This is a genomic window from Microbacterium sp. oral taxon 186 str. F0373, assembly GCF_000411455.1.
Taxonomy (GTDB): Bacteria; Actinomycetota; Actinomycetes; order Actinomycetales; family Microbacteriaceae; genus Microbacterium.
This window is the reverse complement of sequence record NZ_KE150457.1, coordinates 1,522,569-1,636,859: the sequence shown is the minus strand read 5'-3', so window position 1 is coordinate 1,636,859 and position 114,291 is coordinate 1,522,569. Positions and strand designations below refer to the sequence as shown.

Sequence of the window (114,291 nt, the reverse complement as noted above, 5' to 3'; positions counted from 1 at the left end):
TTGCAGAACTCCATGATGTTGACGCCATGCTGACCGAGCGCGGGGCCGATCGGCGGCGCCGGGTTGGCGGCACCGGCGTTGATCTGAAGCTTGATCAGGCCGGTCACCTTCTTCTTCGGTGCCATTCTCTTTCCTTCTGTCGAGCGCCCGTCGGCCGAAGCATCGGGGCGCGCTTCCACACGATCGGCGGACCCGAAAGGTGGTGGGGATGTCGCGCGACGAGCGCGCAACCTGATGATTCTACCGGATGCCGCGGCATCCGGCAGGAATCACTGCTTGGTGACCTGGTCGAACGACAGCTCGACCGGCGTCTCGCGCTCGAACAGCGACACGAGCACCGTGAGCTTGCCGCTCTCCGGCTTGATCTCGCTGATGGAGCCGGGAAGACCCGCGAAGGAGCCTTCCTTGATCGTGATCGTTTCGCCGATCTCGAAGTCGACTTCGGTGATGACCGAGCGCGCCTGCGTGGCCGAGCCCTTCGCGGAGCCCTTGGCCGGAGCCACCTCCGCGACCTGGACGAGCGACTTCAGCATGTTGAAGGCTTCTTCGAACCGCAGCGGAGTGGGGTTGTGTGCGTTGCCGACGAACCCGGTGACACCCGGCGTGTGGCGCACGACCGACCACGTGTCCTCGTTGAGCTCCATACGCACCAGGACGTAGCCCGGGATGCGCACGCGGTTGACCATCTTGCGCTGGCCGTTCTTGATCTCGACGACGTCCTCCATCGGGACCTCGACCTGATAGATGTCCTCTTCGACCTCGAGCGAGTTCTTGCGCTGCTCGATGTTGGCCTTCACCTTGCGCTCGAAGCCGGCGTAGGAGTGGATCACGTACCACTTGCCCGGCAGCGAACGCAGTTCGGCGCGGAAAGCCTCGTAGGGGTCTTCCGGTGTCGCGTCGGGCTCGCCGTTCACGTCGGGACCGTCGTACGGCGCGATCTCCTCGGCGGCGTGGGCGGCAGCCTCCGCCTCCTCCTCGGCGAGCGCGTCGGTGAGCACCTCTGCGGCGGCCTCGGCCTCGGCGGCCTCGTCGATCTCGAGTGCGTCGTTCACGATGGCGTCTGCCTCCGGGTCGTCGATGTCGATGTCTTCGTCTTCGCCCTCGGCGTCGTCTTCATCGTCGACGACGTGCACGGCGAGGTGCTCTGCAGGCTCGGAGGACAGCTCCTCGGCCGCGAGGATGTTGCCTTCCTGCGCCTCGTCGTCCTCGCTGGACTGCTCGGCGGCAGTGGCCCAGTCGACGTCGTCGGTGTACTTCTCAGACACGTATGTCCTCTTCCCTCGGGGGTCGTGCGGTGACAGCTTTGGCGTCGGCTGGATCAGCTCGGCACGCCGAAGACGACCTGCACCACCCAGGTGAAGAACAAGTCGAGGCTGTACACGACGGCCATCATCACGACAACGAAGCCGAGAACGACACCGGTGAACTTCAGCAGCTCCTGGCGGGTCGGCGTGACGACCTTTCGAAGTTCGCCGAAGACCTGGCGGATGAAGAGCGCGATCCGCTGGAAGAAGTTCAGCTTCTTCTCACGGGGCGTGCCGCCTGCTGCGACGACCTCGCCGTGCGCCTCTTCCTGGACCATGTACCCACCCATGTGACGTGCTCGGACGTGCTCGGACTTGCTTTCCACACCGGCGTGAACCGGCGCGACCTGCGGTGTCAGCTGATCGCTGACGCGCAGGGCGGACAGGAATCGAACCTGCAACCTGCGGTTTTGGAGACCGCTGCTCTGCCAATTGAGCTACCGCCCTAGAGATCGTGAGATCCCGGGATGAAGTCCACGTCTTCGCCCGAACGTCGCGCGGAGCGCGGGCACGGCGAAAGAATGCAGACTTCAACTGCACTGTCCAGTGTACGTCATGCCATCTGGACGCGCGAACCGTCAGTACTGCTGCACCCCGTAGCGGTCGGGCTCGGGTCCCCTGCGAAAGTCGCGGCCCGACACCGAGGCCGCGCGCACCCGGACGTAGTTGTACTTCACCGTGGGGATCCAGGGCCGAAGGCCCAGCTCGTCGGCGGCACGGACCTCGTCGGCGGTGGTGAGTCGGTGCGCGTGCCCGCGGATCACGACGCTCCAGGCATCGGTGTCGCTGTACTCGTCGACCTCGAACAGGACGTCGTCGTTGATCGCCAGCTCGGTCAGTTTGCTGCCCTCCGCGGTGCGGAACACCACGCTGTCGCCGTCGACGATGTAGTTCACGGGGAAGATGTCCAGCACGGCGCCGACGTGGGTCACCAGCCGCCCGAGCTCCTGTTCCGCGAGCCGTTGCCAACACTGCCGGTCATCGAGGAAGCCGACCGCATCCGAGGTGTCCATGGCCACATCCTGCTCCGCTCGCGCGTACAGCGCCACCCCCGCGCGCCGGGCAAATTCTCGAATAGCCTGGACAGGTCCCCCGACGCTCCACACCGAGGTATGACGCTGAACGAGAACGCCGCCGCCCATCAGTTCCAGGTCGACCTGCGCGGAGTCATCGACCTGCTCAGCCGGCACATCTACTCCGGCCCCCGGGTGTACCTGCGCGAGTTGCTGCAGAACGCGGTCGACGCGATCAGCGCCCGCCGCAGCATCGACGGCAGAGGCGGTCGGGTGCGGATCACACCGGTCAGCGCGGCATCCGACGAGTTCGTCCTGCGTGACGACGGCGTGGGCCTGACCGCAGCCGAGGTCGCCGACCTCCTCGCCACCGTCGGACGCAGCTCGAAACGCGACATCTTCGACCTGCCGCGCGGGGGCTACCTGGGGCAGTTCGGCATCGGGATGCTGTCGTGCTTCATGGTCTGCGACACCATCGTCATCCGCTCCCGCAGCGCGGTCACCGGCGAAGCCGTGGAGTGGATGGGACACTCCGACGGCACGTTCCGCGTCGGCCCGTGCACGCAGGACATCCCCGTCGGCACGAGCGTGCACCTGACCCCACGCTCCGAGACGCGGGCACTGGTCGAGACGGCGACGGTGCGCGAGCTCGCCGAGACGTTCGCCGCCTATCTGCCGGTGACCATCGTGGTCGACCTGCCCGCCGGCGGCGAGATGACCATCACCACGGAGCCGCCGTTCCTCGCGGACGACCGCGACGCGCGTCTCGCCTACGGCCGCGACCTCATCGGCGCCGAGCCGCTCGACGCCATCGCACTGTCTGTGCCCGCCACCCAGACCCGCGGGGTCGCCTACGTCCTGCCCTACGCCCCGCCCCCGTCGGCGCGGCAGAGCACACGCGTCTACCTGCACCGGATGCTCCTGACCGAGCGGGCCGACGACATCCTCCCCGACTGGGCGTTCTTCGCCCGGGCCGTGATCGATTCGGAGGGACTGCACCCCACCGCCAGTCGGGAGTCGCTCGTCGATGACGATGCCCTCGAGCAGACGCGGCGAGAGCTCGGCGACGGCATCCGCCGGTGGATCCTCGAGCTCGCGCTGCACGACCCGGTGCGCCTGGCGCAGTTCGTGGCGATCCACGAGGTGGCGCTGAAGTCGCTCGTGCGCCACGACGACGAGCTCGCCCGCTTCATCGTGCGATGGCTGTCGGTGGAGACCACCCAGGGGCGTCTGCGCATCGAGGAGCTCGTGCGGCGCTATCCGCACGTGCGCTACACCGAGACGGTCGACGAGTTCCGCCAGGTCGCGAGCGTCGCCGACACGAGCGGTGTGCTCGTGGACGGCGGCTATGTGTACGACGCCGATCTCGTGCGTCTGCTGCCGGCTCTGTTCCCCGAGGTCACCGTCGAGCGTGTCGACGTCGTCGACGAGATCGACCGGCTCGACCTTCCCCCACTGGACGATCGCGACGCGGCGGTCGCCCTCGAGCGGCGCGCCGCGACAGCACTGGCCGATGTCGAGGTCATCGTGCGCGTGTTCGAGCGCACCGAGCTGCCGGGGTTGTTCGTCTCGGACCCGGCGGTGCTGCGCGCGCTCGACCGCGGGCGCGCCCGCAGCGCCGGCGGGGCCCTGTGGGGAGGTGTGCTCGACCGTGCCGCCGCGGTCGCCGGAGCCGGGGACCGCGGGGCGGCCCCCGCGTCGCGGCTGTGCCTGAACTGGAACAACGACCTCGTGCGGCGGCTGGCCGCAACGCCCGCCGACGCGGGCGACCGGGTCTTCGCCCTGAGCGTGCGACTGCTCTACGTGCAGTCGCTGCTGGCCGGACACCACCCCCTCGGCGCGGCGGACCGCGCGCTCATGACCGCATCGCTGTCGGAGCTGCTCGGTCACGCCCTGCGCGCGGGCAACGACGAAGAACAAGGAGAATCATGACGAGCTACGCCACCCGCATCCGCGCCCTCTTCGACGACATCGACCGCACACCCTGGGGCCCCGAGGAGCGGGCTCTGGTCACCGAGGCGGTCGCGTTGGCGCAGGAGAGCGGTGACGAGCGCCTCGAGTACGAAGCGCGGCTGCGCCAGACTTCGAGCGCGAACATGGCGGGCGACACCGACCTCATGCTGACCTCGTTCGCGTGGTGCCTGGCTCACCACGACGGCGACCCCGAGCGCTTTCCCGCGGTGCTGGAGCCCGCCGGTGATCTGCTCTGGCAGTACAAGTGGATGGCGGGCGCGTTGTCCAACTCCCCCGAGTTCGCCCCTGCGCAGATCGCCGCAGTGCTCGACGACATGCACGAGCACTATCGCCGCGCGGGGGTCGGAGAATCGGGCGTGCTGATGGCGCGCTTCGAAGACGCCTGGTCGGCAGGACGCGTCGAGGAGGCGACCGCGCTGCAGCGCACGCTGGAGGCGACGCCGCGTGACGACTACAGCCACTGCGACGCGTGCGTGCGCAGCCAGTTCGCCGGCTTCTTCGCCGAGACGGGACGCGAGGACGACGCCATCCGTCTGGTGCAGGAGATGATCGACGGCGGGTTCTCGTGCGGCGAGGAGCCCGAGCACGCCCTCGCCCGCATCCTTCTGCCCTACCTGCGCGCCGGCATGCTCGACCAGGCGCGCGCCGCGCATCTGCGCAGCTACCGGCTCGCCAAGGACAACCCCGCCAACCTCGCGATCATCGCCGACAACGTCGTCTTCTGCGCCGTGACGGGCAACGAGGCCCGCGCCCTGGCTCTGGTGGAGAAGCACCTGCCCTGGCTCGTCCACGACGGGCTGGATGCCGCGGCGCACGAGACCGCTCTCGCATCGTTCGCCGTGGGCCTGGACGCGGTGGCCGCCGCGGGCCACCCCGACACCCCGGTGCGCGGCTCCGACGCCGACGAGCTCAGCACGCTGTTCGGCGCGCACGACGGAGCGTGGACGGCGGCCGCGCTCTCCTCCCGCGCGTGGGAACTCGCCGACGCGATCGCCGACGCGTTCGACGCGCGCAACGGCACCGACGCGCACCGGCTCGCCCTCACCCGCCTGCGGGACGCCGCGAGCGAGCGCTACGACGTGCCGATCCATTCGCACGAGTTCTCCGCGCTCGCCGTCTCCCCGACACCCTCGCCGCAGACGCCCGAGGAGCGCGTGACGCACGCCCTCGTGCTGACCGGAGCCGGATCGAGCGCAGCGATCGACGCGATCCGTGCGGCACTCCCCGATGCCGTCGGTGAGGACCGCATCGCTCTGAGCTCGCACCTGCTGTCGGCCCTGTGCTCCTACGGCCGTACGGATGAGGCGGCGGCGGAGCTGCCGGCCCGCCTCGCGGCGCTGCGGGAAGAGGGCCGCGATGTGCAGGCCGGGCTCGAGGAACGCCTCGGTCTCGTGCTCTTCGGCGTCGACCTCGTCGAGTCGCTGCCACGGGTGCAGGACGAGCTCGACGCGCTCGGTGACGGCCACCCCCTCGAGCGCGCCGATCTGCTGTCGACGCTCGCGATCGGTCGGATGTGGGCGGGCGCCCCTGCCGACGCCGTGGAGCCCGCCCGCACCGCGTCCGCCCTGTTCGCCCAGTCCGGCGACGCCCGCCGAGCCCACGGCATGCGGCTGCTGGAGGCCGACGCCGTCGCTGCCGACGGCGACACGGCTGGCAGCGCCGGCCTGCTGGACGCGCTGCTGCACGACGAGGAGCTCGAGGACGGCCGTCGCGTGCGCGTGCTCGCGACGCGGGCTCGGCTCCACGGCGTCGCCGAGGAGTTCGCCGACGGTGCGGCCGCCGCCGATGAGGCGGCGCGGGTCGCGGTGTCGATCGGTGTGGACGATGCGATGGTCTCGGAGATGTTCCTGCTGGCGGCCATGCTGCACGAGGACGACGGACAGCCGGCCGCCGCAGTGAGCCGTTACCGCGTCGCGGTCGAGCGGCGCGACGCGGTAGGTCTCTCGAGCGTCGACGTGCGTTTCCGCCAGGGTCGCGCGATGCTGGCCGCCGGCTATGCCGCCGAAGCGGTCGACATGCTCAACGACGTGCTGCGCGAAGAGAGCGAGAGCGGCGTCGAGCCGGGCTCGCGCGCCCTGACCGCGGTGCTGCTGGCCCAGGCGCTGCACGCCGCCGAGGAGTACGGCAACGCCGTCGGCGCGTGGGCGTACGCCGCCGATCTTCGAGAAGAGGCGGAGGATGCCGTGGGCCGCGCGTACGCGCTGGTACAGCAAGGACGCCTGCTCGCACGCTTCGGCGCCACGGACGACGCCATCGAGGTTCTCACCGAGGCGGTCGGCCTCGTCCGCGGCAACGACGACGAGGTGGGGCTGCTCGCCGACGGGCTGCACGTGCTCGCGCAGGCGCATCAGCAGCGCGGTGACGAGGCGGCGGTGACGCTCATCGACGAAGCGCTGGAGCTCGGCCGTCGGCACGAGGCGACGTGGTTCGTGGCCGACGTCCTCGACACGCGCGCCCGGCTGCTCGTCGGTCAGGGACAGACGGATGCCGCCGTGGCCACCGCGCTGCAGGCCGCCGACACCTTCGCGGATGCCGGCGATCCGGCATCCGCGGGAGGCTCCGAACTGCTGGCGGCACGGGTGCTGCGCGAGGCCGAGCGCGCCGACGACGCCGTTGCGCTCTACCGCGCGGCGTTCGAGCACGCCACCGACGCGGAGCCGCTGCGGCAGGCGGTCGCGCTCGAACTCGGTGACCTGCTCGAGGCGCTCGGTCGTCACGGCGAAGCCGCCGCGGTGCGCGCGGTGCTGCCGGCCTGAGCCGGGCCGACAGCACCGCAGCGTCAGCCGGCGATGCGGATCAGCTTCTTGTTGACGAACTCCTCGGCGGCGAGCAGACCCATCTCGCGTCCGGTGCCGCTGCGCTTGATGCCGCCGAAGGGCAGCTCAGGCGAGTCGGCGAGGACGATGTTGACGTAGACCATGCCGGCCTCGATGCGATCGGCGACGCGGGCCGCCTGCTCCTCGTCGGTGGTGAAGAGATAGGAGCCGAGTCCGAACTCGGTGCCGTTGGCGATCTCGATCGCCTCCTCCTCACCACTGACGCGATAGACGACGCCGACGGGTCCGAAGAACTCCTCACGGTATGCGTCCATCTCCGCCGTCACGCCCGTGATGACCGTTCCGGGGAAGAAGGCCCCGTCGCGCGAGCCTCCCGTGACCACCGTCGCTCCCTGCGCGACGGCGCGATCGACCTGGTCCTGAAGCCGCTCGGCGGCGGCGAGCGAGGACAGCGGCCCCAGCACGGTGTCCTCGGCGAACGGATCGCCGACCTTCGCCGCGTCCATAGCGGCGGCGAACTTCTCGACGAAACCGTCGTAGAGCTCGTCGGCGACGAGGAAGCGCTTGGCGCCGTTGCAGGACTGCCCGTTGTTGTCCAGGCGTGCGTCCACGGCAGCCTGCACCGCGGCGTCGAGATCGTCGGTGGACAGCAGGATGAACGGGTCGGAGCCGCCCAGCTCGAGCACGACCTTCTTGAGGTTGCGCCCCGCGATCTCGGCGACCGCGGCGCCCGCGCGCTCGCTGCCGGTCACCGAGACGCCGTGCACACGGCGATCGGCGATGACCTCGGCCGCCTGGTCGTTGGTCAGACGGACGTCGACGTACGCGCCGACCGGGAAGCCCGCATCGGCGTAGATCCGGGCGATCGCGGCGGCCGACTGCGGGCATTGCGGTGCGTGCTTGAGCAGGATGGTGTTGCCGATCGCAAGGTTCGGCGCCGCGAATCGCGCGACCTGGTAGTACGGGAAGTTCCACGGCATGATGCCCAGCAGCACGCCCAGCGGCGAGCGGCGGATCACCGCGGTGCCCTCCCCGAGGATGTCGATCGGCCGGTCACCGGTGATCTCGCCGATGTGATCGGCGTAGAACTGCGTGATGTCCGCGGCGAAGTCGACCTCGCCCTCCGCCGCGGCGAGAGGCTTGCCCATCTCCCGCACGATGATCGCGGCCAGCTCGTCGCGCCGCTCGCGGTGCAGCTCGGCGACGCGGCGCAGCAGCGCCGCACGATCCGCCGGCGTCGAGGTGCGCCCCCACGTCTGGGCCGCCTCGTGCGCGGCCGCGACGGCGGCCTCGACCTCGGCGGCCGTGAAGTCGGGGTAGGTGGCGAGCGTCTCGCCGGTGGCGGGGTTCACAACCGCATACGTCATCGTCGTTCTCCGTTCGTGTCGACCGAGGGTCGGGTGGCGTCAGGGGCAGGGATCAGGCGGGGATCAGCGTGTACTTGATCGAGAGGAACTCGTGGATGCCTTCGAGGCCCCCCTCACGGCCCACTCCGGACTGCTTGACACCGCCGAACGGCGCCGCCGCGTTGGAGACGACGCCCGCGTTCAGGCCCATCATGCCGGTTTCCAGACGGTCGATCATCCGCATGCCGCGCGCGAGATCCTCGGTGAAGACGTAGGACACCAGACCGTACTCCGTGTCGTTGGCGAGGCGCACGGCCTCCTCCTCGTCGCTGAACGTGGCGATCGCCAGCACCGGGCCGAAGATCTCCTCGCGGAGGATGTCGCTGCCGCCGGCCACGTCCGTGATCACGGTGGGCTCGAAGAACGTCCCCGGGCCATCGATGGCCGATCCGCCGGCGAGCAGGCGTGCACCGCGCGCGACGGCATCCGAGACGAGCGCCTCGGCGCCCTCGACGGCCTTGCGGTCGATGAGCGGACCGATCTGCACGCCGTCCTCGGTTCCGCGGCCCACGCGCATCGCGGCGACCCGCTCGGTGACGCGACGGGCGAACTCCTCGGCGACGGACGCGTGCACGATGAAGCGGTTGGCGGCGGTGCACGCCTGGCCGATGTTGCGGAACTTGGCGAGCATCGCGCCGTCGACGGCCTTGTCGAGGTCGGCGTCGTCGAACACGACGAACGGGGCGTTGCCGCCCAGCTCCATCGACACGCGCAGTACGCCCTCGGCCGCCTGGGCGATGAGCTTCTTGCCGACCGGCGTCGAGCCGGTGAAGGAGAGCTTGCGCAGGCGCGGGTCGGCGATGATCGGCGCCGAGAGCGCCCCCGAGCGGGTCGTGGTGACGACGTTGACGACCCCCGCCGGAAGGCCCGCCTCGACCAGGATGTCGACGAAGGCGAGCGTCGTCAGTGGGGTGAGCTCGGCCGGCTTGATGACCACCGTGCAGCCGGCGGCGAGCGCCGGGGCGATCTTGCGGGTGGCCATCGCGAGCGGGAAGTTCCACGGGGTGATGAAGAAGCACGGTCCGACGGGGCGCTGGCTGACGATCATGCGTCCCGTGCCCTCGGGGTTCGAGCCGAACCGGCCCGAGATGCGCACCGCCTCCTCGCTGAACCAGCGCAGGAACTCGCCGCCGTAGGTGATCTCGCCGCGCGCCTCCGCGAGAGGCTTGCCCATCTCGAGGGTCATCAGCAGGGCGATCTCGTCGGCGCGCTCCATCAGCAGGTCGAATGCCCGGCGGAGGATGTCGCTGCGGCGCCGCGGCGCGGTCGCCGCCCACTCCTCCTGAGCCGCGACCGCCGCGTCCAGGGCGCGGATGCCGTCTTCGGGCGACGCGTCGGCGATCTCGACCAGGGTCTCACCGGTCGCGGGATCGACGACGGGGAAGGTGCCGGCCGAGCCGGCGACCCACTCGCCGCCGATGAACAGCCCGCGGGGAACCTTCTCGAGCAGTGCGCTTTGCGTGATCAACGTGCGGCCTCCTTCAGGCGACGGGTGCTGGCAGGGGCGTCCGTGGCGAGGGTCTCGCCGCGGAAGAACGCGGGACGTGTCACCGACTGCCAGATCATGAGGGCGATACCCACCACGATGATGAGCATGCCGAGGATGAAGACGATCCCGACGCCGCCGACGTTGGCGCCGGAGCCGTACTCGGGTTTCATGGAGTCGATGAGCGTCGTGAAGAACAGGATGCCGAGGATCACGCCGCCCACGAGCGGGAACAGGAACGTGAAGAAGACGGTGCGCACCGAGTCGAACCACTGCTTGCGGAAGTACCAGACGCACGCGAAAGCCGTGATGCCGTAGTAGAAGCAGATCATCATGCCGAGCGTGAGGATCGTGTCCCAGAGGGTGTTCTCACTCACCACGCGCATGACCGCGTAGAACGCGGAGGCGACCACCGCCGACACGATCGTGGCGAAGCCGGGCGTGAAGAAGCGCGGGCTGACCCGCGCGAACGCCGGCGGGAGGGCGCCGTAGTGTCCCATCGACAGGAGCGTGCGCGCCGGTCCCACGAACGTCGACTGCAGCGACGACGCCGACGAGGTGAGCACCGCGAGCGACACGAGGAAGGCGAGTGGCCCGAGGATCGGTCCGGACAGGTGGAAGAACACGTTGCCCTGGATGTCCTCGTTGCCCAGACCCAGCTCCCCCGTGCCGACCCCGGCGTACATGATCATCGCGACGGCCAGCAGGAGGTAGATCGAGACGATCGTCAGCACCGTGATGGTCGCTGCACGACCCGGCGTCCTCTCGGGGTCCTTCGTCTCCTCGTTCATGGTGAGGGTGACGTCCCACCCCCAGAAGATGAAGATCGACAGCGACAGGCCCGCGGCGAACGCGCTGAACGAGCTGACGGCGAACGGGTTGAACCAGCCGATTTCGAACGGCTGGACGTCGAAGCCCTTGCCGCTGACGGCCTCGACGATGGCGGCGATCGCGAAGAACAGCAGCACGGCGACCTGGAAGGTCACGAGCACGTACTGCAGCTTCTGGGTGGTCTGCATGTCGCGGTAGGAGATGAAGGTGGCCGCGAGCATGAACAGAAGACACACGCCCACGTTGATCCACGTGTTCGACGCGAGGTCGGCGATCTCGGCGTTGCCCGTCACCTGCGACAGCAGCAAGAAGAGGAAGTCCACGGCGACGCCGGCCAGGTTCGACAGCACGAGGATCGTGGCGACCACGAGTCCCCACCCGGCCATCCAGCCGACCCACGGTCCGAAGGCGCGCGCCGCCCAGGTGAAGCTGGTCCCGGCATCCGGCATGCGGTTGTTGAGCTCGCGGTAGCCGAAGGCGACCAGGAGCATCGGGATGAATCCCACGAGGATGATCGCCGGGATCTGCGCGCCCACCGCGGATGCCGTGGGGCCGACGGCCGCCGTGAACGTGTACGCCGGGGCGATGCAGGAGATCCCGATGACGACGGCGCCGATCAGGCCGATCGTGCCGGCGCTGAGTCCCTTGCTGGAGAGAGCCCCGGTCGTGGAGGCGGCGTCGGTCGTGGAGGGTGTGCTCATCGTCGAGACTCCTCGGAGTGGGTTCGGGGGACGACGATCACCGGCACGGTGATCTCGTGCAGCATCTTCGCCGCGGTCGAGCCGAGGAACAGGCGGCGCGGCTGCGCGAGGCGGCTCGAGCCGACGAGCACGAGTTCACCCGGCTGCCAGTCGAGGTAGGACACGGCCTCCTCGATGCTGTCGCCGGCGGCGACCGCGACGTCGGTGTGCAGGCCGCCAGGAAGCTCCGCCCGAGCCGCCGCGAGCACCTCGTCGGCCTTCGTCGTGCCGGCGAGGCGGATGGCGCCCGTGTCGGCGGACGGCGGAAGATCGACCGGCAGCAGGGAGAGCAGTCGGACGGGCACGCCGAGGGTCTCCGCGAGCGCTGCGGTCTCGGCGATGAGGGCGTCGGCCCCGGGCCGCATGCCGATCGCGACCGTCAGCCGGGTGATGCCGGTCTCGGGCGCGATCTTGCGTGCCCCCCGCGGGACGAGGACGACCGGCACATCCGACGAGTGCAGCAGCTCGCTCGTCGTCGAGCCGAGGCGGTGCCGGCCGCGCGAGGCGCCGTCGGCGGCGCCGACCACGATGTACGAGGCACCCAGTTCGTCGGCGATCTCGATGAGGCCCTCGGCGAACGACTCGGCCGGGCGCACATGGGCGTGCGCGACGACGTCGGCGGGGATCCGATCGATCGCCTGGGCGATCCAGGTCTGCGCCTGCGCGTGCAGGTGCCGTTCGTACCCGGCATCCGGGGGCGTGATGACGCTGCGGTCGGAGCTGGGCAGGATGATCGCGACGTCGAGCACGGCGTCGAGGGCCGCCGCGAGCCGCGCGGCGAACGCGACGGCGTCGCGTCCGGGCTTGGTCGCGGTGTATCCGACGACGACGTGCCCGCTCACGTGTGGACCTCGTCCAGGATCTGCTGCGCCGCGAGGCGCCCCATGCGGATGGCTCCGTCGACGTGCTGGTAGCCGGCGCCGGCCATGTCGCTGCAGGCGAAGTGGATCGGTCCGACGGGGGTGCGCAGGTCGGCCCCGTAACGGTGCAGGCCGCCGAGGTCGAACGATGCCGCGTACGCGCCGCGCGTCCACTCCTCGCTGCCCCAGTCGCTCTCGTAGTAGACGACCGGATCCTTCGCCTCGGGGCCGTAGTAGTGGCTGAGCGACTCGAGGATGCGCTCCTTGCGCTCCTCGGCGCTGAGGCGGAACAGGTCGTCGGCCGTGCGGTCGGAGACGAAGCCCACGAGGGTTCCGCGCTCATCGCCGTGGTTCGTGTTGTCGTAGGCCTCGTGCGAGAGCTCGTAGGGGCTGAACGCCGTGCCCGACAGGCCCTTCTCTCGCCAGAAGGGCGTCTCGTAGACGGCGTGCACCTTGATGACGAAGCCCATCGAGATGTGCTGGTGCATCTGATGCTGCAGACGCGGCAGCGGCGGCACGAACGAGATGCGGTTGTACAGCACCGGCGCGAGCGCCAGGATCGCGTGGCGGGCGCGAACGGTGACACCGTCGGCGACGGCCACGACGCCCTCTCCCTCGGAGTACTCCAGGGTACGCACCGGCTGGCCCAGGAAGACGTCGTCGCCCAGGCGCTCGGCCAACAGCAGCGGCACCTGCTGCAGTCCGCCGACGACGCGCTTGTCGAGGATGAAGTCGGCGTCGACGAGGTTCGTGTAGCTTCCGGCGGATGCCGCCATCAGCAGCGACTGCAGCAGTGAGAAGGAATGGGTCGGCTTCGTGAGCATCGCCGATCCGGTGGGGAAGGCGAGGTTGCGGATGGCCTCGTCGTCCTCGGTCTGCTCGCGCAGCCACGCATCCCAGGAGACGGTGTCCCACTGCGCCGCCTGCGGATGGGCCCAGGGGCGGTCGGGGTCGATCTCGGCGACCATCGCGTCGAGGCGTGCGGTGACCTCGGCGATGGTCTTCTCGGTCTCGGCGCTCACGGGGAACATCTCGCCGGTGTAGCGGTGGGCGATGCCATCGGGTCCGATGTACACGCTGTCGCCGTCGCGGTAGCGGTCGAAGGTCTCCAGCCCCAGCTCCGCGATGGTCTCCTTGAGCGCATCCTGGTCGGGCGAGACCCACTGGCCGCCGATCTCGAGCATCGCACCCTCGATCGTGTCGGTCCACAGACGCCCGCCGACGCGGTCGCGGGCTTCGAGCACGGCGACCGACAGCCCCGCCTTCTTGAGCTGGTTGGCGGCGGTCAGTCCCGCCGCTCCGGCGCCGATGACGACGACGTCGCGCGTGATCTCGGTCATTGTGTCTCCTCTGTAGGCGCGGGGCCGGGGCGGGTCAGTGGGCGGCGAGGGCGGCGGCGACGACGTCGACGCCCTCGGTGAGCAGCTCGTCGGAGATCGACAGAGGCGGCAGGAAGCGGATGACGTTGCCGTAGGTGCCGCAGGTGAGGACGATCACGCCCTCCGCGATCGCCGCCTTCGCGACGGCGGAGGTCAGGGCGGCATCCGGGGCCTTCGTCTCGGGGTCGACGAACTCGACCGCGATCATCGCGCCGGCTCCGCGCACCTCGCCGATGCGCGCGTCGGACTGCTGCAGGGACTCGAAGCGGGCGCGGAGGATCCCCCCGATCTCGCGCGCCCGCTCGAGCATCCCGTCGTTCTCGAAGGCGTCGATCGCGGCGATCGCCGCCGCGCAGGCGACCGGGTTGCCGCCGTAGGTGCCGCCGAGGCCCCCTCCGTGGGTGGCATCCATGATCTCGGCGCGACCGGTGACCGCCGCCAGCGGCATGCCGCCCGCGATGCCCTTGGCCGTCGTGATGAGGTCCGGCACGATGCCGAACAGTTCGCTCGCGAACATCGCTCCGGTGCGGGCGAAGCCCGTCTGCACCTCGTCGGCGATGAAGACGACGCCGTGGGCGCGGCACCAGTCGACGACCGCGGGAAGGAATCCCTCGGCGGGCACGATGAAGCCGCCCTCGCCCTGGATCGGTTCGATGATGACGGCCGCAAGGTTGTCGGCGCCGATCTGCTTCTCGATCAACGAGATGGCCTTGGCAGCGGCATCCGCACCGCTCAGCCCGTCGCGCAGCGGGTACGAGGCCGGAACGCGGTAGACCTCGGAGGCGAACGGACCGAATCCGCTCTTGTACGGCATCGACTTCGCCGTGAGGGCCATCGTGAGATTGGTGCGGCCGTGGTAAGCGTGGTCGAACGCGACGACGGCCGAACGGCCGGTGGCCTTGCGGGCGATCTTGATCGCGTTCTCGACGGCTTCCGCGCCGGAGTTGAACAGCGCCGACTTCTTCGCGTGGTCGCCGGGCGTGAGACGGTTGAGCTTCTCGGCGACGGCCACGTACGACTCGTACGGCGAGATCATGAAGCAGGTGTGCGTCATCTGCGCGACGGCGGCCTGGACGGCCGCCACGACGCCCGGGTGGGCGTTGCCCACGCTCGTGACGGCGATGCCACTGCCGAGGTCGATGAGCGAGTTGCCGTCGGCGTCGACCACGACGCCCCCGCCGGCGGCGACGGCTTCGATGGGCACCGTGTGCGCGACGCCCGCTGCGACGGCGGCGCTCTTGCGCGCCAGAAGTTCCTGCGACCGGGGGCCGGGGATCGCGGTGACGAGACGGCGCTCCTGCGCCAGGGACGGACCGCCGACGACGGCGCTGTCGATGATGCTCATGCCGGGAGCGTATGAGCCTCGGATGCCGAGCCACACCCTCCGCCGTGTACATTCTGTGATCAGGCACATACGCGGCGTACAGTCACGTCGTGCCCGTCGTCGGGCACCGGCCCCGGATCGACCGAGGACCGCGCCACGGAGGAGGCTGCCGCCCATGACCGAGACGCAGCCGACCCTGCGCGCCCTTCTCGCGCGCCGCGACCTCGACCTGCGGCTCGCCTCCCGCCCCGACGATCTCGACGAGGGAGCGCTGGACGCGCCGCTGCGGTGGGTGCACAGCTCCGACCTCATCGACCCCACTCCCTTCCTCGCCGATGACCTGCTGCTGCTGACGACGGGCACGCAGTTCGTCGGAGCCGGCGCCGACGGCGAATCGGGCGATGACGCCGCCGCCTACGTGGCGCGCCTGCGCGCCCGCGGTGTGCGCGGGTTGGGGTTCGGCACCGAGGTGGTGCGCGACGGCATCCCGCCCGCGCTCGTTCTCGCCTGCGCCGCGCAGCGGATGCCGCTGTTCGAGGTGCCCTACCGCACGCCGTTCATCGCGCTGGCACGGGCGAACGCCGAAGCCATCGCCGCGCAGGCGTATGCCCGTCGCACCTGGGCGCTGTCGGCGCAACGGGCGATCTCGCTCGCCGCACTGCGTCCGGACGGGCTGGCGGCGACCGTCGCCGAGCTCGCGTCTCAACTCGGCGCGTGGGTCGGACTGTTCGACGCCGCCGGCACCCTGACCCAGAGCGCCCCCGCCGACGCCCTCGACGACGGAGCCGTCGCCGCCGTCACGACAGAAGCCGGTGCCGTGCTGCGCCGCGGGGCGCGTGCGGCGTCGACGCTCGAGATCGATGATCGACGCGTCACGATGCAGACCCTCGGCCGTGGAGGGCACCTCCGCGGACTCATCGCAATCGTCGGCGCCGACCTCGACCTGGAGGGACGCAGTGTCGTGACGTCGGTCATCGCGATGGCAGGCCTCGCCCTCGAGCAGAACGTGGGACTCGGCCGCGCCCGCGCAGCGCTGCGAGCCGGACTGCTGCAGACGCTCCTCGACGACGACCCGCACCTGGCGCGGCGCGTCTCGCGCGAGCTGTGGGGCCCGTTGCCGGCGAGCCCCGTCGTGGTCGGGGTCGCCGCCGTCGCCGCCAACCGCACCGACGCCGCCGTCGACTGGCTCGAGCTGCAGGCCGCCGAACGCGGCGGCCTGTTCTACGCGCGCAGCGGCGACGGCCTCGTCCTCGTCGTCTCCGCCGACGACGAGGGCGCGCCCACCGCGCTCGCGGATCTGCTGGATGCCGCGGTGGGGCTTTCGGAGCCCAGCGACTACAGCGGATTCTCCCGCGCCCACGCGCAGGCCCTCACCGCGCTGCGCACCGCCGTGAGCGGCACCGTCGCGCGCTTCGCGGATGCCGCCGGCGTGCTGTCGAGCCTCGACTCCCCTGCCGCCCGCGCCCTCGCCGACGCGCGGCTGCGCCCGCTGCGGGCGCACGATCAGGCCCAGGGCACTGCGCTCGTGGAGACCGTGCGCACCTGGCTCACCCACGACGCGCGCATCGACGAGGCCGCGCGGGCTCTCGGCATCCATCGCCATACGGTGCGCGCCAGGGTGGCGCAGGCGCAGCAACTGCTGGGTGTGGATCTGTCGAGCTTTCCGGCGCGTGCGGAGCTGTGGGCCGCGCTCGTCGCCGCCGGGTGATGCGGTCTTGGCGGATTCTTGGCGCGGATGTGGGTGAATGGTGGCGGCGAGGATCGGAGGAGCGATGACCCGCGACGGTGCACGGCCACGCCTGCTCTACGTCGAAGACGACCCGACGATCGCGGGGATGACGGTCGAGGTGCTCTCCGAGGTCTATGACGTCACGCACCTGACCGATGGCCTCGCCGCACGGGAGCGCGTGCTCGCCGAGCGCTTCGACGTGCTGGTCGTCGACCGGCGCCTGCCCGGGCTGGACGGCGTGGAGATCGTTCAGGCGATGCGCACCGCACGCCTCACCACGCCGGTGCTGCTGCTGACGGCTCTCGGTGCCGTCGCCGACCGGGTCGACGGCCTCGACAGCGGCGCAAACGACTACCTCGTCAAGCCGTTCGACTTCGAGGAGCTGCTCGCGCGACTGCGCGCCCTCGTGCGCGGTCACCACGCCGAGGGACGTCGGCGCCACCTCGGCGACTGGACCTTCGTCGCCGAGTCGCGCACCCTCTACGGCGACGGCGGCGAACGCGTCACGCTGACGGCGACCGAGGCGCGCCTGGTGGCGCTGCTGAGCGAGAGCCCCGAGCACGTCTTCTCCCGCGACGAGATCCTCCGTGCCGTCTTCTCCTCCGATGATGCACTGAGCTCGGTCGACACCTACGTGCACTACATCCGCCGCAAGGCGTCGCCCGAGATCATCGAGACCGTCCGTGGGCGCGGCTACCGCGCGGGGAGCCCCGCGTGAGCGACGAGACGGACCGCCGCCGCATCCGTCGCGCCGCGGCGCACGTCGGCCTGCTCGTCGGGGCCGCGTCGGCCGTGGTGGTGACGGCGGGCGTGGCGATCCTGGTGGCCGTGCTGCTGCTGTCCGCCCGCCCCGAACTGCACCGAGACGGCGACGGCGGGGGGCGCATCCGACCGCCGGACGGCGACCGCATCGTGGTCGACGTCGACCACATTCTCCCCTGGGTCGTCCTGCTGGGCCTCGCCGGAGTCGCGCTGCTCGCCCTGGTCGCCTGGTTCGCCGCGCGACGCGCGGTGGCCCCGCTCGCCGATGCGCTGCGCCTGCAGCGCCGCTTCGTCGCCGACGCGAGCCACGAGATCCGCACGCCGCTGACCGCCCTGACGAGCCGCACGCAGATCCTTGAGCGCCGCCACCGGCGCGGCGAGGACCTTTCCGACACGCTCGCGGCGCTGCGCGCCGATGCGTCGGTCATGGATGCCGTGCTCACCGACATGCTGCTGACAGCGGAGGGGGCGGCGACGGATGCCGAGCCGGCGACGGTCGACGCGGCGCTGCGGGCCGCGGCTGCGACGGTGGCACCGCTCGCCGAGGAGGCCGGTGTGCGCATCAGCCTCGGCGTCGACGACGATGCCGGCGCCGGCCTGCGGGTGCGCCTTCCCCGCGTCACGCTCGACCGGCTCTGCGTCGCACTGCTCGACAACGCGGTGCAGCACACCACGGCCGGCGGCGAGGTCGCACTGTCGGCGCGATCGGACGGGCGGGGCGTGGCGATCCGGGTTCGCGACGGCGGCCCCGGGATTGCCGACGACGATCGTGAACGCATCTTCGAGCGCTTCGCCCGCGGTCCGGAGTCGGGTCGGCGCCGCGGCTTCGGACTGGGTCTCGCGCTCGTGCGCGAGGCGGCCGAGGCCGCCGGGGGCCGGATCGAGATCGAGCGGACGTCGCCAGCCGGCACCACCATGCTGCTCTGGGTGCCGCAAGTGCCGTGAGGCTCTCAGGCAGCGGTCGCGACGCTGGTCGCCGCGACGGTCTCGATGCCGACGCCGGCGACCCACCGACGGACACCGACGGCGGTGACCGTCATCGCCGAGCGCAGTGGTGCGTCCCACAGCCACCCGGCGTCCTCGTCGCCGGCGACGGCGAGGGCGGTCGCCCACACGTCGGCGGTGGTGAGGTCGTCCGCGACGACCGTCGCACTCACCGCAGTCGACACGGGCACGCCGGAGCGCGGGTCGACGAGGTGGGCGCCGCGCTCTGCGGTGCCGGAGGTCGCGACGGCGCCGTTTCGCACCCGCAGCGTCGCGAGGACCGCCCCCTGCCGTGCCGGGTCGGCGATCCCCACGCTCCACGACCAGCGCGCGCCGGGGGCGGTCCACACCCTCAGGTCGCCGCCGACGTTGATGCCGACGGCCGTCACACCGGCCACCGCGAGCAGCGGCTCCAGATGCGCCGTCGCCGCACGCTCGGTCGCCCACCCCTTCACGTAGCCGGTGGGGTCGAAGCCTTCGCGCCAGAAGGCGCTGAAGCGCCCACCGGTCGCCCCCTCGAGGCGTCGACAGGCATCCGCCACTTCCGTCAGCCGCGGATCGGCGTCGGCGAAGGTCAGCTCGCCGCGGCGCAGGCGCGAGAGCTCCGAATCCGCGCGGTACGTCGAGAAGATCGCCTCCAGCTCGCGGAGCATCGCGACGGTGGATGCCGCGGCATCCGCCGCCGTCCTGCTCGCGGACGCCGCGCCGATGACGTGGATGCTGGCCGTGGTGCCCATGACTTCCGCCGTCCAGGCCCGACGGCTCGGGTCGCTCATGCCGAAGCCTGGTCGATCGCCGACTGGAGGGAGTCGAGATACCCGGTGCTCGTGTACGTCGCCCCCGAGACCATGTCGATCTGCGCGCTCTGCGCCGAGAGCGTCTCGGAGATCAGCTGCGGCAGGGCGTCCTGGTTGATCTGACGGTCGCGGCTGCTGTAATCGGGGTAGGCCGGCGTCTGCACGTCGGTGATCACGCCGCCCGAGACGGTGATCTGCACCTGCAGCGCCCCGTAGCGCGTGTTGACCGCGGAGCCCGTGAACGTGCCGTCGGCGAGCCCGCTCTTCGACGTGGTCGTCGTCGAAGAGGTCGCCCCCGACGACGAGCTCGAACTCGACCCGCCGGGGGTCGTCGTGGTCGACGAGGTCCCGGCCGACGGCGACGCCGGAGCCGGGGTGACGCGGGTGGCGTCCGTGCGATTCGCGTTCAGCGGTGCGGCGACGGCCGCGTCCTCGGGAAGGGAGGTGCGATAGCTGAACAGCAGCACGAGGCCGCTGACGGTCGCGAGCAGGGCGTAGACGATTCTCTTCATGGTGGTGTCCTCTCTGAACTCAGACGCCGAAGGCTTCGCTGTGGATTTGAGCGGCCGGCACCCCGGCAGCCCGCAGGTCGCGACGCACCGAGGCCATCCACGGCTCGGGGCCGCAGAGGTAGACGTCGTGATCGTGGATGCCGGGCACCATCCGCCGCAGCATCTCCGCACCACGCCCATCGGCGAACGTCACCGGCAGCCACGTCGATCCGGCGCGGCGGCGCGGACCGTGCAGAGCCACGTGGTGCAGGCCCCGGCGCGCGACCAGGCGCTCGATCTCGCGCACGCGCATCGACTCGGCCGCCGCATGGTCGCGAGTGATCAGGATCGCCTCGCCGGGCGCATACGGCTCGGCCTCGAGAAGCGAGACGAGGGGTGCGACGCCGGCGCCGGCACCCATCATGACGATCCCCCGCCGCGTCCGCGCCTCGCCCGTGAACTCGCCGTAGGGCCCTTCGATCAACACGCGCGTGCCCCGGCGGAGAGTCGCCAACCGGCGCGTCCCGTCGCCGACCATGCGGGCCGCGACGACGAGTTCGCCGCGGCGGGGGTCGGCCGCCAGCGACAGCGGGACTCCGCGCGTCCAGCCGGGTGCGCCCAGAAACCGCCAGACGAAGAACTGACCGGCGCGGGCGCCGAGGCGCTCCAAGCCGCGTCCGCGCATGCGGACCACGACGCCCACCGGCCCGTCTGCCTCGACGGCGACGACGCGGATGTCGTGACGCGCGGAGCGCCACAGCGGCAGCGCCACGCGGAAGACGATGACCGCGGCGGCGGTCGCCGCCCACAGTCCCCACCAGTACACCTCGGCGAGCGGATGCGCGGCGAAATCGGCGCCGGTCCACAGCATGTGCGGAATCGCCAGCCCGACACCGAGGTACCCGTACAGGTGCAGCAGGTGCCACGACTCGTAGCGCATGGCACGCCGCGCTCGGCGGATGCTGGTCACCACGACGAGCACCAGCAGGCCCGTTCCCGCCGTCGCGAGCATCATCCCGGGGTAGTTCCCGACGAAGTCCCACAGCTGGGCGATCACGTTGACACCGGCCTGGGCGGCGTAGCCGACCACCAGCAGGGCGATGTGGGCCAGCAGCAGCCAGAACGACCAGAAGCCGACCCAGCGGTGCATCCGCGTGATCGCATCGCGCCCGAAGGCTCGCTCGAACAGCGGCACGCGCGCCATCAGCAGCACCTGGTACAGCAGCAGATTCGCCGAGACGAGACCAGTGATCCGCCCCAGCGTGTTCAAGGTGTCGGCATCCATCGCCCGCAGGTCCTGCACGGCGCCACCGGCGATCCACAGCGCGACGACGAACAGGCTCGTCGCCCAGATGACGCCGATCGCGAGCAGCCGCCAGAGGGGGCGGCGCGAGCGGATGCCGACGCGCGGCACGGCGGCGATGAATGTGGATCGCGTGGCGGCCTGTGTGGTCATGCGTCGAGCGTCGCCGACCGGCTCTGAGACAAGGCCAAGAATCAGCGGCTCACGCGGCATCCATAGGAATCTGATAGCCCGCCGACACGGACGATCGACATCCGCAGCTGCGCCGCAGCACGACCCGCGGCGCGAACACCGCGTCGAAGCGGGCGTGCCCGTCGGGCAGCGCACCGGCGGTGCCGGCGAGGATGCGGGCGGCGGCGCGCCCCATCGCCTCCATCGGCTGGCGCACGGAGGTGAGTGTCGGCGTGCTGAGCCGACCGGCCAGGATGCCGTCGAACCCGGTGACGGCCACCTCGTCGGGCACGCGCACGCCGAGGCCGGCGAGCGCATCCAGCGCCATGAGGGCGTGCTGGTCGCTCGCGCAGACGAGAACACGCGGCAGCGCACCGCGGACGTGGAGCGCGCCGAGCTGCTCGAGCATCCGATGCGGACCGCGCACGGTGCCGTCGATCGGCTCGTCACGGGGACGCAGACCCCACCGCATCAGCGACGCCCGGTACTCCCGAAAGCGTTCGGAGTTGTCGAAGCCCTCCTGGCGCCCGACGAAGGCGACGTCGTCGTACTGGTGGTCGCCGACGAGGTGGTCGATCAGCGCACTCATCCCTCCGGCGTTGTCCACGCGAACGCGGTGATGGGGATCGTCGCCGGGAGCGACACTGAACAGCACGGTCGGGATCGTCGCGGGCATCCGCAGCAGGGCCGCCGGCAGCACCGGCGACGGGAAGATGGCCAGTCCGTCGACCCGGCCCGCCGTATCGGCGACCGACACGTCGCTGTCGGAGCCGCTGGAGAGCATGACGGGCCGTCCGAGCATCCAGCATTCGAGCGCGAAGCCGCGCTGCACCTCGTCGACGTAGAGCGGGAACGCGCGCGGGTCGGCGAGGGTCTCGTCGTCGGACTGCGACCACGGGATGATCGACGCGGCATCCAGCGGCGAGCGCGCATCGGATCGCGGGGGTGTGACGTCGCGCGGGTCGGCCCGCTCGAGCATGAGGTCGAACGCGTGCAGGCCGAGGGTGCCGGTACGCCCGTTCGCGAGCCCGCGCGCGGCCGCGCTCGGGGCGTACCCCAACCGCCGCGCGGCGGCCAGCACCCGCTCGCGCGTGGCTTCGCTGATCCGCTCGGGGCGTCGGAAGGCGAACGACACGGAGGCGATCGAGACCCCCGCCTCCTGTGCGACGTCGTAGACCGTCGGACGGCGCGAGGCGGCATCACTCATCGGCTGTCCCTTCGTCATCGTCGGCCTGCGACGGCTCGCGTGCGCGTCACCGGTCGGCGCGTTGTCCCGCCGGTACCGCCAGCTCGAGACCGAAGTGCACCGCGAACAGCGGATCACCCGTATCCGACGGTACATCTTCGCGAGCGGCGCGCACGGCATCCATCGACCGCGGCAGTTCCACCGGCAGGCGCCCCTCGGGAGCGACACGACCGGTGAGCACATCGAGCACGGCGCGCGCGGAGCTGCCGAAGTCGACGACGATCGCCGACGCGAACTCCGCAAACGGTGTGAGGATGCCGGGCCGGTCGAGGTTGACGACGAGCACCAGCGGGCACTGCTGCGCGATCCGTCGCATGCGGTAGACGCGCCCGGGCGGGAACTCGAGCGAGCCCTGGTGGAACCAGGCCTCGAGGAAGAGATCGTCGCGCGGCTCGAACGGGGCGCCGAGACGCACCAGCGCGAGATCCGCGGCGGCGGGGTCGGCGACGATCTCGCCCAGCTCGGCGACGTCTTCGGGGCGGAACCCCTCGACGTACACCCGGCGCCCGGCTCCGCTCAGCGGCAGCACCGGGTGATCCGCGTCCCGCGTCGGACGGTTCTGCACCACCGTCAACGAACGCGCCTGCGCCCGCTCCCCCTCCGCCCGGAACTGCGCGTTGCCGACGATGCGCTCGGCCGCGTCGGGGTCGACGAACGGGTCGTCGAACAGGCCCAGCTGGAACTTCACCCGCAGGATGCGGTGTGCCGACACGTCGATGCGCTCCTCGGTGACGCGACCGGCGCGCACGAGATCGATCAGCAGGTCGACGCACTCCTCGCCGCCGAACTGGTCGGCCCCGGCATCCAGGATCTTGAGCATCCGCTCGCTCGGCGACAGCTCCTCGACGCCCCACGCGCGCGCCGGCAGCACCTGGTCACCCACGTGGTTGTCGTTGACGAGCTCCCAGTCGGTGACGACGACCCCGTCGAAGCCGAGCTCGCCGCGCAGCAGGTCGGTCACGATCTGGCGGTTGTAGCCGAAGCCGACCTCCTCGATCGGCACGCCGTCGCGCTCCAACCCGACGGGCATGCCGTAGTACGGCATCATCGCCGCGGTACCGCGCCGGATCGCCTCACGGAACGGCTCGAGGTGGTACTCGAACATGCCGCCGGGGTAGACCTGCTCGCGGCCATACGGGAAGTGCGCGTCCTCGCCGTCCTTCTGCGGGCCGCCGCCGGGGAAGTGCTTCGTGGTGCAGGCGACGCTGTCCGGACCCAGCTCATCGCCCTGGAAGCCCTGCAGATAGGCGGCGGTGAACTCGGCGACCCGCGCGGCATCCTGCCCGAGGGTCTGGGCCTGCCGCCCCCAGCGGGGCTCGGTCGCGAGGTCGATCTGGGGGTGCAGGGCGGCGCGGATGCCGACGGCGCGGTACTCCTGCCGCGCGACGTCGGCGAACCGGCGCACCGTCTCGACGTCGTCGATCGCCGCCAGTCCGAGACCCTCCGGCCACTGCGAGAACGGGCCGGCGGCGAAGCCCACGCCGGTGTTCTCGACGAACGCGTGCCGCGGATCGGTGCTGACGGTGACGGGCACCCCGTGCGGGGTCTGCGCGGCCAGGGCCTGCAGGTTGTTGTTCCAGACGGCGGCCTGCCGGGCGGAGCGGATGGCGTGCACGTTGAAGTGCGACAGGTGTTTGCCCCGGACGACCGTGGTCGTCGGCGACTTCGAGATGCGCCCGGGCGCCTCCAGCAGCTCGCCCTCCTCCCCCACCTCGATGACGGTCTGGAACATCAGCCCGCACTTCTCCTCCAGGCTCATCCGGGCCACGAGATCGGCGGCGCGCTCGTCGGCGCTCAGGCGCGGATCCTCGTACCGATCCATCACCCCGTTGCCGTTGAGGTCGCGGAAGCGGGCGCCGTCGGGCGCGGTGAGATACGTGGGGGTCATGATTCTCTTTCTCGAGGCGGGTCGCGGGGGCTCACTTGAGCCCGGTCGTGGCGACGCCCTGGATGAAGTAGCGCTGCAGGAAGACGAACAGCAGCAGGATCGGCGCGATCACGAGCACGGACCCCGCCAGCAGCAGGCCGTAGTCGGTCGCGTTCTGTCCGGTCGAGTACAGCGAGAGCGCCACCGGGAGCGTGTACATGTTCTCGGTCTGGGCCGCGACGAGCGGCCACAGGAAGTTGTTCCACGACGCGAGGAAGGTGAGGATGCCGAGCGTCGCCAGCGGCGGCCCGCACAGCGGCATGACCACCCGGGCGAAGATCCGCAGCTCTCCGGCCCCGTCGATGCGCGCGGCCTCGATGAGCTCGTCGGGGATGCCGAGCATGAACTGGCGCATCAGGAACACCCCGAGCGGCGTCGTGATGAACGGCAGGATCAACGCCGCGTAGCTGCTGGTCAGCCCCAGCGAGGACACCATGACGAACAGCGGCACGAACGTGACGACGCCCGGCACCATGAGGGTCACCAGCACGACGGCGAACAGGATCTTCTTACCGGGGAAGTCCATCTTCGCCAGCGCGTAGCCGACCATCGAGCAGAACACGAGGTTTCCGAGCACGGTCAGCAGGGCCACGACGATGCTGTTGGTGAAGAAGCGGCCGATGTCCAGCGGACCGAACCACTGGGCGAAGTTGTCCCACGTGAACTCGCGCGGCCACCAGGTGGGCGGGCGCTGCAGGATCTCCGACTGGGTCTTGACGGAGCCCAGCAGCATCCAGGCGAACGGCAGCATCCAGACGATGAGCCCGACGACCAGCACGGTGTAGGTGACGGCGCGGCCGGTGAAGACGCGACGGGCACGCCGCGGCGGGCGGGCGATGGCAGGAGCGGTCATGACGAGGTCCTCTCAGTCCTTCGTCCGCAGCAGTCGGAACTGCAGCAGGCTCAGCAGCGCGATGGCGAGGAACAGGATGTAGCTGGCCGCCGAGGCGACGCCGTACTGCCCGAAGCCGAACTGCTTGAACGTGTAATAGGCCACCGACAGGGTCGAATCGAGCGGTCCGCCCTGCGTCATGACGAAGGCCTCCTCGAAGAACTGCAGGAAGCCCACCGAGATGAGCACGGCACCGAGCAGGAGCGTCGGGCGCAGCATCGGCAGGGTGACCGAGGTGAGCCGCCGCCACGCGGAGGCGCCGTCCATCATGGCGGCCTCCTTCACGTCGGTCGGGATCGCCTGAAGCCCGGCGAGGAAGATCACCATGAGCGTTCCCACGTTGCGCCAGACCGCCGTCGCGATCAGCGAGGGAAGGGCCCACGTGGTGTCGTTGAGCCAGTCGGGCCCGTGGATGCCGATGAGCGCGAGCGCACTGTTGAGAAGTCCGTCGGGCTGAAGGATGTAGCGCCAGACCACCGCGACAGCCACGATGCTGGTCACCACGGGGGCGTAGAAGCCGACCCGCAGGAAGGACACGATGCGTCCGCCGCCGGAGTTCAGCGCGAGAGCGAGCGCCAGCGCGACCGCCATCGTCACCGGGATGCCGACGACGACGAAGGTCGCCGTGACGCCGATGGACTTCAGGAACGTGGGGTCGCTCAGCACCTTGACGTACTGGTCGAGGCCCACGAAGTCGACAGAGAACGGAGAGCGGATGTCCTGCGCGCGGAAGTCGGTGAACGACATGGCGAACGAGCCCACGATCGGCACGATCATGAACAGCGCGAACACGATCACGAACGGGAGGGCGAACCCCCACGCGATCCATCCTTGACGCCGGCGGCGGGACGACCCGCGCCGGCGACCACGGCCGCGACCGGTGACGGCGACGGCCGCTCCGGTCGCGGCCAGTGATGCCTGCGTCATCTGGATCAGCCCATTCCGAGGGCGTCGGCCTTGCTCTGCAGCTCCTTCATGGCGTCTGCAGGGCTCTGCGTACCGAGCCGCACCTTCTCCAGCACGGCGTCGCCCGCTGCGGCGACCTGCACCCAGGTCGTCGTCGCCGGCACCGACTTGGCGGTCTCGAGCTGTGTTCCGAACGCCGCGAGCGTGGGCTGCGAAGCCAGCGCCTGGTCCTTCCACGCGGCCTGAACGGCGGGCAGATCACCGGTCTTCTCGTACCACTTCGCCTGCGTTGTCGGGTCGGTCAGCCACTGGGCGAGCTTCCACGCCGAGCGCGCGTTCTTCGAGTTCTTGAAGACGGTGAGGTTGGCGCCGCCGCTGAACGAGGTGGACGACTGCTTCGCGGGCAGCACGGCCGTGGCGAACTTGCCCGAGAAGTCAGCGCCGCGGAGCTTCTCGAGGGCGCCGATCATGAAGGGGCCGTCGATGAGCATCGGGGTCTTGCCCGCGACGAAGTCCGCCTCCTGCGCGCCCGACGAGCGGTCGGCGGCGGGGTTGGCGATGCCCTTCTGGAAGAAGCTCTGGTAGTACTCGTACCCCTCCACCATCTGCGGAGTGTCGAGGGTCCAGGTCTTGCCGTCGGTGAGCGAGGCTCCGTTGGACCACGGCATCCACAGGGTTCCCTGGAACGAGTCGTTGCCGCCGGGCAGGCGGATGCCGTACTCGGCACCGGCCTTGGACTGCATGTCGGCGGCCATCTGGCTGAGCTCGTCCCACGTGGCGGGAGCCTTGGTCCACCCGGCCTTCGCAGCGAGATCCGTGCGGTAGTAGAGCACGCGAGTGTCGACGTACCAGGGCGCACCGGTCATCCGATCGCCCACCTTGGTCGACGAGACGGCACCCGGGAACGAGCCCGAGGTGTCGAGGTCGGTCGGCACGGTCTGGAACGCGTCGGCGAAGTCCGCCATCCAGGTCGAGCCCATCATCGCGATGTCGGGCGTCGTGCCTCCGGCGATGGCCGTCTGGATCTTGCTGTAGGCGGCATCCCACGGAATCGCGGTGACCTCGACCTTGACGCCGGGGTTGGCGTCTTCGAACGTCTTGACGAAGTCGGGCAGGGCCTCGCCCTCCGCGCCCATCGCCCACATGGTGATCGTGCCTGTGGCCGGCTCGCTGCCGATCGTCGTCGCGGCGTCGGGTGCGCTGGCGGTGTCATCTGCGCGGCCGCATCCCGTCAGCGCGAGAGCGCCGACGGCGACCAGAGCGATGGCTCCCAGTCGTACGTGTTTCATGGTTCCTCCTCGAACGGGACACCCGCTGCGGTGTCGGCTCTCACTTTACTTATGCGCATAACCTGCGTCAAGCACCCCCCGCCCGCCTCCCGACCGCCCGCGAGTACGCCTTTTCGCGAGACACCGTCTGCGCACCGAGACACCGGTGCACAGCGGCCGTCTCGGTGCAGGGATGGTGTCTCGCGGGGCGTACGCTCGGCGGGGTCGGTCGGCGGACAGGCGCGGTCAGCGGGGGGATGCCGCGCGCAGGTAGCCGCGAACGAACTCGTCGAACAGGGCGGTCATGTCCACGGTGGCATCGAGCAGCCACTGCTGCTGGATGCCGTCCATCACGGCGCTGATGAGGCGTGCGCCGGCCTCGGGATCGATGTCGGGCGCGATCTCGCCGGCGCACTGACCCGCGCGCAGGAGCGCTGCCGTGGCCTGGGCGCGCTCCCGATATCGGGTGGCGAAATCGTCGTGCAGCGGATGGTCGGGATCGGCCGCCTCCGCCACGACGGTCGAGTAGAGGGAGGTGAGACCACGGGTCGTCTGGTTGTAGGCGACGACCTTCGCCGCCTGCTCGATGAGGCCGTGTTCGGCGGGCTCCCCCGCCGCGGCGCGCACCCGCTCGTCGCGCTGGCGGAGCACCTCGGCGAACAGCTCCTCCTTCGAGGCGAAGTGGTGCAGAAGCCCCGCCGGCGTCAGCCCGACGCGCTTGGCCACCTCGCGCAGCGAGCCACTCGCCGACCCCGAGCGGCCGAACACGAGCACCGCCTCGTCGACGATCTGCTGCCGCCGCGCCTGCCCCTTCGGGTAGCTCCCCCGCGTCCGCGAGGGAGCCACCCGATCACCGCTGTCTGATGCCACGAGGTTCCTCCCCGGCATCCACGCTACGGCTCAGTGATGCGGACGCCCCCACGACGAGCCGAACACCTGCTGGGCGATCGCCGGCTTCAGGGTGCGCTCCATGGCGTCGTCGACGACGTACCCCTTGAGGGAGTCACCGGTCAGCGCATTGCCGATCGCTGCCATGATCATCGACTGGTCGAGCGAGAGGTAGCGCTTCGCGATGGTGTCGCTCTTCACGGCGACCGCATCGTAGAAGCCGCCGGGACCGTAGGCGCCGAGTTTCCGCTCGATCTTGCGGAGGTTGTCCATGACACCCTTGTGGTCGTACGGCAGGGCGAGGAAGGACGCGTGCGGGGTGACGACGCCGTCGCCGAACGTCGGATCAGGGTTGGTGCCGGTGTGGCAACCGGGCCGGTCGATGTCGACGTCGGTCTTCTCGCGGTCGGAGGTGTAGCCGTCACTGCGCATGCCGGCCAGATCCACGCCGTACTCGGAGTAGCCCCCGAACGGATCGCTCGCCGGCGAGAAGCCCCAATACCCATACTTCGCGTCTTTCAGGCCGTGCTCCTTCTGCACCTCGACCGTGATGGGGTGGTTGAGTCCCCAGGAGCGCGGACCCCACTGCGCCTCCGGGATGAACAGGTCGGGCATGAGCGACTCGAACATGCTGCCGCCCCAACTGGGCACGAACGACATGCCGTCGTAGGAGTACGTGCCCTCGTAGACGTCGACCCCGTCGTAGGCACGGGTCGTCCCGGTGGGCAGCTGCTCCTGCCAGGCCCAATCGCAGCCAGGCGGCATCGTGCGGTGGGTGCCGTAGAGACCCGTCGCGGGAATGGCGCCGTCCGAGATCGCGAGGTAGGTCGCGATGCGGCTCTCACTGACGGTCGTGTCGTAGTGGTGGCAGGTGTAATAGGCCGTCTCGCCGCTGCCGTTGTACATGGGCGCGGCTACCGCGCATCCGTCGCCGGGAGGCGCCTCCCAGAACCCGCCCCGGTTCGTGCCGGCGGGAAGCCCCGAGGCACCGGCCGGATCGAAGAACGCAGAGAAGTCCATCGACCGGTACAGCGCGTCGGCACGATCGTGCAGCGACGGCTCCGCCTCGCGCACGACGCGGAGGGCGGTCGCGAGCCAGCCGTTGTCGACCGTCGACAGGAACGGGTGGATCGTGTCGCCCGATGTCGGGAAGATCGTGAGCTTCGCTCCCGTGGCCGGCGCGTACCAGTTGTAGAACATTCCGCTGCCGGGGTTTCGCTCCATGTGCTCGAGCGTGGTGATGGTCGTCGTCAGCCGCTGTCGGGCATCGTCGGGGGTGATGATGCCGAGGTCGCGGGCCGTCACCGTCGACCAGAGGTAGCCGCCGATGTTCGTGGGCGACGTGTAGCCCGACGCGGATGCCGCATCGAGATCGCCCTCGATGTTGTCGTCGACCAGCCCGGTGTCGGGGTGGGCCATCGCCGCCATCGACGTCCATGTGTCGGTCGCGTAGCGCAGAAGTTCGCGGGCGTCTCGGCCGCCGGAATGACCCGGATGACCCGGATGCCCCGGGCCCGGCGGTGGTGCCGCCGTGGCGGGCGCCGCGGCGGCGATGCCCCCGATCACGAGTGCAGCGATGGCGGCGGATGCCGCGAGGGTGTGCTTCATGGGGTGCTCTCCTCGTCGAAAGCGCTCCGCGGTGTCGGAGCCGCGCAAGAAACCTTACATGTGTGAGGTTTCTGCGCAACCCCCACCAGCGACACCTCCCGCCCGCGAGACACCACCGACGCACCGAGACACCGCTGCGCGCGGCGTTTCTCGGTGCGAGAACGGTTTCTCGCGGACGGAGCGACGAGCGCGGGTCAGGCGGTGCCGTCGTCGAGGTTGTCCGAGAGGATGCCGAGCACGTGCGCCCGCACGACGCGGGCGCGCTCCCCCAGTGCGCTGGCGACGGCATCCACGAACGCCTCCACGAAGGCGGCGTGCGCCACCCGCGATGTGTGGGCCAGCTCCTCGCGGAAGCTCACTCCGGTCGGGGTGATCACGAGCGAACGGTCGGCGAGGTCGGCCAGCGGGCTGGACGCGAAGGAGGTCAGGGCCAGCACGCGCGCGCCGGCGCTGCGCGCGGCCTCCGCGGCCCGCACGCTCGCGGCGTTCGCCCCCGAACCGCTCACGACGACGCACACGTCGGCGGACGACAGCTGACGCGCCGCGATCTGCTGTGCGATGGCGTCCGCGATCACCTCGGCGGGACGGCCGACCGCCGTCAGCCGCATGGCCAGATCGCTCGCGACCGGCGCCGACAGGCCGTTCGCGACGACCAGCAGGCGCGAGGCGCGGGCGACGTCGGCGACCGCGGACGACACATCGTCAGCGCTCATCAGGCTCACCGCCGTGGTCAGCGACTGCGCGGTGCGGGCGAGGGCTGCGCGCAGCTCGCCGAGCGGGCCGTCACCGTGGTCCGCATCGCGCGGCGGCTGCGCGCCGAGTTCCGCCGCCAAGGCGACGCGCAGCTGCGGATAGCCGCGATAGCCGAGCGACTGACAGGCCCGCACGACCGATGACCGGGCGACGCCGGCGCGGTCTGCCAGCTGCTGCGCGGTGAGCTCCACCACCGCGTCGGGCTCGGCGACGATGAGGTCGGCGACCCGCCGCTCGGTGGGCTGCAGGCCGTTGCGCATCGCGGCGATGCGCACCGTCGTCGGCGCGTCAACGGGCACGCGGACCCTCCATGATTCGCCGGCGGAGCGCCCCGCTCGCCGCGTCGATCGCCATCGTGACGACGATCACCACGATGAGCAGCATCCCCACGGTGGACCACTCCCGGTACTGGGTGTAGGACGTCAGCATATCGCCGATGCCGCCGACGCCGATGAGGCCCAGAACGGCCGAGGAGCGCACGTTGATCTCGAACCGGTAGAGCCAGAACGACAGGAACACCGGCTGCGCCTGCGGCCAGACGCCCCACCGCAGCACCTGCGCCGTCGATCCGCCCGCCGCCCGCGCGGCCTCGATGGGCCCGGGCGGGACCGCCTCGACCGCTTCGTAGCCCCATTTTCCGAGCGTGCCGATGCCGTTGACGGCCAACGCGAGCGCACCCGTCAGCGGGGTCAGCCCGGTGACCGAGAGGATGATGATCGCGATGATCAGCTCCGGCACCGCGCGGATCACCGAGAACACGAGCCGCAGCGCGGCCCGCAGCCAGAGGGGTCCGAATCCACGGGCCGCAACGAGGCTGAGCGGCGTCGCCAGCAGGATGCCGAGCACCGTTCCCACCCACGCCATCTCGATGCTCCGCCACGTCTGCCAGAGCGCCTCGGGCAGCTTCGACCACTCCGGCGCGGAGAACATGAGCCACAGGTAGCGGCCGATGTCGGCGGGTAGGTCGGCCAGACGGCTCCACGAGATCTGGACCGACCAGAAGGCGGCGACCACGACGACGGTCACGATGACCGCGGCGATCGCGCGCCACGGCGACCGGCGGCGCGATGGGACCTGCAGGGCGCGCGGCCGGTGTGCGGCGAGCGGGGCGAGGGCGGTCATACGAGCCTCCGTCGGATGGCGTCGCTCACCAGGTCGATCACGACGACCACGACGAGCACTTCGAGGATGATGAGCGAGAGCTGGTCGTAGCGGTAGAAGGTGCGGACGGCGTCGATCAGCAGACCGATGCCGCCGGCGCCGACCAGACCGAGCACCGTGGACGCGCGCACGTTCAGCTCGAAGACGTAGAGGGTCTGCGAGACGAACGCCGGCCACGCGTCGGGCAGGGCGATGGCGCGGTTGATCTGCGCCTGCGTGCCTCCGGCGGCGCGGCCGGCCTCGATGGCCCCGGCATCCTGCGCGTCGATGGACTCGGAGACGAGCTTGACGATGATGCCGATGTTGAAGATCGCGAGCGCGATGATGCCGGGAAGGGCCCCGACGCCGACCATCGCGACGAGCACGGCCGCGTAGACGAGCTCGGGAACCGCACGGATCACGTTCAGCAGCGTCCGCACCGCACCGCGGAAGGCAGGATGCGGGTTGGTGGGCCGTGCCGCCCAGAACGACAGCGGAAGCGAGATGGCGGCGCCCACGACGGTGCCGAGCACCGCCATCTGCAGCGTCTCGACCATCGGCGCGACCGTCCGCGGGAAGAACGACCAGTCGGGGGTGAGCAGCTCGACGATCTTCGTGGCGCCGTTTCGCCAGTTCGCGACGATCGGGGCGATGTCCAGGCCCACTCCGATGCCGGGAAGGCACGTGATCACCGTGATGACGACGACGACCGCGCCCGCGATCCACGCGCCGGCGCGGCGGCGAGGACGCGAGGGAACCACCAGCACGGATGCCGCGGGTGCGACGCTCATCGATCCAGCCGATCGTCGCCGGTCAGCGAGCGTCCGTAGATGTTCTCGAAGTCGGCATCCGTCGCGCGCGCGGCCGGCCCGTCGAAGACGACCTCTCCGGCGCGCATGCCGATGATCCGCGCGCCGTACTGTCGCGCAAGGTCGAGCAGGTGGATATTGACGAGCACCGTGATCCCGAGATCGGCGTTGATCCGCCGCAGGTCGCCCATGACGCCGTGGGCCGTGGGCGGGTCGAGGCTCGCCACCGGCTCGTCGGCGAGGACGATGCGCGGCTGCTGCGCGAGGGCACGCGCGATCGCGACGCGCTGCTGCTGGCCGCCCGACAGCGCGGACGCGCGCTCCCAGACCTTCGAGAGGATGCCGACGCGATCCAGCGCCTCGAACGCGATCTGCCTGTCGCCGTCGCGGTAGGCCCCCACGAGAGTGCGCCAGTACGGCGTGTGCGTCAGGCGCCCGACGAGCACGTTGTTCAGCACGGTCGTACGACCGGCGAGGTTGAACCCCTGGAAGACCATGCCGATCTGCCCGCGGAGCCGCCGCAGACGTCCGCCGCGTGCGGTGTCGACGCGCTGGCCGCCGACCGTCACCGTTCCCTCGGTGACGGGGACGAGACCGTTGATCGTGCGGATGAGCGTGGACTTTCCCGACCCGGACAGCCCGACGATGCAGACCATCTCGCCGGGGGCGATCTCCAGGTCGACGCTGCGCAGGCCCACCGTGCCGTTCGGATAGCGGACGGTGACCCCGTCCAGGCGGATGCCCCAGGGCGCCGAGGCCGCAGCCTCGACGCCCTGGGTGTGGATCAGATCCGTCACTGCAGTCCCAGCTGCTGCGCGGCGCGCGCCACGACGTCGAGCGAAGCGGGGTTGGCGGGTGCGAGCTTGGTGATCGAGTAGATGCTCTTGAGCACCTTCGAGCCCTCGTCGGTGTTGGAGTAGGACTCCAGCGCCTGCGTGATCTTGTCCTGCAGCGCCGGCGACAGCTTCGACGAGACGGCGACGCCGTCGTTGGGGATCGGGTCGCTCAGGGCGAACACGACGACCTTCTGGCCCACGTCGGGGGTGTCCTTCTTCACGAGCGTGCGCGCGTCCCAGAAGCTGAAGCCGACCTCGGCATCCCCCTTGTAGACGGCCATGACCGAGGCGTCGTTGGCGGTGACCGGGATCTTCTGGAACCCGTTGTCGATGTCGATGCCCTTCTCCTTGAGGGCGAGCATCGGGTAGATGTAGCCGGCAGGAGAGCCGGGGCCGAGCACGGCGACCTTCGCGCCGGCGATCTTGGTGATCGCGTCGAGGCCGCTCGGGGTGGCGAGCTTGTCGGTGCCGTTGCAGTAGAGCATCCCGTCCTTGTCGACGGGGGTGTCTGAGCAGTACTTGCTCGGGTTGTTCGTCATGAACTGGGCCGGGTAGGTGATGGCGCCGTTGCGCTCGGTCTGCAGCACGACCTTCGCGCCGTACCGGTCGCTGGCCTGCCACAGCTGCAGCGACGGGAGGAAGCCGATCTGCGCCTGGTCGGCGCCCATCGCCTCGACGGCGGCCTGGTAGTCCTTCGACACGACACCGGTGACGGGGATGCCGAGGGTGGAGCTGAGCATGTCGGTGAGGGGCTTGGCGGTGTCGACGAGTCCGGCCTGGTCCTGCGAGGGGACGAGAGCGAGAACGAGCGAGGTCGGGTCAGCGGCGGGTGCGGCTGAGCCGGAGGCGTCGGAGCTGCCGGAGCAGCCGGCGAGCGCGACGGTGGCGGCGAGCGCCGTCGCGGCGACCGCGGCCAGTCGGAGGCGGGTGATGCGCATGAGGTGTCCTTCGGTGTCGGGTGATGCGTGTGTGCGGGAGGGTCAGCGGGTACGCGCGTGGGCGTGCACCCATTCGGTGAGGGCGGGAAGGAGTTCGGGGAGCGTGGCGGCGTGGAAGTCGGGGGTCGCGGCGGCGTCGGGGTAACCGCCGACCAGCGCCGTGGCATGGCCACGCGCGTGCGCCGGGGCGAGGTCGTTGCGCCAGATGTCGCCGACGGCGAGGACGTCGGCATCCGCATCGAGCGCGTCGAGCAGCGCGGCGAGTCCGTCGGGCTTGCCGGCGTCGACGACGACGCTGTCGAACAGACCGTCCAGCGCGAGCGCCGTCAGCGCCTCCGGGATGCGCACACCGGGAGCGTTCGTGACCAGAATGCGCTCCGCATCGACGGCGGCGAGGAAGGCGGCGAGTCCCTCGGGCGCGAGGACGGGGGCCTCAGCCGAGGCGAGGTGCGCGCGGCTGGCGGCGTACCCACGCGCGAGGTGCTCCGGGGTGGCTCCCGCCGCGAGGGCGCGCAACCGCACGAGGTCGTAGGCGTCGATGGCCTCGTCGCCGTCGGCCAGGCCCGCGGCGATCTCATCGACGAACGACGGCGGCAGCCCGGCCTCGGTCGCGACGCCGCGAGCGTAGGCGTGCACCGGGCCGTCGCCGAGGGCGACGGTACCGTCGAAGTCGAAGATGAGAATGGGACGAGGCACGGATCTCCCTGCGGGGTGAGGAACGCGCCCACGAGAGCTGGACGCTTGGTCCATAGTGAAGGACATGTGTGGACGCAATGACCACGCCAGATGAACAGCAGGTAAAAGATGGCGATGAGCTCGCGCGACTCGACGCCGCCGCACAGCTCGCCGCCGGCGACCCCGCTGCGGCGTTCGCCCTCCTCCCCTGGCTCGGCGCCTCGATCTCCGCCGACGCCGCCGCGGGTCGATTCGACGCGTGGGGGCTGTCGACGGTCATCGATGAGAACACCGGGACGGCGGTCGTCCCGGCATCCGTCTTCGCGGCACTCCACGACCGCGCCGGCATCACCGCCCGCTTCCCCGTCGGCAACGCGGGCCTGCTGCACGTCTACGGGTACCTGCTGTCGACCACGCCCACGCCCTACGGTCTCAAGCGCGCACGCTGGCTCGACGGACACCTCGCCCAGGCGTACGGCCTGACGGCCGAGGCCTTCCTGCCGTGGGCGCTGCCGACGGGCGAGACCCTCCTGGCGCGGGTGACGGATGCCGCCGACGGGCTCCTGTCGCGAGCCCCGGTGCGACGTCAACAGCTGGCAGACGCCGAGGCGATCATCGCGATCGGGCGCGCGGCGGCATCCGGGGATGCCGCCCTCGCCTACGCTCTGGTCGGCGGCGGCAAGCGCCGACTCATCACGACGTTCCCCGTCGCCTCGCCCACGGCCGTCCTCGACGAGGTGGATGCGACCACCCCGCGCCTGCGCTGGAACGCCGTCGCCTGAGCGCCGCGCGCACCCGCGCCCCGGTCAGTCCCGCGGCGCGTGCGCCTCGAGGAACTCGTACAGATCGGTCGTGTCGACGCCGGGGAACGCGCCGGTCGGCAGGGTCGCCAGCAGCGTCCGGGGCGTGCGCACATTCGGCCACGCCTGATCGCGCCACTGCGACTCCAGCTCGGCGGGAGCGCGCCGGCAGCACACCTCGACCGAGTGACGGGAGACGCTGCGGTTGGTGGTCTCGCGCCCGACGAACCACTTCGTGTCGTCGAAGCGCACACCCACTGACACCGAGTGCGCGCCCTCGCTCGAGGTCTCCACGCGGGCCGTGCACCAGAACGTGCCGTTGCCGGTGTCGGTGTACTGGTAGTACGGGTTGAACTTGTCGGGAATGTCGAACACGGCGCGGCTCGTCCAACGCCGACAGCACAGCTGCCCCTCGATCGAGCCGAGCCGATCGGCCGGGAAGTTCACGTCGTCGTTCTCGTACGCCTTCGTGATGGTGCCCGACTCGTGCACCTTCAAGAAGTGCACCGGGATGCCGAGATGCCGCGTCGCCAGATTGGTGAAGCGGTGCGCCGCGGTCTCGTACGACACCGAGTACGCATCGCGGAGGTCTTCGATCGACAGCGCGCGCCGCGACTTCGCGTCGTGCAGCACCGGGACGGCGTGATCTTCAGGGATCAGGAGAGCCCCGGTCAGGTAGTTCGTCTCCACCCGCTGACGCAGGAACTCGGCGTAGGAGCGCGGCTCGGCGTGCCCGAGGATGCGGCTGGCGAGCGCCTGCAGCACCGCGGTGCGGGAGTCCCCCTTCGCGGGCACCGTGCTCGACAGGTACAGCCGGCCGTGCTTGATGTCGGCGACCGAGCGCGTCGAGGCCGGCAGATCGGCGACATAGTGGAGGGAGAATCCCAGGTGAGCGGCGATATCTGATGCCGTGCGCTGCGTGAGCGGCCCGCCCGGGTGGTCGACGGCGCGAAGGATGGCGCGGGCGTGCTCCTCGAGCTCGGCGAAGTAGTTGTCCTGGCGACGCATGAGGTGGCGCAGCTCGACGTTCGCCCGACGCGCCTCCTCGGGAGTAGCGGAGCGCTCGTCGCCGAGTCGCTCGATCTCGCCCTGCAGCGCGAGCAGCGCGCGCAGCGCGTCGTCGGGCAGAGACTTGCCGATGCGGAACGGCTCGATGCCGAGGGCGCGGAACGTCGAGCCCTTCATGGCGCGCTCGAGCGCGATCTCGAGCGTGGCGCGCTCGTCGAGTGGCTCGGCCTCGAGCAGCTGATCGACCGTGGCACCGAGCGCCTTCGCAATGGCACGGAGGAGCGTGAGTTTGGGTTCGCGCTTTCCCGTCTCGATCATCGACAGCTGACTCGGAGCCCGTTCGACCGCCGCGGCGAGCTCATCGAGGGTCATCCCGCGCGCGCTGCGCAGCTGGCGGATGCGCCGGCCGATCGTGAGCGCATCAGCCTCCTCCTCTGACGCTCTCGTGGCCGCCGCCGAGGGAACATCGATGTTCGTCATGTCCGGGATTGTGTCACAGAACGTGAAGTTTGATCAATCTTCACAGTGGTATTGGTTACTTCTGGCCTCGAACTTCACCCAAAGTGGAGACACGAGCCACCGCCGGCACCGCCCCGGCATCCGATGAAGGAGAGCACCATGACGATCCAGGCCACCCCCGGTCAGCCGCCCCTCCGCGCCGGCGACCAGACGCAGACCGCCGCCGAGCTGCAGGAGATCTGGGACACCGACCCCCGCTGGGACGGTGTGCAGCGCACGTACACCGCCCAGGACGTCATCCGCCTGCGCGGCAGCGTCCGCGAGGAGAACACCCTCGCCCGCCGCGGCGCGGAGAACCTCTGGAACCTCCTGCACACCGAGGACTACATCCGCGCGCTGGGCGCCTACACCGGCGGCCAGGCCGTGCAGCAGGTCCGTGCGGGCCTGAAGGCCATTTACCTCTCGGGGTGGCAGGTCGCCGCCGACGGCAACCTCGCCGGCCAGACCTACCCCGACCAGAGCCTCTACCCGGCCAACTCGGTTCCCGCCGTCGTCCGCCGCATCAACAACGCCCTGATCCGCCAGGACCAGATCGAGCACGCGGAAGGCACGCTCACGCAGGACTGGCTGGCGCCCATCGTCGCGGATGCCGAGGCGGGCTTCGGCGGCCCTCTCAACGCGTACGAGCTGGCGCAGTCGCTCATCCAGTCGGGTGCCGCGGGCATCCACTGGGAAGACCAGCTCGCCAGCGAGAAGAAGTGCGGCCACCTCGGCGGCAAGGTGCTGGTGCCCACGCAGCAGCACATCCGCACCCTGAACGCGGCTCGGCTCGCCGCCGACGTCGCCGGCGTGCCGACCGTCATCATCGCCCGCACCGACGCGCTGGCGGCCGACCTGCTCACCAGCGACGTCGACCCGCGCGACCAGGAGTTCACGACCGGCGAGCGCACGAGCGAGGGCTTCTACCGGGTGCGCCCGGGCCTGGAGGCGGTGATCAGCCGCGGCCTCGCGTTCGCGCCCTACGCCGACCTGCTGTGGGTGGAGACCGGAGAGCCCGACATCGAGCTGGCCCGCGCGTTCGCGAGCGCGATCCACGAGCAGTTCCCCGGCAAGATGCTCGCCTACAACTGCTCGCCGAGCTTCAACTGGAAGCGTCACCTCAGCGACGAGCAGATCGCGACCTTCCAGCAGGAGCTGGCCGACCTCGGCTACAAGTTCCAGTTCATCACGCTGGCCGGCTTCCACGCCCTCAACTACTCGATGTTCGATCTCGCCTCCGGCTACGCCGAGCGCGCCATGAGCGCGTACGTCGAGCTGCAGGAAGCCGAGTTCGCTGCGGAGTCCCGCGGCTACACCGCCACCAAGCACCAGCGCGAGGCGGGCACCGGCTACTTCGACTTCGTTTCCACGGCGCTCAACCCCGACAGCGCGACCCTGGCTCTGGTGGGATCCACTGAGGCCGAACAGTTCCACTGAGCACCACCCCGCGACCCACCGACACAGAAAGAGCAGGGCCATGACTCCCACCGCCACGGGCACCGCGCCCGCATCGACCATCACCATCACCGGACCGATCCGCGACCGCTACGAGGAGATCCTCACCCCCGCGGCCATCGCGTTCCTCGCCGAGCTGCACGTCCGCTTCGCCGGCCGCCGTCACGACCGCCTCGCCGACCGGATGCGGCGCCGTTTCGAGATCGGCAACGGGCACGACCCGCAGTTCCGCTCCGACACGGCCCACATCCGCGAGGATGCCGAGTGGCAGGTCGCCGGGGCGGGTCCGGGCCTGGAGGATCGCCGCGTCGAGATCACCGGCCCCACCGACCCGAAGATGACGATCAACGCGCTCAACTCGGGCGCGAAGGTGTGGCTGGCCGACCAGGAGGATGCCACGAGCCCCACCTGGCGGAACGTCATCGAAGGTCAGCTCTCCCTGTTCGACGCGATCCGCGGACAGCTGTCGTACACGAGCCCCGAGGGCAAGGAGTACCGCGTCACCGCCGAGCAGACCCCCACGATCGTGATGCGTCCCCGCGGCTGGCACCTGGTCGAGAAGCACATCCGCTACACCGACCGTGCCGGGCGCGACCTCGCGGCATCCGGCTCACTCGTGGACTACGGCCTGTACTTCTTCCACAACGCGCAGCGTCTGATCGACAACGGCGTGGGCCCCTACTTCTACCTGCCGAAGATCGAGTCGGCGGAGGAGGCGAAGCTGTGGGACGACGTCTTCACCTTCAGTGAGAACCACCTCGGCATCCCGCACGGCACCATCCGCGCGACGGTGCTCATCGAGACGCTGCCGGCGGCGTTCGAGATGGAGGAGATCCTGTTCGAGCTGCGCGACCACATCGCGGGTCTGAACGCGGGCCGCTGGGACTACATCTTCTCGATGATCAAGAACTACCGCGGCCGCGGCGCGCGGTTCGTGCTGCCCGACCGCAGCCAGGTCACGATGACGGTGCCGTTCATGCGGGCCTACACGGAGCTGCTCGTGAAGACGTGCCACAAGCGCGGAGCCTTCGCGATCGGCGGCATGAGCGCCTTCATCCCCAACCGACGCGACCCCGAGGTGACGGCGCAGGCGTTCGAAAAGGTCGCCGCCGACAAGAAGCGCGAGGCCGGCGACGGCTTCGACGGGACCTGGGTGGCTCACCCCGACCTGATCCCGGTGGCCCAGGCGGAGTTCGACGCGGTGCTCGGCGAGCGTCCGAACCAGATCGACCGCCAGCGCCCGGAGGTGAACGTCCAGGCGTCGCAGCTCATCGACGTGCACATCGGGCTGCCGGTCACGGCGGCGGGCGTGTACGGCAACGTGTCAGTGGCGATCCGCTACATCGAGGCGTGGCTGCGGGGTCTCGGCGCCGTCGCGATCGACAACCTCATGGAGGATGCCGCGACCGCCGAGATCAGCCGCAGCCAGGTGTGGCAGTGGATCCACCAGGACCGCACGACGGACGACGGCACGCGCATCACGCGCGAGTACATCGAGGGCCTCATCGCGCAGGTCCTGGCCGAGGTGCCGCGCCAGGACGGCGACCGCTTCGACGACGCGGCGGCGATCTTCCGCGACGTCGCCCTCGGTGAGGACTTCCCGACGTTCCTGACGCTCGGGGCCTACGCCGACTACCTGACCGACTGACGCTCCGCGTCGCACAGTGGGGGTGGATGCCGCGGCATCCACCCCCACTTTCGCGCGCTGCGGGAAGGACGTTGACAGAGTTGGCTAATGTCATTAGCTTTATGGCTATGACAACCACACCGTCTCCTTCAGCTGCCTTCGCCCGGCTGGATGTCCATCACCTCGATCGGCCGGAAGGCCGCATCGCGTACCGCGTGACCGGTGACGGTCCGCTCGTGGTGTGCGTCCCCGGCATGGGCGAGATCGCCGCGAGCTACCGCTACACGGTGCCCGCTCTGCGTGAGGCCGGCTTCCGCGTCGCCGTCATGGACCTGCGCGGTCATGGTGAGTCGGATGCCACGTTCTCGGCGTACGACGACGTCGCGGCCGGCACCGACATCCTCGCGCTCATCGCACACCTCGGCGGCCCCGCCGTCGTCATCGGCAACTCGATGGCCGCCGGGGCGGCCGTCTGGGCGGCCGCCGAAGAGTCCGACGCCGTCAGCGGGCTGTGCCTGCTCGGCCCGTTCGTCCGCAACGCGCCGACCAACCCGTTCGCCGCCGCAACGTTCCGCCTGCTGATGCTCCGGCCGTGGGCCCGCGCGGCCTGGCTCGCCTACCTGCCCCAGCTCTCCCCCGGCAGCCGGCCCGCCGACTTCGCGGAGCACCGCGCAGCGATCCGCGACGCGATGCGCCGCCCGGGCGCCGCCGCCGCATTCGCGCGCACGACGCGCACCGACCACAGCCTCGCCGAGAAGCGGATCCCCGAGGTGTCGGCACCGGCGCTGGTCATCATGGGCACGGCCGACCCCGACTTCAGCGACCCGAGCGGCGAAGCGGCCTGGATCGGCGAGCACCTGCGCGCCCGCGTGGTGCTCGTGGAGGGCGCCGGGCACTACCCGCAGGCCGAGTACCCCGAGCAGGTCGGTCCCGCCCTGGTCGCGTTCTGTCGCGAGGTGGCCGGTGCCTAGGGCCGGCCTCACCCGCGATGCCGTGGTGACGCTGGCGTTGGAGACGATCGACGAGCTCGGCGTCGACGGCCTCACCCTCGCCGAGATCGCCGGCCGTGCCGGGGTGAAGGTGCCGAGCCTCTACAAGCACATCGCCTCGCTCGAGGTGCTGCGCTCGGCCGCGGCCACCGAGGCGACGCATGAGCTCGCGCGGGAGCTGCGGGCCGCGGCTGTCGGCGTGTCCCGGACGGCGGCACTGGACAGTCTTGCGCACGCCTATCGGGGGTACGCGTTGCGGCATCCAGGACGGTATGCGGCCACCCAGCGCGCACCCCTGCCCGGTGAGGCGCGCGAGGAGGCGCATGCCGCCGCCGCGACGGAGGTGCAGCAGGTCGTCTCGGCGACGCTGCGCGGCTACGACATCGCCGACGACCAGCTGATCGACGCCACACGTGCTCTGCGCGCCGCCCTGCACGGGTTCTGCGCACTCGAGAACGGTGGCGGCTTCGCCCTTCCGGTCAGCATGTCGCAGAGCTTCGCCAGGATGATCGCCGGCCTCGACCGCATGCTGTCGACCTGGCCGAGCTGACGCTCACTCCCGACCGGGATCGATTGGTGCGAAGCGGCGCAGACCGCCACCCGTCGTGAGGCGGGATGCCGCGAGCGAGCCCGCGACCGCGAGGAAGATCGGCAGCAGCAGGGTGAAACCCGTCCCGGTGAACTCGATGATCAGCGCGATCGCCGTGAAGGGCGCGCGCATGTTGGCGGCAAGGAACGCCCCCGCCGCGACGATGGCCAGTGCCGTGCCGTCGGCACCGGGCCAGATGAACGCCCACCCGGCCGCGGCCGCAGCGCCCAGCGCCGCGCCGATCGCCACCGACGGCTGCAGTGTGCCGCCGATCGCACCGGACCCGAGCGAGACCGACGTGGCCACGTACTTCATCACGGCCAGCGCCAGCAGCAGGTAGGCGGGCTGAGCGAGATCGAAGCCGGCGGTCGCGAGGGCGCGTCCGTTGCCGAGGATGAGCGGGAAGAACGCGCCGAGCACGCCGACCGCGGCGAACGTGAGGGGCAGGACGATCAGCAGCTTCCACCCGGTGGGGCGGCGCCGCGACAGGCGGGCGGTGACCGCGGAGAAGCTCGTCGCCCCCCAGCCCATCAGAGGCCCGATCAACACGGCGGCGACGAGAAGGGACGGCGTGACGGCGACGGGCGCGACGTGGTACAGCGCGTCGTCGGCGACGAGAGGACGAGCGACGACTGTGGCGATCGCACTCACCGAGAGGGCGACGACGGCGGCGCCCGCGCTGAAGCGCGCGAGGAGGATCTCGATCGCGAACAGCGCCCCGGCCAGCGGCACGTTGTAGACAGCGGCCAGGCCCGCGCCGGCGGCGGAGGCGACGAGGATCATCGACCAGCGTGCGTCGATGCGGAACCAGCCGACGAGCTTCGAGCCCGCCATCGCCGACAGCTCTCGAGGCGCCACCTCTTTGCCGATCGAGGCGCCGAGGCCGACAGAGGTCACCTGGATCACGGTGTCGGCAAGGGTTTCCAGTGCCGGCATCCGCTTTCCGGCAACTCCTTCTTCGACGCTCGCGATGCGCCGCCCGAACCGGCGGAGCAGGTACCAGCCGAGGGCCGCGATCACGCCGGCGGCGCTCAGGCTGACGATCGGCAGCCACCAGGGCGATGGCAGGGCGAGCCCATCGAGGAACGGCCCCTCGGCGCTTCCCCAGACCAGGTGCTCCACGGAGTGGACGATCCAGACGAGCAGCAGTACCGCCAGGCCCGTCGCGATGCCGACGCAGAGGGTGGCAAGGCCCAGACGCACCAGCCCCCACAGACCGGAGAGGCGGCGAGGCGGGCGAGCGCGGGCGTCTCCGGTCACGTCGTCACGTTAGCGCACGCCGAGAGTCGTTCCGTGCGAGCGCGGTCCGTGCCGCCGGCGGCCGGGACCACTACGCTTTTGCCTGTGACCGAACGCGCTCCCCTGTCCCGCAAGCTGTCCGCCATCGCCGAGTCCGCGACCCTCAAGGTCGATGCGAAGGCGAAGGCCCTGCAGGCGGCCGGCCGCCCCGTGATCTCCTATGCGGCCGGCGAGCCCGACTTCGCGACGCCGCAGTTCATCGTGGATGCCGCCGCGCACGCCCTCCACGACCCCGCGAACTACCGCTACACGCCCGCCGCTGGCCTCCCCGTGCTGCGCGAGGCGATCGCCGCGAAGACACTGCGCGACTCGGGCCTGGAGGTCACCGCGTCGCAGATCATCGTCACCAACGGTGGCAAGCAGGCCGTCTACCAGGCCTTCCAAGCCGTCGTGAACCCCGGCGACGAGGTGCTGCTGCCGGCGCCGTACTGGACCACCTACCCCGAGGCGATCGCGCTGGCCGACGGCGTCCCGGTCGAGGTCTTCGCCGGCGCCGACCAGGACTACAAGGTCACCGTGGACCAGCTCGAGGCCGCCCGCACCGACAGGACGACGGTGCTCGTGTTCGTGTCGCCCTCCAACCCGACCGGCTCGGTCTACACGCCGGAGGAGACGAAGGCGATCGGCGAGTGGGCGCTTGCGCACGGCATTTGGGTGGTCAGCGACGAGATCTATCAGAACCTCGTCTACGAAGGCGCACGGGCCGTGTCGATCGTCGACGCAGTGCCGGAGCTCGCCGGACAGACGATCCTGGTCAACGGCGTCGCCAAGACCTACGCGATGACCGGCTGGCGGGTGGGCTGGATGGTCGGCCCGGCCGATGCGATCAAGCTCGCCGGCAACCTCCAGTCGCACCTGAGCTCGAACGTCAACAACGTCGCTCAGCGCGCGGCGCTGGCCGCCCTCACCGGACCGCAGACCGAAGCCGAGGAGATGCGTCAGGCCTTCGACCGTCGGCGCCGGCTGATCGTGTCGGAGCTCGCCAAGATCCCGGGCGTGACGGTGCCCAACCCGCTCGGCGCGTTCTACGTCTATCCCGACGTCACCGGCCTCCTCGGACGGGAGTGGAATGGCACCCGGGTCGACACTTCGCTCGAGCTCGCCGACCTCATCCTCGACCAGGCCGAGGTCGCGGTCGTTCCCGGCGAGGCATTCGGCCCGTCGGGATACCTGCGGCTGTCCTACGCGCTCGGCGACGACCAGCTGCTGGAGGGCGTCCAGCGCCTGCAGAAGCTGTTCGGCACCGACTGATCCGACGCCCTCGCACACTCAGAAAGCACATAGCCGGACGGAGAACGATCGGACTCCATGCGCCCGTCGACATCCTCCCTCCTTGTGGCGTCGCGCAGATCGCGGCGCCACCGTAACGCGCTGCTCGCGCCGTCTGAGCACCCGGCAACCAAACTGGTCGTCGGGCTGGCGACGATCGTGTTCCTCATCAGCGCCGGGCTGGCCTTGCGCGCCGCGCCCATCGACGCGGATCTGTCACGGGCGATGAACGGCTGGCACATCGATGGCCTCGGCCAGGTCACCGCCCTCGTCTACGACCTGTTCTCCCCGGTGCCGGCCATCGTGATCACCGTGATCGTCACCGGCATCGTCTGGGCGCTGAGTGGACGAGTGGCTCTGGCGATCGCGTTCGCCGGCACGATCGCCCTGACCTGGATCCCCTCCGACATCGTCAAGATCGCGGTCGGCCGCCCGCGTCCGGACGCGACGCTGCTGCCGCACCCGGTGGCGCAGATGCCGGTCGATCCGTCGTATCCCAGCGGACACGTCGTTTTCGTCACCGCGCTGGTGCTCACTCTGGTGCTCATGCTGAAGGACACACGTTGGCATCGGCCTGCGATCATCGTCGGCACCGTCGCGGTCGTCGTGGTCGTGCTCTCCGTCGCAGTCCTCGGCGTGCACTACCCCACCGACGCACTCGCGTCGGTGCTGTGGGCGCTGGGTGTCTTCCCTGCCGCGCGGATCATCTGGGTGCGCATGCTCATGCCGCTCGTCCCGTTCCTGCGGGAAGTGCCGCGGGCCGAGCCGGCGGAGCCCGCGCCGGGACCGCGCCGCCACGGCGACGTCGGACAGATCTAGAGCTCGACGCCCACCAGCACCGGTTCGGGCTGCAGCAGCAGACCGAACTCGGACTGCACACGGTGCTGGATGTAACGCGCGAGTTCCGCGACCTCGCCGGCCGTCGCTCCGCCGCGGTTCGTGAGGGCGAGCGCGTGTTTCGTCGACAATCCGGCCCGTGAGCGCGGCAGCCGGAAGCCCTTGCCGAGACCCGAGTGTTCGATCAGCCAGGCCGCACTGACCTTGACATCCGGCTGCACAGAGACCGGCGGAGGCACGACGCCGTCGAAGGCGGCCAGGGGGATGACGGTGACGGGTTCGATCTCCACGGCCATCGGCCAGCGAGGACACTCGGGCGGAAGGGTGCGCGCGAAGGATGCCGAAACGATCGCGTTCTGGAAGAAGGACCCGGCGCTGTGGGTGTCGGGATCGGCGTCGTCGAGCACCATGCCCTTGGCGGCCCGCGTCGCCAGCACTGTCTCACGGATCCACCGGAGCGACACTGCGGCATCCGCGGCCAGGCGCAACGCCTGACGCAGCTGGGCGCCGCGCACGGGAACGTCGCCGTCGCCGACCTCCTGCAGCTCGAGGGTGATCGAGACGATGACGCCCGAGCGCTCGGCGCCCCGGCCGTAGTGCTGCTTGAGCACCGACGTGCGAAAGCCCAAGCCGAGTGCGTCGGCCGAGACGGTCTCCACCTCGCCGGTGGCCTCGTCGAGCAGTTCGACCTCGACGAGCGTCTCGACGATCTCCTGCCCGTACGCCCCGACGTTCTGGATGGGCGCCGCGCCGGCGGACCCAGGGATGCCGCTCATCGCCTCGATGCCGGCCAACCCGGCCGCCACCGTGTACTCGACGAGGTCGTCCCAGTTGTGACCGGCTTCGACGCGCAGGCGGACGTGACCCTCCCGAGGGGCCTCGACGCGCTGGATGCCGGAGGTGCGCACCAGCACGACGGTGCCGTCGAAAGGCTCGTCGCCGGCGAGCAGGTTGGAGCCGCCGCCGAGCACGAGCCACGGCTCACCCTGCGACCACGCTTCCTGCAGCGCCGAGATGAGCTCCTCGCGGGTGCGGGCTTCGACCATCCGCGCGGGCGTGCCGCCGACACGCAGGGTCGTCAGCTCGGCGAGCGGGATCGGCGTGATCTCGGCCATCAGGACTGGTGGCGCACGCGCACCTGCGCCTTGCCGAGGACGGTCGTTTCACCGAACGTGACCGTCAGGTCGATGCGGGCGGCCTGGTCGTCGAGGGCGCCGACTTTGGCCGAGACGAAGAGGTCGGCACCGTCCTCGGCATCCACCACGACGGGACGCGTGAAGCGCACGCCGTACTCGAGGATGCGGCCTGGATCACCGAGCCACTCGACGATGGTCTCGACGGCGAGGCCCATCGTGAGCATGCCGTGGGCGAGCACTCCCGGCAGCCCGACGCGATCGGCGACGTCGTCGCGGTAGTGGATGGGGTTGAAGTCACCCGACGCGCCCGCGTAGCGCACGAGCGACTCGCGGGTCAGGTGCACGGTGCGCTCGGCGACGACGGTGCCGACTTCCAGGGCTGCGGATGTCACGAGACCTCGCCTCCGATGAGCAGGACGGATGTGGCGGTGACGACGTGCTCGCCGTCGGCGTCGGTGATCTCCGCCTCGCTGGTCACCATGGCTCCGGCGCCGAACGGGCGGATGCCGGTGATGCTCAGCTGCGCCGTCAGTTCGTCTCCGGCCACGATCGGACGGCTGTAGCGGAAGCGCTGCTCGGCGTGCACGGTGCGCTCCAGCGCGATGCCGGAGTCTTCGACGGCCAGCAGCTGCTGCATCGTCAGGTCCTGGATGACCATCGCGAACGTGGGCGGTGCGACCACGTCGCGGTAGCCCAGGGCCTGGGCGGCGGCGGGGTCGAGGTGCTGGGGGGCGTCGGCGAAGACGGCGCGCGCGAACTCGCGCACCTTCTCGCGGCCCACGAGATAGGAAGCGGTCGGCGGGAAGACGCGACCCACCAGCTCAGGATTCACTGACACCCCTCGATCCTACCGACGGCGCTGCCTGCTCGTCCGTCCGCTGGCGCCGCATCAAACCCGCCGAGGCGACCGTTCGGGACGGATGAACGTGTCAGCGCGCGCGGCGCGCGCGAAGGGCCCGTACCGCCATCTGCGCAGCGATGAAGGTGAGGAAGCACGCGAAGAGGATGTTGGCGACCAGGGGCGACAGCAGTGTCGCGATCCAGGCGCCGAGGGCCGTCGTCGTGCAAGCGGCGACGCCGACGAGCACGGCGGCGACCAGGTCGACGTTGTGGCGCTTGACGTTGCCGACGGTGCCCGAGATCGCGGTCGGGATCATCATCAGCAGGGACGTGCCCTTCGCGATGAGGTCGCTCGTGCCGAAGAGGAAGATGAGGGCGGGCACGACGATCACCCCGCCGCCGACTCCCAGCAGGCCCGCCATCACACCGGTGAACAGGCCCAGCACCGCCAAGCCGATGCCGGACGCGACGGTGAGCTCGAGCGCGGCCTCGCGCGAGGGGACGACGATGAACAGCATCACGATCACGACGGCGAGAAAGCCGACGAATCCCCAGCGCAGCGCGTTCTGCGGGATGCGGGCGAGCAGCCAGGAACCGATCTGCGCGCCGACGACGGCTCCGGCGGCGAGGATGAGCGCGGGGATCCAGGCGACGGACCCGTGGATCGCGTAGGAGACAACGCCGACGGATGCCGTGGGCACGATGGCCGCCAGCGACGTGCCCGCCGCGAGCCGCTGGTCGAAGCGCAGCAGGAGCACCAGCATCGGCACGATGACGGTGCCACCGCCGACCCCGAACAGGCCCGACAGCAGACCGGCGGCGAGGCCGACGCCGATGCACGACAGCACGAAGCGGATATCGCGACGCCGGGCGGGCGTCGCGGCTGCGGCCGGGCTCACGCGTCGGCCCCGGTGCCGACCTCGGGGGCGGGGTCGTCGGCGCCGGCGGCGGCCTGCTCGAACTGCGAGCGGTAGAGGCGCCAGTAGGCACCCTCCGCGGCGATCAGCTCGTCGTGGCTGCCCTTCTCGACGATGTCGCCGTGCTCCATCACGAGGATGAGGTCGGCGTCGCGAATCGTCGACAGACGGTGGGCGATCACGAAGGACGTGCGTCCTTCGCGCAGCGCCGACATCGCGTGCTGCAGCAGCAGCTCGGTGCGGGTGTCGACCGAGCTCGTCGCCTCGTCGAGGATGAGCACGCTCGGCTCGGCGACGAACGCGCGCGCGATGGTGATGAGCTGCTTCTCACCGGCCGAGACGTTGGCGGCGTCCTCGTCGAGCACAGTGTCGTAGCCGTCGGGAAGGGAGTGCACGAACCGGTCGACACGGGTGGCGACGGCGGCTTCGGCAATCTCGAGATCGGAAGCCTCCTCGTTGCCGTAGCGGATGTTCTCACGGATCGTGCCGGCGAACAGCCACGGATCCTGCAGCACCATGCCGGTGCGCGAGCGGACGTCGTCTCGGGTGAGCGCGGAGATGTCCTGGCCGTCGAGGAGGATGCGTCCGCCGTCGAGCTCGTAGAAGCGCATCAGGAGGTTGACCAGGGTCGTCTTTCCGGCCCCGGTGGGCCCGACGATCGCGACGGTCTGGCCCGGCTCGACGCGGAAGGACAGGTCGCGGATGAGCGGCTTGTCGGGGCTGTACGAGAACGCGACGTTCTGGAACTCGATGACGCCGCGTCCCTCGCGCAGGGCGGGCGCGTCTTCGGCATCCGGCTCCTGCTCGTCTTGGTCGAGGAGTTCGAAGACGCGTTCGGCAGAGGCCGTTCCGGACTGCACGACGGCGGCCATGCCGCCGAGCTCCGACAGCGGCTGGGTGAACTGCTGCGAGTACTGGATGAAAGCTTGCACGTCGCCGAGTCGCAGCTGCCCGGACGCCACCATGAGGCCGCCGAGCACGGCGATGCCGACGTAGGAGAGATTTCCGATGAACATCATCGCCGGCATCATCAGGCCCGACAGGAACTGGGCCTTGAACGCAGCCTGGTAGAGCTCTTCGTTCTCCTGCTGGAACTTCTCCCGCGAGTCCTTCTCGCGGCCGTACACGCGCACGAGGGCGTGACCGGAGAACGACTCCTCGACGCGGGCGTTGAGCCGGCCGACCTTGCGCCACTGCGTGGCGAAGGCCTTCTGCGACTTCGGCCCGATGACTCCGAAGATGACGCCCATGAGCGGCAGAGCGATGAGCGCGACGATCGCGAGCTGCCACGAGATGGAGAACATCATGATGAGCACACCCACGACCGTCAGCACGTTGGTGACGGCGGTCGACAACGACTGCTGCATGGTCTGCGTGATGTTGTCGATGTCGTTCGTGACGCGCGAGATGAGCTCGCCTCGCTGCACCCGGTCGAAGTACGACAGGGGCAGGCGGTTGATCTTCGCCTCGACCGACTCGCGCAGGCGCCACATGGTGCGCACCATGATCACGTTGATGACGTAGCCCTGCACCCAGGTGAGCACGGCCGATACGACGTAGATCGCGAGAACAGCGACGAGCACCCACTTCAGACGTTCGAAGTCGACACCGGCGCCGACCTGGAAGTCGTGCATCGCGGAGACGATGTTGGCGATGTCGTTCTGCCCCGCGGCACGCAGGGCGTCGACAACCTGGTCCTGGCTGGTGCCGGCGGGGAACTGCGCAGCAAGCGACGCCGAGACGACTCCCTCGAAGAGGATGTTGGTCGCCTCACCGAGAACCTTCGGCGCGATCACGGCGAGGACGACGCCGATCGCCCCGAGGACGGAGACGAACCCGAACGCCCACTTGTACGGGGCGAGCAGGCCGATCATCCGCACGAAGCTGCGACCGAAGTTGGCGGCCTTGCCGGGGGCGACGGAATCCCACGAGCCGGAGTTGAGCCGCGCCTGTTCGGCGAGCTCGAGTTCTTCGCGTTCCTCTTCGGAGACGGCGGCGGTGTTCGGCGCGCTCATGCGTCGACTCCCAACTGCGATTCGACGATTTCTCGGTACGTGTCGTTTGCGGCGAGAAGCTCGTCGTGCGTGCCGATGCCGACCATGCGCCCGTCGTCGAGGACGACGATGACGTCGGCATCCGCGATGGTCGAGATGCGCTGGGCGACGACGATCTTGGTCACCTCGGGAAGCGCGCGCCAGAGAGCTTGGCGCAGTCGGGCATCGGTCGTGACGTCGAGCGCCGAGAACGAGTCGTCGAACACGAGCACGTGCGGCCGGTGCACGATGGCGCGAGCGATCGACAGGCGCTGGCGCTGACCACCCGAGACATTGGTGCCGCCCTGCGCGATGCGCGCATCGAGGCCGCCGTCCATCTCGGCCACGAAATCGCGCCCCTGGGCGATCTCGAGAGACTGCCACAGCTCGTCGTCGGTCGCGTCCTCGCGTCCGAAGCGGAGGTTGCTGGCGACCGTGCCCGTGAACAGGAACGCGCGCTGCGGGACGTACCCGATCCCCCGCCACATCTCGTCGAGGTCCGCCTCGCGCACGTCGACGCCGCCCACGCGGACGGCGCCGCCGGTGACATCGAACAGTCGCGGGATGAGGGAGACGAGCGTCGTCTTGCCCGAACCGGTCGATCCGACGATGGCGACGGTTTGGCCGGGGGCTGCGCGGAACGAGATGTTCTCGAGCACGGGAGCCTCGGCTCCGGGGTAGCTGAAGGTGACGTCGTCGAACTCGACGGCGCCGAGGTCGGGGAACTCCGTGACCGGTCGAGCCGCGCGGTGCAGCGCATCGGTCGAGTCGAGCACCTCCGCGATGCGATCGGCGGAGACGGCGGCGCGCGGGATCATGATCGTCATGAACGTGGCCATGAGCACACCCATGAGGATCTGACCGACGTACTGCATGAAGGCGAAGAGGGTGCCGATCTGCACGTCACCGGCATCCACCTGGATGCCGCCGAACCAGATGACGCCGACGACGGTGAGGTTGAGCACCAGCATCGCCAGCGGGAACATGAGCACGAACAGCGAGCCGACCTTGCGTCCGACGACCATGATGTCGGTGTTCGCGACGCGGAACCGGGCCTCTTCGATGCGTTCACGCACGAACGCGCGGACGACGCGCACGCCGGTGAGCTGCTCGCGCATGACGCGGTTGACGCCGTCGAGCTTGCCTTGATACTCGCGGAACAACGGCACCATGCGGCTGATGATGAAACCGGCGATCACGAGCAGCGTCGGCACCGCGACGGCGATGAGCCAGCTGAGCGCGGCATCCTGCTGGACGGCCATGATGACGCCGCCGATAGCCAGCAGCGGCGCGGTGACGAGCATGGTGGCGCCCATCATCGCGAGCATCTGCACCTGCTGGACGTCGTTGGTGTTGCGAGTGATGAGCGTACCGGCCCCGAAAGACGAGACTTCACGCTCGGAGAAGCCGCTGACCTTGTCGTAGACGTCGCGGCGGATGTCGCGTCCGGCGCTCATCGCGGCGCGCGCGGCGAAGAACGTCGCGATGACCGAGGCGACGATCTGCCCCAGCGCGATGAGCAGCATGAAGCCGCCGCGCGACCAGATGTAGGCGGTATCGCCCGCGGCGACACCCTTGTCGATGATGTCGGCGTTCAGGCGCGGCAGGTAGAGAGACGCCATCGCCGAGGCGAACTGGAAGACGAGCACGCCCAGCAGCCACCACTTGTACGTCCAGAGATATCGGACGAGGAGTTTTCCGAGCATGAAGGGCTCCGTCTACGGGCCGGGTGGGAACGGGTTCATGCTATCGCCGGACGCCGACACGCGTTCCCGCCATCGGATGCCGGGCAGGTCAGGTGAGTTCTCTCGAGAATCAGACGCCGGCCGCGACCAGGCGGACCTCGTGCTCCCACGCTTGGGCGGCCACTTGTACCGCGTCCCAGGGCGAGCCGAGCGGCGGCGTGTACGAGAGATCGAGGTCGCTCATTCCGCCGACGGTCATGCCGTGGTGCAGGGCAGTGGCGTAGGTGTCGACGCGCTTGGAGATCTCGGCGCCGCGAGTGCCGACCAATTGCGCGCCGAGAAGGCGTCCGTCTCGGGTGTCTCCGGTGATGCGGATGCTGATCGGCGTCGCTCCGGGGTAGTAGCGCTTGTGGTCATCCGCGATCGCGGTGTGGCTCTGCGCAGAGTAGCCCGCGGCGAGGGCCTCGTCGTCGCGGAGGCCGGTGCGAGCGGCGACGACCTCGAACACCTTCACGACCTGTGTGCCGAGGCTGCCCGCGAACCGCGCGTTGCCGCCGATGGCGTTCTCGCCGGCGACGCGGCCCTGCTTGTGGGCGGTGGTGCCGAGGGGCAGATACGTAACGCCGAGGAGGCGGTGGTGGGTGACCACGCCATCTCCGGCTGCCCAGACGTTCGGCAGGCCGGTGCGCATGTGCTCGTCCACGACGACGGCACCGCCCGCGCCCGTGGTTGCACCGGCTGCGGTGAGCAGGCTGGTGTTGGGGCGCACACCGACGACCACGAGCACGAGGTCGGCGCTTCGGGAGAATGCGTGAGCATCGCGGGTGCCGGTCACGGTGAGGCGGCCGCCGTCGCGCGTGACGGATTGGATACGCGTCCCGGTCACGACCTCGACGCCGTGGCGGGTGAGTTCGTCGTGGACGAGCGAGCCGAGTTCGGGGTCGAGGGTGGAGAGCACCTCGGGGCCTCGCTGGAGCTGGGTGACGCGCAGGCCCCGGACGGTGAGAGCCTCGGCCATTTCGAGGCCGACGTAGCCGGCACCGACGATGATTGCGGTTTCGGGCTGGTGCTCGTCGAGGTATCGCTCCAAGGCAAAGGTGTCGCCCATCGAGTGCAGCAGGTGCACGCCGTCGTCGGGGCCGAACCGGTCGAGGCCGGCGATGCCGGCGGTGGACGGGGATGCGCCAGTGCCGACCATGAGTTCGTCATACGCGATCGTCGACTCCGTACCGGCCGCGTCGCGGACCGTGAGCGTGCGACCGTCGACGTCGATACCGGTGGCGAGGGTGTTCAGACGCAGGTTCATGCCGGTGGCTTCGAGGTCGGCGTGCGTGCGGTGGGCGAGGGACTGCCAGGGCTGCACTTCGCGGGAGAAGTAGTAGGGGATGCCGCAGATGGAGAAGTTCGGGTAGGAGTCGGCCACGACGACGGTGGCGTCGACCGAGGGGTCGAGTTCGCGGGCGCGCAGGGCCGCGGAGATGCCGGCATCACTTCCGCCGATCGCTACGAGGTGCATGAGGGTGCCTTTCAGGACGTGGTTTCGGGTTGCGTGGGCACCACGACGTCGCCCGCGGTGCGTGCAGCGGTCGGGTAGAAGACGAGCAGCATCGCGAGCCCAAGGGCGCCACCGACGAGCTGGGCGAGGATGAACGGTGCCACGGAGGCGGGGGCGATTCCGGCGAACGTGTCGGTGAACATGCGGGCGATGGTCACAGCGGGGTTGGCGAACGATGTGGAGCTGGTGAACCAGTACGCGGCACCGATGTAGGCGCCGACCGCAGCCGCGGTCACCGATCCGTTCCCTGCGCGGGCGAGCGCGAAGACCAGCAGCACGAGCCCGGCGGTAGCGACCAGTTCGCCGACCAGGTGCCCGCCGGTCGCGCGGTTGTGTCCCGAGAGCGCGGGCGCGGTGTCGAACATCACGCCGGCCAGGAGGGTGCCGGCCGCGCCGCCGAGAACCTGCGCCGCCAGGTACGGGGCGACATCGCGCAGCGGCAGGCCGGCTCCCTCGCGGCGGCCGGCCAGCCAGTCCGCCAGTGACACCACGGGGTTGAAGTGGGCTCCCGACACCGGGCCGAGCATGAGGATCAGCACCGTCAGGCCGAGCGCCGTGGCCACGCTGTTCTCGAGAAGCTGCAACCCCACATCGCCAGGCGAGAGCCGCTGGGCGGCGATCCCTGACCCGACCACGACGGTGACGAGCAGCCCTGTCCCGACGAACTCTGCGGCGACGCGACGCAGCACGTGTGGCCGAGTCACGGACGGATCGGAGCGGGTGATCGTTTTCATGTCGGCTCATCTTGACGCACACGCGATAGAACAGTCAATATTGAAACAATGAACACTGAACGAACCGACACGGTGGAGGCGCGCGCCGCTCGGCACGCCGCTTTGAGCGACCCGTCCCGACTGCGGATCGTCGACCTTCTGACGCTCGGCGATCTGTCGCCGTCAGAGATTCGGACGACCCTGGGCATCGCGGGAAATCTCGTGACTCATCACCTGAACGCGCTGGAGTCTGCGGGCATGGTCGCCCGATCGCGCTCCGAGGCGGACAAGCGACGCAGCTACATACACCTCACGGACAACGCCCTCGTGGGCCTCACCCCTGGCCGAACCGAAGGCGCAAGCCGCGTGGTCTTCGTCTGCACGGCGAACTCGGCGCGGTCGCAACTCGCCGCCGCGCTGTGGGCGACCCACAGCAGCATCCCCGCCACGTCCGGGGGCACGCGCCCCGCTGAACAGATCGCAGTCGGCGCGATCGCGACAGCCAATCGTCACGATCTCGACCTGCCGCAAGAGCCGCCACGGGCATTGGGCGCCGTGCTGACCGACTCGGACTTCGTGGTCACCGTGTGCGACAACGCGCACGAAGAACTCGGGGTGGCCGGGCACCTGCACTGGTCCATCCCCGACCCGGTCCGCGTCGGCACCGACGACGCCTTCGACACGGCCTACGACGAGCTGGAGCGCCGCATCGCCGAACTCGCCCCCCGACTCACCGCCACCTGACACTTCCCAGAAAGAGAACCCGTGACCAACACCACTCCGACCGTCCTGTTCATCTGCCAGCACAATGCCGGCCGCTCCCAGCTCGGCGCTGCGCTCCTGGAGCACCTGGCCGGCGACCGGTTCACCGCAACATCGGCGGGACTGTCGCCGGCGGGCGAAGTGAACCCCGCCGTCACCGCGACGGTTGCCGAGCTGGGCATCGACATCACCGACCGGGTGCCCCGTGCCGTCACCACGGAGAACCTCGATCAGGCGGAGGTCGTGGTGCTGATGAAGCCCGGCCTCGAACTGCCGTCCACGCCCCGCGGCGAGGTCTTGGAGTGGTCGTTCCCCAATCCGGATGCCTGGGACCCCGAGTCCGTGCGGCCACTGCGCGAAGCCGTCTCCGAGAAGATTCAGACCACGCTCCTCGCACGCTGAGCACCAGGAGAGGGGCGAACCGCCGACCTGGGACGCGGTCGACGCCGCGCGGCGCTCTCTGCCGCAACCAACAAGAAAAGCGCCGGAGACATCTCCGACGCTTCTTCCCAACACCTGGACCCTGATCTCAAGGTCATCTGTTCGAGGAAAACGAGTGTGGTAGCGGGAGCGGGGCTTGAACCCGCGACCTCACGATTATGAGTCGTGCGCTCTCACCAACTGAGCTACCCCGCCGCGCCGCACCCACACGGCGAGATGTGGATGCTGCGAGCCCCGAGTCAGGATTGAACTGACGACCCCTTCCTTACCATGGAAGTGCTCTGCCACTGAGCTATCGGGGCGTGCCACCCCTCGCGGGGCAACCAGAAAAGAATATCAGAGCCGGGGCGTCCGACAGAATCGGCTCAGCCGACGGTGTGGCCGGGCTTGGTGTGCTCGGCCAGCCACGGCATCGGGTCGATGCGGGTGGTGCCCCCCAGCAGCACCTCGAGGTGCAGGTGGGGTCCGGTCGCCTTGCCGGTCTGTCCGACGCGGCCGATGACCTGTCCGGCGGTGACCTTGTCGCCGACACCCACCTTCAGCGAGCCGTACTGCATGTGGCCGTAGCGAGTGGAGACGAGCTGGCCGTCGATGATGTGGTCGATCAGCACCGTCACACCGTAATCGCCACCGGACTCGGTCGCGATGCGCACGGTGCCCGCGGCGACAGCGTGGATCTCCGCGCCCTCACCCGGGGTCAGGTCGACGCCGTTGTGGGGGGTAGCGAACTCCGAGAGGTACGCGATGGACCCGAAGGCGGCCGAGATCGGCACCCCGACGGGGAACGGGTACTGGATGGGCGACGACGGGTCGTTCACCCACGTGTTCGCGAACAGGCGCACGCCCGACTCGGCCGCAAGCTCCGACATCGACGTGACGTTGTAGCTTTCGGGTCGATCCAGCGCGGTCGGAGCATCGGTTCCCGAAGCCACGAACGCCTGGATCTGACCGGCATCCGAGCTCTTCGTCAGCTTCTGACTGGCGGCGACGACGGTGGGCTGCGCGGCGGTGTTCGACGAGTCGGATGCCGAGGCGATCGCAGCCGCCGGCGTGGTCGTGCCCACCGCGAGCAGGCCGACGACCGCCATGACGCCCACCGAGAACGACGCCGCAGCCATCCGCTTGGCGATCGCCGCGCCACGCGGGCGGCGGCGTGCGGCGACATGGACGACGGCCTCGGCAGCGGAAACCGGTTCCGCCGGCTCGGCAGCGGCGGTCGAGGGACGCTGCACCGGCATCTCCCCCGTGAAGGAGAACAGGCGGGCAGCGAACTCGAACTCGTCGAGGTCGCAGCTCTCGGATGCCGCGACGAACGCGGAATCGCTCGGGAGCTGGTCGGCGACCGGAGCGGGCACGGCATCCGCTTCGTGGTCGACGGCCGCGGCGGCGTCCACCGTCACGGCGACCGCGGATGCGTCCTCGGTGGCGACCGATTCGAACACGGCTCGCGCGGCGCGGCGCAGACGCCGACGGGAGGCTTCGTCGGGTTGTGCCCCGGCGACGGTTTCGGCGACGATCGCCGCAGCGACGTCGGCGACGACCGACTCGGCGAGGGAGGGCTCGGCGGGCGCGGACTCGACAGGCGCCTCGGGCTGCGTCACCTCGGCGACGGCGGCAGAAGCGACAGGGAGAACGTCGTCCGCGGGAGCGGCCTCGGCGGCGGCCTGGGCAGCCAGGCGACGGTATTCAGCGCGGGTCAGTGCACCCGGCCCGGTCGGCGTTGCGGCCGACTCGGTTCGTCGGCTGGCACGCCGCGAGGGCGTCGCATCGGCCGCGGGGGTGTCGGGGGTCAAATCACACAGGCTCTCGTCAGGCCGCGCGGAAGGGTGCTCCGCACGACGACGTACTACGGGCTTCGGATCGCTTCGCCGTTCGGGCCGGCAAAGATAACGATCGGGTAAACACTACATCGTGGTCGCTGGGAATGCCATGGACACACGGTCCACGTTCCTATCAACCCGCGGACGCCTCACACCTCCAGCAACTCGCGCATCCGCGGAAACAGCTCCGGACCGGCCGCGATCGTCATCTCCGCACCGGGCGCGCCGCCCGGGCGACCGCCGACGATGCCGCCCGCCTCCGTGACCAGCAGCGCTCCCGCCGCGTGGTCCCACGGCTTGAGCCCGCGCTCGAAGTACCCGTCGAGCCGCCCGGCGGCGACGTAGGCCAGGTCGAGCGAGGCCGCGCCGGCGCGACGCAGGTCGCGGGCGAGCACCATCATCCGGCGCACCCGCGCCAGGTCGCCGTCGTGGGTGGCGGGGTCGTATCCGAAACCGGTCGCGAGCAGGGCCCCGGCATCCGTCACCGTCGACACGTGCAGAGGCTGATCGCCGAGCCAGGCCCCTCCACCGCGGTGCGCGTGGAAGAGCTCGTCGACGGCGGGGCTGTAGACCGCCGCGGCCTGTGCGACCCACGTCTCGGGCGTCGCCTCCCCGGTCACGGCGGCGATGCTGACCGCGTACTGCGGAATGCCGTAGGCGTAGTTGACCGTACCGTCGATGGGGTCGACGACCCAGGTCACACCGCTCGTGCCGGGCTGCGGGTCGGACTCCTCCCCGAGAAAGCCGTCGTCGGGCCGGACCGCTGCCAGCCGGTCGCGGATGAGCTGCTCCACCTCGCGGTCGGCCTCGGTCACGATGTCGGCGAGGGTGGACTTGGTCGCCGCCACCGCGACGCCCTCGGCCCGGCGGCGCCGCGCGAGCGCGCCGGCCTCCCGTGCGATGTCGACGGCGATCTTTTCCCACTGCGCGGCATCCACCATGCCTCCACGCTACGCGCACTACCGTGGCCTCATGAGCGCGCACTACGACGTCGTGATCGTGGGCGGTGGCCACAACGCCCTCACCGCCGCCGCCTATCTCGCCCGGGCGCGCAAGCGCGTGATCGTGCTGGAACGGCAGGACCGGGTCGGCGGCGCCGCGGTGTCGGAGCAGCCGTGGGCGGGCGCGGATGCGCGCCTGTCGCGCTACTCGTACCTGGTGAGCCTGCTGCCTCGCACGATCATCGACGACCTCGATCTGCGCCTCGACCTGCGCCGGCGCCGCTACTCGTCGTACACCCCCGACCCCGCCGACCCGTCCCGCGGCATCCTCATCGACAACGCGGATGCCGCGGCCACCACCGCGAGCGTCATCCGCACGACCGGTGACATCCGCGAGGCGGAGCGCTTCGAGGCGTTCACCGACCGCCTCCTCCCGCTCGCTGCGACCGTCTTCCCCTCGGTGACAGAGCCCCTGCGCCGCGCGGGCGAGATGCTAGCGGAGGTCGCCGACACCGCGCTCTGGGACGCGCTCACGACGCGACCGCTGGGCGGCCTGCTGCGCGACGGGCTGGGCACCGACATCGCGCGCGGCATCGCCCTCACCGACGGTCTCATCGGCACCTTCTCCTGGGCCGACGATCCCTCCCTGCGCCAGAACCGCTGCTTCCTTTACCACGTGGTCGGCGGCGGCACCGGCGACTGGGACGTCCCCGTCGGCGGCATGGGCCGAGTGAGCGCCGCGCTCGAGAACGCGGCGCGCCGCGCGGGCGCCGAGATCCGCGTCAATGCGACCGTGAGCGCGGTCGCGCCCGGCGGCACCGTGACGCTCGCCTCGGGCGAGATCCTCACCGGACGCCTGGTTCTCAGCGGCGTGAGCCCCGCGGTGCTCGATCGGCTCCTCGGCGACGCGGCGGACCCCGCGGACGACGCGGCCCCCGAAGGCGCGCAGCTGAAGGTCAACATGCTGCTGTCACATCTGCCGCGTCTGCGTGACACGACGGTCTCGCCCGAAGCGGCCTTCGCCGGCACGTTCCACGTCAACGAGACGATGACCCAGCTCGACGACGCCTACGCGGCCGCGGTGGACGGCGGCATCCCGCGTCCCCTTCCCGCCGAGATCTACTGCCACTCCCTCACCGACCCGTCGATCCTCGGGCCGGCCCTGCAGCAGTCGGGAGCCCAGACGCTGACGCTCTTCGGGCTGCAGGTTCCGCACCGACTGGCCGCCGGCTTCTCGAGCGCCGACTACCGGTCGACGCTCGTGGATGCCGCGACCCGCTCGCTCGACGCGGTGCTCGCCGAACCGCTCGCCGACTGCCTGTACGTCGCGCCCGACGGCTCGCCGTGCATCGAAGCGCGGACGACCACGGACCTGGAGGGATCGCTCGGCATGACCGCCGGCGACATCTTCCACGGGCCGTTGTCGTGGCCGTGGGCGGGCGACGACGAGCCGCTCGAGACGGCGGCCGAGCGCTGGGGCGTGGCGACGGCGCACGAGCGGGTGCTGATGTGCGGCTCGGGCGCGCGTCGCGGCGGCGCCGTCAGCGGCATCGGCGGCCACAACGCCGCGATGGCGGCGCTGGAGATGCTCGACTGACCCTCAGCTGTGCTGCTGGGGCGGCAGCGGCGGGGCCGGCGGGTACCCGTCGTGCCCCTGCGCGGCCGGAGCCGTCGGGGCGCTTGCGCCCTCCGTGAACCAGAAGCGTGCGCCGGGCGAGGGCTGACCCGTGTAGTAGGCGTTCCAGTCCGGCGAGCCGTCGGGGAACACCGGCAGCGGCGTGACGCCGTCGGCGAAGGTGGGCCACGGTGCGGATGCCGCCGGAGCGGGTGCCGGTGCCGGCGCGGGCGGCTGAGCCGGGGCAGCCGGCGGCTGAGCGGGGGCAGCGGGCGCGGGAGCCGGCGCCGCGGGCGCCGCTACGGAGAGCGGGGCCGAACCGTAAGGAGCCGTGCCGTAGGGCGCCGCGCCGTAGGGAGCCGCGCCGTAGGGGGCGGCACCGTAGGGGGCGGTGAGGTGCGGGCGCGGACGCTTCGGGGCGAAGAGGGCGTTGACCAGCGGCAGGAGCGCCGTGCCCACCGCCGACAGGATCGCGAGCGCGACGACCACGCGCCAGTAGAGCGGACGGTAGGTGACGAACTCGTCGGTCATGAGCGGCAGCACCAGCATCACCATGAGGATGACGACGAGGCCGATGGTCACGTAGGTGACGATCGAGGTGAAGGTCGTTTGGTGGCGCTGGAACGCCTTGAGGAAGAGGCGGGCGTGCAGGAGAGCGCCCTGGACGATGAGCGCGATGACGATGAACTTGAACACCCGCTCGGCACCGACGCCGAAGTAGCCACTGGTCGGCATCCAGATGAGGAACGCCCCGACCAGCAGGATCAGCACCCACGAGATCATGCTCGTCAGCGCGAGCCAGGTGGGCCGACTCTGGGCCATGTTCGACTCGGCGATCGCCACGCCCGCGAAGCCCGCGAGCAGCAGGATCGTCAGGAACGCCTTGCCGACGATGCCGTTCGAGTCTCCGATCAGCACCCAGACCACGCACACGAGCGCGGCGGCGATCAGAGCGCCGATCGCGACCCAGATCGTCGCGCGCAGGATCTTGTTGGACTGCGGCGAACTCGTCGGTTCGGTCATGTCTCTCCCCTTCGTCGGGCATCCAGCCGTGCCCCCATCCTGTCACGGGGGTCGGGCCGCGTGGAGAGCGCAGACCAGGAAAGGCCCCGCATCTGCGGGGCCTTTCGGTGGGTGGCGAGTGAGGGATTCGAACCCCCGAAGTCGAAGACGGCTGATTTACAGTCAGATCCCTTTGGCCGCTTGGGTAACTCGCCAAGTGCGCACCCGCCCGGCTTTTACAGTCGACCGGAGGCGCGATCAACCATCTTACCCGGCCGCACGCGTTCCCAAAAACCAGAGGCCGCATCCGGCGTCAGACCGGCGCCACGACCCGCTCGACGAAGGCCTCCACGCGGTGGCGCGTCCCGTCGATGCGGCGGTCGACGCTGGCACGCACCTCGCTCGGCGCGAGCGGCGCCGCGAGGCGGACGTTCTCGTGGCAGCCCAGATCGGCGCAGATGTAGGTGCCGACACTGTCACCGCGAGCCCCGGCATCCCCCGCCCGTCGCGCCGTGAACAGGGCGACCTGATTGCCGGGCTGCATCGTGTGGCAGAGGTTGCACATCGCCGCGCGCGGACGGGACCCGGATGCCGCGCGCAGCACGATCCCGGTGGGCACGCCGTCGCGCTCGACGATCATGTAGCCCCGACCTCGGAAGTCCGGGTCGGACCACGCGAGGAAATCGAGATGATCCCAGTCGGCGAGCACGAGAGAGAGCGGAACACCCACGCGGTCGAGCTCGTCGGGTGTCGCGTTGACGAGGGCGGCGCGCACCTGGTTCTCCGTGAGCGGCTGCATCCGTCCAGTCTACGAACCGGTCCGCCGCGCCGGGCCGGTCAGCTCGCGTACGTGTCGTTGGCCCTCGTGAGGGCGCGCTCGATCTCCGTCGCGGGGCGGCCTCCCGCGATCGCGAAGCACAGGAGCTGCAGAGGGTAGGTCGCCGCCGTGACACGTGCGCGGTGGGTGACTTCGGGTGGCACGATCTGCGCCACGAGATCCCACCCATGCCATGTCGCGAGCGCCGCCACGTCCTTCGCCTCGTCGTCGGCGGCAGCGAGATCCCAATCGATCAGCCCCGAAACTGTGGAGGCGACGCCATCGGTCCACAGCACGTTGCTGCCGGCCAGGTCGCCATGCGTCAGCACATCACCGTGCGGCGCGAGCCCGACGAAGGCATCGGCGACGCGGCGAGCGCCCTCACGGGCCGTCGGAGCGAGCATCGCGACGGCATCACCGGTCATGAGGCGCAGCCCCTCCCCGCCGCCGAAGAAGGTGTGTCGATGAGCCAGGTTCGTCCGAAGCGAGGTGAGGTCGGTCTCGCGAAGGGCGTCGAGGAGGCGTCGGAGCGCTACGGCGTCGCCGCTGCCGCTCGGATGCGGCTCGCCGTCGACGCGCTCCTGCGCGATCGCGACCACACCGCCCGCGGCACGGTCATCGATCGCCGGCGCCGCGGAGCGCGGCACCGCGAAGGGCAGAGGCGGGAGGGCGTCGATGAGACGCTGCGCGCGGAGGGCCTCGGATGCCGCGTCCGCGGTGCGCGCCACTCGCACCGCCACACGTCCGGCGAGCACCACGAGATTCGCCGAACCGTGCTCCACGCGCTGCCAGTCGCGGCGCGGCACCCGCTCCCCTGCGGCGCCCAGCGCGCGGGCGACGACATCGTCGACGACATCATCGGCGGGAGCGACGAAGCCGGTGTACATGATTCGACCCTATGGGGGTCGCACGATGAGCGGCCGGCCCTCGGCATCCTCGGCCCGCGCGAGCGCGCGCGATTAGACTGCCACGCATGGCTGACTCCTCTTTCGACATCGTCTCCAAGATCGACCGCCAGGAGGCGGACAACGCGCTCAACCAGGCCCGCAAAGAGGTCGAGCAGCGCTACGACTTCAAGGGCACTGACGCGTCGATCGACTGGAGCGGCGAGGCGATCCTCATCAAGGCCAACAGCGAAGAGCGCGCGAAGGCCGTGCTGGACGTGTTCCAGTCGAAGCTGATCAAGCGGGGCATCTCCCTGAAGTCGCTCGAGTCGGGTGAGCCGCAGGCCTCCGGCAAGGAGTACCGCATCACCTCCACGCTCAAGGAGGGGATCTCCTCCGAGAACGCGAAGAAGATCACCAAGCTCATCCGCGACGAGGGACCCAAGTCGGTCAAGGCGCAGATCCAGGGCGATGAGTTGCGCGTGCAGTCCAAGTCGCGCGACGACCTGCAGGAAGTGCAGCGGATGCTGAAGGCGGCCGACCTCGACGTCGACCTGCAGTTCGTCAACTACCGGTAAGGATACCCGCTGACCTGGGGTTTCTTCCCGTCAGTCCGCCGAGAGTCCGCAGAACTCATCACAGCGGCCATGAAATTGGCGGTCGCGGCGCGCGTCTTGTCCTCCGCTGACGGCCACAGATGCGAGTACGTGTTCAGCGTGATGCTCGGCTGAGCGTGCCCCAGAGCGCGCTGCACCGTGACGACGTCACAGCCGGACGCGATGAGGTTCGACGCGTACGTGTGCCGCAGCGTGTGCAACGTGACCTCGGACGGCAGGCCGACCGCCTCGCGGATACGACGCCACTCCTCGCCGGCGTTGTTCCGCTGCCACAGACGCCCGAGAGGGGTCCGGAACAGGTCGGCGACGGCCCACTCGTAACGCGTCGGCGCCATGATCGCGACGGCATCACCCGGTCGGAGGCCGTCGGCCAGCAGCCCCTTGGCGACCGCGCGCACCTCCGCGGCGAACTCCGCCGTCGTCACCGGCCGCCACCCCGCTCCCTCGCGCACGTCGAAGGCGACGTGTTCGGGAGCGTCGTCGACACGACGCATCAGCAGGTCGGTGACGTTGCGGTAGGCCGAGAGATCGGCGAGAGGCGCAGTCGAGACTTCTCTCACGGGCAGGACTCTCCTTCGGGACGGGCGTGGCTGCCTCTTGTTCGGAGCCGTGGCCCGATCGGATCGGAGGTCCGCTCCAGAATCTTGACACGACCGGACCCGATACCCGGAAGGGTTGCCGAAACGCCCGCCGACACGGTATGCGCCCGTCCCCCGTCGCCACCGCCGCGGAGATCCCCCCGCCGCGCTCCAGGCCCACGACACTCACGGGATACGCTCGCAGGGTGAGCTCTCTCGCCGTCGCACTGACCCGCTCGGCCCGTCCGGACATCGTGCGGCGGTGCCGATGAGCACGCCGCACCATGACGGACTCGACGACTTCGCCGACCTGATGGCCTCGGCCCCCGGCGGTGCCTCGCGCGCGCCGATGTCCGACGCGGATGCCGAGCGCCTGCGCCGTCGTCGCCGGCGCCGGACGCGCGGCTGGCTGATCGCCGCGGGTATCGTGCTCGCGATCGTCGCCGGCGCCGGCGGCTACACGGCGTGGGCCCTCTCCGCGCCGCTGCCCGCTCTCGAGACGATGACACGCGTTCCGACCGTGGCCCCGGGCGCCCCGGCTGCTCTGACGATGCCCTCGGGGCGGGCCGCCGCGATCTCGGTCGTCGGCGCCGCAGGCGACCTGGGTGCGGCAGGACTGCACGCGGTGAGCGGTGACGACCAGCCGCGACCGATCGCGAGCATCAGCAAGCTGATCACCGCGCTCGTCGTGCTCGACGCGCATCCCCTGCAGAATGCCGACGACCCCGGCCCGACGATCACGTTCGACAAGGCCGACCACGCCCTCTACGACCAGTACTACGTGCTCGGCGCCACCGTGGCCGCCATGCCGACCGGCAGCTCCATGTCGCTGCGCGACGCCCTGACCACCATGCTGCTGCCGTCCGCGAGCAACTACGCCGATGCGGTGGCGATGTGGGCATTCGGGTCGCGTTCGGGCTACGTGTCCGCGACGCGCACGTGGCTCCAGGCTCACCAGTTGAACGGAACGACGATCGTGGAGCCCACCGGCATCGATGAGCGCAACACGAGCACGCCCAGCGATCTGCTCGCCATCGGACAGCTCGCCGCAGCCGACCCGGCCCTCGCCCGGATCACGTCGATGCCGTCTGCCACCGTGCCGACGGTCGGAGAGGTCGACAACACCAACGATCTGCTCGGCAGCGACGGCGTCACCGGCCTGAAGACCGGCAACCTCGGCGCCGGGACGTTCGCCCTGCTCTACACCGCGACGAGCAACCCCGGCCTGGGCGAACCGCTCAAGATCGTCGGCGTCTCGCTGGACGGGCAATCGCGGGAGCAGGTGGATGCCGACGTCACGGCGGCACTGCGCAGCGTCGCCGCCGGCGTGCACCTGGTCCCGGTTGCGAAAGCGGGAACGCCCGTCGGCACGGTGACCAGCCCCTGGGGCGGCGAGGCGCAGCTCGTGCTGTCGCGCGATGAGAGCCTGCTCACCTGGTCGGACACGCCGATCACCGCCTCGATCACGCTGACGATCCCGCCGACCGGCGAAGACGGTCAGCAGGTCGGGATCGCGACCTGGACCTCCGGCGGGCGCAGCGCCAGCGTCGCGGTGGCCGTGCGGGGAACGATCGCGCCGCCCGACGACGGGTGGCGCGTGACCCATCCCTCGCTGCTCGGCGGCTGAGCGGGCGGGTCAGCCGAGCGCGCCCGAGACGAGCCACCGGCGCAGCACGCCGTACGCGGCATCCGTCGACGCCGGCGCCGACAGGAACACATCGTGGATCGCACCCTCGATGTGCGCGATCGTCACGAGCGGCCCCAGTCGCGTCGCCGCCCGGGCGATATCGGCGACCACCAGCACGCTGTCAGTAGACGTCATCTCGGGCGTCCACTGCAGCGGCGTGGTCGACGCGGCCGAGAGCAGGGTGAGCACGGGAGCGTCGATCGTCAGCCCCCCGGCGACGGCGGCGTGGCCCCTCATCACAGCGGCGAGCCATCCCGGATGAGTCGGAAAGCCCCGCTCGGGCCGCCACCCTTCGGGACTGTCGGGCAGGGTGCCCAGCTCGCGCTGCGCCCGCGTGTAGAAGCCGAGATCGACGACCGGGTGCGCGCCGAGGGGATCGATGCGGGCGCGCATCGCGATGATCGGCGCGATGGCCTGACGCCCGATCGCACCGGTCTGCAACTCGAGCCACGGGCTGTTGAGCACGACGGCGGAGGCCGCGCCGGGATGCCGCGCCGCCCAGAGGCTGAGGGTGAGCCCGCCCGTCGAGTGCCCGAGCAGCACGAGCAGCCGGGCCCGATCGTGCGTGCCCATCGCGGCGAGGGCGGCGGCGATGTCGGGATCGTAGTCGTCGAGCGTCGTGACATATCCGGGCGTCTGCCCCGGACGCAGGCTCCGCCCGTACCCGTGCAGATCCAGGGCGTAGAACCGGGCACCCAGCCCGGTCCAGAACCGCGCCAGTTCCGTCTGGAAGAAGTAGTCCGACCACCCGTGTACGTACAGCACGTCCACGCCGTTCAGCGGCCGCAGCCACGGCATCCGCGGGAGGGAGCGCACGAGCGTGGCGGGACCGGCGTCCGCATCGAGCTCGAGCGTGAGCTGTTCGAAGCCCGGCCCGAGGATGTCCGCACCCCACTCGCCCGCCATGCCGCCAGCCTATCCGCGGGCCCCGTGCGAAGCATCGACGCCGGCCGCGGCCGCAGGAGCGGAGGAGATTTCACCCCGGGGAGGACGGATGCCGCGAAAACGACCTCCCGACGCGAAATCTCCTCCCGAGGTGCGCCGGCGGCCTACTCGCCGCGCGAGACCCGGACCATCTCGTCGCGGTCGACGACCTTGATGCGCGCGCGCTCGTGCGGGGCGCCGAGGGCGACCTCGTGCTCGTCGAGGCGGTGCCACCCGTCCAGATCCGTCCAGGCGACCCCGCGCGAGGCCAGCAGCGCCGGAATCGCCTCGACAGAGGGATCGGCCGGCTGCCACCACGACGCCTGGTCGTTGATGAGATGGCTGATCGTCTCCATCGCGTCGGACTTCGTGTGGCCGATGAGTCCCACGGGGCCCCGCTTGATCCAGCCGGTCGCGTACACGCCGGGCACGCGCTCGTTGGAGTCCTTGTGCAGCACCTGTCCCTCGTGATTGGGGATCACGCCGTGCTTCTTGTCGAACGGCACGCCCGGCAGGGGCGATCCAAAGTAGCCGACCGCGCGGTACAGCTGCTGAATCGGCACCTCGCGCAGCTCGCCGGTGCCGACCACGCCGCCCTCGGCGTCGGGTCGCGTGCGCTCGTAGACCAGAGCCGCCACGCGGCCGGTCTCATCGGTCTTGACCTCGACGGGCTTGGCCCAGAAGTGCAGGTGTAGCCGGCGCGACGCCTCGCCTCCGGCGTTGTTGACGCCCGGCCGCTGACGCCACGACTGCAGCACCCGGTCGATGACCATGACCTGCTTGTTGCTGGCGACGGCCGCCCGCGATGCCTCGTCGTAGTCGAAGTCCTCGTCGTAGACGACCATGTCGACGTCGCGCAGCTCGCCGAGTTCGCGCAGCTCCAGCGGCGTGAACTTCACCTGGGCGGGGCCGCGTCGACCGAACACGTGCACGTCGGTGACCTGCGAGGCCTCCAGACCCGCCTGCACGTTCGCGGGGATCTCGGTGACGAGCAGGTCTGCGGCGTGCTTGGCGAGCACACGGGCGACGTCCAGCGCGACGTTGCCGTTGCCGATCACGGCGACGGATGCCGCATCCAGCGGCCACTCGCGCGGGAAGTCCGGGTGGCCGTCGTACCAGCTGACGAAGTCGGCCGCGCCGAACGAGCCGGCCGCGTCGATGCCGGGGATGTCGAGGTCGGCGTCCTTGATCGCACCGGTCGCGAAGATGACGGCGTTGTAGTGCTGCTTCAGATCGTCGAGCGTGATGTCCTCACCGAAGCGGACGTTGCCGAAGATGCGGATGTCGCCGCGATCGAGCACGTCGCGCAGGGCCGTGATGATCCCCTTGATACGGGGATGGTCGGGGGCGACGCCGTAGCGCACGAGTCCGTAGGGAGCCGGGAGGTGGTCGAACAGGTCGATCGAGACGTCGAACTTGCGCTCGGCTTTCAACAGGATGTCCGCCGCGTAGATGCCGGCGGGGCCCGCGCCGACGATGGCCAGCCTCAGCTTGGTCATGGGTGTGTCCTTCGTGTTCATCCGGTCGTGGGGCGAGGGCCGGCAGGCCCGGGTCGAGACGCGATCAGCTGGAGCGGTCGACGATGACGTGGGCGAGCTTCACGAGCGCGTCGCGCACCGGCCCGGCCGGAAGCGGATCGATCGCCGCGATCGCGGCATCCGCCCACTCGTACGCCTTCGCGCGGGTCTCGGCCGTCACGGCGTGCGCACGCAGCTGCTGCATCGCCTCATCGAGGATCGCGGGGTCTGCCCCGTCGGCGATGCGCGCCACACCGTCGTCGATCGTGGCCTTCAACGCGCGTGAGGCCGGGTCGGCGGCCCGGGCGAGGAGCAGGTAGGGCATGGTCGGAACGCCGGCACGCAGGTCGGTGCCGGGGACCTTGCCGGTCTCGGTGGGATCGTCGGAGAGGTCGATGACGTCGTCGAGCAGCTGGAAGGCCACGCCGACCTTCTCGCCGTACTCCAGCGCGGGGCGGCGGTACTCCGACGGCGCGTCCGAGAACAGGATGCCGGCCTGAGCGGATGCCGCGATCAGCGATCCGGTCTTGTCGGCCAGCACCTGGAGGTAGAACTCGACGGGGTCCTCCCCGGCCTGAGCGCCGACCGTCTCGTGCATCTGTCCGAGGACGAGACGCTCGAACGTGTCGGCCTGCAGACGGATCGCGCGTTCGCCGATCTGCGCCATGAGCTGGCTGGCGCGCGAGAACATGAGGTCGCCGGTGAGGATGGCGACGTTGTTGCCCCAGACGGCGTGGGCGCTGGGCACCCCGCGACGCACGTCCGCGCCGTCCATGACGTCGTCGTGATACAGCGAGCCCAGATGGGTCATCTCCAGGGCCGTGGCACCCGTGATGACGTTCTCTGTGGTGCCTTCACCCAGCTGCGCGGTGAGCAGGGTGAGCATGGGCCGCACCCGCTTGCCGCCTGCCTCGTAGAGATAGCGGGTGGTGGCATCGGCGAGGGCGTCGCTGACGCGCAGCTCACGGGCGAGGGTGTCCTCGACACGGTCGAGGCCGTCCTCGACGACGGCGAGCAGCTTGCGCATCCGGGGACCGGCGAGCACACGCTCGGTCAGACCGAGGTTGGCCGTCAATCGCGCACCGGCAGCGGAGGAGCTCGCAGTCACCCTCCCAGCCTACCCGGGCCGCCGCACGCGCGGTCGCGGACGCGTTTCGACTCGGGCGCTGCGCGCCTCGCTCGACGACCGGGAGGCGCTCCCCCGCCCGGTCGTCGAGCGAGCGCAGCGAGTCGAAACGGCCTCAGACGAGCGGCTTGACGGCGCGGTGCAGGGCGACGATGCCGAAGGTGAGGTCGCGGTGGGCGACGCGGGTCCAGCCGGCGTCGCGGATCCACGACGAGAGCGTCACCTGATCGGGCCAGTCCTTGATCGACTCGTTGAGGTAGTCGTACGCGTCGGCATTCGAGCTCACGGTGCGGGCGACGGTCGGCAGGATCCGGTCGTTGTAGAAGCGGTAGAGGCTCGCGAACGCGGGGTTCTGCGGGTGCGAGAACTCGCACACCAGCAGCATGCCGCCGGGGGCGGTCACCCGCAGCATCTCGGCGAGCGCCTTCTTCGGGTCATTGATGTTGCGCAGGCCGAACGAGATGGTGACGACGTCGAACTCTCCATCGGAGAATGGCAATGCCATCGCGTCGGCTTCGACGAACGTGACGTTGGGCACGTGCCCGTGCCGACGGCGGCCCTCGGCGATCATGCCGGGCGAGAAGTCGCCGGCCACCACCTCTGCGCCGCTGCGCGCCAGGGCGACCGAACTCGCGCCGGTTCCGGCGGCGAGATCGAGGATGCGCTGGCCGGGCCGCGGAGCGATGGCCCGCGTCGTGGCGATGCGCCACAGCCGGTCGTTGCCGAGGCTCAGCACGGTGTTGGTGCGGTCGTAGCCGGCCGCGACCTCGTCGAACATGCCGCTCACGCGGGACGGATCCTTGCCCAGGTCGGCGCGGTGCTCACTCACCCTTCGATCCTAGGCGCGCTGCCGACACCGCGGCGGCGCTCAGCGCGGCGGCAGCGCCGCGAGAACGGCGAGCCAGCGCGCCGCCGTCGCCTCGTCGTACGGCGCCCGTTCGGCGCCAACTTCGACCTCGAGCTCGAGGGCGACGCGTTCGAGCCGCTCGACGATGTCCAGGGGATACCCGTACTGCACGCGGTGCTCCTCCCACTCGTCGCGGTCGTCGATCCAGATTCCGCGCCCGTCGCGGGCACGCACGACGTCGAGATCCATGTCGATGCCCGTGGGGCTCGGGATGCCGTCGGGGTCCGCCGCGGCATCCCAGCGCAGATCCCACGCGACATCGATGTAGATCGCGATGCGCGGGTGGGTCGCGTTGAGGGTGGCAGCGTACTCGCCGCTCGGCGGGATCAGGGTGACGTTGTCGCCCTCGCTGACCGTGTCGAGGCCCGGTCGGGCGCTGCGCCAGCCGTCGCGCTGGCCCACCCAATCGCCGTGGACGTCGCTGCCGAGGTAGACGCAGTCGTGCTCCCAGTGCGGCGCACCGTCCCACTTGCGCCAGCGGAAGACGAGCGGGGTGCCGGGCGCGGGTCGATCGGTCATAGCCGGAGCCTAACCCGCCATGACCTTCGTCGCCCGACTCCGGTGGTCGACCGGCGGATTAGGCTGATCGGGTGAGTTCCGCGCCGCTCTTCCCGCCCCGTCTGCGCATCGTGAGCCGGGAGATCGCGGAGCTCGACGACCTCCTCGAATACGCCGACCCGGCCGACCCCCTGGTGTGGGCGCGTCGCGGATCGTGGCTGGTGGGCGTCGGCTCGGCGCTGCGCATCGAGGTACCGGCAGCGGATGCCGCGACGCTCGCCGACCGCTGGCGCCGCGTCGCCGCCGCGGCCACGGTGGACGACCACGTCGGCGTTCCCGGCAGCGGTCTGATCGCCTTCGGCGCGTTGCCGTTCGATGCGCAGTCGTCCGCGACCGCGGTGCTGACGGTGCCGCGGATGACGGTCGGCGCGCGCGACGGTCGCACGTGGGTGACCTGGGTGCTGCCCGACGACGGCGCTCCCGAGCCCGACGAGCCCCGGGCCATCGGCTACGGCCCGCACTGGTCGGCCGCGGTCGGACCGGGCGCCCTGACCCCGGAGGGCTATCAGGATGCGGTCCGTGCCGGGCTCGCCGCCATCGCCTCCGGCGAGGTCAGCAAAGTCGTGCTCGCGCGGGAGCTGGCCGGCACCGTTCCCGCCGGCGCCGACCTGCGCCGACTCGCGCGCTCGCTCGCCTCCGCGTACCCCGACACGTGGGTCTACGCCGTGCACGGGCTCATCGGCGCGAGCCCCGAAACACTCGTCACCGTCTCCGGCGGCCAGGTGACCGCGCGCGTGCTGGCCGGCACCGTCGCCCGGGGGTCGGGTCCGGATGCCGATCGTGAGGCGGCGCTGCGCCTGGCGACGAGTGCGAAGGACCTCGCCGAGCACCAGTACGCCGTGCGCAGTCTCGTCGATGCCCTCTCGCCGCACGCGACCGCGCTGGCGGCCGCCGAGCAGCCGTTCACTCTCGCACTGCCGAACGTGTGGCACCTCGCGACCGATGTGGAGGCCACGACAGCGCCCGAGACCTCCGCCCTCGACCTGCTCGGCGTCCTGCACCCGACCGCCGCCGTCGCGGGAACGCCGACGGCGGCCGCTTTGGCCGCGATCCGTCGCATCGAGCCGTTCGACCGCGGCCGCTACGCCGGACCCGTCGGGTGGGTCGACGCGAACGGCGATGGCGAATGGGCGATCGCGCTGCGCGGGGCTCAGTTCGATCTCGCGGCGGCGGATGCCGACGGCATCCCGTTCCGCGCGCACGCCGGCGCGGGGATCGTCGCCGGCAGCGACCCCGAGGCGGAGATGCTCGAGACCCGGGTGAAGTTCCGCCCGATCGTCGACGCCCTGGCGTAGGGCGTTTCGAGTCAGCTGTCGGCGAGGCGCTTCTTCTCGGCATCCACGTCGAAGTCGGCGACGGGCCAGTGCGGATCGATGTCCTCGAGCGCGTCCAGCAGCAGCGCCTGGACGGCGAGGCGCGCGTACCACTTGCGGTTCGCGGGCACGACGAACCACGGGGCTTCGGGCGTCGAGGTGCGCTCGAACACCGTCTGATACGCCGCCATGTACTCGTCCCACCGGCGCCGCTCGTCGACGTCGCCGGGGTTGTACTTCCAGTGCTTGTCGGGCCGCTCCAGCCGCTCCCGCAGCCGATCCCTCTGCTCGTCGGCCGAGATGTGCAGCATCACCTTGACGATCCGGATGCCGCGATCGACGAGCCCCTTCTCGAAGGCGACGATGGCGTCGTAGCGGCGCTCGATCTCCTCGGCAGGGGCGAGCGCGCGCACCCGCCCGATGAGCACATCCTCGTAGTGCGACCGGTCGAACACTCCGATGAATCCGGGTTCGGGCACCCGCTTCTCGATTCGCCACAGGAAGTCGTGCGCGAGCTCCTCCGGCGTGGGCTTCTTGAACGCGGCGAGCGCGATGCCCTGCGGATCGACCGCTCCGACGACGTGGCGGACGATGCCGCCTTTGCCGGCGGAGTCCATCGCCTGCAGCACGAGCAGCACCGCCGGAGCCCCCTCCTCGATACGGCTCTGCGCGTAGAGGCGCTCCTGCAGCTCGTCGAGCTCGTCCGCGCCCGCCTCGAGGTCGCTCTGCCCGTGGTCCTTGTCGCCGTCATAGCCCGGGGTGGATGCCGGATCGAGGTCGGCGAGGCGGAACCCCGGGCCGGCGCGCAGGAGGTCGGCGGGATCGGCGTTCCAGTTCTTCTGGCTTCTCGCGGTCATCCCCACATCATGGCGCGGGCAGGCGGAGAGGGCCAGGACGTTCAGCGAGCGAGGGCGACTTCGATGATCTGTCGCCCGACGACGCGGGCGGTGAGGGCCTGATCGAGCTCGGCGCGCGTGGCGACGCGCACGTACTCCCAGCCGTACGCGGCGGCCAGCGGGGCCAGATCCACGTCCTGCGGCGTGTACAGCACGCGTTGCATGGCGTCGGGCCCGGCGATCTCGGCGACCTCGAGGCCGTCGAAGATCGTGCCCCCGCCGTCGTTGCCGACGACGACCTGCAGCCGCGGCGCTGTCTCACCGACCGGCAGCAAGAGCGCCCCCACGTCGTAGAGGAACGCGAGATCTCCGGTCAGCACGCGGGTCACGCCGACGTCGCCGCCGGTCTGGCTCGCGATCGCGATCCCCATGCCGGTTGCGATGGTGCCGTCTATGCCGGCGAGACCGCGGTTGGCGTGGACCGGCACCTTCTTTCCGCCGAGCACGCCGTCAGCCACACGCACGAGGCGCGACGAAGCGAAGAACAGGCGGTCGTGCGGCCAGGTCGCCCGCCACACGGCATCCACGAGGCCCACCCGATCGATCCGGGCGCGCGCGACGGCGAGCTCGGACGCGATGGCGCCGAGGCGCTCGGCCGGCACCGCGGACGACAGCGCGGCGGCATTCGGAGCCGGCGGGGCGAGATCGACGGCCGCCCCGCGCGAGGCCCGCATCCAGGCGCCGAACCAGTCGCGGTCCATGTCGCCGACGGCGGCCACGACGGCGTCGACGGATGCCGAGACGCCGTTGAGATTCAGGGGCTCTCCCGGCCCGCGCACGGCGAGCACCTCGACCTCGGCACGCGACAGCAGCGCCGTGACCTCACGCGTGAGCGTCGGATGGCCGAAGACGACGGCGCGTTCGATGCGCCCGCCGAGCTCCGGGTCGCGCAGCAGCCCGCGGTAGCCGTGCACGAGGTTGCGGCCGAAGCGGGCGCCGCTGACGATCTCGGCGATCAGCGGCCATCCGCCCGCGTGGGCGAGTGCTTCGGCGGCGGGTCCGGCGTCGGCGCCGGCGATCACCACGGTGCGGGGACCGCGCACGAGCACGTGCGGGTCGAGCTCGGGATCGGCGGGATGGTTCGCCTCGCCGATGCCGCCACCGCCCTGGTACAGCGCTCCCGACGGCTCGGTCGTGCTCAGCTCGTCGCCGGCGACGTCGGGGCCGAGCGCCGGAGCGGGCAGGTCGAGCTCGGTGGCGCCCAGCCACGGCGGCAGCGCGCCGGCGAGCGGCTCGCGCAACGGAAGGTTCAGGTGCACCGGTCCGGCCTGGCGCGTACCCGTGCCCAGAGCGGCGGCGACCGCGTCCTCCGCGACGCGACGGAGCATCATCGACTGCTCGCCGGTGCCGTCCACATCGAGCGCGTCGGGGACGGGCAGGTCTTCTTCCAGGCGCATGTTCGGCGCGAACATGCCGGGTTGGCGCGTCGTCTGGTTGGCGCCCACACCGCGCAGCTCCGGCGGACGGTCGGCGGTGAGCAGGAGCAGCGGCACTCCGGCGTGATGCGCTTCGAGAGCCGCGGGCAGCAGGTTCGCGACCGCCGTGCCGGAGGTGCACACGACGGCGGCGGGCATGCCCGACTCGCGGCCGATGCCCAGCGCCGTGAACCCGGCGACGCGTTCGTCGATGCGGACGTGCACGCGCACGTCGCCACGACTCTCCAACTCGGCGGCGACCAGCGCGAGCGCCTGCGAGCGCGACCCGGGGCTGACGACGATGTGCGCGACCCCGAGCTCGGCCAACCGGCCCAGAAGGGCGGCCGCGGCATCCGTCGCCGGTGCCCGACCGACCAGAGCGCTGTCGTCCATGTCAGGCGACGCTGCCGCGACGGTGCTCGTCCGGGTCGTCATCGCCGGTCACCGGCGGACGTGTCTGCGGGCCGCGGTCGGGGTCTGGGGCTTCCGCGTCAAGCGCGGCGAGCTCTTCCTCGAGGCGGCGGATGCGCTCGTCCTGATCGGCGATCGAGACGTTGCGCAGGCTCCCGAGGAAGTCGGGGTTGTCGTCCGGCGCCCGGAAGGCGCTCTGGCGCTGCGCGCGGCCGCGACCCACGACGAACCACATCAGGCCGCCGATGACGGGAAGCAGCACGACGATCACGATCCACAGCGGCTTGCTGACGCCGCGGTGACGCGTGGGCGGCTGCAGGGCGCAGTCGACGATGCTGTACACCCAGAAGGCGATCAGCAACAGCGCCAGAGGCAGCAGAATGCGCACCACCCTTCCATCCTAGGCGGCGCGAACACCGCGAGATCCGAGGTCGGCTCCGCGACGCCGCGCGCGTAGGCTGGACGCATGCGTGTCCGTTCGGCCCTCGTCTACACCGTCCTTCGTCTGCTGGTGTTCGTGGTGCCGTTCGCGCTCATGATGCTCTTCCCGATCATGCAGGAGTACTACTGGCTGTCGGCGATCTTCGCGGCCCTCATCGGGCTCAGCCTCTCGGTGCTGTTCCTGCGTCGCCCGCTGGACGATCTGACCGCGGGTCTCGCCGCGCGGCGCCGCACCCGTCGCGACCGCGACGAGGACGCCGAGGATGCCGCGGCCGACCAGGTCACCTCGACGCCCTCGGAGTGAGCCCGTCGGGCGCCCCGCGAGGGCGTGTGCTCAGCCGATGAAGGCCCAGTAAAGCAGAATCGACAGGGCCAGCGAGGTGAGCGAGGTCAGCCCGAGCGCGACGACCAGCTCGCGCGGTGCGCGGTAGGTCCAGACGATCAGCACAGCGCACGCCGCGGGGATCAGCGCGAGCATCGCCAGCCACGCCAGCGGGTAGAACAGCGCGAGGACGGCGATCAGTGCGAAGGCGACGACGACGAGCGCCGTGAACAGCACCTGCGTCGCACGGCGACCGATGCGCACGGTGAGGGTGCGCTTGCCGGCGAGGCGGTCCTGATCGATGTCGCGGAGGTTGTTCGCCAGCAGCACGCCGCAGGCCAGCAGGCCGGCGATCACGCCGCCGAACCAGCTCTCCTGCGGGACGGTGCCGATCTGGACGAACGTGGTGCCCACGGTGGCGACGAGACCGAAGAAGACGAAGACGAACAGCTCTCCGAGTCCCGCGTAGCCGTAGGGCCGCTTTCCGCCGGTGTAGAACCACGCGGCGACGAGGCAGGCCGCCCCGATGAGGGCCATCCACCAGTAACCGGTACGGATGATGATGGCGAGGCCCGCCACGGCCGCGATGGCGAAGAAGACCAGGGCGACCGTGAGAACGGTGCGCGGCTTCGCCCGGCGCGAGGCGGTGAGGCGGGCGGGGCCGACGCGGTGATCGTCGGTGCCGCGGATGCCGTCGCTGTAGTCGTTCGCGTAATTGACGCCGATCTGGATCGCGACCGCGACGATCAGGCAGCACAGGGCCAGCACCCAGCGCAGCGGCGCATCATCGAGCCGGGCCGCACCCGTGCCGATGACCACAGGCGCGACGGCGAGCGGGAGCGTCCGCAGGCGCGCGGCGCCGATCCAGTCGCGCGCGGTGGCCCGCGTCACGTGCGCGGGGTCGCCCGACACCCGCGCGCGCTGCGGGTTGCCGCGCGGCTTCTGCTTCGGGTGATGCGCCGCGCGCGACTTCTTCTTCCGGGTGCTGCCTGCCACGCCAGAATCCTATGCCCGGATGGGCATGGATCCGCTGTGACGGCGACGCCCCGCGTCAGCGGCTGCCGCCGGCGCGCTCCGCCCACGTGCGCGCGAGCGCCGTGAGGGCGGCCCGGTCGGGCTTACCGCTGGAGAGCGTCGGCAGTCGCGGCACTCGAAGGATGGCACGCGGCCGCGCCGGGGCGCCGAGCTCATCGCCGACGAGGTCGCGGACGGCCGGCAGGTCGGGATCGGCCTCTGCAGCCGCGGCATCCGACGTCACCCCCGCAGCCACGACGATCGATGCCTCACCCCAGCGCTCGTCGGCGACCGGCACCACGACCGCATCGACGAATCCGGGCAGGGTGCGGACGATCCGCTCGACACGGTCGAGCGAGACGTTGACTCCACCCGACACGATGACGTTGTCGCGGCGGCCGGTGACCGTCAGCCGACCGTCGAAGCGACCGGCGTCGCCGGTGCGATACCAGCGCACACCCGCCTCGTCGCGCACGAACGCGGCGGCGGTGCGCGCCGGGTCGCCGAGGTAGCCGTCCGCGAGAGTCGGCCCCGACACCTGCACCTCTCCGTCGACGATCCGCACGTCCACGCCGTCGAGCGGGATGCCGTCGTACACGCAGCCGCCGGCCGTCTCGCTCGATCCGTAGGTGCGCACGACACGGATGCCGGCCTCGTCCGCGCGGGCAGCGAGCGCCGGCGGCAGGGCCTGCCCACCCACGAGCACCGCCGCGAAGCCGGCGAGCGCGCGGCATCCGGCGGGGTCGTCGAGAAGCGTCTGCAGCTGTGCGGGGACGAGCGAGGTGAACGTCGGCACCCGCTCGCCCCCACGACTGGACGCCATCGAGGATGCCGCCGCCACGAACGACGCGGTACGAAACGGTCCCGCGACGACCGCGGGCTCGTTGCCCGCGACGAGCGCGCGCACCAGCACCTGCACACCGGCGATGTAGCCGGGAGCCAGCGCGAGCAGCCACGATCCGCTGCCGATGCGCGCGGACGTCGCCATCGCCGACGCCGTCAGCGCCGACCGGCTGAGCGCCACGGCCTTCGGGTAGCCGCTGGAACCGGACGTGGTGACCACCACCGCCGTTCCGGCCGGCACGTCCCGAGGCAGGTCGTCCTCTCCGCCGAGCGCGATCGCGGGCCCGGCGCCGAGCACCGCCGAGCGCAGACCGCGCAGCACCGCGCGGGCATCCGTCGCGTCGACCCTCTCCAGGCGCACGTTCGTCTCCGGGGAGGTCAGTAGTGGTACGGGTACGGCGACCAGTCGGGATCGCGCTTCTGCAGGAAGGCGTCGCGTCCTTCGACGGCTTCGTCGGTGCCGTAGGCGAGTCGGGTCGCCTCCCCCGCGAACACCTGCTGGCCGACCATCCCGTCATCGATCGCGTTGAACGCGAACTTGAGCATGCGGATCGCCGTCGGCGACTTGCCGAGGATGGTCCGCGCCATCGCGACCGCTTCGCGCTCGAGCTCGGCATGCGGCACGACGCGGTTGACCGCACCCATCTCGTAGGCACGCGCAGCCGAGTACTCCTCGGCGAGGAAGAACACCTCACGGGCGATCTTCTGGCCGACCTGGCGGGCCATGTATGCCGAGCCGTAACCCGCGTCGAACGATCCGACATCGGCATCCGTCTGCTTGAAACGGCCGTGCTCGGCGCTCGCGATCGACAGGTCGCACACGATGTGCAGCGAGTGCCCCCCGCCTGCCGCCCACCCCGGGATCACCGCGATGACGACCTTGGGCATGAAACGGATGAGGCGCTGCACCTCGAGGATGTGGAGGCGGCCCGCGCGGGCCGGGTCGGGAGCGGTCGCGTCGTCGGCGGCGTACGTGTAGCCGTCGCGACCGCGGATGCGCTGGTCGCCGCCCGAGCAGAACGCCCACCCGCCGTCCTTCGGGCTCGGACCGTTGCCTGTCAGCAGCACGACCCCGATGCGCGGGTCCTGGCGGGCGATGTCGAGGGCGCGGTAGAGCTCGTCGACGGTGCGCGGGCGGAAGGCGTTTCGCACCTCGGGGCGGTCGAACGCGATGCGCGCGATGCGACCGTCGCGCGAGACGTGCGCCGTGATGTCGGTGTACGCGTCCGCACCCGCAGCGAGCATCCACTCCGCGGGATCGAACAGCTCGGAGACGAAGGAGTCGGTCACCCGCCCAGCCTACGCGCGGGCGCCGTGATCCGGCCGGGACGCACCTTCCGCTCCCCCTACGCTGGAGCGGTGACGTCGACTCCCCGCATCCTGACCCTGCTCGCCGCCGGCGCCCTCGCGCTCGGCCTGTCTGCCTGCGCGTCGACCGGTGGTGCTGACGCATCGCCCACGCCCACACCGACTCCGACCAGCACCGCCTGCACCGGGTCGGAGGGTGTCACGCTGACGGTCGATTCGTCGGCACTCAAGGGCGGCTCGTCCGAGACCTGGTGCATCATCGGGACAGGACCCGTGACGATCTCGAACGCGCTGACGTACGTCGGCACGACCATCGAGGGCACGAAGCAGTACGGCGACCAGGTCATCTGCCGCGTGAACGGGCTGCCCTCGGCATCCGAGCCGGTCGGCTCGACAAAGGACCCCGCGTACATCGAGAAGTGCGAATCGATGCCCGCGGCCTTCGCGTATTGGGCTCTGTGGACCAAGACCGACGGCGGCACCTGGGACTATGCGCAGGAGGGCCTGTCGACGCTGACGGCGCAACCGGGTGAGAGCGTCGAGCTGCTCTTCACCCTCGACGGTGTCCCCGCCTCACCGGCGGCGTGAACGCGACCGCCGCTGATCGCTGCCGACGCGCGTAATCTCGGCGCGTGAGCTTCCGCCCCGGTCCCCTGCGCGCCGCCCTCGCGCTGGCGGTCGGCTTCGTGGCGGTCCGGGTCGTGTACCGGGTGCTCTTCCACGGCGTGGACGGCAGCGGCACGGTGCTGCTGCCGCTGCCGGTGTGGCGGCTCGCGCCGCCTCTCGCCCACGTCCAGATGTTCGGCCCGGTCACGGCCGACGGGCTGGCGTCGGCCGTCGTCGGCGCGCTGCCGATCGCGCTGACGATCATCGCCTTCGGGGTGCTCAGCGCACTGCTCGATCTGCCGCGACTGCTCGCGCGCGGGGCACGGCGCGGTCCCTTCCAGGGGCTCGCGCGGGCGCTGTCGATCGCGTGGGCCACGCTTCCGTCGCTCGCCGACGCGGCACGCACGGCCCGGCGCGCGCAACGCCTGCGCGGCGAGCGCGGGTTCGGCGCGGGCATCCGCGCGCTGGCGCCGCTGCTCGAGGCGACGATCGAGCGGGCCACCGCCGTCGGAGCGTCGCTGGAGTTGCGCGGCTACGCCGGTCGCGGGCTCGAGGGCGACTGCCGCCGCCCGGTCGCCCTCGCACCTCTCACCCTCGGCTTCGCCGGCGACGCGGTCGCGTCCGTCGACGGGTGGAGCGTCGGGGCGGATCGGGCCGGCGACGGCATCCGCGCCGGCTCGCTGACGGTGATCACCGGCGCCACCGGATCGGGTAAGACCACGCTGCTGCGCGCGCTGAGCGGGCTGCACACCCACCTCGACGGCGGGTGGCTCGACGGTGGCCTGTCGATCGCGGGGCACGATCGCGCCGACACGCCGCCGCGCGACCTGTCGCGGCTCGTCGGTGTGGTGCTGCAGAACCCCCGCGTCGGCTTCGCGACGACGACCGTGCGCGATGAGATCGGGCTGGCGCTGGAGCTGCGAGGGCTCGCCCGCATGCTCGTCGACGAGCGCGTCCGCGACGTCGCCGGTCGGGTGGGTGTCGCCGAACTGCTCGACCGGCCGCTGCGGGAGCTCTCGGCCGGCCAGGCGACGCTCGTCGCCATCGCCGCCGCCATCATCGAGCAGCCGCTGTTGCTGCTCGTGGATGAACCGCTCGCCGACCTCGACCGCACCGCGCGCTCCCGGATCGTGACGCTGCTGGGCGCACTCGCGCACGAGGCCGGCATGTGCGTGATCGTCGCCGAGCACCGCGGCGCCGAGCTCACCGGCGTCGCGGACGTGTGGCTGCATCTCACCGCGGCGTCCGCAGCGACGCCCGCGACCGTCACCACCCGACCCGCGCCGTTCACAACTCCGAATTTTCCGCCTCCCCTCCCCGTCGAAGGGCCGTCGCGGGCCGCGACCGCTACGGATCTCCGGAGTTGTGAACCGGCGCTCTCGACGCGGGTGACCGTCCGCTACGGGCAGCGCCTGGCCGTCGACGATGTCGCCGTGACGCTGCACCCGGGCGAGGTGGTGGCGCTGGTCGGGCCCAACGGAGCCGGCAAGTCGAGCCTTCTGGTCGCCCTCGCCACGGGCGCGCACGCTCGCGACGTGCGGCTGGTGCCCGACGACGCCGACGCGCTGTTCGTGCGCGACACGGTCGCCGCGGAATGTCGCCGCGCCGACCGGCGGGCGCACCTGCCGGTCGGGACCACCATCGCCCGCGTGGCCGCGCTGCTCGGACGCGGCGAGCGGGCCCGGCTGCTGGGGCCTCGGCATCCGCGCGACCTGTCCGCAGGCCAGCGGCGGTGCCTGGCGCTCGCGATCCAGACGGCAGCGCGCCCCCGGGTGCTGCTGGTCGACGAACCGACACGCGGACTCGACCACGACGCACGGCGGATGGTCGATGCCGCCGTTACGCGCATCGCGGCGGCCGGGACCGCCGTGCTCGTCGCGACCCACGACTCCGTGGTGATCTCCCGCGCCGACGTGGTGCTCGGCATGGACGCCGGTCGTCTGTCCGCCACGGGCACCGCCTCCGCCCCCCCCGACCGCGCCGGCGACCGCGCCGGGCGAAGACCGCGGCGCCACGCATCGACCGCCTGCCGAACTCCTCCACTCCGCGCGCGCGCATCCCTCGGAGGCGGCGAGAACCTCCGAACCGGACGAGATCGGAGGAGTTCGGAACACACGAGCGCGGACCACCGCCCGGGCACCGCGGCCACGCCCCGCGCTGACCGTCGCGCTGGTCGCCGCGAACGTCGTCGCCGCTGCCGCGTTTGTCTGGCCGCTCGCCGCGACCGCCCTCCCCGCACAGGCGCAGGCCGCCGTCGGGCCGATCGCGCTGGCCCTCGCGCCCCTGGCAGCGCTCGCCACCCTCGCGGCGCTCGACACGACAGTCCGCTCCGCCCAGACGCTGGCGCTGCTGGCGGTCCTCGCCGCCATTGGGGCGGCCGTGCGCGTCGCGAGCACCGGCGTCGGCGGCGTGGAGGCGCTGTTCGTGCTCCTCATCCTCGCCGGCCGCGCCTACGGCGCTCGTTTCGGGCTGCTGCTGGGCGCGGCATCCGTGGGGCTGTCGGCGTTGCTGTGGGGAGGCGTCGGGCCGTGGCTGCCGTTCCAGATGTTCGCCTGTGCGTGGGTCGCGGCCGGCGCGGGGCTCCTGCCGCGGCGCGTGCGCGGTGGGGCGGAGATCGCGATGCTCGTGGGCTACGGCGCCGCCGCCGCGTACGCGTTCGGGCTGATCATGAACATGTGGTTCTGGCCGTTCGCCGTCGGCGCCGGAACATCGATCTCGTATGTTCCGGGGGCGCCACTGCCGCAGAATCTGGGCGCCTTCCTCGTCTACTCGCTCGTGACCTCGACCCTCAGCTGGGACACGGTGCGCGCGCTCACCACGATCATCGGGATCTGTCTCGTCGGTCGCGCCGTGCTGCGCTGCCTGCGCCGGGCGAAGCCGGTGGCAGCCGCGCCACCACAGGGCCCCGGCGCACGCCCTCGGAGTGCTCTCGCTACAGTCGAATCGTGACGGCAACGGTGCGGCGTTTGACGGCCGAGGAGATCGACACCGACGGATTCCTCGCCCTGCTCGGGGAGGCTGCGGGTCTCGACACCGACGCCCTCATCCGCATCCGCGACGTCGAGCTGCCCACCATGACCGTCGTCGGGACGGTCGACGGCAGCGTGCTCGGCTTCGCCGCGTTCGGGGCCGACACGCACGGCGAAGACCGCACCGATCTGCACTACATCGCCGTCGCACACGAGGCACGCGGAACGGGGCTCGGTTCCCGTCTCGTGGATGCCGCGCGCCGCGCCGACACGACGCGACCCCTGTATGCGAGCACCGATGACGACGCCGTCGATTTCTACCGTCGCCTCGGCTTCGTCGTCGCAGACGCGCCACGCGACCGGCGCTGGCCGACCAGACAGCGCTACGACTGCCTCCTGGAGCCCCTGGGCGACCGGGCCGAAGCGGCGCGCAACGGAAGCCGCGACTGATGCTCACCGTCGGATCGGTGGTGATCCGCGTCGACGACCTCCCCGGCGAGATCGCGTTCTGGACGGCGGCGCTCGACTACGCGGCGCGCGAGCCCGTCGGCGACGGCTTCGCACTGCTGCACCCGCGAGATCTGTGCGCGGATGATCAGGATGCCGAGGTGCGCCGGCTCGAAGCGCTCGGGGCCTGTCGGGTGCACGGGGACAAGCAGCCACCGGATGCCGACGACATCATCATGGAGGACCCTGAAGGCAACCGCTTCTGCGTCGTCGCGGCCGGTGAGGCGGGGCACGCGCATCCACCGGGCGTGGGAGAATGGGGCACGGCGTGATCCACCCGAGGATGCCGCCGGAAGGACGAATCGTGCAGATCAGGAACTCCTCGGACTGGCGCGATGCCCCCCCCTTCGAGCTGCCTGTCGCCGCAGCCGAGGCCGTGCCCGGCGATGCCACGCGATGCTCCGGCTGCGGTCCCACGAGTGAGCCGTGGCCGCGCGAGGCGCTGTGGGTGGTGAAGCACCGGCATCCGACGAACCCCGCCGGCTTCGTGCGGTTCTACTGCGCCGACCACAAGCCGGCCGCGAAGCTCGCACCCGTAGCCGCGGCAGCACCCGAACGCGCTCGCCGCACGCGCGCCGCCGCCGGCTCGGCGGCGCCGCGCAAGGCGCCCGCACCGATCATCCCCGAGCGCGAGGCCGTGCTCTGCCCCGACTGCTTCGTGCAGGTGCCCGCCACGGGCGTGTGTGGCATGTGCGGCGCCCGCGTCGGCTGACACCCGGCCGCCGCGCTTCGCCGTTCGCGCGGGGAGGATGCCGTCGTGGCGGCATCTCCGGCAAGATGACGGCATGGATGCGCATCAGCGGCGAAACCTCGCCCTCGCCGTCGCAGGAACGGTGCTCGTGGTGGCCTACGCCGCCTGGGCGGCGGTCCACGTCCTGATCGTGAACCCGCTCGCCGCGATGCCCGGGTACACGGTCGGGGAGATCCACGACGCGATGACGGCGGCAGGACAGTGGTCGGGCCCGCTCCGCGTCTACATCACCCTCGCGATCGGCCCCCTCCTCGCGATCGCCGCGTTCATCGTCACCGTCCGCCGCCGTGACCTCTCCATCACCTCGGTCGCGAGCGTCTACCTCGCACTCATCGCGCTCGGGGCCCCCGGCTACTTCTGGGCATCGTTCGACATCGGCATGGGGATGGCCGACACGTTCCAGATCAACGGCGGCGATTACTCGCCGTGGGCCGGACCGCTGTACGCCCTGAGCTTCGCGGCGCTCGTCGCGCTGATCGCCGTCGGAGCGTGGGTCCTGCTCCGCCGCCGGACCCCAGCCGCGGGCCGCTAGCATCGCGGAATGGTCGTCCTGCACCGCCTCACCCCCGACGCGGATGCCGCCCGCACGGCGGTCCTGCTCCCTGGGCGCGGCTACACGGCGCAGGCGCCCCTGCTTCACTGGAGCGGACTGATGCTCGCCGAGACGGGCTGGAACGTGTACGCCGTCGCGTGGACGGATGCCGCAGCCGACGATCCGGCCGCGTTCGGCCGCCGAGCCTGGGCAGACGTGACAGCGCTACTCGAGGGCGTCCCCGACCTCGTCGTCGCCAAGTCGCTGGGCACCTTCGCCGCACCGCTCGCGATCGCCGCCGGCATCCCGGGTGTCTGGCTCACCCCGTTGGTGCATCACGACGTCGTCGCGCAGGCGCTGAACGCGGCATCCGAGGATCACCTCGTCGTGGCGGGAACAGCGGATGCCGCCTGGCGCCGCGACCGCATCGACGGCACTCGGGCGCACGTCGCCGAGGTCGCCGAGGCCGACCACAGCCTGCTGATCCCCGGCGATTGGCGCGCGTCGTACGCCGCCCAGCAGACGGTGTTCGCCCGCATCGCCGCCCACGTCGCCGCCCTGCCGCAAAGCTGAACGGCGACGGATGCCGCGCCCCGTTCAGACCGAGAAGTAGGTCGCCTCGGGGTGGTGGAACACGAACGCGTCGGTGGACTGCTCGGGGTGCAGCTGCAGCTCTTCGCTGAGCTCGACGCCCATCCGCTCCGGACGCAGCAGCTCGACGACCTTGCGGCGGTCCTCCATGTCGGGACAGGCCGGGTAGCCGAGCGAGAACCGCGCGCCGCGGTAGTCGAGCGTGAACAATCCCGCGGTGTCGGCCGGGTCTTCCGCGGCGAAACCGAGCTCGGCGCGGATGCGGGCGTGCCAGAACTCGGCGAGCGCCTCGGTCAGCTGCATGACCAGCCCGTTCAGCTCGTAGTAGTCGCGGTAGCGGTCCTCCGCGAACATCTTCGCGGTCACGGCGTCGATCGCCGCTCCGGCGGTCACGAGCTGCACCGGCAGGACGTCGATCTGTCCCGACGCGCGTGAGCGTACGAAGTCGGCGAGGTTCAGGTGCCGGTCGCGGCGCTGGCGCGGGAAGTGGAAGCGCAGCCGGTCGGCTCCGAGCGCGCCGCCCGACCCGCCGTCTGGCGCCAGCAGTCCCGCCCGCCCGAGCAGGCCGGTCGGGTCGTCGCCGTGGTGCAGCACGACGATGTCATCGCCCTCCGACACGACCGGGAAGTACCCGTAGGCGACCGAGGCGTCGAGCATGCGCTCGGCGAGGATGCGGTCGAGCCAGTACCGCAGGCGCGGCCGGCCCTCGGTCTCGACGAGCTGCTCATACGACCGTCCGCCCTCGCCGCGGCCGGGCTTCAGCCCCCACTGCCCCATGAAGGTCGCCCGCTCGTCGAGGAACGCGGCGTAGTCGGCGAGCGCGATGCCGCGGACGATGCGCGTCCCCCAGAACGGCGGGGCGGGCACGGGATTGTCGGATGCCACGTCCGACCGCGCCGGCATCGCCTCGGGCTCGGTGAGGGTCAGACGCGACCCCGCCGCATGGATGCGCTTCTTCAGCGGCGGCAGGCCGACGGCATCCGGTGCTTCGCCGCGCGCGATCCGCACGAGCGGCTCCATGAGGGCGAGCCCCTCGAACGCGTCCTTCGCGTAGCGGACCTCGCCCTCGAAGAGCTCCGCGAGATCCTGTTCGACGTATGCGCGGGTGAGAGCCGCGCCGCCGAGGATGACCGGCCACCTCGTGCCGAGGCCTCGGGCCATGAGCTCCTCGAGGTTCTCCTTCATCACGACGGTCGACTTGACGAGCAGCCCCGAGAGCCCGATCACATCGGCGTCGTGTTCCTCGGCGGCGGCGATGATGTCGGCGATCGGCTGCTTGATGCCCAGGTTGATCACCGTGTAGCCGTTGTTCGTCAGGATGATGTCGACGAGGTTCTTGCCGATGTCGTGTACGTCGCCGCGGACGGTCGCCAGCACGATCGTGCCCTTGCCTGCCTCGTCGGTCTTCTCCATGTGCGGCTCGAGCAGGGCGACCGCGGTCTTCATCACTTCGGCGGACTGCAGCACGAACGGCAGCTGCATCTGGCCCGATCCGAACCGTTCGCCGACGACCTTCATGCCCTCCAGCAGGTGGTCGTTGATGATCTGCAGCGGGCTGAGCGGCGCGGCATCCGCATCGCCGGCGCGCGCCAGGTCGAGGTCGGCCTCGAGACCCTTGAGCTCCCCGTCGATGATCCGGCGCTCGAGTCGCTCGCCGACCGGGAGCGCCGCGAGCTCTGCGGCGCGCTGGTCGCGGAGGGCCGCCGTGTCGACCCCGGCGAACAGGTCGAGCATCCTTGCCAGCGGGTCGTAGGTGAGGGTGCCGTCGGCATCCCATTCGCGCCGGTCCCAGACGAGGTCGAGCGCGACCCTCCGCTGCTCGTCGGGGAGGGAGGCCAACGGCACGATCTTCGCGGCGTCGATGATGCCACTGGTCAGCCCCGCCTGCGTCGCCTCGTGCAGGAACACGGAGTTGAGCACCGAGCGGGCGGCGGGGTTGAGCCCGAACGAGACGTTCGAGACGCCGAGCGTCGTGTTGATGCCCGGGTACTTCGCCACGAGGCCGCGGATCGCCTCGATGGTCTCGATCCCGTCCCGCCGGGTCTCCTCCTGGCCCGTGGCGATCGGAAAGGTCAGGCAGTCGACGATGATGTCCTCGACCCGCATGCCCCACGCACCGACGAGCTCGTCGACCAGGCGCGAGGCGATGCGCAGCTTGTCTTCGGCGGTGCGCGCCTGCCCCTGTTCGTCGATCGTCAGCGCGATCACCGCGGTGCCGTGCTCCTTGACGAGCGGCATGATGCGCCCGAAGCGGGATGCCGGGCCGTCGCCGTCCTCGTAGTTGACGGAGTTCACGACGGGCCGCCCGCCGATCAGTTCCAGCCCCGCCTGGATGACGGCGGGCTCGGTCGAGTCGATCACGAGCGGAAGAGTGGATGCCGAGGCGAACCGCGACACCACCTCGCGGATGTCCGCGACGCCGTCGCGCCCGACGTAGTCGACACACACGTCCAGCAGATGCGCGCCGACGCGGATCTGCCCACGGGCGATCTCGACGCAGTCCTCCCACCGGCCCTCGAGCATCGCTTCGCGGAACGCCTTCGACCCGTTCGCGTTGGTCCGCTCCCCGATCGCGAGGTGGCTGGCATCCTGCCGGAACGGCACGTGCTGATACAGCGACGCGACGCCCGGCTCGGTCTCGATCGCTGACGCCAGCGAGACACCGTTCTCGCGCCGAGACACCGGTGCACTCTCGGTGTCTCGGTGCCCCGGCGGTGTCTCGCGGTCAGGGGTGCGGGTCGCCACGGAGAGCCGGCCCACCCGCTCCACGACCGCGGCGAGGTGCTCGGGCGTGGTGCCGCAGCATCCGCCGATGAGCCCGATCCCGAACTCGCGGACGAACTGCTCGTGCGCGGTCGCGAGCTCCGCCGGTGTCAAGGGATAGTGCGCACCGTCGGCGGTCAGCACCGGCAGCCCGGCATTGGGCATGCACGCGATCGTCACCGATGAGTGCTTCGAGAGGTGGCGCAGGTGCTCGCTCATCTCGGCCGGTCCCGTCGCGCAGTTGAGGCCGATGGCGTCGACGCCCAGCGGCTCCAGCGCCGTGAGCGCCGCCCCGATCTCGGAGCCCATGAGCATCGCGCCCGTCGTCTCCACCGTCACCTCGACGAAGATCGGCAGGCGGATGCCCCGCGCCACGATCGCCTGCTTGCAGCCGTTGATCGCCGCCTTGGTCTGCAGCAGGTCCTGGCTCGTCTCGACGAGGAAGGCGTCTGCTCCCCCGTCGATGAGGCCTTCCGCCTGAAGCGCGAACGTCTCCTTCAGATGGGCGTAGGTGGTGTGGCCGAGGCTCGGCAGCTTCGTCCCGGGCCCCATCGACCCGAGCACCCAGCGCATCCGTCCGTCGACCGCCTCGGCCGCCTCGGCGCGCTCGCGCGCGATCCGCGCGCCCGCGGCGGCGAGCTCCGTGATGCGGTCGTCGATGCCGTAGTCCGACAGGTTCGACCAGTTAGCCCCGAACGTGTTCGTCTCCACGGCATCCACGCCGACGGCGAAGTAGGCGTCGTGGATCGCACCGACCACATCGGGACGTGTGACGTTGAGGATCTCGTTGCAGCCCTCGAGGCCGTGAAAGTCCGTGTCGATCTGCAGATCGTGGCGCTGCAGCATCGTTCCCATCGCGCCGTCGGCGATCACGACCCGCTCCGACAGGGTGTCGAGCAGCGCCTGTGCGCGGGCGGTGCGGGGCACACCGTCGATGTCGAGCGCGAAGCGGGCGGCGGCGATCGAGGCGGTCACCGCCCGATTCTACGGTCACCGCCTTCTGTGCGGCGGCGTCGTGTGACAAGGTGGATGAAAGGAGGCATCATGTCGATCCGAACGATCTTCACCCGCATCCGCGACGCCGTGCTCGGCCCGTCCGAGACCCACGATCAGCGCAACGCGCGAAAGCCCAGCCGCGAGCAGGAGATGCTGCAGGCCCAGCACCTCGCCGTCAGCCAAGCGCGTTACGTGAACTTCATTCCGTGACGACGCCGTCCGTCGACGATCTCCTCTCGACGGCGCACGTGGTCTCACTCCCCCTCGTCACGCGCTTCCGCGGTGTCGAGCACCGCGAGGCCGTGCTGTTCGAAGGCCCCGAAGGATGGACGGAGTTCTCGCCGTTCCTCGAGTACGACGACGCGGAAGCCGCCGTCTGGCTGGCGGCCGCGATCGACTACGGCTGGCAGCGCCAGCCCGAGCCGGTGCGCGATCGCGTTCCGGTGAACGCGACCGTCCCCGCCGTCGCGGCGGCGGACGTGCCGGCGGTGCTGGCCCGCTTCGACGGCTGCCGCACCGCGAAGGTCAAGGTCGCCGAGCGCGGGCAGACGCTCGCCGACGATGTCGCGCGGGTGCGCGCGGTGCGGGCGGCGATGGGTCCCGAGGGTCGCGTGCGAGTCGACGCGAACGGCGGCTGGAACGTCGATGAGGCCGAACATGCCGCCCACGCCCTCGCCGGGTTCGACCTGGAGTACCTCGAGCAGCCCTGCGCGTCGGTCGACGAGCTCGCCGAGCTGCGCGAGCGCCTCGCCGACTGGGACCTGCCCATCGCCGCCGACGAATCGGTGCGCAAGGCGGCGGACCCCCTCGACGTCGCGCGCCGGGGCGCCGCCGACCTGCTCGTCGTCAAAACGCAGCCGCTCGGCGGGGTCGCGCGCGCCGTGTCGATCGTCGCCGACGCGGGCCTTCCCGCGGTCGTCTCCAGCGCCCTCGACACGAGCATCGGCCTAGCGATGGGTGTGACCTTGGCGGCCGCGCTCCCTGAACTGCCCTACGACTGCGGCCTCGGTACGGCATCGCTGCTCGCCGCCGACGTCACGCGCGCACCGCTGCGGCCCGTCGACGGCAGCCTGCCGGTCAGGCGTGTGACACCGGATGCCGCGCTCCTGGCCCGCCACGCGGCATCCCCCGATCGTCGCACCTGGTGGCTCGAACGCCTCGAGCGCTGCGCTGCGCTGATCTAGGAGCGTTTAGGAGCGGAAGACCGCGGCGCCGCCGTCGGCGACGATCGCCGGCACGAGGGCTTCGATACGGCGACGAAGGTCGTCCGTGATGCGATCGGAGGACTTGCCCTCCAGGGTGGCCGTCGTGCAGGTCTCATTCGAGACGTCCAGAAGCACGCGCGCCGCATCGGGGATCGGCATCCGGAGCGTGAGCCCGTAGGTGGCGACGATGTGCTGGAGAAAGCCCTCGATCCGCTCGAGTACGCGTCGCTGCAGCGTGAGGAAAGCGTCGGCCAGACGCTCATCGCGCAGAGCCTGGGCGCGGATCTCGGTCAGCAGGTGGGGGTCCATCTCCTCACCGAAGGGCGCCCCGAGGTGACCGACGAGATCGGAGATGTCGATCTGGCCATCGGGTGAGAGGCGCTGCACCCGGCTCTCCACCGCGTCCAGCTTGGCGTCGGAGAGGCGCGTGACGAGCGCCAGGAACAGCTCATCCTTGGACTCGAAGTTCGAGTAGAACGCGCCGCGCGTGAAGCCGGCCCGTTCGCAGATCGCCTCCACGGAGGCGGCGTCCATGCCGACCTCCGAGAAGACCTCGTGGGCGGCATCCAGCAGGCGAGCGCGGGTCTGCTCTCGGCGCTGGCTGGGCGGGCGGCCGGCATCCGTGCGGTCGGCGACGTCGGTCACTGTCCCTCCCTCCGTTGACGACGGCGGCGTCGTCGTCGCTGTCGCGTCTCAGTTCACATCGAGTGCTCAGGATTGCACCAATCTCTGCTCTTAGGATACATCTGTGTATCGGATACAGCGGTGTATCGAACATTCCCTGTCCGTCACTGTCCCGAACGTCTGAACCGGAGCACCCCGTGTCCACACTTCTGTTTTCGCTCGGCCGCTGGTCGTACCGCCACTCCTGGCGCGTTCTCGTGTCGTGGCTGCTGCTGCTGGGCGTGATCGGCGGCGCCGTCGGGGTGGGTGTCGCCACCGGCGCCGTGAAGGGGTTCGACAACTCCTTCTCCATCCCAGGGACCGAAGGGCAGGAGGGCCTGGAGCTTCTCAACCGCACCTTCCCTCAGGCCGCCGGCACCAGTGCGCAGTACGTGATCGTGGCGGCGCCCGGTCAGCACGTCGACGACGCGCCCTACAACGACCAGATCGCGACGACCGTCACCGATCTCGGAAAGCTCGACGGCGTGCTGGCGGTCACCGATCCGTTCAACAAGAACGTGACCGGCATGGTCAGCGACGACGGCCAGGCCGCGCTCATCCGCCTGCAGTTCGAGGGCAGCGTCACCAATGTCCCCGCCGCCACGAAGACCGCCCTTCAAGACATGGCGACGAGTCTCGGCGCAGCCCTGCCGGCCGGATCTACGGTCGTCGTCGGTGGCGATCTGTTCTCGACCTCGCTGCCCAGCCTGTCGGTGACGGAGATCATCGGCGTGCTCGTGGCGCTGTTCGTGCTGATCATCACGTTCCGCTCCCTCGCCGTCGCGTGGTTCCCCCTCGTCAGCGCGATCATCGGGGTGGTGCTCTCGGTCGTGCTGATCTTCGCCTCGACGGCCTTCGCGACGGTGTCCTCCACGACGCCGATGCTCGCGATCATGCTCGGGTTGGCCGTCGGCATCGACTACGCGCTGTTCATCGTCGCGCGACATCAAGACCAGGTGCGCGCCGGTATCGATCCCGAGGAGTCCGCCGCGCGCGCGACCGGGACGGCCGGCTCCGCCGTCATGTTCGCCGGTGTCACGGTGCTGATCGCCCTCGTCGGTCTGGGTTTTGCCGGCATCCCCTTCCTCACCACGATGGGTCTGGCCGCCGCGGGCGCCGTCGCCGTCGCGGTCGCCGTCGCCGTCACCCTCACCCCGGCGCTCCTCGGCTTCGCCAAGGGCCGCGTCGCCGGCTGGCCGCGGGGTCTGGGGCGCGGCATCCCGTTCGGGCGCCGTCGCCGCGCGGCGCGCACGCGGGGGGATGCCGAGGACAGCGCCGCACCGGCGGCGTCGGCAGCTTCGAAGAAGACGAACCCGTGGGTGGCGCTCGTGACGCGGCATCCGGTCGTCAGCGCCCTGTCCGTGATCCTGGTGCTCGGCATCGCGGCGATTCCCGCGTCGAGCCTGCAGCTCGCCCTGCCGAATGCCGGCATGCAGCCCGCCTCCAGCGAAGCGCGGCAGGCCTACGACCTGACCGCCGAGCACTTCGGGCCGGGCGCGAACGGACCACTCATCCTCGCCGGCACGATCGTCACCTCGACCGACCCGCTGACGCTCATGGCGGACCTGAAGGCCGACGTCGAGAAGATCCCCGGCGTGAAGACGGTCGCCCTCGCCACTCCGAACCAGACCGCCGACACGGGTCTCGTCCAGATCGTGCCGACCACGGCACCGGATGCCCCGCAGACGGCCGACCTCGTGCGGGAGCTGCGCGCCCACCACGACGAATGGCTGCAGAAGTACGGCATCGACCTCAAGGTCACCGGCTTCACGGCGATCGCGATCGACATCTCCGACCGCCTGGGGGCCGCCCTGCTGCCGTTCGGCCTTTTCGTCGTCGGCCTGTCGTTCATCCTGCTGATGATCGTGTTCCGCTCGATCTGGGTGCCGCTGAAGGCGACCCTGGGCTACCTGCTGTCGATCCTCGCCGCATTCGGCGCCGTCGCGGCGGTGTTCGAGTGGGGCTGGCTGGCCGACGCGCTGCACGTGACGCGCACCGGTCCGGTGATCAGCTTCATGCCGATCATCCTCATGGGCGTGCTGTTCGGGCTCGCGATGGACTACGAGGTCTTCCTCGTCTCCCGCATGCGCGAGGACTACGTGCACACCCGACGCGCTCGCGGCGGACGGGCCGATCGGCAGACGGCCGTCGGGGCGGTGCGCAGCGGCTTCACGGCGTCGGCGCGCGTGGTGACCGCCGCCGCGGTCATCATGTTCGCGGTCTTCGCGGCCTTCATCCCCGAAGGCGATACGTCGATCAAACCGATCGCGCTCGGACTCGCCGTCGGCATCGCCGTCGATGCCTTCCTCGTGCGTATGACGCTCGGACCGGCGATCATGGCGCTGCTGGGCGAGAAGGCATGGTGGATGCCGAGGTGGCTCGACCGCGCACTGCCGCACTTCGACATCGAGGGCGAGGCCGTCGAGCGCGAGCTCGCACTGACCGCGTGGCCGGAGCCCGACTACACCGGCGCGCTGGCCGCAGACGACCTGTCCGTCCGCGTCGAGGGCGGCAAGGGGGTCGGCGACATCACGCTGTTCCGCACCTCCTCCATCCGGCTCGAGCAGGGCGGCACGCTCCTGGCGACCGCGGCCGATCCGCGCGCCGGTCGCGCCTTCGTCCTCACCGTCGCGGGTCGAGTCGACCCGAGCGAAGGACGCCTGCGCGTCGCGGGTCACCTGCTGCCCGGACGCGGCGCCTGGGTGCGCGCGCACGTCGGTGTCGCACTGCTCGACGGCGCCACCGCTCCCCTCACGGAGCTGCGCCGGGCGCTCGCCGGCGGAACCACGATGGTCGTCATCGACGGTCTCGACACCTTGACCGGCGCCGATCGCGATCAGGCTGCCGCGCTGCTGCGCGACGCACAGGAGCGCGCCGCCGCCCGCACCACCCGCAGCGGTGCTCCCGCCCATCCGCTCACCATCGTCGCCTCCGCCCGTCGCGAGGGCCCCGCCCTCGACGTGCTCGCCGACGCCCACCGCCAGAGCGTGACCGCACTGGCCCTCACCACCGGCACCGCCGACTCTCCCACGCAGGTGATCTCCGCATGACTCTCTCCCTCGAACGCGCCCGCTCCCGTCGCCCCGTCACCTGGCTCACGCTGCTCGGCGTGCTCCTGCTGCCCGTGCTGATCGGCGGCATCCTGCTCGCGGCGCTCTACAATCCCACCGAGCGCCTCGACAACGTGCGCGCCGCGATCGTGAACAACGACAAGCCGGTCACGATCAACGGGCAGACGGCTCCGCTGGGCCGCCAGCTCACCGCGGGTCTGGTGGAAGGCTCCCCCGATGTGCCCAGCAACCTCGACTGGGTGATCTCCAACACCGACGACGCGGCCGCGGGCCTCGCCAACGGCAGCTACGACGCGGTGGTCACGATTCCGGAGAACTTCTCCGCCGCCGCGACCTCGACCGCACCGGGGAAGACGCCCGAGAAGGCCACGATCCAGGTCCAGACCGCTCCGGACGGCCGCGTCGTCGACGGCGCGATCACCGCGACGATCACGCAGACCGCGGCATCCGTGTTCGGCAGCGCCGTGTCACAGCAGTACCTCACCAACGTGCTCATGGGCTTCACGAACCTGCACGACCAGCTCGGTCAGGCCGCCGGCGGTGCCGACCAGCTCGCCAGCGGCGCGCAGCAGGCGGCTACCGGCGCCGCTCAGCTGCCCAGCGGTGCGACCGCTCTCGCCTCGGGCGCAGGTCAGCTCGGCACGGGGGCGAGCGACCTGTCGTCGGGTCTCGACAAGCTGGCGACCGGGGCCACCGGCTCCGCAGCCGGAGCCGGTCAGCTCGTCGACGGGCTGAACCAGCTGTCGGCGCAGTTCACCGCCACGACTCCGAACACTCTCGGCGGCACGGTGTCGACCACGGCGCAGTACGCGTCGGCGGCGGCGACGGCGACGCAAGAGCTCGCGGCGAAGTACCAGAAGCAGCTCGTGGAGAACGCCTGCAACCCGGCGTCGCCGGTGCAGACGCCCACCTGCGCCGCGCTGCTGACGTTGGCGACGGACGTCCAGAGCTCCGCGACGAACGCCGGCTACGCCGCGGGCTACGCGAACGGCCTGAAGAACGAGGCCGTCCCCGAGGCGGTCAAGGGCGTGAACCAGCTCGCCGGAGGGGCGCAGTCGCTGCAGTCCGGCCTCGGCCAGCTCGCCGGCGGCATCGGCCAGGCCGCCACCGGCGCCACCGGGCTGTCGACGGGCGCCTCACAGCTCGCCGACGGAGCTTCGCAGCTCGCCGACGGCGCGACCCAGCTCAGCACCGGTGTGAACCAGCTCGCCACCGGATCCAGCTCGCTGGCGCAGGGCCTGGACTCGGCGGTCTCGCAGATCCCCACCTACTCGCAGCAGCAGGCCGACGCGACCGCCAAGGTCGTCGCGAACCCGGTGAGCGCGGACGGCATCGGAACCAACCTCTTCGGCGCGTCGGCGATCCCGCTCCTGGCGATTCTCGCGCTGTGGTTCGGCGGCCTCGGATCGTTCATCGCGCTTCAGGCCGTGCCGCGGCATGCGCTGAGCTCGCGGCGGCCGTCCGTGCTCCTGGCGCTGCGCAGTCTCGCCCCGGCCGCCGGCATCGGGGCAGCCCAGGGCCTGCTCGTCGCGGGTGTCGCCCAGATCGCGGCGAACTACGACGCCGGCACCTGGTTCGCATTCGCCGGGCTCGCCGTCGTCGCGGGCGTCTCGTTCGCGGCGGTCAACCAGGCGCTGGTCGCGATCTTCGGCGGCGCGGGCCGCTGGATCTCGACGCTCGTGGGGGTGCTCGCGGTGGCGACCGGCATCGTCTCGACCATCCCCGGCATCCTCGCCTCGGTCGCCGCAGTCATGCCCACCGCCCCCGCCTACACCGCGCTGCTGGCGACGATCACGTCCGCCGGTGGGCTCGGTGCGGGGCTCGCCGGCATGATCGCGTGGGCGGCACTGGCGTTCGTCGCGACGACGATCGCGGTGACCCGCCGCCGGACGGCGAACACGCGGGCATTGCTCGCCGCACCCCCCGCCCTGGCCTGACACCCCGCCCAGCCGACCCGCGAAGGGCTGAGTTGGCGCGGGCGCCGGAAAGAGTCCCCCGGATGCCGGCGCGCGCGCCAACTGAACGCGCGCGCCGGCGGCGGCGCGGGCTCAGTTCAGGCCGCTGTAGACGTGCAGGCCTTTGAAGAAGAGGTTCACGATCGTGAAGTTGAACATCACCGCGGCGAAGCCGACGATGGACAGCCACGCCGAGCGGGTGCCTCGCCAGCCGCGCGTCGCCCGCGCGTGGATGTAACCGGCGTAGAGCACCCAGATGACGAAGGTCCACACTTCCTTCGTGTCGAAGCCCCAGTAGCGTCCCCACGCGTCGTTGGCCCAGATCGATCCGGCGATGAGGGTGAAGGTCCAGAAGATGAAGCCGATGATCGTGAAGCGGTAGGCGAGAGCCTCCAGGACATCGCCGGCCGGCAGCGTCCGCAGGAAGCGCAGGCCACGGCGGCGCGGCGTGGAGGTGGCCGCAGCGGCTCCGCCCTCCTCCGGCGCCGACAGGGCGGCGATCGCCAGCCGCTCGCGGCGGGTCTGCATCAGCTGGAGCACCGACAGCGCGAAGGCAAGGGCGAACAGCGCGGTGGCCAGCGACGCGACGAACACGTGGATCACCAGCCACACGCTCTTCAGCGGGTCGGACAGCGGGACGACGGCGGTGTAGAACCAGATCACGGTGCCGCCCAGCAGCACGACCACGAGCCCGGTGATGAAGGTGCCCAGGAAGCGCAGGTCGTACTTGAACAGCACCACCAGGTAGACCGCGACGATCAGCATCGTGCCGGTCAGGGCGAACTCGTACATGTTCGACCACGGCACACGCCCCGAGGCGACGCCGCGCAGCACGTCGCCGGCGACGTGGAAGAGGAAGCCGAGCACCGTCAACGAGGTTCCGATGCGCGCCCACAGGTAGCGCGCGCGGCGGGCGAGCGGCGCTTCCAGCTCCGCCTTGGCCGCCTGCTGCTCGGCCCGCATCTCGTCGAGAGACCCGCCGAGAGCAGTGGATGCGGATGCCGAGACGCCCGCGCCCGCGCCGACGAGTTCACGCTGCTTCGCGGCATCCTTCTGCTGGATCGCGATGTCGGAGCGGCGCCCGAGGTCGATCGCGTAGGCGATGAACGCGAGCGCGTAGATCGCCACTGCGGTCCAGACGAGGAGCCGGGAGATTTCGTCGAGAGGGAGGCCGTCGGGCATGACGATCAGTCTACGTCGGCGTGCTACGCGCCGGACCGGTCACGACCGGCCGGCGCCGCCGTCCTGACCCGCGGATGCCGCGCCCTGCGCACGCGCCGACCCGGCGGTGCCCGCGGCATCCATCGCGGCGCCGTGGTCGCGGACGAGGTCGGCGACCGCCACTGCGATCGCGGGGTCCTCGCCGCGCGCGAGACCCGCGTACTCGAGGTGCACGACGCCGTCACCCGGCGTGGCCTTGACCCACATGCGCCGGCGCGGGATGAACAGCGCCGCGAGCAGCCCCGTGAGGGCGACGATCGCGAAGCCGAGCACCCAGGGGGCGCCGACGTCGCGGTGGATCGACAGGGACACGTAGCGCTTGACCTGCTCGCGAGCGCCGCTGGCCTTCGCGTCGTCGAACGTGATCGTGCCGAGGCCGTTCGGCAGGTCAACGGTCTGGCCCGGCGCGAGCTCGAGCGAGGGGACGTTGATCTTGCGGCCGGTCAGCTGCGTCATGCCGCTGACATCGAGCGCGTAGACGTTGCGGGGCGTGCCGTCGTCGATGCCGAGGTCGCCCGTGTACACGTCGAGGGTGAGAACGGGGTTCGCCAGCGCCGGGTAGGCCGATGTCAACGCGCCCGAGTGCAGTTTCGCCGCCGTGGGATAGAAGAAGCCCACGAGACCGACCTGCTGCGACAGCCCGTCGGGAATCTTGATGACGCCGAGCGAGGTCATCGTCGCGCCCTGCGGCAGGAACTCGACGTCCTCGTGCAGCACGACATCCCCCGCGGGGTTTCGCACCGTGATGGTCGGCGCGTAACCGTTGCCCATGAGATAGACCCGGTCGCCTGCCATGTCGACGGGGTGGTTGACCCGCACGGTCCGCTGCTGGGGGTCGTGGCCCGGCTCGCGGGTGGTGAGATTGGCGGCGAAGTCGCCGGCCTGCCCCTGGCCCGCCTGCCCGACCGGCACGTAGTTCACGTCGAAGCTGTCGAGCGTCAGCGAATACGGCGGCAGCGCGTTCGTGTCGACGAAGCGACCGGGGTTGAACGAGGTGTAGCCGAGGCCGAGGGAGTTGACGAAGCTGTCGCCCTCGACGATGACGGTCTGGCCCGTGTAGGTGAGGCCGCCCCCGACGCCGACCGAGATGAGCACGCCGACGAGCGCAGCGTGGAAGACGAGATTGCCGGTCTCACGGGCGTAGCCGCGTTCGGCCGACACGGATGCCGTCGCGGGCCGCTTCGCCGTGGCAGCGGTGTCGTAGCGCTCGACGCGGTAGCCGGCCTTGCGCAGCTGCGCCTGGGCGAGCTCGACCGCGGCGACGGCGGCCGCCGCGGCATCCTGTCCCGGGGCGACGATGCGCTCCGCCTCGGCGTGGTCGTCCAGGCGCGACAGACGCGCGGGCGTCCGCGGCGGGCGGGCACGCAGCGCGTTGAAGTGGTGCTTGGTGCGCGGGATCACGCAGCCGATCAGCGAGATGAACAGCAGGATGTAGATCGCCGAGAACCACACCGACGAGTACACGTCGAACAGCTGCAGACCGTCGAGGATCGGGAACAGGCCCGGGTTGTCGGTCTTGTACTGCAGCACGCCGTTGGGGTCGGCGGTGCGCTGCGGCACGATCGACCCGGGGATCGCCGCGATGGCGAGCAGCAGCAGCAGCACGAGCGCCGTGCGCATGCTCGTCAGCTGCCGCCAGCCCCACCGCAGCCAGCCGATCACGCCCAGCTGCGGCTGGGCGATGCCCGCGGCGGGAACCTCGGCATCCGCGTGGTCCGCCGGGCGCAGCGGGTCGCTGGCGCCCGTGCCGTCAGAGCGGGAGTTCGACACCGCCGATCACCCCCGTCAGCTGCGACATCGCCGCGGTCCAGAGCCCGGTGACCATGAGCAGGCCGAGCACGATCAGAAGCACGCCGCCGACGATGTTGACGGCGCGGATGTGACGACGCAGGAACGCCACCGAGCGGGTCGCCCAGCCGAAGCCCACCGCGAGCAGCAGGAACGGGATGCCGAGACCCAGCGAGTAGGCAACGGCGAGCAGCACCGCGCGGGTCGGGTCGGCCTGGGTGAGGGAGATCGAGAGGATCGCCGCGTAAGTCGGGCCGATGCAGGGCGCCCAGCCGATGCCCATCGCGACGCCCAGCAGCGGTGCGCCGACCAGTCCCAGGCCGCTGCGCACCTGCGGCTTCATCGTCCGCTGCGCGAAGCCGAAGACGCCGAGGAACACCAGCCCCATGACGATGACGACGACACCCAGCACACGGGTCAGGGTCTCGCCGTGCTGGATGAAGAAGCGTCCCAGCGTGCCCGCCAGCACGCCCATCGCGACGAAGACCACCGTGAAGCCGGCGATGAACAGCACCACGCCCAGCAGCAGCCGACCGCGGCCCGTGCGGGTGGGGCGACCGCTACGACCGCCGACACCGCCGGAGGCACCGCCGAGGAACCCGAGATAGCCGGGCACGAGCGGCAGCACGCACGGCGACAGGAAGGACACCAGGCCCGCGAGCATCGCGATGGGGATCGCGAGCCAGAGCGCGCCGCTGAAGACGACGTCGCTCACGTGGTCTCCGCGACGACGTCGTTGATGATCGTCTTGAGGATCGATTCGCTCTCGACGCGGCCGATGAATCGCGCCGCGACGCGGCCCTGCCGGTCGAGCACGAGGGTGATCGGCACCGACTGCAGCGGCGTCCACGACGCGAACGCGAGCTTGAGGTCGGCGTCGTCCTTGGCGAGCAGCGACGGGTAGGTGATGCCGTACTTCTCGTCGAACGCTTTCGCACCCTCGGGGCCGTCGTAGATGTTCACACCGAGGAACTGCGCGCCCGCGGGCTGTACCGCCTGGTACGTGCTCTCGAGGGTGGGCGCCTCGGCGCGGCAGGGTCCGCAGTTGGCGTACCAGAAGTTGAGGACCAGCACCTTGTCGGCGTAGTCGGCGTTGGTGACGGTTGCACCGTCGACCGCGGTGCCGCTGAACGAGACCGCACCGCCGCGGTCGGCGGGCGCGATCTCCTGCACGCTGCCGTCGCCGGAGATGTAGCCCTTGCCGTCGCCCTGCTTGTACTGGTTGGCGAGGTCGTCATTCGCGCTGCTGCACCCCGCCAGGCCCGCGCCGAGCGCCAGGGCGAGAAGGGATGCCGCGACGCGAGCGATCGTCCGATGCTTCATACCGCTCCCACATCCACCGCGTGAGCCGTCGAGGCCGGCTCGGCGTAGTCGACTTCGCGCCAGCGATCGCCGGCGCGCTCGAAACTGGTGATGCTCGAGAGGGCACAGCGGCGCTTGCGCGGGTCGTGGCGCAGCGGCTGACCGGCCACCGACAGATGCGTGACCCAGATCGGCAGCTGGTGGGAGACGATGACGACGTCGCCCCCGTCGGCATCGTTCCAGGCTTCGTTCATCGCGGCATCCATGCGGGCGACGACCTCGGTGTACGGCTCGCCCCAGCTGGGGATCTCGGGGCGCGCGAGGTGTCGCCAGTTGAGGGGATTGAGCACGGCCCGTGTCATGCGCTTGCCCTCGAAGACGTTGGTGGGCTCGATGACGCGCTCATCGATGATCGGGTCGAGCGCGAAGGCCTCGGCGAAGGGCTCCGCCGACTCCCGGGTGCGCTGCAACGGCGAGGCGTAGAGGGCGCTCACCGGCCGGCCCGACCCCTGCACGTAGGCAGCGGCACTGCGGGCCATCTCGCGCCCCGCGGCACTCAACCGGAAGTTCGGAAGTCGTCCGTACAGCACCCGCCCCGGGTTGTGGACCTCGCCGTGGCGCACGAGGTGGAGGCGATCAGCGGGCACCCCGTCAGTCTACGCGGGACAGATCTGTGGCCGGGCTGAGAGCGGAACCGGCCCGGGCGGCGGACGTTCAGGCCGGGTCGCTGTCTGCCGCCACGCCCCGCACCTGCCGCACGCGGTTCACCGTGAACCAGACCAGCGCTGCGGCGGCGACGCCGATCACCGCGTACTGCAGCACGCCCGCGTACTCCTCGACGATGTGCCACTGATCGCCCAGCAGATACCCCGACAAGACGAAGACGGCATTCCAGATGAACGATCCCGCCAGCGTCAGCGGGCCGAAGCGCCACAGCGGCATGCGCGTGACGCCCGCGGGGATCGAGATGAGGCTCCGGAAGATCGGCAGCATGCGACCGAAGAACACGGCTTTGCCCCCGTGCCGATGGAACCACGCGACGGTGCGGTCGACGTCATCGACCTTCAGCAGCGGCATCCGTCGCACGAGCGCGCGGAGGCGATCGGTGCCGAGCCACGCGCCCAGGGCGTAGAGCGCGAAGGCGCCCGCGACCGAGCCGGCGGTAGTCCAGGCGAGGGCCTCGAACAGCGAGAACGATCCGCGGGCGGCGGCCAGTCCCGCCATCGGCAGGATGACCTCGCTGGGAAGCGGCGGGAACAGGTTCTCGAGGGCGATCGCGAGCCCCGCGCCGGGCGCCCCGATGAGGTTCATGAGGCCGACCACGGCGTCGACGAGGGTGGTGAGCCAGGAGCCGTCGGATGCCATCGCCATACGTCGACGGTAGCGAGGGCGGGTGATGAGAACCTGGGCGGATGCCGGGACACCCCACCCACGTAGACTGGTGCCTCGTGAGTGAACGCACCCTCGTCAGCCAGCTGCAGTCCCGCGAAGACGGCACCGTTTCGGTGTCCGGATGGGTGGAGACCGTCCGCGATCAGAAGAAGGTGCAGTTCGTCATCCTCCGCGACGAGACCGGCGCCGTCCAGCTCGTCAACCCGGCGACCCGTCCCGACCCGGAGGGGGCGGAGCAGGATGCCGCGGCTCTCGCGCTCACCGCGCTGATCTCGGAACTGTCCACCGGCACCTTCCTGACGGTCACCGGTCAGCTCAAGCACGACGAGCGGGTCAAGCTCGGCGGCGTCGAGATCAAGATCGCGACGCTGGAGATCGCCGCCGCGGCGTTGCCCGAGACACCGATCGCCGCCGACAGCGGCCTCGACAAGCGCATGGACTGGCGCTTCATCGACCTGCGTCAGCGCCGCAACAACCTCGTCTTCCGCATCCAGACGACGCTCGAGCACGCGATGCGCACCTACTGGATCGAGCGCGACTACGTCGAGATCCACTCCCCCAAGCTCATGTCGACCCCCGCCGAGGGCAACGCCGAGCTGTTCGCCCTGGAGTATTTCGGCGACCAGACGGCCTACCTCGCGCAGAGCCCGCAGCACTTCAAGCAGATGGCGCAGGCCGCCGGCTTCGGCAAGGTGTTCGAGATCGGCGACGTCTTCCGCGCCGACCCGAGCTTCACGAGCCGACACGCGACCGAGTTCACCTCGATCGACGCCGAGATCAGCTGGATCGACTCGTACGAAGACGTCGCGGCGATGCAGGAAGAACTCCTCGCGGCCGCCTTCCAGGCCGTCAAGGACAAGCACGGCGACGAGATCGCCGAGCTGTTCGGCATCGACGTCGTCGTGCCGGCGCTCCCCTTCCCGCGCATCCCGCTCGCCGAGGCGCGCGAGATCGTCAAGGCCCGCGGCTACGACATCCCCCGCACCGACGGCGACCTCGACCCCGAGGGCGAGCGTCAGATCTCGGCGCATGTGCGGGAGACCTACGGGCACCAGTTCGTGTTCATCACCGACTACCACCCCGAGATCCGCCCGTTCTACCACATGCGCAACCCCGAGACCGGGCTCACGAACAGCTACGATCTGCTGTTCCAGGGCACCGAGATCACCACGGGCGCGCAGCGCGAGCACCGCATCGAGGTGCTCGAAGCACAGGCGCTCGAGAAGGGCCTGTCGCTGGAGGGGCTCGAGCACTACCTCGACTTCTTCCGCTACGGCATCCCGCCCCACGGCGGCTTCGGCATGGGCCTCGCGCGCGTGCTGATGCTCATGCTCGGCCAGGACTCGATCCGCGAGGTGACGTTCCTCTTCCGCGGGCCGACGCGCCTCGCCCCCTGACCGACAGTCCGCGGTGACGTCCCCCCGCGACCCGCAAGACGTCACCGCTCCGTCACCGGCGGTTCACCGCCGCTCCGAATGCTCGACACGGCGCAGCCGTACGTTCCTCGCATCCCCCTCGCGCCGCACGCATCGTCGTGCCCGCGGGGATGACCCGAGAGGAACAGCATGTCCCGAACCCTTGCGCGCCGCACGATCGCGGTCACGGCCGTCGCAGCCGTCGCAGCCCTCGCCCTCAGTGCGTGCGCCGGCACGTCGGAGGCCGCCACCAGCGGAGGCACCTCGGCATCCGCCGCGACGAGCGTCGCCGATTTCGGCACCTTCGCCGACCTGGAGAAGGCCGCCAAGGCAGAGGGCCAGCTCAACGTGATCGCACTGCCGCACGACTGGGCAAACTACGGCGAGATCATCTCGCTGTTCTCGCAGCGCTATCCCGATATCACCGTCAACGAGCAGTCGCCCGACGCCTCGAGCGCCGAAGAGATCCAGGCGGCCAAGACGAATGAGGGCCTCGACACCGCGCCGGACGTGTTCGATCTGGGCCTGTCGGTCACCCTCCAGAACACCGACCGCTTCGCTCCCTACAAGGTTCAGACGTGGGCCGACGTGCCCGACACCCTGAAGGATCCGTCCGGCCTGTTCGTCGGCGACTACGGCGGGTACATGTCGATCGGCTACGACTCCTCCAAGTTCCCGGCCCCGACCAAGCTCACCGATCTGCTCAGCCCGACCTATAAGGGCGCGGTCGCGCTCAACGGCGACCCCACCCAGGCCGGAGCGGCCTTCGCGGCGGTCGGAATGGCCACCGTGCAGTCCGGCGGAACGCTCGACGACTTCCAGCCCGGCATCGACTTCTTCAGCTCGCTGCAGAAGGCCGGCAACCTGCTGAAGGTCGACGTGACGACCTCCACGGTGGCCAGCGGCGAAACACCCGTAGTCTTCGACTGGGACTACCTCAACGCGGCACACCGCAAGGACAACCCGAACTGGAAGGTCGTCGTCTTCGACGGCACCGGCTACGCCGGCTACTACAACCAAGCCATCAACAAGACGGCTCCCCACCCCGCGGCAGCCCGCCTGTGGCAGGAGTTCCTCTACAGCGACGAGGTGCAGAACCTCTGGCTCAAGGGTGGCGCCCGCCCGGCCCGCATGGCCGCGATGACCACGGCCGGCACCATCGATGCGACCCTCGCCGCGGCGCTGCCAAAGGCTCCGGCCGACACGGTGGTTCCCACCGAGGCGCAGTCCAAGGCTGCCGGCACGCTGCTCGGTCAGAAGTGGGCGACGGCGGTCCAGTGACCGTCGTCACCACGGCGGGGGTGGATGCCGCGGCATCCGCATCCACCCCCGCCCGTCGCGGTTCGTGGTCGTGGCTGGGCCTGGTTCCGTTCGCCGCCTACGTGCTGCTGTTTCTCGCATTGCCCTCGGTACTCGCGGTCGCTTCGGGGTTCTTCGATCGCCGCGGCGCGTTCACCTGGGACAACATCACGGCGCTCGGCGATCCATTGATCGTCGAGACCTTCGCCAACTCGGCGGGCCTGTCCCTGCTGACCGCGGTCATCGGCGCACTCGCGGGCGCACTGGTCTGCTACGCGATGCTCGGCCTTCATCCCGAAGGCCTCGTCCGCTCGGCAGTGGATGCCGCGGCCGGTGTGCTCGCGCAGTTCGGCGGCGTCATGCTGGCCTTCGCGTTCATCGCGACGATCGGCCTGCAAGGCGTCGTCAGGTTGTTTCTGCTCGACGCGTTCGGCATCGACATCTTCGCCAACGGCACCTGGCTGTACGACCTGCCGGGATTGGTCCTGCCGTACATCTACTTCCAGATCCCGCTCATGGTCATCACGTTCATGCCAGCCCTCTCGGCGCTGCGTCCGCAGTGGGCCGAAGCGACGCTCACGCTCGGGGGCTCGCGCCGCGCGTTCTGGAGCTATGTCGGCATCCCCGTGCTGGCGCCCTCCTTCTTCGCGAGCCTGCTGCTGCTGTTCGCCAATGCGTTCTCGTCGTACGCCACCGCGGCCGCCCTTGCCAGCCAAGGAGCCGAGATCGTGCCGCTACGCATCCGCAGCGCGCTGACGAGCGAGACGGTGCTCGGGCGCGAGAACCTCGCCGGCGCGCTGGCCCTCGGGATGATCGTCGTGGTCGGCATCGTCATGTTCGTCTACTCCGCTGTCCAGCGGCGCGCAGCTCGGTGGTACCAGGCATGAATCGACTCACCCCTTCGCCCCTCACCCGCGCGATCGTCGGCATCGTCGTCGGAGCGTTCTTCGCGATCCCACTCGTCTCGACCCTGATCTACACGTTGCGGATGCCGGATGGCAGCCTCTCGTGGAGCCGATGGACGGGCCTATTCGATCCGCACACCGTCGCCGCCCTCAAGCCGCTGTGGACGGGCCTGGGTAACTCCCTCGTGCTCTGCGTGGTGACGGTGGCCATCGTGCTGCTGCTGCTGGCGCCGACGATGGTGCTGGTCGCGCTGCGCTTTGCCCGGTTGCGGCGGGCGTTCGAATTCGCCGTCCTGCTGCCCATCTCGATCCCGGCGATCGTGCTGGTCGTGGGTCTGGCGCCGATCTATCAGCAGATCGGCCGGCTGTTCGGTACCGGCGCGTGGACGCTGGCGTTCGCCTACGGCATCACCGTGCTTCCCTTCGCCTATCGCGCGATCCAGGCGTCGATCGACGCCGTCGATCTCCGCACGCTCGCCGAGGCGGCACGGTCGCTCGGCGCCGGCTGGACAGCCGTGATCGTGCGGGTGCTCGCGCCCAACCTGCGACAGGGGCTCCTGGCGGCGTCGCTCATCTCGATCGCCGTCGTGCTCGGCGAGTTCACCATCGCCTCCCTGCTCAACCGTCAGGTCTTCCAGACCGCCATGGTGGTCGTGCAGAAACAAGATCCCTATACCCCCGCGATCTTCACTCTGCTGGCGCTCGTGCTGGCCTTCACCCTCCTGCTCCTCATCGGCCGTGCCGCGCGCGGCACGCGAAAGGCCCGTCCATGACCATCGACCGAGCCCTCCCCCGCACCGCCGACAACCTGCTGCTCACCGGGGCCGGCACCGGCACGCGCGTGCAGCTGCAGAGCATCGTGAAGAGCTTCGGCGGGACACGCGTACTGCACGGGGTCGACCTCGACGTCGCTCCCGGAGAGTTCGTCTCGCTGCTCGGACCGTCGGGATGCGGTAAGACGACGGCCCTCCGTGTGCTCGCCGGTCTCGAAACCGCCGACAGCGGATCGGTGATGCTGGGCGGCCGCGACGTCTCGCGTGTGCCCACGAACAAGCGTGACATCGGCATGGTGTTCCAGTCGTACTCGCTGTTCCCGCACCTGCGGGTGCTCGAGAACACCGCTTTCGGGCTGCGCCGGCGAGGAGTCGCCCGCGCCGCTGCGGCGGCGCGGGCCGCCGCAGCGCTCGAGCTCGTCGGCCTCGCGAACCTGGCCGACCGCTTCCCGCATCAGCTGTCCGGCGGCCAGCAACAGCGTGTCGCGCTCGCCCGCGCTCTCGTCACCGAGCCGCGCGTGCTGCTGCTGGACGAGCCGCTGTCGGCGCTCGATGCCAAGGTGCGCGTCCAGCTGCGCGATGAGATCCGCCGTCTGCAGCTGCGCCTGGGCATCACGACGGTCTTCGTCACGCACGACCAGGAGGAGGCGCTGGCCGTATCCGACCGCATCGCCGTCATGGACAGCGGACGCATCGAGCAGATCGGAACGCCGGAAGATCTGTATCTGCGCCCGCAGACGCCCGCCGTCGCCGCCTTCGTGGGGCTCTCCAGCGCCCTTCCAGGGCTCGCCACCGGTAGCAGCGTCACGGTGTGGGGCACGCGCCTACCCATACAAGGCGACCCGGCCGAGGGTCCGGTCGAGGCGCTCGTACGCCCGGAGAACGTCCGCGTGGCACCCGACACGTCGTCCGCATCCGATGCCGGCGTCAGCGCACAGGTGGAGGAGAGCACTTTCCTGGGCAGCTTCCGGCGGACGGTGCTGCGTACCACCGACGGCATCATGGTGCACGCCCAGCATAGCGCCGAGGAGCGGCTGGAGTACGGCCAGCGCGTGCGGGTGAGACTGGTTCCCGCGCCCGTCACCGTGCGGCGGGTCTGAGTGCCGGACGCCCGCGGACCTCGACATCCACCGACCGACTGACAGTCCGCACCGGATTTGCCTCGCACCCCGGCGCCGCGCCTAGCCTGGATGCTCCCCCACCGAAGGAGACGTCCATGTGGGACAACTGGCTCGAACTCGCCATCGGCGTGGCCATCGCGGTGGTTGCGGCGCTGCTGTTCACCGTCGCGATCACGCTGATCGTTCGCCTCATGGCACGGCGCGCCGACTGGCCGACGCGCCTCATCCGCCACGGCCGACGGCCGTTCCGCGTGCTCATCCTGGTGTTCGCACTGTGGATCGCGGTCGCGGTGGTCGCTCCCGGCGACGCCACGTGGATGCCGCTGGTCAGCCAGCTCTTCACGATCGCCTCGATCCTCGCCAGCGCGTGGCTGCTCGCCGGGCTGGTCGCCTTCGCCGGCGACGTCGCGCTCGGCCGCTATCGCATCGACGTCCCGAACAACCGGGTCGCCCGGCGGATCAGGACCCAGGTTCTCATCCTGCGCCGGCTGGCCATCGCGTTGATCGTCATCATCGCGATCGGTGCGATGCTCCTGACCTTCCCCGCCGTCCGCGCCGTCGGCGCGAGCGTGCTCGCCTCGGCCGGCATCGCCTCGGTCGTCGCGGGACTGGCCGCGCAGTCGGTGCTGGCCAACATCTTCGCCGGCGTGCAGCTCGTCTTCAGCGACGCGCTGCGCGTGGACGACGTCGTCGTGGTGGAGGGAGAGTGGGGCCGGATCGGGGAGATCACGCTCAGCTACGTCGTCGTCGACATCTGGGACGACCGCCGGCTCGTGCTTCCCTGCACGTACTTCACCACCAAGCCGTTCCAGAACTGGACGCGCACCGGCAGCGAGCTGCTGGGCTCCGTCGAGCTCGACCTGGACTGGCGCGTGTCGCCGGCGCGCATGCGCGAGGAGCTCGCGCGGGTTCTCGAGCAGACCCCGCTGTGGGACCGGCGCGCGTCTGTTCTGCAGGTCACCGATGCGACGAACGGATTCGTCCGCGTGCGGGTGCTGGTCACGGCGATCGATGCGCCGACGCTGTTCGACCTGCGCTGCTACGTGCGCGAGCACCTGGTCGACTGGGTGCACCGTGAGACGCCCGGGGCTCTCCCTGTGCAGCGTGTGCTGATCGAGGATGCCGAGACCCCGCCGGCCGCATCGGCACAGGGAGAGACCGCCCCCGACACCGGCTCGACCGGACTGTTCACCGGATCCCCCGAGGCGGAACAGCGCGCCCGCGCGTTCACGCAGGCGATCCCCATCGTCCCCGGCGCCGCCGACGACGGCGCCGAGCGCCCCGCCTGACGAGTTCCGACAGCGCGTCGCCGGCGTCGCATACCGCCGGACGGATCACTCAGGGCGTAGCCTGACCGAGTGCCTCACGCGGATGACATGACGACTTCCCCCATCCGACCCGCCACCGACGCCACCGAGAAGGTGCGCGCCGCACGCGATCACCTGTTCGCGCACCGCGACGACTACGACGGCGCCGTGTCCGGCTTCGCCTGGCCGGAGCTGTCCGCCTTCAACTTCGCACTGGAGTGGTTCGACGTGGTCGCCGGCGAGCACCCCGACCGCGCCGCCGTCACGATCGTCGACGCCGACCTCACGGCGCGCTCGTGGAGCTACGGCGAGCTCTCCCGCCGCTCCGACGCCGTCGCCGTCTGGCTCGCACAGCAGGGACTCCAGCGCGGCGATCACGTCATCGTGATGCTCGGCAACACGATCGAGCTGTGGGAGGTCATGCTCGGCCTCACCAAGCTCGGCGCCGTCGCCATCCCCACCACGACCCTCCTCTCGTCCGACGATCTCGCCTACCGCATCGCGCACAGCGGCGCCCGCGCGGTCATCGCCCCGAGCGAAACGGCGAGCGCGGTGGATGCCGCGACCGCCGGCATCCTGCGCATCGCCGTCGGCGCCGGTGCGCCGGCGGACTGGGTCTCGTTCGACGGCTCGCACACGGTCACGGCGGTGTTCGTCCCGTCGGGGCCGACGCCGGCCGACGACCTCAATCTGCTGTACTTCACCTCCGGCACCACCTCCGCCACCCCGAAGCTCGTGCGCCACACGCACGTCTCCTACCCGGTGGGCCACCTCTCGACACTCTGGTGGCTGGGGCTGCGCCCCGGCGACGTCCACATGAACATCTCCTCGCCCGGCTGGGGAAAGCACGCCTGGAGCAACTTCTTCGCGCCTTTCCTCGCCGAGGCGACGGTGTTCGTCTACACGTACGAACGCTTCGACGCCGCCACGCTCATGCAGGTGATGGACACCCACCAGGTGACCACCTTCTGCGCCCCGCCGACGGTGTGGCGGATGCTGATCCAGGCCGACCTCGGCCTGCTCACGAAGCCGCCCCGCGAGCTGCTGGGGGCCGGGGAGCCGCTGAACCCCGAGGTGATCTCGCGGGTGCGCGCCGCCTGGGGCCCGACGATCCGCGACGGATACGGTCAGACGGAGATGACGTGCGCGATCGGAAACTCACCGGGCCAGGTGGTCAAGGACGGATCGATGGGACGGCCTCTGCCCGGCTACCCCGTTGTGCTCGTCGATCCCGAGACCGGCCAACGCGGCGTGGACGAGGGCGAGATCTGCCTCGACGTGTCCACGCCCATCCTGGGGCTCATGGACGGGTATCACGATGCCCCGGAGCGCACCGCTCGTGCCCTGCACGACGGGCTGTACCACACCGGCGACATCGCGTCCCGCGACGAGGACGGCTACCTCTCGTATGTCGGGCGCAGCGATGACGTATTCAAGGCCTCCGACTACAAGATCTCGCCGTTCGAGCTCGAGTCGGTGCTGCTGGAGCATCCGGCGGTCGTCGAGGCCGCCGTCGTCCCGAGCCCCGATCCGCTTCGCCTCGCGGTGCCGAAGGCCTTCGTGCGCTTGAGCGCAGCGGCCACCGGCGACCCGCGCGCCGCTGCCGGCGAGATCTTCGCGCATGCGCGCGCCCGCCTGTCGGCCTACCAGCGCGTGCGTCGGCTGGAGTTCGTGGAGGAGCTCCCGAAGACGATCTCGGGCAAGATCCGCCGCGTCGAGTTGCGCGCGGCCGAAGCCGCATCGGTCGAACGGCCCGCCGGCGAGTTCAGCGACCGCGACTTCCGCTAAGGCGCCGGCTCAGATCTCCACGTCGACGGCGACCCGCTCGGCGCGGATCGTGCCGATGAACGCCGCGACGTGCTCGTGGGCGGGGTGCACCTGATACGCGTCCAGACCCGCGACGTCGTCGAAGTCGGCGACGAGCACGAGATCCCAGTTCTGGCCGGGGAAGAGGATGTTGGCGCCCGCGCTCATCGCCCGCAGCGTCGGCACCACGCCCGCGAGGGCGTTGAGCCTGCGGGCCGCTTCCGCGGCGTGCGCGGCACGGTCGTCCGCATCGGCGGCGGCCATGCGGAAGGCGACGACGTGGCGAAGGGTCATCGAGGGGTGTCCTCTCGGTCGGGGGCGGCGAGCGCGGCACGAAGGCGCTCGGGCGAGAGACGCCAATGGGCGTGCAGGCGATCGTCGATCAGGACGACGGGGATCTTCTCCCACCACTGCGCGTACAGCGCGGGGTCATCCGTGATCGACAGCTCCTGAACGTCGACGGCGTCTTCGGGCAGGTCAGCGACCACGCCCTCCACGATCTCCCGTGCGACATCGCACAGGTGACAGTCCGGTTTGGAGATGATCGTGAGGGTGGTCACGGCATCCATTCTGCCGGAGAACACGAAGCGCCCGTCCCGGATCGATGATCTCGGAGACAGGCGCTCGGTGTCGTTTGCAGCGTGCCGCGACGAATTACTTCTTGTTGCGGCGCTGGTGGCGAGTCTTGCGAAGCAGCTTGCGGTGCTTCTTCTTCGCCATGCGCTTGCGGCGCTTCTTGATGACAGAACCCACGGAAAACCTCACTATGTCAGGGGTCTGGACGCGGGTGGCCGCGTCCGGGAACGGGCATCTCGAAAAATGCCCTCGGATCAGTCTAGCCGACGTCGGCGATAGGACGTTGCACGGCCTCGGTGACGGCCGTCTCGGGCACGCGGTAACTGCGACCGAATCGCACGGCCGGGAGCTCGCCGGCGTGCACCAGGCGGTACACGGTCATCTTCGACACGCGCATGATCTCGGCCACTTCCGCGACCGTCAGAAAACGCACGTCAGAAAGGTCCGGCATCCCATTCCCCCACCGATACCCGATGCGGTGCCTCCGCATTGCTGTGAACCAACATTAGGGTCTCTGTGCGCCGCGTGTAAACCCGTGTGATCGGTGTGACTCGTGTGTTCAACGACCGGGGAAGCGCTTGAAGGCACTGTCCCACGCATGCTTCGCGGATGCCGCCGCGCGCCCGACCAGGTCGGCCGCCGCGACCGCGGGCTCGGGAAGCGTCGAGGGGCCCGCGGGGGCGGGAAGGAGATCTTCGTCCAGGAAGGGGACGAGCCAGTCATCGACCGCGTCCAGCGGCGCCGGCGACAGGCTGTAATAGCGGTGCTGGCCCTCTTCGCGCACCGTCACCAGCTCGGCCTCACGGAGCACCTTGAGGTGCTTGGAGACCGTGGGCTGGCTGACGCCCAGGTCGGTGACGATGTGGGACACACTCGTGCCATGCTCGCCCGCCGACGCGCGCTCGCGCAGAAGCTGCAGAATGTCCCGACGGGTACCGTCGGCGATCACGTCGAAGATGTCCGCCATGACGATAGGTTAGCCCGCGCCGCGGCGCGGAGTACCATGTCAACGGTTCTTCGTCAGAGAGGGGCGGACCATGACGGGCGACACCGCGGGTGCCCGTGCATGGCGCTCCCTGCGCACCTCACTCGCAGCCACCCGTGATCGACTGCGCGACGCGACCACGGCATCGCCGTCGCGGTTCGCCGTCGGCATCTTCCTCGCGCTGATCCTGCTGTTCACCGCACTGTTCTCGCTGCCCGCGGCATCCGCCGACGGTCGGGTCACGCCGTTCGCCGATGCCCTGTTCACCGCGGTGTCGACGATCTGCGTGACGGGGCTTTCGACCGTCAACATGGGCACGCACTGGAGCGCGTTCGGTCACCTGATCGTCTACATCGGCGTGAACGTGGGCGCGATGGGGGTCCTGACCCTGGCATCCATTCTGGGCCTGGTGATCTCCAAGCGCCTGGGCCTGCGGGCGAAGCTGATCGCCGCGGGCGACACGAACCCCCTGCGCGCCCACGGCGGACCCGTCAACGAGGGCCAGGCGGTGCGCCTGGGCGAGGTCGGCCAGCTCCTGGCCACCGTGGCGTTGTCGACCCTCGTGATCGAGGCAGGACTCGCGGTGCTGCTGTATCCGTCGCTGCTCGCGAGCGGTGTCGATCCGTTGAGCGCACTGTGGGAGGCGCCGTACTACGCGGCGATGTCGTTCACCAACACCGGCTTCGCGCCGAACGCCGAGGGCATCGCCCCGTTCGCGCACAACTACCTCTTCCTGACGCTTCTGATGGCGGGGGTGTTCCTGGGCTCCATCGGCTTCCCCGTCATCTTCGCGCTGTGGCGCCACCACCTCCACGTCCGCCGCTGGTCGCTGCACGCCAAGCTCACCCTGATCACGACGGTCATCCTGTTCTTCGCCGGTGCCGCAGTGTTCCTGCTGCTCGAGTACGACAACCCGAAGACGTTCGGCGGGATGGATGCCTGGGACACGACCTTCCAAGCATTCTTCCTGTCCGCGATGACGCGCTCGGGGGGCTTCTCCATCGTCGACATCGGGCAGCTGCACGGATCGTCTCTCGTCGTGGGCTCGATGCTCATGTTCATCGGCGGCGGCTCGGCATCCACCGCCGGCGGCATCAAAGTGACCACCCTCGCCGTCCTCGCCCTCGCCGTCTGGTCCGAGGCCAAGGGACGACCGAGCGTGCAGGCGTTCGGCCGCCGCATCCCCAGCGATGTGCAGCGCGTCGCCCTGTCCGTCGTCGCCTGGGGCTCGACGATCGTCGCGGTGTCGACCATCACGATCGCGCAGATCACGAGATATCCCGTCGAGTACGTGCTCTTCGACGTCGTCTCGGGCTTCGCGACCGTGGGCCTGTCCACCGGTATCACGCAGGACCTGCCCGATCTCGCCGTCTACGTCATGGCGGCGACGATGTTCATGGGGCGCGTGGGTACCGTCACTCTCGCCGCGGCCGTCGCCGCGACGAACCGATCGCAGCACTACTCGCTGCCCGTCGAAAGGCCGATCGTTGGTTGAGCAGATCCGGAGCGATGCTCCCGTCCTGGTGATCGGCCTCGGCCGTTTCGGAGCCGCGTGCGCCGGCGAACTCGACCGCCTCGATCGCGAAGTCCTCGCGATCGACGACAACCTCGAGCTCGTGCAGAAGTGGTCCGAGCGGGTCACCCACACGGTGCAGGCCGACGCCAAGAACATCGAGGCGCTCAAGCAGATCGGTGCCCAGGACTTCCAGGTGGCCGTCGTCGCCGTCGGCTCCTCGATCGAGGCGTCGGTGCTCATCACGGCGAACCTCGTCGACCTGAAGGTGCCGCAGATCTGGGCGAAAGCCGTCTCCCAGAGCCACGGCAAGATCCTCGCCCGCGTCGGCGCGAATCACGTCATCTACCCCGAGCGCGAGGCCGGCGAGCGCGTCGCGCACCTGGTCAGCGGCCGAATGCTCGACTTCATCCGCTTCGACGACGACTTCGTCCTCGCCAAGATGTACCCGCCGAAGTTCATCCGCGGCATCGGCCTGAACGAGTCGGGGGTGCGCAGCAAGTACAGCGTCACCGTCGTCGGCGTGAAGAGCCCGGGCAAGCCGTTCCGCTACGCCGAGGCCGACACCGTGGTGACCAACCACGACCTGATCATCGTGTCGGGCACCAACAGCGACATCGAGCGTTTCGCCTCGCTCGACCGCTGACCGCGGCATCCGCCCCCGCCGCGCCCTCCGCGCCCTCCGCGCCCTCCGCGCCCGCGAGAAACCATCTGCGGCGCGAGAAACCCTGCCACGCGCGGTTTCTCGGCTCGCCGGTGGTTTCTCGCCGGCGCACGGGGGCTCCTCCCCAGGCTGCGCGGGAGGGGATGACCGCGGGAAGGGTGGGGATGAGACCGCGGCGGCGCGGGTGCCGGGGCATGATCTGCGGATGCCGCACCTGTCGACGGACCGTGCCACCACCCGGTCACCGCTTCCGCTCGTCACCTCCGCCGAGGCCCGCGTGCTGCGGCTGGCGGTGGCCGGTCCCGGCTTCGTGCGGGTGCGCCGCGGCGTGTACGTGGATGCCGCCGCGGCGGCGCGGCTGGCGCCGTGGCAGCGGTATGCGCTGCGGGTGCACGCCTTCGCGCTCGTCCACCCGGATGCCGTGTTGTGCCTGGAGTCCGCCGCGGTGCTGCTCGGCCTGCCGCTGTTCGGCGAGGCGCGCGACATCCACGTGTTCGATCCGGACCGCACGGCGTCGCGACGGTTCGGCGACGTGTGCGTGCACACCAGCACGGACGCGCGGGAGGTCGTGAGCGTCGACGGCATCCTGTGCACCTCGCCGACGGATGCCGTCATCGATCTCGCCCGCGTGCTCCCGCCCGCGCAGGCGCTCGCCGTCGTGGATGCCGCGATCTCGCCCCGACAGGGCGGCGCTCTCGTCGTCGACGACCTCCGGGAGCGCGCCGCGTCGCAGGCCTCCCGCCGGGGCGTCGCGCGGCTGGCGTGGGCCTGGGCGCACGCGGACGCGCGCGCCGAGTCGCCCGGCGAGAGTGTGAGCCGCGCCGTCATCCGCTGGTGCGGCTTCGAAGACCCGGTGCTGCAGGCCGAGCTCCGCTACGAGGGCGTCACGGACCGCACGGACTTCCTCTTCCCGTCGAGCCGCACGGTGGGCGAGAGCGACGGCTGGGGCAAGTACGGCATCGACGACGGCGAAGCACCCGCCGACGCCG

104 protein-coding genes, 4 tRNA genes and 1 pseudogene (2 of these 109 running past the window's edge) are annotated in these 114,291 nt (G+C 70.5%); 39 read left to right on the top strand and 70 right to left on the bottom strand.

Going from position 1 to position 114,291, the window contains the following annotated elements:
• From rplK to HMPREF1529_RS07620, 5 genes are all read right to left on the bottom strand, one after another.
• Positions 1-125 carry the beginning of a 50S ribosomal protein L11 gene (rplK, locus tag HMPREF1529_RS07640; RefSeq protein ID WP_005050009.1) on the bottom strand. The gene continues 307 nt to the left of window position 1, outside the view, so the window shows 125 of its 432 coding nt (coding positions 1-125); the start codon lies at positions 123-125; its stop codon lies off the left edge, out of view.
• Between the two features lie 144 nt (positions 126-269).
• Positions 270-1,265, bottom strand: coding sequence for a transcription termination/antitermination protein NusG (nusG, locus tag HMPREF1529_RS07635; protein WP_005050006.1), 996 nt, complete (start codon positions 1,263-1,265; stop codon positions 270-272).
• Between the two features lie 53 nt (positions 1,266-1,318).
• Positions 1,319-1,582, bottom strand: coding sequence for a preprotein translocase subunit SecE (gene secE, locus HMPREF1529_RS07630; protein ID WP_036283075.1), 264 nt, complete (start codon positions 1,580-1,582; stop codon positions 1,319-1,321).
• A gap of 96 nt (positions 1,583-1,678) precedes the next feature.
• Positions 1,679-1,751, bottom strand: a tRNA-Trp gene (locus HMPREF1529_RS07625).
• A gap of 131 nt (positions 1,752-1,882) precedes the next feature.
• Positions 1,883-2,317: a pyridoxamine 5'-phosphate oxidase family protein gene (locus HMPREF1529_RS07620; RefSeq protein WP_016464379.1), complete on the bottom strand. Its 435-nt coding sequence runs from the start codon at positions 2,315-2,317 to the stop codon at positions 1,883-1,885.
• A 99-nt stretch (positions 2,318-2,416) separates the two neighbouring features.
• Here HMPREF1529_RS07620 and HMPREF1529_RS07615 point away from each other — a divergent pair, with 99 nt between their 5' ends.
• Positions 2,417-4,249, top strand: a complete 1,833-nt coding sequence (locus tag HMPREF1529_RS07615) for an HSP90 family protein (protein ID WP_016464378.1) — start codon at positions 2,417-2,419, stop codon at positions 4,247-4,249.
• On the top strand, positions 4,246-7,047 hold the full coding sequence (locus HMPREF1529_RS07610) for a tetratricopeptide repeat protein (RefSeq protein WP_016464377.1): 2,802 nt from the start codon (positions 4,246-4,248) through the stop codon (positions 7,045-7,047). The genes HMPREF1529_RS07615 and HMPREF1529_RS07610 overlap by 4 nt, the downstream gene beginning before the upstream one ends.
• 23 nt (positions 7,048-7,070) lie before the next feature.
• Here HMPREF1529_RS07610 and HMPREF1529_RS07605 read toward each other — a convergent pair whose 3' ends face one another.
• The 6 genes and pseudogenes from HMPREF1529_RS07605 to gabT form a co-directional block, all read right to left on the bottom strand.
• Positions 7,071-8,435, bottom strand: a complete 1,365-nt coding sequence (locus tag HMPREF1529_RS07605; protein ID WP_016464376.1) for an NAD-dependent succinate-semialdehyde dehydrogenase — start codon at positions 8,433-8,435, stop codon at positions 7,071-7,073.
• Positions 8,436-8,487: 52 nt separating this feature from the next.
• A complete protein-coding gene (locus tag HMPREF1529_RS07600) occupies positions 8,488-9,942 on the bottom strand; it encodes an NAD-dependent succinate-semialdehyde dehydrogenase (RefSeq protein ID WP_016464375.1) in 1,455 nt (484 codons plus the stop codon).
• A complete protein-coding gene (locus tag HMPREF1529_RS07595) occupies positions 9,939-11,492 on the bottom strand; it encodes an APC family permease (protein WP_016464374.1) in 1,554 nt (517 codons plus the stop codon). The genes HMPREF1529_RS07600 and HMPREF1529_RS07595 overlap by 4 nt, the downstream gene beginning before the upstream one ends.
• Positions 11,489-12,373: a universal stress protein gene (locus HMPREF1529_RS07590; protein ID WP_005049986.1), complete on the bottom strand. Its 885-nt coding sequence runs from the start codon at positions 12,371-12,373 to the stop codon at positions 11,489-11,491. Before HMPREF1529_RS07590 ends, HMPREF1529_RS07595 begins: the two co-directional genes overlap by 4 nt.
• A pseudogene (locus HMPREF1529_RS07585) lies at positions 12,370-13,734 on the bottom strand (flavin monoamine oxidase family protein); the annotation flags it as partial. The pseudogene HMPREF1529_RS07585 and the gene HMPREF1529_RS07590, both read right to left, overlap by 4 nt.
• Positions 13,735-13,765: 31 nt before the next feature.
• A complete protein-coding gene (gene gabT / locus HMPREF1529_RS07580) occupies positions 13,766-15,115 on the bottom strand; it encodes a 4-aminobutyrate--2-oxoglutarate transaminase (protein ID WP_157533870.1) in 1,350 nt (449 codons plus the stop codon).
• 154 nt (positions 15,116-15,269) lie between these two features.
• Here gabT and HMPREF1529_RS07575 point away from each other — a divergent pair, with 154 nt between their 5' ends.
• The 3 genes from HMPREF1529_RS07575 (at position 15,270) to HMPREF1529_RS07565 (ending at position 18,530) form a co-directional block, all read left to right on the top strand.
• Positions 15,270-16,802, top strand: coding sequence for a helix-turn-helix domain-containing protein (locus tag HMPREF1529_RS07575; RefSeq protein WP_016464371.1), 1,533 nt, complete (start codon positions 15,270-15,272; stop codon positions 16,800-16,802).
• A 64-nt stretch (positions 16,803-16,866) separates the two neighbouring features.
• On the top strand, positions 16,867-17,541 hold the full coding sequence (locus HMPREF1529_RS07570; protein ID WP_016464370.1) for a response regulator transcription factor: 675 nt from the start codon (positions 16,867-16,869) through the stop codon (positions 17,539-17,541).
• A complete protein-coding gene (locus HMPREF1529_RS07565) occupies positions 17,538-18,530 on the top strand; it encodes a sensor histidine kinase (protein WP_016464369.1) in 993 nt (330 codons plus the stop codon). Before HMPREF1529_RS07570 ends, HMPREF1529_RS07565 begins: the two co-directional genes overlap by 4 nt.
• Positions 18,531-18,535: 5 nt before the next feature.
• Here HMPREF1529_RS07565 and HMPREF1529_RS07560 read toward each other — a convergent pair whose 3' ends face one another.
• The 16 genes from HMPREF1529_RS07560 to HMPREF1529_RS07485 form a co-directional block, all read right to left on the bottom strand.
• A complete protein-coding gene (locus tag HMPREF1529_RS07560) occupies positions 18,536-19,345 on the bottom strand; it encodes an FAD:protein FMN transferase (protein WP_016464368.1) in 810 nt (269 codons plus the stop codon).
• Positions 19,342-19,878 carry an FMN-binding protein gene (locus HMPREF1529_RS07555; RefSeq protein WP_016464367.1) on the bottom strand — a complete coding sequence of 179 codons (537 nt, stop codon included), beginning with the start codon at positions 19,876-19,878 and terminating at the stop codon, positions 19,342-19,344. Before HMPREF1529_RS07555 ends, HMPREF1529_RS07560 begins: the two co-directional genes overlap by 4 nt.
• Before the next feature lie 19 nt (positions 19,879-19,897).
• On the bottom strand, positions 19,898-21,313 hold the full coding sequence (locus HMPREF1529_RS07550; protein ID WP_016464366.1) for a ferredoxin reductase family protein: 1,416 nt from the start codon (positions 21,311-21,313) through the stop codon (positions 19,898-19,900).
• A 49-nt stretch (positions 21,314-21,362) separates the two neighbouring features.
• Positions 21,363-22,538: a LacI family DNA-binding transcriptional regulator gene (locus HMPREF1529_RS07545; protein ID WP_051120826.1), complete on the bottom strand. Its 1,176-nt coding sequence runs from the start codon at positions 22,536-22,538 to the stop codon at positions 21,363-21,365.
• 46 nt (positions 22,539-22,584) lie between these two features.
• The gene (locus HMPREF1529_RS07540) at positions 22,585-24,465 is read right to left on the bottom strand and encodes a glycoside hydrolase family 3 protein (protein ID WP_016464364.1); all 1,881 of its coding nucleotides are present in this window, start codon (positions 24,463-24,465) and stop codon (positions 22,585-22,587) included.
• Between the two features lie 31 nt (positions 24,466-24,496).
• Positions 24,497-25,357 carry a carbohydrate ABC transporter permease gene (locus HMPREF1529_RS07535; RefSeq protein WP_016464363.1) on the bottom strand — a complete coding sequence of 287 codons (861 nt, stop codon included), beginning with the start codon at positions 25,355-25,357 and terminating at the stop codon, positions 24,497-24,499.
• 12 nt (positions 25,358-25,369) lie between these two features.
• On the bottom strand, positions 25,370-26,323 hold the full coding sequence (locus HMPREF1529_RS07530) for a carbohydrate ABC transporter permease (RefSeq protein ID WP_016464362.1): 954 nt from the start codon (positions 26,321-26,323) through the stop codon (positions 25,370-25,372).
• Between the two features lie 5 nt (positions 26,324-26,328).
• Complete coding sequence (locus tag HMPREF1529_RS07525; RefSeq protein WP_016464361.1) at positions 26,329-27,591, bottom strand: sugar ABC transporter substrate-binding protein; 1,263 nt, start codon at positions 27,589-27,591, stop codon at positions 26,329-26,331.
• A 225-nt stretch (positions 27,592-27,816) separates the two neighbouring features.
• Positions 27,817-28,440, bottom strand: coding sequence for a TetR/AcrR family transcriptional regulator (locus tag HMPREF1529_RS07520; protein ID WP_005049954.1), 624 nt, complete (start codon positions 28,438-28,440; stop codon positions 27,817-27,819).
• A gap of 30 nt (positions 28,441-28,470) precedes the next feature.
• Positions 28,471-30,066: a glucoamylase family protein gene (locus HMPREF1529_RS07515; protein WP_016464360.1), complete on the bottom strand. Its 1,596-nt coding sequence runs from the start codon at positions 30,064-30,066 to the stop codon at positions 28,471-28,473.
• Between the two features lie 194 nt (positions 30,067-30,260).
• Positions 30,261-31,118, bottom strand: a complete 858-nt coding sequence (locus tag HMPREF1529_RS07510; RefSeq protein ID WP_005049948.1) for a MurR/RpiR family transcriptional regulator — start codon at positions 31,116-31,118, stop codon at positions 30,261-30,263.
• Positions 31,108-31,941 carry a phosphonate ABC transporter, permease protein PhnE gene (gene phnE, locus HMPREF1529_RS07505; RefSeq protein ID WP_016464359.1) on the bottom strand — a complete coding sequence of 278 codons (834 nt, stop codon included), beginning with the start codon at positions 31,939-31,941 and terminating at the stop codon, positions 31,108-31,110. The genes HMPREF1529_RS07510 and phnE (HMPREF1529_RS07505) overlap by 11 nt, the downstream gene beginning before the upstream one ends.
• The gene (gene phnE, locus HMPREF1529_RS07500) at positions 31,938-32,750 is read right to left on the bottom strand and encodes a phosphonate ABC transporter, permease protein PhnE (protein WP_005049942.1); all 813 of its coding nucleotides are present in this window, start codon (positions 32,748-32,750) and stop codon (positions 31,938-31,940) included. The genes phnE (HMPREF1529_RS07505) and phnE (HMPREF1529_RS07500) overlap by 4 nt, the downstream gene beginning before the upstream one ends.
• Positions 32,747-33,565 carry a phosphonate ABC transporter ATP-binding protein gene (phnC, locus tag HMPREF1529_RS07495; protein WP_005049940.1) on the bottom strand — a complete coding sequence of 273 codons (819 nt, stop codon included), beginning with the start codon at positions 33,563-33,565 and terminating at the stop codon, positions 32,747-32,749. Before phnC ends, phnE (HMPREF1529_RS07500) begins: the two co-directional genes overlap by 4 nt.
• Complete coding sequence (gene phnD, locus HMPREF1529_RS07490; RefSeq protein WP_005049938.1) at positions 33,562-34,542, bottom strand: phosphate/phosphite/phosphonate ABC transporter substrate-binding protein; 981 nt, start codon at positions 34,540-34,542, stop codon at positions 33,562-33,564. Before phnD ends, phnC begins: the two co-directional genes overlap by 4 nt.
• Positions 34,543-34,584: 42 nt before the next feature.
• Positions 34,585-35,238, bottom strand: coding sequence for a hypothetical protein (locus HMPREF1529_RS07485; protein ID WP_005049936.1), 654 nt, complete (start codon positions 35,236-35,238; stop codon positions 34,585-34,587).
• Between the two features lie 77 nt (positions 35,239-35,315).
• Here HMPREF1529_RS07485 and HMPREF1529_RS07480 point away from each other — a divergent pair, with 77 nt between their 5' ends.
• Entirely contained in the window at positions 35,316-35,999 is a 684-nt protein-coding gene (locus tag HMPREF1529_RS07480) for an amino acid deaminase (protein WP_232212079.1), read from the top strand.
• A 24-nt stretch (positions 36,000-36,023) separates the two neighbouring features.
• On the opposite strand, the gene HMPREF1529_RS07475 is transcribed toward HMPREF1529_RS07480, so the two are convergent.
• Positions 36,024-37,505: a helix-turn-helix transcriptional regulator gene (locus HMPREF1529_RS07475; protein ID WP_016464357.1), complete on the bottom strand. Its 1,482-nt coding sequence runs from the start codon at positions 37,503-37,505 to the stop codon at positions 36,024-36,026.
• A 138-nt stretch (positions 37,506-37,643) separates the two neighbouring features.
• Between HMPREF1529_RS07475 and aceA the strand changes: the two genes are divergently transcribed.
• From aceA to HMPREF1529_RS07455, 4 genes are all read left to right on the top strand, one after another.
• Positions 37,644-38,960, top strand: coding sequence for an isocitrate lyase (gene aceA / locus HMPREF1529_RS07470; protein ID WP_016464356.1), 1,317 nt, complete (start codon positions 37,644-37,646; stop codon positions 38,958-38,960).
• A gap of 40 nt (positions 38,961-39,000) precedes the next feature.
• Positions 39,001-40,626 (top strand): malate synthase A, encoded by a 1,626-nt coding sequence (gene aceB / locus HMPREF1529_RS07465; protein ID WP_016464355.1) that lies wholly within the window; start codon positions 39,001-39,003, stop codon positions 40,624-40,626.
• A gap of 107 nt (positions 40,627-40,733) precedes the next feature.
• Positions 40,734-41,576: an alpha/beta fold hydrolase gene (locus HMPREF1529_RS07460; RefSeq protein WP_051120825.1), complete on the top strand. Its 843-nt coding sequence runs from the start codon at positions 40,734-40,736 to the stop codon at positions 41,574-41,576.
• Positions 41,569-42,144, top strand: coding sequence for a TetR/AcrR family transcriptional regulator (locus HMPREF1529_RS07455; RefSeq protein ID WP_016464353.1), 576 nt, complete (start codon positions 41,569-41,571; stop codon positions 42,142-42,144). Before HMPREF1529_RS07460 ends, HMPREF1529_RS07455 begins: the two co-directional genes overlap by 8 nt.
• Positions 42,145-42,147: 3 nt before the next feature.
• On the opposite strand, the gene HMPREF1529_RS07450 is transcribed toward HMPREF1529_RS07455, so the two are convergent.
• Positions 42,148-43,443, bottom strand: coding sequence for a chloride channel protein (locus HMPREF1529_RS07450; protein WP_005049921.1), 1,296 nt, complete (start codon positions 43,441-43,443; stop codon positions 42,148-42,150).
• Between the two features lie 84 nt (positions 43,444-43,527).
• Between HMPREF1529_RS07450 and HMPREF1529_RS07445 the strand changes: the two genes are divergently transcribed.
• Together HMPREF1529_RS07445 and HMPREF1529_RS07440 are read left to right on the top strand one after the other, a co-directional pair.
• On the top strand, positions 43,528-44,733 hold the full coding sequence (locus HMPREF1529_RS07445; RefSeq protein ID WP_198013029.1) for a pyridoxal phosphate-dependent aminotransferase: 1,206 nt from the start codon (positions 43,528-43,530) through the stop codon (positions 44,731-44,733).
• Positions 44,734-44,790: 57 nt separating this feature from the next.
• Positions 44,791-45,570, top strand: coding sequence for a phosphatase PAP2 family protein (locus tag HMPREF1529_RS07440; RefSeq protein ID WP_005049915.1), 780 nt, complete (start codon positions 44,791-44,793; stop codon positions 45,568-45,570).
• Here the strand turns inward: HMPREF1529_RS07440 and HMPREF1529_RS07435 are convergent.
• The 8 genes from HMPREF1529_RS07435 to HMPREF1529_RS07400 form a co-directional block, all read right to left on the bottom strand.
• Positions 45,567-46,703 carry a UDP-N-acetylmuramate dehydrogenase gene (locus HMPREF1529_RS07435; RefSeq protein WP_016464351.1) on the bottom strand — a complete coding sequence of 379 codons (1,137 nt, stop codon included), beginning with the start codon at positions 46,701-46,703 and terminating at the stop codon, positions 45,567-45,569. The two genes, HMPREF1529_RS07440 and HMPREF1529_RS07435, sit on opposite strands and share 4 nt — an antisense overlap.
• Complete coding sequence (locus HMPREF1529_RS07430; RefSeq protein ID WP_016464350.1) at positions 46,703-47,116, bottom strand: MaoC/PaaZ C-terminal domain-containing protein; 414 nt, start codon at positions 47,114-47,116, stop codon at positions 46,703-46,705. The genes HMPREF1529_RS07435 and HMPREF1529_RS07430 overlap by 1 nt, the downstream gene beginning before the upstream one ends.
• Complete coding sequence (locus tag HMPREF1529_RS07425; protein ID WP_016464349.1) at positions 47,113-47,562, bottom strand: MaoC family dehydratase N-terminal domain-containing protein; 450 nt, start codon at positions 47,560-47,562, stop codon at positions 47,113-47,115. The genes HMPREF1529_RS07430 and HMPREF1529_RS07425 overlap by 4 nt, the downstream gene beginning before the upstream one ends.
• 91 nt (positions 47,563-47,653) lie before the next feature.
• Positions 47,654-48,463 carry a sulfite exporter TauE/SafE family protein gene (locus HMPREF1529_RS07420; protein ID WP_016464348.1) on the bottom strand — a complete coding sequence of 270 codons (810 nt, stop codon included), beginning with the start codon at positions 48,461-48,463 and terminating at the stop codon, positions 47,654-47,656.
• Complete coding sequence (locus tag HMPREF1529_RS07415; RefSeq protein WP_005049906.1) at positions 48,460-50,496, bottom strand: ABC transporter ATP-binding protein; 2,037 nt, start codon at positions 50,494-50,496, stop codon at positions 48,460-48,462. Before HMPREF1529_RS07415 ends, HMPREF1529_RS07420 begins: the two co-directional genes overlap by 4 nt.
• Entirely contained in the window at positions 50,493-52,220 is a 1,728-nt protein-coding gene (locus tag HMPREF1529_RS07410; RefSeq protein ID WP_016464347.1) for an ABC transporter ATP-binding protein, read from the bottom strand. The genes HMPREF1529_RS07415 and HMPREF1529_RS07410 overlap by 4 nt, the downstream gene beginning before the upstream one ends.
• A gap of 109 nt (positions 52,221-52,329) precedes the next feature.
• The gene (locus tag HMPREF1529_RS07405; protein ID WP_016464346.1) at positions 52,330-53,715 is read right to left on the bottom strand and encodes an FAD-dependent oxidoreductase; all 1,386 of its coding nucleotides are present in this window, start codon (positions 53,713-53,715) and stop codon (positions 52,330-52,332) included.
• A gap of 11 nt (positions 53,716-53,726) precedes the next feature.
• Positions 53,727-54,488 carry an MIP/aquaporin family protein gene (locus tag HMPREF1529_RS07400; RefSeq protein ID WP_016464345.1) on the bottom strand — a complete coding sequence of 254 codons (762 nt, stop codon included), beginning with the start codon at positions 54,486-54,488 and terminating at the stop codon, positions 53,727-53,729.
• A 48-nt stretch (positions 54,489-54,536) separates the two neighbouring features.
• On the opposite strand from HMPREF1529_RS07400, the gene HMPREF1529_RS07395 reads away from it, so the two are divergent.
• Together HMPREF1529_RS07395 and HMPREF1529_RS07390 are read left to right on the top strand one after the other, a co-directional pair.
• Positions 54,537-55,211, top strand: a complete 675-nt coding sequence (locus HMPREF1529_RS07395) for an arsenate reductase/protein-tyrosine-phosphatase family protein (RefSeq protein ID WP_016464344.1) — start codon at positions 54,537-54,539, stop codon at positions 55,209-55,211.
• A gap of 21 nt (positions 55,212-55,232) precedes the next feature.
• On the top strand, positions 55,233-55,631 hold the full coding sequence (locus HMPREF1529_RS07390) for an arsenate-mycothiol transferase ArsC (RefSeq protein ID WP_016464343.1): 399 nt from the start codon (positions 55,233-55,235) through the stop codon (positions 55,629-55,631).
• A gap of 157 nt (positions 55,632-55,788) precedes the next feature.
• Here HMPREF1529_RS07390 and HMPREF1529_RS07385 read toward each other — a convergent pair.
• The 4 genes from HMPREF1529_RS07385 to HMPREF1529_RS07370 form a co-directional block, all read right to left on the bottom strand.
• Positions 55,789-55,865, bottom strand: a tRNA-Met gene (locus HMPREF1529_RS07385).
• Between the two features lie 35 nt (positions 55,866-55,900).
• Positions 55,901-55,972, bottom strand: a tRNA-Thr gene (locus tag HMPREF1529_RS07380).
• Positions 55,973-56,035: 63 nt separating this feature from the next.
• Positions 56,036-57,463 carry a M23 family metallopeptidase gene (locus HMPREF1529_RS07375; RefSeq protein ID WP_016464342.1) on the bottom strand — a complete coding sequence of 476 codons (1,428 nt, stop codon included), beginning with the start codon at positions 57,461-57,463 and terminating at the stop codon, positions 56,036-56,038.
• A 176-nt stretch (positions 57,464-57,639) separates the two neighbouring features.
• Positions 57,640-58,431, bottom strand: a complete 792-nt coding sequence (locus tag HMPREF1529_RS07370; RefSeq protein ID WP_036282812.1) for an inositol monophosphatase family protein — start codon at positions 58,429-58,431, stop codon at positions 57,640-57,642.
• 31 nt (positions 58,432-58,462) lie between these two features.
• On the opposite strand from HMPREF1529_RS07370, the gene HMPREF1529_RS07365 reads away from it, so the two are divergent.
• Positions 58,463-60,028 carry a phytoene desaturase family protein gene (locus HMPREF1529_RS07365; protein ID WP_036283065.1) on the top strand — a complete coding sequence of 522 codons (1,566 nt, stop codon included), beginning with the start codon at positions 58,463-58,465 and terminating at the stop codon, positions 60,026-60,028.
• Between the two features lie 3 nt (positions 60,029-60,031).
• Here HMPREF1529_RS07365 and HMPREF1529_RS07360 read toward each other — a convergent pair whose 3' ends face one another.
• The 4 genes from HMPREF1529_RS07360 to HMPREF1529_RS07345 form a co-directional block, all read right to left on the bottom strand.
• The gene (locus HMPREF1529_RS07360; RefSeq protein WP_016464339.1) at positions 60,032-61,069 is read right to left on the bottom strand and encodes a hypothetical protein; all 1,038 of its coding nucleotides are present in this window, start codon (positions 61,067-61,069) and stop codon (positions 60,032-60,034) included.
• A 112-nt stretch (positions 61,070-61,181) separates the two neighbouring features.
• Positions 61,182-61,263 (bottom strand) — tRNA-Tyr (locus HMPREF1529_RS07355).
• A 98-nt stretch (positions 61,264-61,361) separates the two neighbouring features.
• A complete protein-coding gene (locus HMPREF1529_RS07350; protein ID WP_005049879.1) occupies positions 61,362-61,847 on the bottom strand; it encodes an FBP domain-containing protein in 486 nt (161 codons plus the stop codon).
• A 38-nt stretch (positions 61,848-61,885) separates the two neighbouring features.
• Positions 61,886-62,752, bottom strand: coding sequence for a phosphotransferase family protein (locus tag HMPREF1529_RS07345; RefSeq protein WP_016464338.1), 867 nt, complete (start codon positions 62,750-62,752; stop codon positions 61,886-61,888).
• 86 nt (positions 62,753-62,838) lie between these two features.
• On the opposite strand from HMPREF1529_RS07345, the gene HMPREF1529_RS07340 reads away from it, so the two are divergent.
• Positions 62,839-63,327, top strand: a complete 489-nt coding sequence (locus tag HMPREF1529_RS07340) for a YajQ family cyclic di-GMP-binding protein (protein ID WP_005049876.1) — start codon at positions 62,839-62,841, stop codon at positions 63,325-63,327.
• On the opposite strand, the gene HMPREF1529_RS16295 is transcribed toward HMPREF1529_RS07340, so the two are convergent.
• Positions 63,318-63,926, bottom strand: coding sequence for a tyrosine-type recombinase/integrase (locus HMPREF1529_RS16295; protein ID WP_016464337.1), 609 nt, complete (start codon positions 63,924-63,926; stop codon positions 63,318-63,320). The two genes, HMPREF1529_RS07340 and HMPREF1529_RS16295, sit on opposite strands and share 10 nt — an antisense overlap.
• Positions 63,927-64,212: 286 nt before the next feature.
• Between HMPREF1529_RS16295 and HMPREF1529_RS07330 the strand changes: the two genes are divergently transcribed.
• Complete coding sequence (locus HMPREF1529_RS07330; RefSeq protein WP_016464336.1) at positions 64,213-65,571, top strand: D-alanyl-D-alanine carboxypeptidase family protein; 1,359 nt, start codon at positions 64,213-64,215, stop codon at positions 65,569-65,571.
• Between the two features lie 9 nt (positions 65,572-65,580).
• Here the strand turns inward: HMPREF1529_RS07330 and HMPREF1529_RS07325 are convergent, their stop codons facing one another.
• From HMPREF1529_RS07325 to HMPREF1529_RS07305, 5 genes are all read right to left on the bottom strand, one after another.
• Positions 65,581-66,537 (bottom strand): alpha/beta hydrolase, encoded by a 957-nt coding sequence (locus HMPREF1529_RS07325; RefSeq protein ID WP_016464335.1) that lies wholly within the window; start codon positions 66,535-66,537, stop codon positions 65,581-65,583.
• A gap of 143 nt (positions 66,538-66,680) precedes the next feature.
• Positions 66,681-68,054, bottom strand: coding sequence for an FAD-dependent oxidoreductase (locus tag HMPREF1529_RS07320; RefSeq protein ID WP_016464334.1), 1,374 nt, complete (start codon positions 68,052-68,054; stop codon positions 66,681-66,683).
• Positions 68,055-68,118: 64 nt separating this feature from the next.
• The gene (locus HMPREF1529_RS07315; RefSeq protein WP_016464333.1) at positions 68,119-69,180 is read right to left on the bottom strand and encodes a polyprenyl synthetase family protein; all 1,062 of its coding nucleotides are present in this window, start codon (positions 69,178-69,180) and stop codon (positions 68,119-68,121) included.
• 133 nt (positions 69,181-69,313) lie between these two features.
• Positions 69,314-70,027 (bottom strand): class I SAM-dependent methyltransferase, encoded by a 714-nt coding sequence (locus HMPREF1529_RS07310; RefSeq protein WP_016464332.1) that lies wholly within the window; start codon positions 70,025-70,027, stop codon positions 69,314-69,316.
• A gap of 39 nt (positions 70,028-70,066) precedes the next feature.
• Complete coding sequence (locus HMPREF1529_RS07305; protein WP_016464331.1) at positions 70,067-70,624, bottom strand: hypothetical protein; 558 nt, start codon at positions 70,622-70,624, stop codon at positions 70,067-70,069.
• Between the two features lie 71 nt (positions 70,625-70,695).
• Between HMPREF1529_RS07305 and HMPREF1529_RS07300 the strand changes: the two genes are divergently transcribed.
• Positions 70,696-71,958 carry an isochorismate synthase gene (locus tag HMPREF1529_RS07300; RefSeq protein WP_016464330.1) on the top strand — a complete coding sequence of 421 codons (1,263 nt, stop codon included), beginning with the start codon at positions 70,696-70,698 and terminating at the stop codon, positions 71,956-71,958.
• Positions 71,959-71,969: 11 nt separating this feature from the next.
• Here the strand turns inward: HMPREF1529_RS07300 and HMPREF1529_RS07295 are convergent, their stop codons facing one another.
• Genes HMPREF1529_RS07295 through HMPREF1529_RS07285 form a run of 3 tightly spaced genes read right to left on the bottom strand, consistent with a single transcriptional unit; the run spans position 71,970 to position 75,089 of the window.
• Entirely contained in the window at positions 71,970-72,833 is an 864-nt protein-coding gene (locus tag HMPREF1529_RS07295) for a PPK2 family polyphosphate kinase (RefSeq protein WP_016464329.1), read from the bottom strand.
• A 41-nt stretch (positions 72,834-72,874) separates the two neighbouring features.
• A complete protein-coding gene (menD, locus tag HMPREF1529_RS07290) occupies positions 72,875-74,680 on the bottom strand; it encodes a 2-succinyl-5-enolpyruvyl-6-hydroxy-3-cyclohexene-1-carboxylic-acid synthase (protein WP_016464328.1) in 1,806 nt (601 codons plus the stop codon).
• A 1-nt stretch (position 74,681) separates the two neighbouring features.
• Positions 74,682-75,089 carry a PLD nuclease N-terminal domain-containing protein gene (locus HMPREF1529_RS07285; RefSeq protein WP_005049851.1) on the bottom strand — a complete coding sequence of 136 codons (408 nt, stop codon included), beginning with the start codon at positions 75,087-75,089 and terminating at the stop codon, positions 74,682-74,684.
• A gap of 75 nt (positions 75,090-75,164) precedes the next feature.
• On the opposite strand from HMPREF1529_RS07285, the gene HMPREF1529_RS07280 reads away from it, so the two are divergent.
• Positions 75,165-75,443: a DUF4229 domain-containing protein gene (locus HMPREF1529_RS07280; RefSeq protein WP_005049849.1), complete on the top strand. Its 279-nt coding sequence runs from the start codon at positions 75,165-75,167 to the stop codon at positions 75,441-75,443.
• Positions 75,444-75,473: 30 nt separating this feature from the next.
• Here HMPREF1529_RS07280 and HMPREF1529_RS07275 read toward each other — a convergent pair whose 3' ends face one another.
• From HMPREF1529_RS07275 to HMPREF1529_RS07265, 3 genes are read right to left on the bottom strand one after another with little or no spacing between them, the layout of a single operon-like run.
• Positions 75,474-76,457: a 1,4-dihydroxy-2-naphthoate polyprenyltransferase gene (locus HMPREF1529_RS07275; RefSeq protein ID WP_005049847.1), complete on the bottom strand. Its 984-nt coding sequence runs from the start codon at positions 76,455-76,457 to the stop codon at positions 75,474-75,476.
• A gap of 55 nt (positions 76,458-76,512) precedes the next feature.
• Complete coding sequence (locus HMPREF1529_RS07270; RefSeq protein WP_016464327.1) at positions 76,513-77,679, bottom strand: AMP-binding protein; 1,167 nt, start codon at positions 77,677-77,679, stop codon at positions 76,513-76,515.
• Positions 77,680-77,696: 17 nt separating this feature from the next.
• The gene (locus tag HMPREF1529_RS07265) at positions 77,697-78,608 is read right to left on the bottom strand and encodes a 1,4-dihydroxy-2-naphthoyl-CoA synthase (RefSeq protein ID WP_016464326.1); all 912 of its coding nucleotides are present in this window, start codon (positions 78,606-78,608) and stop codon (positions 77,697-77,699) included.
• Between the two features lie 69 nt (positions 78,609-78,677).
• On the opposite strand from HMPREF1529_RS07265, the gene HMPREF1529_RS07260 reads away from it, so the two are divergent.
• From HMPREF1529_RS07260 to HMPREF1529_RS07230, 6 genes are all read left to right on the top strand, one after another.
• Positions 78,678-79,214 carry a hypothetical protein gene (locus tag HMPREF1529_RS07260; RefSeq protein WP_232212078.1) on the top strand — a complete coding sequence of 179 codons (537 nt, stop codon included), beginning with the start codon at positions 78,678-78,680 and terminating at the stop codon, positions 79,212-79,214.
• Positions 79,215-79,258: 44 nt separating this feature from the next.
• Positions 79,259-82,651, top strand: coding sequence for a GNAT family N-acetyltransferase (locus tag HMPREF1529_RS16290; RefSeq protein WP_016464324.1), 3,393 nt, complete (start codon positions 79,259-79,261; stop codon positions 82,649-82,651).
• Positions 82,651-82,980 carry a VOC family protein gene (locus tag HMPREF1529_RS07245; protein ID WP_016464323.1) on the top strand — a complete coding sequence of 110 codons (330 nt, stop codon included), beginning with the start codon at positions 82,651-82,653 and terminating at the stop codon, positions 82,978-82,980. The genes HMPREF1529_RS16290 and HMPREF1529_RS07245 overlap by 1 nt, the downstream gene beginning before the upstream one ends.
• A 32-nt stretch (positions 82,981-83,012) precedes the next feature.
• The gene (locus tag HMPREF1529_RS07240; protein WP_016464322.1) at positions 83,013-83,420 is read left to right on the top strand and encodes a hypothetical protein; all 408 of its coding nucleotides are present in this window, start codon (positions 83,013-83,015) and stop codon (positions 83,418-83,420) included.
• A 73-nt stretch (positions 83,421-83,493) separates the two neighbouring features.
• On the top strand, positions 83,494-83,991 hold the full coding sequence (locus HMPREF1529_RS07235; RefSeq protein ID WP_016464321.1) for a hypothetical protein: 498 nt from the start codon (positions 83,494-83,496) through the stop codon (positions 83,989-83,991).
• Positions 83,992-84,000: 9 nt separating this feature from the next.
• On the top strand, positions 84,001-84,564 hold the full coding sequence (locus HMPREF1529_RS07230; protein WP_016464320.1) for a hypothetical protein: 564 nt from the start codon (positions 84,001-84,003) through the stop codon (positions 84,562-84,564).
• 24 nt (positions 84,565-84,588) lie between these two features.
• Here HMPREF1529_RS07230 and metH read toward each other — a convergent pair whose 3' ends face one another.
• The gene (metH, locus tag HMPREF1529_RS07225; protein WP_016464319.1) at positions 84,589-88,320 is read right to left on the bottom strand and encodes a methionine synthase; all 3,732 of its coding nucleotides are present in this window, start codon (positions 88,318-88,320) and stop codon (positions 84,589-84,591) included.
• A 69-nt stretch (positions 88,321-88,389) separates the two neighbouring features.
• Between metH and HMPREF1529_RS16080 the strand changes: the two genes are divergently transcribed.
• Together HMPREF1529_RS16080 and HMPREF1529_RS07220 are read left to right on the top strand one after the other, a co-directional pair.
• Positions 88,390-88,551, top strand: coding sequence for a hypothetical protein (locus HMPREF1529_RS16080; protein ID WP_016464318.1), 162 nt, complete (start codon positions 88,390-88,392; stop codon positions 88,549-88,551).
• The gene (locus tag HMPREF1529_RS07220) at positions 88,548-89,525 is read left to right on the top strand and encodes an o-succinylbenzoate synthase (protein ID WP_016464317.1); all 978 of its coding nucleotides are present in this window, start codon (positions 88,548-88,550) and stop codon (positions 89,523-89,525) included. The genes HMPREF1529_RS16080 and HMPREF1529_RS07220 overlap by 4 nt, the downstream gene beginning before the upstream one ends.
• 6 nt (positions 89,526-89,531) lie before the next feature.
• Here the strand turns inward: HMPREF1529_RS07220 and HMPREF1529_RS07215 are convergent, their stop codons facing one another.
• Positions 89,532-90,191 carry a TetR/AcrR family transcriptional regulator gene (locus HMPREF1529_RS07215; RefSeq protein WP_016464316.1) on the bottom strand — a complete coding sequence of 220 codons (660 nt, stop codon included), beginning with the start codon at positions 90,189-90,191 and terminating at the stop codon, positions 89,532-89,534.
• 176 nt (positions 90,192-90,367) lie between these two features.
• Between HMPREF1529_RS07215 and HMPREF1529_RS07210 the strand changes: the two genes are divergently transcribed.
• Both HMPREF1529_RS07210 and HMPREF1529_RS07205 read left to right on the top strand, forming a co-directional pair.
• The gene (locus tag HMPREF1529_RS07210) at positions 90,368-93,259 is read left to right on the top strand and encodes an MMPL family transporter (RefSeq protein WP_016464315.1); all 2,892 of its coding nucleotides are present in this window, start codon (positions 90,368-90,370) and stop codon (positions 93,257-93,259) included.
• Positions 93,256-95,217, top strand: a complete 1,962-nt coding sequence (locus HMPREF1529_RS07205; protein WP_016464314.1) for a YhgE/Pip family protein — start codon at positions 93,256-93,258, stop codon at positions 95,215-95,217. The genes HMPREF1529_RS07210 and HMPREF1529_RS07205 overlap by 4 nt, the downstream gene beginning before the upstream one ends.
• 111 nt (positions 95,218-95,328) lie before the next feature.
• Here the strand turns inward: HMPREF1529_RS07205 and ccsB are convergent, their stop codons facing one another.
• The 6 genes from ccsB to HMPREF1529_RS07175 form a co-directional block, all read right to left on the bottom strand.
• On the bottom strand, positions 95,329-96,417 hold the full coding sequence (gene ccsB, locus HMPREF1529_RS07200; protein WP_016464313.1) for a c-type cytochrome biogenesis protein CcsB: 1,089 nt from the start codon (positions 96,415-96,417) through the stop codon (positions 95,329-95,331).
• A 39-nt stretch (positions 96,418-96,456) separates the two neighbouring features.
• Positions 96,457-98,226 carry a cytochrome c biogenesis protein ResB gene (gene resB / locus HMPREF1529_RS07195; protein WP_016464312.1) on the bottom strand — a complete coding sequence of 590 codons (1,770 nt, stop codon included), beginning with the start codon at positions 98,224-98,226 and terminating at the stop codon, positions 96,457-96,459.
• Entirely contained in the window at positions 98,207-98,959 is a 753-nt protein-coding gene (locus HMPREF1529_RS07190) for a cytochrome c biogenesis CcdA family protein (protein ID WP_016464311.1), read from the bottom strand. Before HMPREF1529_RS07190 ends, resB begins: the two co-directional genes overlap by 20 nt.
• Entirely contained in the window at positions 98,956-99,567 is a 612-nt protein-coding gene (locus HMPREF1529_RS07185) for a TlpA family protein disulfide reductase (protein ID WP_016464310.1), read from the bottom strand. The genes HMPREF1529_RS07190 and HMPREF1529_RS07185 overlap by 4 nt, the downstream gene beginning before the upstream one ends.
• Positions 99,564-100,193 (bottom strand): histidine phosphatase family protein, encoded by a 630-nt coding sequence (locus HMPREF1529_RS07180; protein ID WP_036282806.1) that lies wholly within the window; start codon positions 100,191-100,193, stop codon positions 99,564-99,566. Before HMPREF1529_RS07180 ends, HMPREF1529_RS07185 begins: the two co-directional genes overlap by 4 nt.
• Positions 100,194-100,260: 67 nt before the next feature.
• Positions 100,261-100,917, bottom strand: coding sequence for a DedA family protein (locus HMPREF1529_RS07175; RefSeq protein WP_016464308.1), 657 nt, complete (start codon positions 100,915-100,917; stop codon positions 100,261-100,263).
• A 77-nt stretch (positions 100,918-100,994) separates the two neighbouring features.
• Here HMPREF1529_RS07175 and aspS point away from each other — a divergent pair, with 77 nt between their 5' ends.
• From aspS to HMPREF1529_RS07140, 7 genes are all read left to right on the top strand, one after another.
• Positions 100,995-102,335, top strand: coding sequence for an aspartate--tRNA(Asn) ligase (gene aspS / locus HMPREF1529_RS07170; protein WP_036282804.1), 1,341 nt, complete (start codon positions 100,995-100,997; stop codon positions 102,333-102,335).
• 168 nt (positions 102,336-102,503) lie between these two features.
• Positions 102,504-103,634, top strand: coding sequence for an ABC transporter substrate-binding protein (locus HMPREF1529_RS07165; protein ID WP_016464306.1), 1,131 nt, complete (start codon positions 102,504-102,506; stop codon positions 103,632-103,634).
• Positions 103,631-104,539: an ABC transporter permease gene (locus HMPREF1529_RS07160; protein WP_016464305.1), complete on the top strand. Its 909-nt coding sequence runs from the start codon at positions 103,631-103,633 to the stop codon at positions 104,537-104,539. Before HMPREF1529_RS07165 ends, HMPREF1529_RS07160 begins: the two co-directional genes overlap by 4 nt.
• Positions 104,536-105,330 carry an ABC transporter permease gene (locus tag HMPREF1529_RS07155; protein ID WP_016464304.1) on the top strand — a complete coding sequence of 265 codons (795 nt, stop codon included), beginning with the start codon at positions 104,536-104,538 and terminating at the stop codon, positions 105,328-105,330. The genes HMPREF1529_RS07160 and HMPREF1529_RS07155 overlap by 4 nt, the downstream gene beginning before the upstream one ends.
• On the top strand, positions 105,327-106,430 hold the full coding sequence (locus HMPREF1529_RS07150) for an ABC transporter ATP-binding protein (protein WP_016464303.1): 1,104 nt from the start codon (positions 105,327-105,329) through the stop codon (positions 106,428-106,430). The genes HMPREF1529_RS07155 and HMPREF1529_RS07150 overlap by 4 nt, the downstream gene beginning before the upstream one ends.
• 116 nt (positions 106,431-106,546) lie before the next feature.
• Entirely contained in the window at positions 106,547-107,740 is a 1,194-nt protein-coding gene (locus tag HMPREF1529_RS07145) for a mechanosensitive ion channel family protein (protein WP_016464302.1), read from the top strand.
• A gap of 87 nt (positions 107,741-107,827) precedes the next feature.
• Positions 107,828-109,546, top strand: coding sequence for an AMP-binding protein (locus HMPREF1529_RS07140; protein WP_016464301.1), 1,719 nt, complete (start codon positions 107,828-107,830; stop codon positions 109,544-109,546).
• 9 nt (positions 109,547-109,555) lie between these two features.
• On the opposite strand, the gene HMPREF1529_RS07135 is transcribed toward HMPREF1529_RS07140, so the two are convergent.
• The 5 genes from HMPREF1529_RS07135 to HMPREF1529_RS07120 form a co-directional block, all read right to left on the bottom strand.
• Complete coding sequence (locus HMPREF1529_RS07135) at positions 109,556-109,858, bottom strand: Dabb family protein (protein ID WP_016464300.1); 303 nt, start codon at positions 109,856-109,858, stop codon at positions 109,556-109,558.
• Positions 109,855-110,124 carry a glutaredoxin family protein gene (locus HMPREF1529_RS07130; protein ID WP_198013028.1) on the bottom strand — a complete coding sequence of 90 codons (270 nt, stop codon included), beginning with the start codon at positions 110,122-110,124 and terminating at the stop codon, positions 109,855-109,857. Before HMPREF1529_RS07130 ends, HMPREF1529_RS07135 begins: the two co-directional genes overlap by 4 nt.
• A gap of 94 nt (positions 110,125-110,218) precedes the next feature.
• On the bottom strand, positions 110,219-110,317 hold the full coding sequence (locus HMPREF1529_RS15605) for a 30S ribosomal protein bS22 (protein ID WP_003792170.1): 99 nt from the start codon (positions 110,315-110,317) through the stop codon (positions 110,219-110,221).
• Positions 110,318-110,399: 82 nt separating this feature from the next.
• Positions 110,400-110,591 carry a helix-turn-helix domain-containing protein gene (locus HMPREF1529_RS07125; protein WP_005049784.1) on the bottom strand — a complete coding sequence of 64 codons (192 nt, stop codon included), beginning with the start codon at positions 110,589-110,591 and terminating at the stop codon, positions 110,400-110,402.
• 108 nt (positions 110,592-110,699) lie between these two features.
• Complete coding sequence (locus tag HMPREF1529_RS07120) at positions 110,700-111,107, bottom strand: ArsR/SmtB family transcription factor (RefSeq protein ID WP_005049783.1); 408 nt, start codon at positions 111,105-111,107, stop codon at positions 110,700-110,702.
• 70 nt (positions 111,108-111,177) lie between these two features.
• On the opposite strand from HMPREF1529_RS07120, the gene HMPREF1529_RS07115 reads away from it, so the two are divergent.
• From HMPREF1529_RS07115 to HMPREF1529_RS07105, 3 genes are all read left to right on the top strand, one after another.
• The gene (locus HMPREF1529_RS07115) at positions 111,178-112,620 is read left to right on the top strand and encodes a TrkH family potassium uptake protein (RefSeq protein WP_005049781.1); all 1,443 of its coding nucleotides are present in this window, start codon (positions 111,178-111,180) and stop codon (positions 112,618-112,620) included.
• Complete coding sequence (locus HMPREF1529_RS07110; protein ID WP_005049780.1) at positions 112,613-113,284, top strand: potassium channel family protein; 672 nt, start codon at positions 112,613-112,615, stop codon at positions 113,282-113,284. Before HMPREF1529_RS07115 ends, HMPREF1529_RS07110 begins: the two co-directional genes overlap by 8 nt.
• A gap of 223 nt (positions 113,285-113,507) precedes the next feature.
• Positions 113,508-114,291: the 5' portion of a hypothetical protein gene (locus HMPREF1529_RS07105; RefSeq protein WP_016464299.1), read on the top strand. The gene runs 212 nt beyond the window's last position; 784 of the gene's 996 nt are visible here — the first part of the coding sequence; the start codon lies at positions 113,508-113,510; its stop codon lies off the right edge, out of view.

Coding starts and splice junctions, on each gene's coding strand:
- HMPREF1529_RS07545 (WP_051120826.1), bottom strand. CDS start 22,538: ATGAGTGATGCCGCCTCGCGCCGTCCGACGGTCTACGACGTCGCACAG.
- HMPREF1529_RS07150 (WP_016464303.1), top strand. CDS start 105,327: ATGACCATCGACCGAGCCCTCCCCCGCACCGCCGACAACCTGCTGCTC.
- HMPREF1529_RS07435 (WP_016464351.1), bottom strand. CDS start 46,703: ATGGCCGAGATCACGCCGATCCCGCTCGCCGAGCTGACGACCCTGCGT.
- HMPREF1529_RS07140 (WP_016464301.1), top strand. CDS start 107,828: ATGACGACTTCCCCCATCCGACCCGCCACCGACGCCACCGAGAAGGTG.
- HMPREF1529_RS07560 (WP_016464368.1), bottom strand. CDS start 19,345: ATGAGCGACCCGAGCCGTCGGGCCTGGACGGCGGAAGTCATGGGCACC.
- HMPREF1529_RS07345 (WP_016464338.1), bottom strand. CDS start 62,752: ATGTACACCGGCTTCGTCGCTCCCGCCGATGATGTCGTCGACGATGTC.
- HMPREF1529_RS07125 (WP_005049784.1), bottom strand. CDS start 110,591: ATGCCGGACCTTTCTGACGTGCGTTTTCTGACGGTCGCGGAAGTGGCC.
- HMPREF1529_RS07330 (WP_016464336.1), top strand. CDS start 64,213: ATGAGCACGCCGCACCATGACGGACTCGACGACTTCGCCGACCTGATG.
- phnE (WP_016464359.1), bottom strand. CDS start 31,941: ATGACCGCCCTCGCCCCGCTCGCCGCACACCGGCCGCGCGCCCTGCAG.
- HMPREF1529_RS07350 (WP_005049879.1), bottom strand. CDS start 61,847: ATGCAGCCGCTCACGGAGAACCAGGTGCGCGCCGCCCTCGTCAACGCG.
- HMPREF1529_RS07400 (WP_016464345.1), bottom strand. CDS start 54,488: ATGAAAACGATCACCCGCTCCGATCCGTCCGTGACTCGGCCACACGTG.
- HMPREF1529_RS07120 (WP_005049783.1), bottom strand. CDS start 111,107: ATGGCGGACATCTTCGACGTGATCGCCGACGGTACCCGTCGGGACATT.
- HMPREF1529_RS07365 (WP_036283065.1), top strand. CDS start 58,463: ATGAGCGCGCACTACGACGTCGTGATCGTGGGCGGTGGCCACAACGCC.
- HMPREF1529_RS07525 (WP_016464361.1), bottom strand. CDS start 27,591: ATGAAACACGTACGACTGGGAGCCATCGCTCTGGTCGCCGTCGGCGCT.
- HMPREF1529_RS07460 (WP_051120825.1), top strand. CDS start 40,734: ATGACAACCACACCGTCTCCTTCAGCTGCCTTCGCCCGGCTGGATGTC.
- HMPREF1529_RS07605 (WP_016464376.1), bottom strand. CDS start 8,435: ATGACGTATGCGGTTGTGAACCCCGCCACCGGCGAGACGCTCGCCACC.
- HMPREF1529_RS07440 (WP_005049915.1), top strand. CDS start 44,791: ATGCGCCCGTCGACATCCTCCCTCCTTGTGGCGTCGCGCAGATCGCGG.
- HMPREF1529_RS07570 (WP_016464370.1), top strand. CDS start 16,867: ATGACCCGCGACGGTGCACGGCCACGCCTGCTCTACGTCGAAGACGAC.
- secE (WP_036283075.1), bottom strand. CDS start 1,582: ATGGTCCAGGAAGAGGCGCACGGCGAGGTCGTCGCAGCAGGCGGCACG.
- HMPREF1529_RS07145 (WP_016464302.1), top strand. CDS start 106,547: ATGTGGGACAACTGGCTCGAACTCGCCATCGGCGTGGCCATCGCGGTG.
- phnE (WP_005049942.1), bottom strand. CDS start 32,750: ATGAGCGTCGCACCCGCGGCATCCGTGCTGGTGGTTCCCTCGCGTCCT.
- HMPREF1529_RS07340 (WP_005049876.1), top strand. CDS start 62,839: ATGGCTGACTCCTCTTTCGACATCGTCTCCAAGATCGACCGCCAGGAG.
- HMPREF1529_RS07370 (WP_036282812.1), bottom strand. CDS start 58,431: ATGGTGGATGCCGCGCAGTGGGAAAAGATCGCCGTCGACATCGCACGG.
- HMPREF1529_RS07615 (WP_016464378.1), top strand. CDS start 2,417: ATGACGCTGAACGAGAACGCCGCCGCCCATCAGTTCCAGGTCGACCTG.
- HMPREF1529_RS07280 (WP_005049849.1), top strand. CDS start 75,165: ATGCGTGTCCGTTCGGCCCTCGTCTACACCGTCCTTCGTCTGCTGGTG.
- HMPREF1529_RS07245 (WP_016464323.1), top strand. CDS start 82,651: ATGCTCACCGTCGGATCGGTGGTGATCCGCGTCGACGACCTCCCCGGC.
- HMPREF1529_RS07360 (WP_016464339.1), bottom strand. CDS start 61,069: ATGACCGAACCGACGAGTTCGCCGCAGTCCAACAAGATCCTGCGCGCG.
- gabT (WP_157533870.1), bottom strand. CDS start 15,115: ATGAGCATCATCGACAGCGCCGTCGTCGGCGGTCCGTCCCTGGCGCAG.
- HMPREF1529_RS07535 (WP_016464363.1), bottom strand. CDS start 25,357: ATGACCGCTCCTGCCATCGCCCGCCCGCCGCGGCGTGCCCGTCGCGTC.
- HMPREF1529_RS07405 (WP_016464346.1), bottom strand. CDS start 53,715: ATGCACCTCGTAGCGATCGGCGGAAGTGATGCCGGCATCTCCGCGGCC.
- phnD (WP_005049938.1), bottom strand. CDS start 34,542: ATGCGCATCACCCGCCTCCGACTGGCCGCGGTCGCCGCGACGGCGCTC.
- HMPREF1529_RS07175 (WP_016464308.1), bottom strand. CDS start 100,917: ATGGCGATGGCATCCGACGGCTCCTGGCTCACCACCCTCGTCGACGCC.
- HMPREF1529_RS07155 (WP_016464304.1), top strand. CDS start 104,536: ATGAATCGACTCACCCCTTCGCCCCTCACCCGCGCGATCGTCGGCATC.
- HMPREF1529_RS07480 (WP_232212079.1), top strand. CDS start 35,316: ATGACCACGCCAGATGAACAGCAGGTAAAAGATGGCGATGAGCTCGCG.
- HMPREF1529_RS07475 (WP_016464357.1), bottom strand. CDS start 37,505: ATGACGAACATCGATGTTCCCTCGGCGGCGGCCACGAGAGCGTCAGAG.
- HMPREF1529_RS07395 (WP_016464344.1), top strand. CDS start 54,537: ATGAACACTGAACGAACCGACACGGTGGAGGCGCGCGCCGCTCGGCAC.
- aceA (WP_016464356.1), top strand. CDS start 37,644: ATGACGATCCAGGCCACCCCCGGTCAGCCGCCCCTCCGCGCCGGCGAC.
- HMPREF1529_RS07115 (WP_005049781.1), top strand. CDS start 111,178: ATGACGGGCGACACCGCGGGTGCCCGTGCATGGCGCTCCCTGCGCACC.
- HMPREF1529_RS07165 (WP_016464306.1), top strand. CDS start 102,504: ATGTCCCGAACCCTTGCGCGCCGCACGATCGCGGTCACGGCCGTCGCA.
- HMPREF1529_RS07230 (WP_016464320.1), top strand. CDS start 84,001: ATGGTCGTCCTGCACCGCCTCACCCCCGACGCGGATGCCGCCCGCACG.
- HMPREF1529_RS07595 (WP_016464374.1), bottom strand. CDS start 11,492: ATGAGCACACCCTCCACGACCGACGCCGCCTCCACGACCGGGGCTCTC.
- HMPREF1529_RS07575 (WP_016464371.1), top strand. CDS start 15,270: ATGACCGAGACGCAGCCGACCCTGCGCGCCCTTCTCGCGCGCCGCGAC.
- HMPREF1529_RS07320 (WP_016464334.1), bottom strand. CDS start 68,054: ATGACCAAGCTGAGGCTGGCCATCGTCGGCGCGGGCCCCGCCGGCATC.
- HMPREF1529_RS07620 (WP_016464379.1), bottom strand. CDS start 2,317: ATGGACACCTCGGATGCGGTCGGCTTCCTCGATGACCGGCAGTGTTGG.
- HMPREF1529_RS07610 (WP_016464377.1), top strand. CDS start 4,246: ATGACGAGCTACGCCACCCGCATCCGCGCCCTCTTCGACGACATCGAC.
- HMPREF1529_RS16080 (WP_016464318.1), top strand. CDS start 88,390: ATGTCGATCCGAACGATCTTCACCCGCATCCGCGACGCCGTGCTCGGC.
- HMPREF1529_RS07305 (WP_016464331.1), bottom strand. CDS start 70,624: ATGACCGATCGACCCGCGCCCGGCACCCCGCTCGTCTTCCGCTGGCGC.
- HMPREF1529_RS07540 (WP_016464364.1), bottom strand. CDS start 24,465: ATGACCCCCACGTATCTCACCGCGCCCGACGGCGCCCGCTTCCGCGAC.
- HMPREF1529_RS07325 (WP_016464335.1), bottom strand. CDS start 66,537: ATGGCGGGCGAGTGGGGTGCGGACATCCTCGGGCCGGGCTTCGAACAG.
- aceB (WP_016464355.1), top strand. CDS start 39,001: ATGACTCCCACCGCCACGGGCACCGCGCCCGCATCGACCATCACCATC.
- HMPREF1529_RS07205 (WP_016464314.1), top strand. CDS start 93,256: ATGACTCTCTCCCTCGAACGCGCCCGCTCCCGTCGCCCCGTCACCTGG.
- HMPREF1529_RS07555 (WP_016464367.1), bottom strand. CDS start 19,878: ATGAAGAGAATCGTCTACGCCCTGCTCGCGACCGTCAGCGGCCTCGTG.
- HMPREF1529_RS07410 (WP_016464347.1), bottom strand. CDS start 52,220: ATGCTCGGAAAACTCCTCGTCCGATATCTCTGGACGTACAAGTGGTGG.
- HMPREF1529_RS07185 (WP_016464310.1), bottom strand. CDS start 99,567: ATGAAGCATCGGACGATCGCTCGCGTCGCGGCATCCCTTCTCGCCCTG.
- HMPREF1529_RS07235 (WP_016464321.1), top strand. CDS start 83,494: ATGGATGCGCATCAGCGGCGAAACCTCGCCCTCGCCGTCGCAGGAACG.
- HMPREF1529_RS07295 (WP_016464329.1), bottom strand. CDS start 72,833: ATGACCGCGAGAAGCCAGAAGAACTGGAACGCCGATCCCGCCGACCTC.
- HMPREF1529_RS07515 (WP_016464360.1), bottom strand. CDS start 30,066: ATGAAGCACACCCTCGCGGCATCCGCCGCCATCGCTGCACTCGTGATC.
- ccsB (WP_016464313.1), bottom strand. CDS start 96,417: ATGCCCGACGGCCTCCCTCTCGACGAAATCTCCCGGCTCCTCGTCTGG.
- HMPREF1529_RS07550 (WP_016464366.1), bottom strand. CDS start 21,313: ATGACCACACAGGCCGCCACGCGATCCACATTCATCGCCGCCGTGCCG.
- HMPREF1529_RS07415 (WP_005049906.1), bottom strand. CDS start 50,496: ATGAGCGCGCCGAACACCGCCGCCGTCTCCGAAGAGGAACGCGAAGAA.
- menD (WP_016464328.1), bottom strand. CDS start 74,680: ATGGACGACAGCGCTCTGGTCGGTCGGGCACCGGCGACGGATGCCGCG.
- HMPREF1529_RS07530 (WP_016464362.1), bottom strand. CDS start 26,323: ATGACGCAGGCATCACTGGCCGCGACCGGAGCGGCCGTCGCCGTCACC.
- HMPREF1529_RS07135 (WP_016464300.1), bottom strand. CDS start 109,858: ATGACCCTTCGCCACGTCGTCGCCTTCCGCATGGCCGCCGCCGATGCG.